The sequence below is a fragment of the Cellulosimicrobium sp. EB106-03-01-XG111 genome, assembly GCF_058792115.1.
Genome location: NZ_JBYTEQ010000007.1, coordinates 1 through 103940 on the forward strand (window position 1 = coordinate 1; position 103940 = coordinate 103940).

Sequence of the window (103940 nt, forward strand, 5' to 3'; positions counted from 1 at the left end):
CCCCCCCCCCCCCCCCCCCCCCCCCCCCCCCCCCCCCCCCCCCCCCCCCCCCCCCCCCCCCCCCCCCCCGACCGCGGGTTCTATCTCGCGAGCACGACCTTCATCTCGACGAGGAGAGGAACACATGGAACTGACACACCGAGGGCGATCGGCGCTCGCCGCCGGGCTGGTCGGGGCGCTCGCCGTCTCGACGCTCGCCGCGGCAGTCGCGGCGCCCGCTGCGGCGGACGTCGGTGGACCCACCGACGACGGGCTCGTCGCCTGGTACCCGCTCGACGCCGCGAGCACGACCGGCGGCACGACGGCGAACCTCGCCGAGGGCTCGCCCTTCGGCCCGGCCACCCTGGTGGGCGGCACGGCGACGGCCGACGGCACGAACCTCGACGGGACCGACGACTACGTCGACCTGCCCGACCACCTGCTCGCGGGCCTCACGGACGTCACCGTGAGCCTCGACGTGCTCGTGAGCCAGGACCAGGGCACGCCGTACTTCGTCTACGGGCTCGGGAACACGAGCGGCTCCAACGGCAACGGCTACCTGTTCACGACCGGCAACGCGTACCGCACGTCGATCGCGACGGGGAACTGGTCGACCGAGCAGACCGTGACCAAGGGCGCCAACCTCCAGCGCGGCGTCTGGAAGACGCTCACCTACACGCTCACCGGCACGACGGCGACGCTCTACGAGGACGGCGTGCAGGTCAAGCAGGCCACGAACGTCACGACGGACCCCGGCCAGATCGGCGGGGGGCAGACGACCGCGAACTACGTCGGCCGCTCGCTCTACTCCGGCGACCGCTACCTCAAGGGCCAGGTGCGCGACTTCCGCCTCTACGACCGTGCGCTGAGCGCGGCCGAGGCGGGCGAGCTCGCGGCCCGGACCTCCACGGCCGCCGCGGACGCCGACCTCGCCGCGCTCGACCTCGGCGACACGAGCGCCGTCACCGCCGACCTCGTGCTGCCCACCACGGGCGCGCAGGGCTCGCTCGTCACCTGGACGTCGTCGGACCCGGGCGTCGTCAGCGCCGCGGGCAAGGTCACCCGGCCCGCCGCGGGCGAGGACGACGCGACGGTGACGCTCACCGCGCTCGTCACGCGCGGCGCGGTCGCGCGCACCGCGCAGCTCGAGGTCACCGTCCTCGCGCACCTCGCACCCGCCGAGGCCGTCGCGTGGGACGCGAGCCACGTCGTCGTGCCGCACCTCGACGACGTGCGCGGCAACCTCACGCTGCCCGCCGACGGCGCGAACGGCTCCGTCCTGACCTGGGAGAGCTCCGACCCCGCGGTCGTCTCCGCCACGGGCGAGGTGACGCGGCCCGCGCACGGCGAGCCGGCCGCCGTCGTGCGGCTCACCGTGACCGCGACGAAGGACGGCGCGACCGCGACGCACACCTACGACGCCACGGTCCGCCCGCTGCCCGCCGAGGCCGACTACGAGGGCTACTTCTTCCCGTACTTCGAGGGCGAGAGCACCGCGGACGGCGAGTCCGTGTACTTCAGCGCGAGCAACGGCAACGACCCGCTCGACTGGGTCGAGCTCAACGACGGCGAGCCCGTGCTCACGTCGACGCTCGGGGAGAAGGGCCTGCGGGACCCGTTCATCATCCGCTCGCCCGAGGGCGACCGGTTCTTCCTCCTCGCGACCGACCTGCGCATCTACGGCGGCAACAACTTCGGCAACGCGCAGGAGCGCGGGTCGCGCGCACTGATGATCTGGGAGTCGACCGACCTCGTGCACTGGTCCGACCAGCGCATGGTGACCGTGTCGAGCGCGTACGCGGGCAACACGTGGGCGCCCGAGGCGTTCTGGGACGCCCAGCGCGGCGAGTACATCGTCTACTGGGCCTCGGCGCTCTACCCGACGACGTCGACCGACGGCCGCCGCATCGCCGACTCCTACCAGCGCATGATGTACGCCACGACGCGCGACTTCGTGACGTTCTCCGAGCCGCAGGTGTGGATCGACGAGAAGCGCGGCAACGGGCTCGGGATGATCGACTCGTCGATCGTCGAGCACGACGGCACGTACTACCGGTTCACCAAGGACGAGGCGTACATGATCCCGCGCCTCGAGAAGTCGACGGACCTGCGCTCGACCGACTGGGACCTCGTCGCCGAGAAGATCGGCTACGGCCAGCCCAACCCGTGGGGCGGCACGCTCACCGCGGGCGAGGGGCCGACGGTCTTCAAGTCGAACACCGAGGAGAAGTGGTACCTCTTCGTCGACCAGCCGAGCTACCACGGCGGCCAGGGCTACCTGCCGCTGGAGTCCACCGACCTCGACTCGGGCGTGTGGACGTCCGTCGACGCCCACCTGCCGAGCAGCCCGCGACACGGCACGGTCCTGCCGATCACGGCCGCCGAGCACGCCGCGCTCCTCGCGGCGTACGGCGAGCAGCCGCCGGCGCCCGAGCTCGACCTCGCGGTCGAGGTGACGCCGCGCTGCCTGGCGGGCAAGGCGTACGTCGCGGTCCGCGCGACGAACGGCGAGGACGTCCCCGTCAGGCTGACGCTCACGACGCCGTACGGCGAGAAGACCGTCGCCGACGTGGCGCCGGGCAAGAACGCCTACCAGTCGTTCGCCGCCCGCGCGACGGCGGTCCCGGCCGGGACCGTCACGGTGACCGGCGTGGCGACCCTCGACGGCCGGGAGGTGACGGCCACGCGCGAGGCGACCGTCGACGCGCTCGACTGCGCCTGACCGCCGCACCCGGTCCGGCCTCGGCCGGGCCGGTGGCGCTGGACCCCCGGGTGGTGTGCCGGCACCGCCCGGGTCCGGCTCGGCCCCCGTCGCTCCCCGGAGCGGCGGGGGCCGAGCCGTCCCTGCCCGGCGACGGCGGCGCGACCCGCGGGTGAACAAACTGGACGGGTGTTCAGTTCAGGCGTCCAGGATGGCAGGATGTCCGTGAACTGGACGCCCGTCCAGTCGGGTTCGGGGGCGACCCAGCGGTGCCCGCCCCGGGCCGGACGAAGAGGTTCCCCGCGTGACGACGACCACCCGCAGGCTGCTCGCCGCCCTCGTGCTCGCCGGGTCGCTGGCCCTGCCCGCCGGCACGGCCGCGGCGACGACGGCCGTCGTGTCTCCCGCCACGGCCCCGAGCGCCCTGCCCGCGACGGTCGCCACCTCGGTCCCCGACCCCGCCGACGGTGTGCGCGTCAGCGTCGAGATCACCGAGCGCGACGTGCCGACGGTGCCGCGCGTGGCCGTCGTCGGCTCCGGGCCGTTCGTCGTCGGCGGGAGGCTCGAGCTCCGCGGGACCGGCCTCGCGCCGTCCACCACCTACGAGGTCTGGCTCGAGAGCGATCCGGTGCTCCTCGGGACCGTCACGACGGACGCGGACGGGGCGTTCCTCTTCGTCGTGACGATCCCCGTCGGCACCACCCCGGGCGAGCACCACGTGCGCCTCGTCCCGGTGGGGGGCGGTGCGGACGTGCTGTCCGAGCCGTTCCTCGTGCTCGCCGCACCGGGCGAGCCGCACGAGCCCGGGACGACGACGCCGCCCGGGGCCGGGGGAGCGGGTGGCTCCGGCGGGTCGGCGGCGGGCGGCGGCCCCGGGTCCTCGCGGCCGGGCCTGGCGACGACGGGCACGGGCCTGGGCCTGGTCGCGGCGCTGGCCGGGGCGGCGGTCCTCACCGGGGCGGCGCTGCGCCGTCGGGCGGGCAGGGGCAGCGCGGCCTGAGCCTGCGCTCGGCGGCTCGGCGGCTCGGCGGCTCGGCGGCCCGGCAGCCCGGCGGCCCGGCCCCCGGCTCGCCCGCCGGCCGGACCCGCACCCGCGGCACGCCGCGGGCTCACCCCTCGGGGCGCGGCTCCGCCTCGGCCTCCGGCCGAGAGGCGTCGGCCGGAGGCGTCTCGGCGTCGCGCGCGTCCGCGGCCGCCTCCGCGGCGTCCATCGCCCGGTCGTCGACGACGAGCATCCCCAGCAGCGTCGCGCCGGACACCGCCGCCATGACCACGAACACCGTGCGCAGCCCGAAGAGCTCGCCGAGCAGGCCGCCGACGGCGGCGCCGAGGGGGAGCGTCCCCCACGCGAGGAGCCGGTAGCACGCGTTGAGCCGGCCCAGCAGGGCGTCGGGCGTGATGCGCTGCCGCAGGGAGAGCGTCACGACGTTCCACACGGCGATCCCGGCACCGCCGACGGCGGAGACGGCGCCGATCACCCACGCGTTCGTCGTGACCGCGGGGACGCCGACGAACGCCACCGTCCCGAGGATCGTCAGCGCGAGGGAGCGCGCGCGCCCGATCGTCCCGACGACGCGCTCGGCGACGAACGACCCCGCGAACGCCCCGACCGCCGTCGCCGTGAGGAGCACGCCGTACGCCGGCTCCGACAGGCCCAGGGGCGAGTCGGGGCCGACCGCGTAGAGCACGAACACCGCGAACGCGGCGTTGCTCGCGAAGTTGATGCCGCCGACCATCATCGCGAGGGTGCGCAGGATGCGGTCGTGCCACAGGAAGCGCAGGCCCTCGGCGACGTCGGCGCGCAACGTCGTCCGGGTCGTGCGCACCGTCCGGTACGTGCCGGGCAGCCCGAGCAGCATCACGACGGCGAGCGCCCACAGCGCACCGGGGACGCCGAACGCGAGGGCGGCGCCCGCCGCCACGAGCAGCCCGCCCAGGGGCGGCCCCACGAACTGGTTCGTCGTGAGCTCCGCCGCGTAGAGGCGCCCGTTGGCCCGGGGGAGCGCGGTGCGCGGCACGACCTGCGGGAGGATCGACTGCGCCGAGGTGTCGTACAGCGTCTCGGTGACGCCGACGGCGAAGGCGACGACGTACAGCACGGCGATGCTCCCGGCGTCGGGCATGAGCGCGACGGCCGCGAGCGCGGCCACGAGCACCGCGCGCGCCACGTTCGAGCCGACCATCGCGAGCCGCCGGTCGAGGCGGTCGGCGAGCGCACCCGCGGGCAGCGCGAACAGCAGCCACGGGAGCGTGAGGGCGAACGTGAGCCCGGCGACGAGCGCCGGCGACTCGGTGTACCGGACCGCGACGAGCGGGAGCGCGACCTTGAGCACCCCGTCGGCGAGGTTCGAGACGGCGGACGCGGCCCACAGGCGCCGGAACGGCGCACCGAGCGGTGCGGCGGCGGGGCGTCGGCGCCCGGGTCGAGAGGCCATGGCGCCCAGCATGGCACAGTGATCGAGAAATCCCAATCGATCGAGCGCTCTCGATCGGAGGTCCGTACGATGTCTCCATGACCGCCGAGCCCACTCCGGAGCCCGGGCCGGGGCGCGCCCCGGGTCCGCGTGCTGCCGCCGTCCCGAGCCGTCGCCCGCCCACCGCGCTCGAGGCCAAGGCGCTCGCGCACCCGCTGCGCCAGCGCATCGTGCGGCAGTGCGGCACGCGCGAGATGACGAACAAGGAGCTCGCCGACCACCTCGGCGTCCCGCCGGGCACGGCCCTGCACCACGTCCGGCTGCTCGTGCGGGCCGGGCTGCTCGAGCCCGCCGAGGTCCGCACGGGTGCGGGCGGCGCGCTCGAGCGCCCCTACCGCGCCACGGGCGCCACCTGGTGGCTCGACGACCCGCTGCGCGACGCCGCGCCCGGCGTGCAGTTCGGTCCCGTCGCCGCCGCGCTCGACGACGCCCTGGCCGCCGGGCCCGACGCCGTCACGACCTCCGCCGCGTTCTACCTGCACCTCTCCGACGACGACGTCACCGAGCTCGACCGGCGCATCCTCGCGGTGCTCGACGAGTACGTCGCGACCGACGCGGACCGCCAGGACCGCCCCCTCCACCGAGGCCTCTTCGTCCTGCACCGCCCGCCGCCGGAACCGCCCGCCGTCGGCACCTCCGGCCGCCCTGACCGCCAGCCGTCCTGACCCCGGCCGGCCGACGTCGGTCCGACCGCGCGCGAGAGTTCCGGGCACAGCGGGCCTCCACGCGGCACGACAGCCCCCGGATCCCCCGAGGCACGTCGGCGCCAGGCCGACCAACGCGACCGCCGGACCCGGACCCGACCTCGCGGGCGGTGAACCCGACCCGGCCCGACCCGACCCTCAGGGCCGAGCGGCGAAACGCTCCAGGAGGTCGGCGTGGCCCGACACGATGAGCAGGTCGTTCGCGCTGATCCGGGTCTCCGGCGTCGCGTAGAGGAAGTCCTCGCCGGGCGACTTCACCCCGATCACGGTGACCCCGTACCTCTCGCGCACCTTCGACTGCGCGAGCGTGAACCCCTGCACCTCCTTCGGCGGCCGCATCTTGACGATCGTGAAGCCGTCCTCGACCTCGATGTAGTCGAGCAGCTTCCCGGAGACGAGGTGCGCGACGCGCGACCCCGCGTCGGCCTCGGGGAACACGACGTGGTGCGCGCCGATGCGCTGGAGGATGCGCCCGTGCTCCGCGGAGATCGCCTTGGCCCAGATCTGGGGCGTGCCCATGTCGACGAGGTTGCCGGTGATGAGCACGCTCGCCTCGAGCGACGTGCCGACGCCCACGACCGCGACGGGGAAGTCGCGCGCGCCGAGCTGCTCGAGCGCGACGGGGTTGGAGGCGTCCGCCTCGACGAGCGGGAGCTGCCCGCTCCACTGGGCGACGAGGTCGGGGTCGCGCTCGACGGCGAGCACGTCCTGGCCGAGCCGGTCGAGCGTCGCGGCGATCGCCGTCCCGAAGCGGCCGAGGCCGATGACGAGGACGCCCGCGTCCTTGCGCGGGGCCTTCGCCTCGTCCCGGCGCGCGCGCTCCGCGCGGCCGCGCTCGACGATGCGCTGTGCGACGGGGTCGGAGGGCACGCCTTCCTTCCCGTCGGCGGCGCGGGTGAACGGGTCGGTCACGATGGGGCCTCTCGTCGGTCCGGTGGTGCGGTGTCGGTCGTGTCGGTCAGGTCTCGTGCGGCGGGGCGTCCGGCCCGACGGCGGTCGCACCGCCGGGCGGGGGCGCTCACCCGATGATGGGGCGCTCCTCGGGGTAGCGCACGATGCGGCGGCGGTCGCGGAGCGCGAGCGCGGCGGCGAACGTCATGGTGCCCGTGCGGCCCACGAACATGAGCGCGATGAGGACGTACTTCCCGGCGTCCGGCAGCTCGGGCGTGATGCCGGTCGACAGGCCGACGGTCGCGAACGCCGAGATGGTCTCGAAGAGGATGACGTCGAGGGTCTCGCCGGTGATCTCCAGCAGGAGCAGGCTCGACAGCAGCACCGCGGTCGCGCCGACGAACGACACGGCGACCGCGAGCCGGAGGGTGTCGCGCGGGATGCGCCGCCCGAACGCCTCCATGTCCCGGTCGCCGCGCGCCTCGGACACGATGGCGATGAGCATGACGGCGAGCGTCGTGACCTTGATGCCGCCCGCGGTCGACGCGGAGCCGCCGCCGACGAACATCAGCGCGTCGGTGATGAGCCAGCTCGCCTCGTGCATGCCGCCGGTGTCCACGGTCGAGAAGCCGCCGGAGCGCGGCATGACGCCCGCGAAGAGCGACGCGAGGAGCTTCTCGCCGAGGTCGAGGGGCCCGAGGGTCCGCTGGTTCCCCCACTCGACGGCCGCGAAGAGCACCGTGCCCACGACGACGAGCGCCGCGCTCGTCGTGAGCGTCAGCTTGGTGTGCAGGCTCCACTTGGAGGCGCGGCGGCGGTTGCGCATGACGTTGAGGATCACGGGGAAGCCGAGCGACCCGATGAACACGCCGAGGATGATCGGCAGGCACAGCATCCAGTCGCCGACGTACGGGGCGAGGCCGTGCTCCGTCGGGATGAACCCCGCGTTGTTGAAGGCGGAGATGCCGTAGAAGATGCCGTGCCACGCGGCCTCGCCGAACGTCTCCTCCAGCACGACGAACCGCGGCAGCAGGAGCAGCGCGATGAGGAGCTCGAGCGAGGTCGACGTGATGATGACGACCCGCACGAGCGAGCCGACCTCGCCGAGCCGCGTCGTCTTCGTCTCCGACGCCGTGAGGAGCTTCTGCGTGAGGCCGATGCGCCGGGACACGGCCATGCCGAGGATCGACGCGAGCGTCATGACGCCGAGGCCGCCGATCTTGATGCCGAGCAGGATGACGACCTGCCCGTACCCCGACCAGTACGTCCCCGTGGGGACCACGACGAGACCGGTGACGCACACGGCCGACGTGGCCGTGAAAAACGCGTCGACGAACGGCGCGGACCGGCCGCTCGCCGTCGCCCAGGGCGCCATGAGCAGGGCGGTGAAGACGGCGATGACGGCGGCGAACACGGTGACGGCGAGCCGGGCGGGCGACTGCCGGGCGAGGCGGTCGACGATCTCCCGCCCCCTGAACAGGCGCCCGGTCATGCTCGTCGGCATGGAGCCTCCCTCACCACTCGCGCCACTCTGCCACGGGCCCGGTGGCCCGTCATGTCGCCGCTCCGGCGCCGGGACATCATGCCCGCTCGCGGGCCCGGACGCCGCACCGGGGACCCGGGGAGGCCCGGACCGGCGGTCCCGCGCGGTCCGGCGCGCGGTCGGTGGGGCGGGGGCGCGCCGTCGGGCGTTACCGTGAGCCATGCCCACGACCGACCCGACGTCGTCGCCCGCCCCGACCGGGGCGGCTGCGGCGCCCGGAGCCTGCGTCGTGTGGAGCCCCGAGCTCCTCGGCTACGACTTCGGCCCGGGCCACCCCATGGCGCCGGCCCGGCTCGACCTGACGATGGGGCTCGTGCGCGCCCTCGGCCTGCTCGACGGCGACGCGGACCTGCGCGTCGTGCGGCCCGAGCCCGCGCCCGACGACGTGCTCGAGCTCGTGCACGAGCCCGCCTACGTCGCGGCCGTGCGCGCGGCGTCCGAGCACGGCACGCCCGACCCGGCCCGCGGCCTCGGCACCGAGGACGACCCCGTCTTCCCCGGGATGCACGAGGCGGCCGCGCGGATCGTCGCGGGCTCGTACGAGGCGGCGGGCGAGATCGCCGCGGGCCGCACCCGGCACGCCGTGAACGTCGCGGGCGGCATGCACCACGCGAAGGCGGGTGCGGCGTCGGGCTTCTGCGTCTACAACGACGCGGCCGTCGCGATCCGCCGTCTGCTCGACGACGGCGTCGAGCGCGTCGCGTACGTCGACCTCGACGCCCACCACGGCGACGGCGTGGAGGACGCGTTCTGGGACGACCCGCGCGTCCTCACCGTCTCCGTCCACCAGAGCGGAGCGACGCTCTTCCCCGGGACGGGTCACCCGACCGACCTCGGGGGGCCCGGCGCCGAGGGGTCGGCGGTCAACGTCGCGCTCCCGCGCCGCACCGACGGCGCGCGCTGGCTGCGCGCGGTCGACGCCGTCGTGCCGCCCGTGCTGCGCGCGTTCCGCCCCGAGGTGCTCGTCACCCAGCACGGGTGCGACGCGCACGGCGAGGACCCGTTGTCCGACCTCGACGTGTCCGTCGACGCGCAGCGCACGGCCACGACGTGGATGCACGGGCTCGCGCACGAGCTGACCGACGGGCGGTGGCTCGCGCTGGGCGGGGGCGGGTACGCGATCGCGCGCGTCGTGCCGCTCGTGTGGTCGGCCGTCGTGGGGGAGGTCGTGCACCGGCCCGTCACCGCGGGCGCGCCCCTGCCCGCGGCGTGGCGCGAGCGTGTCGCCGAGGTCGCCGGGTTCGACGCGCCGCTCGCGTTCGGGCCCGAGGTCGAGGTGCGGCGGTGGAGCAGCGGGTACGACCCGGACGACGACGTCGACCGCGCCGTCGCGGCCACGCGCCGGGCCGTCTTCCCGCTGCTCGGCCTCGACGCGCACTTCGACTGAGACGCCCCGCGACCGGTCGCGTACCGGGGCACGGGCGCGAGCGGGTAGGCTAGGGGGCGGATTTCTCTCGTGTTGGTCGGCTTGCGGCGCCCTCGTGGTCGCCGGGGCCCCGATCAACCGTGGACCACCCGCGGCCGGTCGACCGGTCGCCGACCGACACGCCGCTCGAGCATTGCGAGGACCGTATGGGCTCCGTCATCAAGAAGCGCCGCAAGCGCATGGCCAAGAAGAAGCACCGCAAGCTGCTTCGCAAGACGCGTCACCAGCGTCGCAACAAGAAGTGACGTCGCGCGCGTCCTGACGCGCCGACCCGTCGTCGAGCCCGGCCCCTCCCGAGGGACCGGGCTCGACGCGTCTCCGGCGGTCGCCGTCCGCGCCGGCCGGGTCAGAGGCGGGCGATGCGCCGGTCGACGGCGCGGCGCACGGAGCGCAGGACGAGCGCGGCGGCCCAGGCGGCGCCGGCCCAGCTCGCGGTGCGGACGCTGCTGCGCGCGACGCGGCGGCGGCGCCCGCGGAACTCGCGGATGGGCCAGCCGACGTCCTGCGCGTGGCGGCGCAGGCGCGCGTCGGGGTTGATGGGGCACGGGTGCCCCACGGCCTCCATCATCGTCACGTCGTTGAGCGAGTCGCCGTACGCGTACGACGCCTCGAGGTCGATGTCCTCGCGCTCGGCGAGCGCCCGTACCCCGGCGGCCTTGGCGCGGCCGTGCATCATGTCGCCGACGAGCCGTCCCGTGTAGAAGCCGTCCTCGTGCTCCGCGACGGTGCCGAGCGCGCCCGTCGTGCCGAGCCGGCGCGCGATGAGCTCGCCGATCTCGACGGGGGTCGCGGAGACGAGCCACACCTGGTGCCCGGCGGCGAGGTGCTCGTCGAGCAGGCGGCGCGTGCCGGGGTAGATGCGCAGCGACAGGACGGTGTCGTAGACCTCCTCGCCGATCGCGGTGACCTCCGCGACGGAGCGCCCGGCGATGAGGTCCAGGGCGCGCGAGCGGATGCGGTCGATCTGCCGCTTGTTCTCGCCGAACACGAGGTACCGGGCCTGGTGCGCCGCGAACCGCACGATGTCGAGCGTCGAGAAGAACTCGCGCTGGTACAGGGCGCGCGCCAGGTGGAACGACGACGCGCCGCGGATGATCGTGTTGTCGACGTCGAAGAACGCGGCGGTCCGGTGCGGCGGCCCGGGTGCGCGCGCGGGGGCCTCCTCGGGGAGCGTCGGCCGGGAGGTCGGGTCGGGGCCCGGGCCGGGAGACGTCGCCATGCCTCCACTCTAGGCGGTCGGGCTGCCGGGGCCTCGTACCCTGGGAGGCGTGAGCACCCCCGACGCCCCCGCCCCGGTCCTGCTGTTCGGTCGCGCGGGCTGCCACCTGTGCGACGACGCACGGACGGTCGTCGAGGCGGTGTGCCGCGAGGCCGGCGTCGCGTGGGCGGAGGTCGACGTCGACGCGCCGGGCGCGGACCCGGCGCTGCGCGAGCAGTACGGGGAGTACGTGCCGGTCGTCACGGTCGGCGGCGTGCAGCAGGGCTTCTGGCGCGTGGACGCGCGTCGGCTGGCGCGCGCGGTGGCCCGGATTTCGGTGCCGCGCACGGACCTGGGATGATTCCTCCCGGTGGAGCGTGACCGTCGACGAGGACGGTCCCATGGACGACGGAGTGACGGTGGCTGAGCAGGTAGTCGGTGAGGTGACGGCGCCGGGGATCCCGAGCGCGACGGTGGCGCGGCTCCCGTCCTACCTGCGCGCGCTGCGCGACCTCGTGGCGCGGGGCGTCGGGACGACGTCGTCGGTCGAGCTGGCGGAGCTGTCCGGCGTGGGCCCGGCGCAGCTGCGCAAGGACCTGTCGTTCCTCGGCTCGTTCGGCACGCGCGGCGTGGGCTACGACGTCGACTCGCTGGCGCAGTACATCACCGAGGCGCTGGGCCTGGTCGACGAGCACCGGATCGCGATCGTCGGGATCGGCAACCTGGGGCACGCCCTCGCGAACTACTCGGGCTACGAGCAGCGCGGCTTCCACGTCGCGGCGCTGCTCGACGCGTCGCCGGACGTCGTCGGGACGCGGGCCGCGGGCCTCGTCGTCGAGCACGTCGACGCGCTCGAGGAGGTCGTGGAGCGCGAGAAGGTGTCGATCGTCGTCCTCGCGACGCCTGCGGCGCACGCCCAGGCGGTCGCGGACCGCGTGGTCGCGGCCGGGGTGCGCGAGATCCTCAACTTCGCGCCGCGCGCGCTCCAGGTCCCGGCGGACGTCGACGTGCGCGGCGTGGACGTCGGCAGCGAGCTGCAGATCCTCGCGTTCCACTCGCAGGCCCGCGCGCTCGCGGCGTCGCAGGAGCGCTGAGCGGGCCCGGCGCCCGGACCCGGGGACGACGAAGGGCCGCGTGCTCTGCACGCGGCCCCTCGGGGCGGCACCCCTGCCGGTGGGCGCCGGTCTCGCCCGGGACGTGCCCGGGAGGACGGTCAGGCCTGCTTGATGGCCGAGACGTCGAGCGCGATCTTGATCTTGTCGCCGACGAGCACGCCGCCGGTCTCGAGCGCGGCGTTCCAGGTGAGGCCGAACTCCTTGCGCGAGATCTCGGTGGTCGCCTCGAACCCGGCGCGCGGGTTGCCGAACGGGTCGGTCGCGGTGCCCGCGAACTCGGTCTCGAGCTCGACCGGCTTGGTGACGCCGTTGATGGTCAGGTCGCCCGCCACGACGTAGTCGTCGCCGTCGCCCGTGATGCGCGTCGACGTGAACGTCCACGTCGGCTTGTTCTCCGCGTCCCAGAAGTCGGCGCTGCGCAGGTGGTTGTCGCGGTTCTCGTCGCCCGTGCTCACGGACGCGGCGTCGAGCTGGGCGGTCACGGACGTCGACTCGAGGTCGTCGCCCACGGTGATCGTGCCGTCGGTGATCGCGAGGGTGCCGCGGACCTTGGAGATCCCGGCGTGGCGGACGGTGAACGACGCCTGCGAGTGCGACGCGTCGAGGGCGTAGGTACCGGTGGTGAGGCCGGCGGGCAGCGACGAGGCCATGGGTGCTCCTGTGGTGGTCGGGGTCCTGGCGGACCCAAGTGGTTGAAGGTTCAACTTCGGACGAGCGTATCAACAGCACCCCTCGATCCGTCTATTCCCGGTGGGGTGGAACAATGTTCCGCGTCGCCCCGCACCGCCCCCAGCCCCCTCCCGCACCGCCGAGGACCCATGACCAGCAACGACGTCGACACCCCGACGGCGACGACCGTCCGCACCGCGGCAGCCGCCCCGACCGGTGAGCCGCGCTGGCTCGACACCGAGCAGCAGCGCCTGTGGCGCGCCTACCTCGACGGGACCGTGCGCTTCATCGAGGCACTGGGTCGTGACCACGAGGAGCGGTCCGACGTGTCCCTCAACGAGTACGAGCTGCTCGTGCGCCTCTCGGAGAGCCCCGACCACACGCTGCGCATGTCGGCGCTCGCGGACGGTCTCGCCCGCTCGCGCAGCCGCGTGACGCACACCGTCGCGCGCATGGAGGCGCGCGGCCTGGTCCGGCGCTCCGCGAGCTCGGGCGACCGCCGCGGCGTGAACTGCGTGATGACGAGCGAGGGCTACCGCGTGCTCGTCGCGTCGGCGCCCGCGCACGTCGCGGCCGTGCGGCGCTACCTGGTCGACGTGCTCACGCCGGAGCAGTTCCGCGCGCTGGGCGAGGCGATGGCGGCCGTCGCCGAGGCGTGCAAGGCCGACCGCGACACCTGACCGGCCCGTCCCGGCGCGTCCCCGCCCGTCCCGTCCCGCGACGTCGGCCCGCGATGGCGTGCGCTCGCCCCGAGTGCGGGACACTGGTGGGCATGGTCTCCACCATCGTCCACCTCCTGCGCCACGGCGAGGTCCACAACCCCGACGGCGTCCTCTACGGCCGGATCCCCGGCTACCACCTCTCCGAGCGCGGGCACGAGATGGCTCGCCGCGTCGCCGCGCACCTCGCGGGCGAGCCCGGGCCCGACGGCACGTCGCGCCCGCGCGCCGACCTCACGGTCGTCGTGGCCTCGCCGCTGCAGCGCGCGCAGGAGACCGCGACGCCCGCCGCCGAGGCGTTCGGGCTCGAGCTCGGCACGGACGAGCGGCTCATCGAGGCCGCGAACCACTTCGAGGGCAAGACCTTCGGCGTCGGCGACGGCTCGCTGCGGCACCCGCAGCACTGGCCCTACCTGTGGAACCCGTTCCGCCCGTCGTGGGGCGAGCCGTACGTGGAGCAGGTCGCGCGCATGCGGGCCGCCGTCGCCGACGCGCGGGACAAGGCGGCCGGGCACGAGGCGCTGCTCGTCAGCCACCAGCTCCCGGTGTGGCTCACGCGCCTGAGCTTCGAGAACCGCCGGCTCTGGCACGACCCGCGCAAGCGCGAGTGCTCGCTCGCGTCGCTCACGTCCCTGCACTTCGAGGACGACCGCCTGGTCGGCCTGCACTACACCGAGCCGGTCGCGGACCTCCTCCCGGGCGCGGCGACCGTCTCGGGGGCGTGACGTCGGTCATGTCCAGCGCTGTCGCCATGGTCGCCACGCCCGATCTGCACGGTTCGGGCGTGGCGGAGGTCACGTCTCTCAGGTCCCGTTCAGGAAGCGCGGGCAGGGTGCGTCCCGTGATGCCGTCGTGACCGCCGACTCGCGCGCGCGCGCCGCGCGCCAACTCTCCGTCGAGGCGCGGGCCGCTGCCGTGCCGCCGCGCCGACGACCCGTGCGCCGGGCGCTGACGGGCGCCGTCGTGCTCGCCGCGACCCTCGGCCTCGCGGCGTGCGCCGCCCAGGACTCCGGCGCGACGACCGACGTCGTGGGCCAGGGCTTCGTCTCGGGCGACGGGTCGGTCCGCACGTGGGACGCCGACGAGCGCGGCGACGTCGTCGCGCTCACGGGCACGGACTACGAGGGCGAGCAGGTCGACACGAGCGCGTGGCTCGGCGACGTCGTCGTGCTCAACACCTGGTACGCGGCGTGCGCACCGTGCCGGGCCGAGGCGCCCGACCTCGTGGCGCTCGCCAACGACCGCGCCGACGACGGCGTGCAGGTGCTCGGGATCAACACCACCGACGAGGCGGGTGCCGCCCAGGCGTTCCAGCGTCGGTTCGACGTCCCCTACCCGTCGATCGACGACCGCTCCGGCGAGGTCGTCGCGGCGCTCTCGGGCACCGTCCCGCTCCAGGCCGTGCCGTCGACCGTCGTGCTCGACCGCGAGGGCCGTGTCGCGGCGCGCGTCATCGGGCTCGTCGAGGGCTCGACGCTCACCGCCCTGGTCGACGACGTCCTCGCCGAGAGCTGACCGTGCCCGTCCTCGCGCCCCTCGCCGCCGCCGTCCCCGCGGCCGCCGCGTCGAGCATCGGCGACACCTTCGCGACGACCGTGTGGAGCGGCTCGATGCTGCTCGCGGTGCCCGTCGCGCTCATCGCCGGTCTCGTCTCGTTCGCGTCCCCGTGCGTGCTGCCGCTCGTGCCGGGGTACGTCGGCTACGTCTCGGGCATGGCCGCCGCCACCACCGGCGGCGGCGGCGCGTCCGGGGGCACGACGACGGCCACCCGCGTCGCCGCGCCGAGCCGCGGTCGCGTGCTCGCGGGGGTCGGGCTGTTCGTCGCCGGGTTCACGCTCGTGTTCGTGGCGCTCATGTTCGCGGCGGGCGCGATCGGCGTGCACCTGGTCCGCTGGGAGGACGTCATCACGCGCGTGCTCGGCGTGGTCGTGATCCTCATGGGCTTCGCGTTCCTCGGTGCGCTGCCCTTCCTCCAGCGCGAGCGGCGCCTGCACGTGAGCCCGCAGGCCGGGCTGTGGGGGGCGCCGCTGCTCGGCATCGCGTTCGGGCTCGGCTGGACCCCGTGCCTGGGCCCGACGCTCGTCGCCGTCCAGGCCCTGTCGCTCAGCGAGGCGTCGGCAGGGCGCGGCGCGATCCTCGGCGTCGCGTACTGCCTCGGGCTGGGCGTGCCCTTCCTCCTCATCGCGCTCGGGCTGCAGAGCTCGCAGCGCATGCTGGGGTTCCTGCGCCGGCACCGCCTCGCGATCATGCGGATCGGCGGCGGGCTGCTGGTGCTCATCGGTCTGGCGCTGGTCACGGGCCTGTGGACGACGTGGACGACGTCGCTGCAGGGCTGGATCGGCGGATACGTGACGGTGGTGTGAGATGAGCCAGCGGACCGGCGAGCCGGGCGAGACCGAGCAGACCCAGCAGGCGGACGAGGCGGAGAAGACCGTGCGGACGGGCTACCGCCCCGAGGGCATCGACGACGCGTTCTCCGCGGGCGACGGCCCGGGGGACCGGACGCCGTCGGGCGGGAAGGGTGGCGCGCGCGGCGACGGGCCGGCGCTCCCGACGCTCGGGTGGCGCGGCGCGCTGCGCTGGACGTGGCGACAGCTGACGAGCATGCGCGTCGCGCTCATGCTCCTCATGCTGCTCGCGGTCGCCGCGGTGCCCGGGTCCGTCCTGCCGCAGCGCCCGCAGGACCCGGCGGCGGTGCTCCGCTACCTCCAGGAGAACCCCACGACGGGGGAGTGGCTCGACCGCCTCGGCTTCTTCGACGTCTTCTCCTCGGTGTGGTTCTCGGCGATCTACATCCTGCTGTTCGTCTCGCTCGTGGGGTGCATCCTGCCGCGGACGAAGGCGCACTGGCAGGCGCTGCGGTCCCGGCCGCCGCGCACGCCCCGCCGCTTCGACCGGTTCCCCGCGCAGGGCCGCGCCGTCACGGACGCGACGCCCGACGAGGTCGTCGAGGCGGCGAGCTCGCACCTGCGGGGGCGCCTGTCCTGGCTCCCGACCTTCCGCGTCGACACCGGCGCCGAGGACGCGGCGCCCGCGCGCGGGCGCGCCGCCGCCCGGCCCGCCGCCCGGACGGTCTCCGCGGAGCGCGGCTACCTGCGCGAGACCGGGAACCTGCTGTTCCACCTGTCCCTCGTCGGGCTGCTCGTCGCGGTCGCGACCGGCCAGCTCCTGCACTACCGCGGCCAGGCGATCGTCACCGAGGGCCGCGGGTTCGCGAACGCCGTCGTCGACTACGACACGTTCGAGAACGGCGCCTGGTTCCGCCCGTCGTCGCTCGTCCCGTTCTCCATGACGCTCGACGCGTTCGAGTCGGAGTTCGCCGCGGACGCCGCGGCGTTCGCCCAGTCGCGCGACTTCACGGCGTTCGTCACGGTGCGCGACCCCGACGGCGGGACCCACGAGGAGACCATCAAGGTCAACCACCCGCTCACCGCCGGGGGCGCGAAGATCTACCTCCAGGGCAACGGGTTCGCGCCCGAGGTCACGGTGCACGACGCCGACGGCGAGGTCGCGTTCTCGGGCCGCGTGCCGTTCCTCCCGGAGGACACGATGTACACGTCGCGCGGCGTCATCAAGGTGCCCGACGTGTCGGACGGCCTTGACCAGGTCGGTCTCGTCGGGTACTTCCTGCCGACGGCCGAGCTCAGCGCCGACGGCGAGTCCGCGGCGTCGGTGTACCCGCAGCCCATCAACCCGCTCCTCGTGCTCGAGGTGTACCGGGGCGACCTGGGTCTCGACGAGGGCCTGCCGCAGAACGTCTACCGCCTCGACACCGACGACCTCACGCCGTCGGTCGACGAGGACGGCGAGCGCGTGAAGATCCTCGTCGCGCCCGGCGAGACCGTCGACCTCCCGGACGGTCTCGGCACCATCACGTTCGACTCCCTGCCGCGCTACGTGGCCCTCGACCTGCGGCACGACCCGTCGCTGACCTGGGTGCTCGTCTTCTCGCTCGGCGCCCTGCTGGGCCTCGCCGTCTCCCTCTTCACGCCCCGCCGCCGCGTCTGGGTGCGGGCGTGGCGCGAGGAGGTGCCCGGCACGGCCGACGACGACGCGCCGCGCGAGCGGACGGTCGTCGCCGTCGCGGGCCTCGCCCGGGGCGACGACGCCGGGCTCCAGGGCGAGGTCGACTCGCTTCTCGCCGCGCTCCCCGGCGTGGCACCATCGGGTGAGGGCGACCTCACCTCGTCGTCGGGGCGCGCCCCGGCGGACGGCACCCGCCCGACCGGGCGTCCCGCACAGGACCCGACAGCGCGACCGCGCACGAAAGGCTGACCGATGACCCTCGCCGAGCTGAGCCAGGACCTCGTCTGGGCCGCAGCCACCGCGCTGACCCTCGCGCTCGTCGCGTTCGCGATCGACCTCACGCGGCTCGCGGGCCGCGTGGACGTCGAGCAGGCCGACGCGCGCGAGCGCACCACGGACCGCGCCGAGGTGCTCGCCTCCGCCGGTGCCCCGTCGGCGTCCCCCTACGGACCGGACGCCACGGGCACCGCCGCGGGCGCGCCCGCCGCCGACGCGCCGGAGCCGTCGCGCAAGGCGGGCAACATCGGCATCTCGCTGACCTGGCTCGGCACCGCGCTGCTGCTCGTCGCGATCGTCACGCGCGGCGTCGCGGCCGGCCGCACGCCCTGGGCCAACATGTACGAGTTCACGCTCGTCGGCACGTTCGTCGCCCTCGCGGCGTTCCTCGTCGTCTCCCTCAAGCGCGACGTCCGGTTCCTCGGCTCGTTCGTCACGGGGCTCTCGGTCCTGTTCCTCGTGCTCGCCCAGAACGCCTTCTTCGTCGTCGCGACGGGCGTGCAGCCCGCGCTCCAGTCCTACTGGCTCGTCATCCACGTCGGCGTCGCGATCGTCGCGACGGGCATCTTCACCGTCGCGTTCGTGACCTCGGTGCTCCAGCTGCTCCGCGACTCGCGCGACTCGGGCAACGCGTTCCTCGGAGCGCGCGGGTGGCGCTGGCTCGACTCGACGCCCGGCCCGCTGCAGCTCGAGGCGCTGAGCTTCCGCCTCAACGCCGTGGCGTTCGTGCTGTGGACCTTCACGCTCATCGGCGGCGCGATCTGGGCCGAGCACGCGTGGGGCCGCTACTGGGGCTGGGACCCCAAGGAGGTCTGGAGCTTCGTCGTCTGGATCGTCTACGCGGCGTACCTGCACGCGCGCACGACCCGCGGGTGGTCCGGCCGCCGCGCGGCGTACTTCGTGATCGTCGGCTACGCGTGCGTGCTCTTCAACTTCACCGGCGTGAACCTGCTGTTCAACGGCAAGCACTCGTACTCGGGCCTCAACCCGGGCGACTGACCGACCGGCTCCCGCCACCGCGTCGCAGCACGACGAAGGGGGCCGGGTGGTGCGGGCTTCGTGGTGCCGCGGGCCGGGTGGTGCGAGCCGCGTCGTGGCGCGAGCCTGGGGCCCTGCGGGGGCGCCTCAGCGCGTCGCGTCGTCGCCGTCCTCCGAGGGGTTGCTCGCGCCGGGGCGGCGCGCGTCGCCGTCGTCGGTGCGCTCGTCCTCGGGTGTCACGTCCGTGGCCGGGGCGTCGTCGGCGGTCGGCGTCGGGGAGCCGTCGCGGGCCTGGCGGCGCTGCTGCTGCTCGAGGCGCCAGAGGAACTCGGGGTCGTCGTCGGGCGCGACGGGCGCGCTGCGCCGCCGCCGCGTGCCCCCGGCGGCGGAGCCGGGACCGGGGCGACCGGCGGGCCGGGCGCGCGTACCGGACCGCGACGCCGAGCGCTTGACGAGGATCCAGGCGATCGGGCCGAGGAACGGCAGGAGGATGATGAGCACGACCCACAGCCCCTTGGGGATGCCGCCACGTTCGTCCTCGTCGCTCGAGGCGAGGTCGACGAGCGCGTAGACGGCGAGACCGACGGCGAGGAGCGGGAGCAGGACGCGGAGCATGGCTCCAGCCTACGGGCCGTACCCTGGAGTCGTGCCTGTCGTCGTCTACTCCGTCCTGCGTCTGCTGCTCCTCGCCGTCGCGCTCGGCGCCCTCTGGTTCGCCGGCCTCCGCGGCTGGCTGCTCGTGCTCGTCGCCGCCGTCGTCGCGCTCATGCTGTCCTACCTGACGCTGAGCAAGCCCCGCGAGGCGGCCTCGCGGTACCTCGCCGCCCGGGCCGAGCACCGCGCCCGGACGGGCGAGCGCTTCTCCCGCGAGATCGAGGACGACGCGGCGGCCGAGGACGCGGAGGCAGACGCCGACGCCGACGCGACGGGCCGTCCGGGAACCTCCCCGGCGCGCTGACCGGGGGCGTCCCGGCCGGGACGTCCGAGCCGCTCCGCCCGGGCGGAGGCCGCCCTCAGAGCGCCAGCCCGACCCCCAGCAGGACGCCGTAGCCGAGCTCGAACAGGCCGGTGCCCGCGAGCACCGGGACGAGGAGCGGACCGCGCGCACCCGCGATCACCGGGACGGTGAGGAGCGCGGCGGGCAGCAGGAGCACGAGCGTGCCGAGCGCCCACGGCGACGCGAACGCGCACACCACCGCCAGCAGGAGCGGGACCCAGATCATCGCGACGTAGGCGCGGCGCGCCCGGAAGTCGCCGAGCCGCACCGCGAGCGTGCGCTTGCCCGCGACGACGTCGGTCGGGATGTCGCGGATGTTGTTGACCATGAGGATCGCGCACGCGAGCAGGCCGACGGCGACCGCGCCGACCGCGGACGGCCACGTGACGACCCCGGCCTGGGTGTACGTGGTGCCGAGCGTCGCGACGAGGCCGAAGAACACGAACACCCCGACCTCGCCGAGGCCGCGATAGCCGTAGGGGTTCCGCCCGCCCGTGTAGTACCAGGCGGCGAGGATGGCGAGGGCGCCGACCGCCAGGAGCCACCAGTGGCCCGTGACCGCGCACAGGACGAGCCCCAGCACGCCCGCGACGCCGAACGCGGCGAACGCCGCGGCGCGGACCTGCCCGGGGCGCGCGAGCCCGGACGCGGTGAGCCGCAGCGGGCCGACGCGGTCGAGGTCGGTGCCCCGCACGCCGTCCGAGTAGTCGTTCGCGTAGTTCACGCCGACCTGGAGCGCGAGCGCGACCCCGAGGGCGAGCAGCGCGGGCCAGAACGCGAAGCCGTCCACCTGCGCCGCGGCACCGGAACCCACGATGACGGGCGTCGCGGCGGCGGGGAGGGTGCGCGGGCGTGCGCCCGCGACCCACTGGGTCGTGCTGGCCATGGTGCTCCGTCTCGGTTCGTGCGGCTCGGTTCGTGCGGCTCGGGTCGTGCGTCTCGGTCGTGCGGCGGGTGGGCCGGCCGGGCTCAGCCGGGCGGAGTCCGCCCGTGCCCGGCGGCGATCCGGGCCACCGCGGCGCGGTCCACCTTGCCGGGCCCGCGCCGGGGGAGGTCCGGGACGACGAGCACGCGGCGGGGTGCGGCCGCCCGCTCCAGCCTATCCGCGACGCGGCCCCGCACGGCGGCGACGAGATCGGGCGGTGCGCTCGCCACGTCCTCGGCGCCCGTCGTGCCCGCCGTGCTCGCCGTGCCCGCCGTGCCCGGCGTGGCACCGTCGTCGCGCTGCGCGCCCGCGAGCGTGACGACCGCGACGACCTCGTGGCCCCACTCGGGGTGCGGCACCCCCACGACGCAGGCCTCCCCGACGCCCGCGACCTCGCCCACCACGGCCTCGACCGCCGCCGGGGCGACGTTGACGCCGCCCGAGACGATCACGTCGTCCGCGCGGCCGAGGACGGTGAGCACCGACGCGTCCGGAGGGCCGTCGAGCCGGCCGACGTCGCTCGTGCGGAACCAGCGCGTGCCGTCGTCGTCCCTGCGGAACGCGGCCGCGGTCGCGTCCGGCTCCCCGAGGTAGCCGTGCGCGAGGAACGGCCCCGAGAGCTCGACGACGCCTGCGCCCGCGGCGACCGCGTCGTCCGCCGGGACCAGCCGGACGCGCGCGCCCCGGAGGGGGACGCCGTCGTACACGCAGCCGCCGCACGTCTCCGTCATGCCGTACGTGGTGACGACGCGCGCCCCCGCGGACCGCGCGCGGCGCAGCAGCGCGGGCGGCGTCGCGGCGCCGCCGAGGAGCACGGCGTCGAGCGTGCGGAGCGCGTCGAGCCCCGCGGCGCCGTCGTCGGTCCCGGCGTCCGCCGCCGCGACGAGGCGGTGGAGCTGGGTCGGGACGAGCGAGACGTACCGCCGCTCGCCGCGCGGGGCGCGCGCGACGAGCGCCGCGAACCCGCCCGGGGTGAAGGGCTCGTCCGGGGGCGCGACCGTGAGGCCGCGCCCCGCGGCGTGGGCGCGCGCGACGACCTGGACCCCGGCGACGTGCGTCGGGGGCAGCGTGAGGAGCCAGTGCCCCGGTCCGCCCAGCCGCTCGTGCGTCGCGGCGCCCGACGCGCGCAGCGCCTCCGCACCGAGCAGCACCTCCCGGGGCGCGCCCGTCGAGCCCGACGTGCGCAGCACGAGCGCGGTGCCGGCAGGCACGTCGGCCGAGGTCGACCCGGAGCCCGGGGGCCGGGGGAGCAGCGGGACGGGCGCGACGGGCGGCCCGTCGCCGTCGAGCGCGGCCCCGACCGCCGCGACGAGAGCGTCCAGATCTGCGGGGACGACGGCGCGGTTCACCGGATCAGCCTAGGTCGGGTCGTACCGTGGCCGAGGACACAGGTCCGTCGTGGTGCCGGCACGGGCAGGGGCCCCGGGTCGTCGGGGAGGTCGAGGGTGACGAGGACGGGACGAGGAGTCCGGGGGACCGCGCTCGCCGCGGTCGTGGTCGCGGCGGCGGTCGCGCTCGCCGGGTGCGCGGGCGAGCCGGCGGCGCCGAGCACCACGACGGTCGAGCCGGACGTGTCCGGCACCAAGGGAGTCCCCCCGACGCCGGACGTCCCCCTCGTGTGGCCGCTCACGGGCGTCGCGGCCGACGAGGTCGCGGACCGGCCGGCGCTCGCGGTGAAGATCGAGAACGCGCCCCAGGCACGCCCGCAGACCGGGCTCGAGCAGGCGGACGTCGTGTGGGAGGAGGTCGTCGAGGGCGGCATCACCCGCTTCGTCGCCGTCTTCCACTCGCAGGTGCCGGAGAGCGTGGGCCCCGTCCGCTCGGTGCGGCCGATGGACCCGGCGATCGTCGCTCCGCTGCACGGCGTCCTCGCGTACACGGGCGGGCAGCAGCCCTTCATCGACGCCGTGGGGGCCGCGGGCGTCCAGTCGGTCGTCATGGACGAGGGCGACGACGGCTTCACGACCACCCGGGCGCGGCGCGCCCCGCACAACGTGTACGGCAGCCCCGAGGCGTTCTGGGCCCAGGCCGACGACGACCGCACGTCCCCGCCGCCCGCGCAGCTCGTGTTCGCGCGTGAGCCGGGGACGGCGACCGCGACGGTCGCGGGCGCTCCCGCGACCCGGCTCGACGTGCGCCTCACCCACGCCAGCCGCGCCGTGTGGGAGTGGGACGGCGGCGAGGGCCGCTACGTGCGGAGCGAGGGCGACCGGCCGGCGGTCTCCGCGGACGAGGTGCGGCTGTCGGCGACGAACGTCGTGCTCCTCGCCGCGACGATGGTGGACACGCCGTTCAAGGACCCGGCGGGCGTGGCCGTCCCCGAGACGCAGCTCGTCGGGACCGGTGACGGCGTCGTCGCGAGCGGCGGCAAGCAGGTCGCGGTGACGTGGTCCAAGGAGGGGGTCGAGGCCCCGCTCGTGCTCACCGGGGCGGACGGCGAGCCGGTCGAGCTCGAGCCGGGCGCGTCGTGGATCGAGCTCGTGCCGACCGGCTCGGGGAGCTGGACCGCCGGCTGACCCTCCGCCGTGGGGCGGACGGCGTCCGCCCCACGGCGTACGACCGCTCCGCCCCGAGGGGGACCGCCCGCCGCCCAGGTCGAGCCGCGGGGCCGACGCGCCGAGGGGGTCCCGGGCGGCACCGTGGAGTCATGGCAACCGTCGTCCCGCACCCCGTCCACCCGTCCCAGCCCCGCACCCCGTCCGAGGGCGCCCCGCAGCGCGCGGACCAGACCCCGCTCCCGCCGTCGTACGCGCCGCGCGCGTCGCGCGACGACGAGCCCGGCGTCGCCCGCTCGGCCGCCCCGGTCGTCGTCTCCGTCGGGCTCCTGTTCGGCCTCGCCGTCGCGGCGGCGTTCGTCGGCCGCGGCCTCATCGAGATGCTGACGAGCCTCGTCGGCGGCTCCTGAGCCTGCTCGTCAGAACGCGTAGCCGAAGCGTCCCCAGTCCGGGTCGCGCCGCTCGAGGAACGCGTCGCGGCCCTCGACGGCCTCGTCCGTCATGTACGCCAGCCGCGTCGCCTCGCCCGCGAAGACCTGCTGCCCCATGAGTCCGTCGTCCGCGAGGTTGAACGCGAACTTCAGCATCCGGACCGCCTGCGGCGACTTCGTCGCGATCACCCGCGCGTACTCGATCGCGAGCGCCTCCAGGTCGGCGTGGTCCGCGACCTCGTTGACCGCGCCCCACGCGTACGCGTCCTGCGCGGAGTACTCCCGTGCGAGGAAGAAGATCTCCCGCGCGCGCTTCTGGCCCACCTGCCGCGCGAGGTACGCCGAGCCGTAGCCCCCGTCGAACGACCCGACGTTCGCGTCGGTCTGCTTGAACCGCGCGTACTCGCGGCTCGCGATCGACAGGTCCGCGACGACGTGCAGCGAGTGCCCGCCGCCCGCGGCCCAGCCGTTGACGACCGCGACCACGACCTTCGGCATCGTCCGGATGAGCCGCTGCACCTCGAGGATGTGCAGGCGGCCCGCGCGCCCCGGGTCGACGGCGTCGCGCGTGTGCACGTCGCCGCCGCCGTCGGGCGCGGTCGTGTACTGGTAGCCGGAGCGCCCGCGGATCCGCTGGTCGCCGCCCGAGCAGAACGCCCACCCGCCGTCCTTGGGCGACGGCCCGTTGCCCGTGAGGAGCACGGTCCCGACGTCGGACGTCATGCGCGCGTGGTCGAGGACGCGGTACAGCTCGTCGACGGTGTGGGGCCGGAACGCGTTGCGCACCTCGGGCCGGTCGAACGCGACGCGGACCACGGGCAGGTCGCGCACGACGGCGCCGTCGGCGTCGCGCTCGACGCCGCGGTGGTAGGTGAGGTCGGTGAGTCCCTCGAAGCCGCCGACCTCGCGCCAGGCGCGGGGGTCGAACGTCTCGGAGACCTGGCGGGGGAGCGCGGCGGGGTCGGGCGCGGCGGAGGCGGGGTCGGTGCTGCTCACGCCCGCCACGGTAGCCGGTGCGCGAGGGACCGGCGTGCGCGTGCCGGGGCGAGGCCGAGCACGAGCCCGGCACCGACCACGAGCGTCCCGACGACCGACCGCGCGGTCGGCTCCTCGAACCCGAGCACGACCGACGTGGCGAGCGCCGCCACGGGCAGCAGGCCCGCGAACAGCCCGGCGCGCGCGGGACCGATCGTCGCGAGGCCCGAGTACCAGAGGAGGAACGCGACGGCCGTGACGACGACGGCGAGGTAGGCGAGCGCGGCGAGCTCGGCGCCGTCGGGCACGGCGAGGAACGGGCTCCCCGACACCCGCTGCCGCACGAGCCCGAGGACGGCGAGCTGCGGGACGGCGAGGACGCACGCGTAGGCGGAGACGCGCAGCGCCCCGAGCGTCGGCAGGAGGGGGACGGCGAGGAGGGAGAAGCACACCTCGCACGCGAGCGCGCCGAGCGCGAGCGCGACGCCGACGGGGTCGCCCGCGCCGCCGCCCTCGACGACCACGACCCCGGCGGTCACCACGACGGCGGCCGCGAGGGTGCGGACCGCGAGCCGCCGGGCCCGGAGGGCGCCCGCGGCCGCGAGGACGACGGGAGAGGCGCCCACGACGGCCCCGACGAGCGACGGGTCGGCGCGGCCCGCGCTCTCGACGACGAGGACGCTGAAGCCGACGAGCCCCGTGGCCGCGAGCGCGGTCAGGCGCCCGAGCGCGCGGGGCGAGGGGAGGACCCACGGCACCCGGCGCACGGCGAGGACGGCGAGGAGGACGAGCGCGGCGACGGCGTAGCGCGCGGCCTGGCCGCCCAGCACCGGGAACCCGGCGAGGGCGGCGGACGCGACGAACGACGAGCCGACGATCGCCATGCCGACGGCGCAGCGCAGGTCGCCGGTCCGTCGGCTGCCGGGACGCTCGGGTGCGGGAGTCATGCCTCGACCGTAGGAGCCGGTTGGACCAGGGTGCAGGGCCAGGTCGTGCCTGGTTCACTGGGCCAGATGACCACCCGGCTCGCGCCCGACGCCCTGCTGCTCGCGCTCGGTCCGCGCCCCGCGCGCGACGTCGGCCGCTGGCTGCAGGACGGCCTGCGCGCGGCCGTCGTCGAGGGGCGGGTCCCGGCGGGGACGGTCCTGCCGTCGGGCCGGGACGCCGCCGTCGCGCTCGGGGTGTCGCGCGGCACGGTGACGACGGCGGTGGACGTGCTCGTCGGTGAGGGGCTGCTCGTGTCCCGGCCGCGATCGGGTGTCGTCGTCGCGGCGCTCCCCGCGGCGCCGTCCGCCCGGAGCGCGGTGCTGCTCGGCGAGGCGGGCCCCGGAGCCGCCCGGGCCGGCGCAGCGGCGGCCCGGCCGGTGAGCGTCGGGACGCCGGACCCGGCGCTGTTCCCCCGGGCCGCGTGGGCGCGCGCGGTCCGCGACGGCGTCCGCGGGCTCGCGGACGCCGACCTCGGCTACCCGGACCCCCAGGGCCTGCCCGCGCTGCGCGCGGCGCTCGCGGAGCACCTGCGCCGCAGCCGCGGCGCGCACGTGAGCGCGCACGACGTCGTCGTGGTGAGCGGCGTGGCCCAGGCGCTCGCGCTGCTCGCGCGGCTGCTCGCCGACGGCCGGGTGGCGCCCGGGCCGGACCCGGGCCCGGGTCCCGTCACGGTGGCCGTCGAGGACCCGTCGTCGAGAGGCGCGCTCGAGCTCCTGCGCGACGCGGGGACCCGGCCCGTCGGCGTGCCCGTGGACGCCGACGGCCTGCGGACCGACCTGCTACCCGCGGACGCGCGCGCGGCGCTCGTGACGCCCGCGCACCAGTTCCCGCTCGGCGTCGTGCTCGCCCCGGCGCGCCGTCGTGCGCTGCTCGCGTGGGCCGCCGCGGGGGACCGGCTCGTGCTCGAGGACGACTACGACGCCGAGCTGCGCTACGACCGCCGGCCCGTGGCGTCGGTACAGCCCCTGGACCCCGAGCGGGTCGTGCTCCTCGGGTCCGTCTCCAAGCTCCTGTCGCCCGCGCTGCGGCTGGGCTGGGTCGTCGCGCCGCCGCGCGTCGTCGGGCCGCTCGTCGAGGCCAAGCGCCACGCCGACCTCGGTACGTCCGTCCCCGAGCAGGCGGCGCTCGCGGCGCTCCTCGGCTCGGGGGCGTACCAGCGGCACCTGCGCCGGGCCCGGGTCGTCTACCAGCGGCGGCGCCGCGCGCTGCTCGCCGCGCTCGGCGAGGCCCTGCCCGGCGTCACGGTCGGGGGCGTCGCGGCGGGTCTCCACCTCGTCGTCCCGCTCCCCGGCCCGGCGGCCGAGGACGCGGCGGTCGACGGCCTGCGCGCGGCCGGCGTCCCCGTCGAGCCCCTGAGCGGGACGGGCGTCGAGCGCGCCGAGCCGACCGAGCACGGCGTGGTCGTCGGCACCGCGCGCGTGCGCGAGCCCGAGGTCGCGCGCGTCGTCGACGCGCTGCGGGCGGCGGGCGCGGGACGCCTGCCCGCCTGACGAGCACACGGCAGGTGCCCTACGGTGTGCGGGTGGGGACGACGCCGACCGAGACCGCCGACCGACGACCCGCACCGCGGCGCCAGGCGCGCGGTGTCGCGCGCCGGGACGCGATCGTCCGCGCCGCCGCGGACCTCATCCTCCAGGACGGCCCTGCTGCGGTGACCCACCGCGCCGTCGCGACGCGCGCCGACGTCCCGCTCGCCGCCACCACCTACTACTTCACCGGCCTCGACGACCTCATGGGCGCGGCGGGCGAGCTCATCGTCACCGGGTGGGCGGAGCACGCGCACGGCGCCGCGGAACGTGCGGCACGCGGCGGCGACCGGGCCCGGGAGGACGCGCGCGTCCTCGTCGACGCCGTCCTGCCGCCCGGCGGGGAGAGCGAGCTGCGCGGCTTCTACGAGCACCTCGTCGGCGCGGGCCGCTACCCGGCGCTCGCCCGGGCCTACGGGAAAGGGCGGCAGGGTCTGGACGACGCCGTCGCGCAGCTCCTCGCCGTCCGGGGACTCGGCCACGTCGCGGCGTCGCTCCTCGTCGCGGTCGTCGACGGCGCCGCCGTGAGCGCGCTGAGCGAGGGGCGCGACGTGCGGGCGCTCGCCGTCCGCCTCGTCGGCGAGCTCGTGGCACCCGGACCGCGCTGAGGTCGGGCGCAGCGGCCGGGTAGCCTCGCGGCCCATGACCCGACGCCCGTCCACCGCCCGACCCGCCCTGCGCGACCGCCTCGTCCCCGAGACCACCCGGACCCTCGTCTCCACCGTCGTCGCGCTCGTGACCGGCCCGGTCGTCGTGCTCCTCGCCGAGGGCCCGCTCGGTCTCGACGACGGGACCGTCCCCGTGGCGGCGGGCCTCCTCGTGTGGGTCGTGCTCGCCGGGCTCTCGTGCACGCTGACGTGCGTCGCGTTCGCCGGGCGCCGCGGCCCCGAGCTCGAGCGGGCGCTGCTGCGCGCGCACCCCGACGGGCGCGGCCGCGTCCGCACGCTGCTCCTCGGCGGCGGGTCGACGGCGTGGTCCGTCCAGTTCGCGGTCATGGCGCTGCTCGTCGGGTTCGCCCTCGCCCAGGGCGTCGCGTGGGCTGCGGCCCCCGCGCTGACCGTCCTGGGGGTCGCGGTCATCGTCGTGTCGTGGGTCGCGGTGCTCGTGTCCCACACCGTGCACTACGCGCGGCGCGACGTCGCGGCGGGCGACGGCCTCGGGTTCGCGTTCCCCGGCGAGGGACCGCGCGCCTACGCCGACTACGTGTACCTCGCCGCGGGCGTGAGCACGACCTTCTCGACCGCCGACGTCACCGTCCTCGACACGGTCACGCGCCGGATGGTCACGACCCACGCCGTCGTCGCGTTCGCGTTCAACGCCGTGATCGTCGCGCTCGTCGTGGTGGTGCTCGTCAACGCGTGAGCGCCGTGCCCGTGCCCGTGCCCGTGCCCGTGCGCCGCGCCCGTGCCCGGGCCGCGGGCCGACGACGACGCGTGGCATAGCCTGGGCGCGTGCCCGACTCCCGCGCCGTCGTCTACCGCACCCGACTCACCACCCGGTTCCGCGGGCTCGACGCGCGCGACGGCGTCCTCCTGCGCGGAGACGCCGGCTGGGGCGAGTTCTCGCCCTTCTGGGACTACGACGACGCCGAGTCCGCGGCGTGGCTGCGCGCCGCGCGCGAGGCGGCCGACGACGGCTGGCCCGCCCCCGTCCGCGACCGGGTCCCCGTGAACGTGACCGTCCCCGCGGTCGGGCCGGACCGCGCCCGGGAGCTCGTCGCCGCGTCCGGCGGGTGCCGCACCGCCAAGGTCAAGGTCGCGCAGCGCGGACCCGACGGCGCGCTCGAACCCCTCGACGCCGAGGTCGCCCGTCTCGAGGCCGTGCGCGACGCGCTCGGCCCGGACGGTCGGGTGCGCGTCGACGCGAACGGCGCCTGGGACCCCGACGAGGCGCTGCGCCGCCTCCCGCACCTCGACCGCGCGGCGGGCGGGCTCGAGTACGTCGAGCAGCCGTGCCCCGACGTCGCCGGTCTCGCGGCCGTGCGGCGCGGCCAGCGGGGCGACACCGCCGTGCCCGTCGCCGCGGACGAGTCGATCCGGCGCGCCGAGGACCCGCTCGCCGTCGTGCGCGCGGACGCGGCCGACGTCGTGGTGCTCAAGGTGCAGCCGCTCGGCGGTGTGCGCGCGTGCCTCGACCTCGCCGAGCAGGTGCGCCTGCCCGTGGTCGTGTCGTCGGCGCTCGAGTCGTCGGTCGGCATCGCCGCGGGCGTCGCTCTCGCCGCCGCGCTCCCCGCGCTGCCCTACGCGTGCGGCCTCGCGACCGTGAACCTGTTCGCCGCCGACGTCGTGGCCGAGCCGCTCGTGCCCGTCGACGGGGCCCTGCCCGTGGCCCGCCCCGCGCCGAGCGCGGCGGCGCTCGCGGCGACCGCGCCCGACGCGGACACCGACCGGCGGTGGCGGGCGCGGCTCGACCGCGTCGCCGGCCTCGCGCTCGCGGGAGGGGCACGATGAGCGCCGCCGTCGACCCGCTGCTCGACGGCCTGGACGCCCAGCCGCCCGCGGTGCGCAGCGCGTTCGCGCTCGTGCACCGCCTCGCGCTCGAGGGCGTCGCGGACGTCGTGCTCGCCCCCGGGTCGCGCAGCGCCCCGCTCGCGTACGCGCTCGCGGCGGCGGCCGACCTCGGCCGCCTCACGCTGCACGTGCGCGTCGACGAGCGCGCGGCCGGGTTCCTCGCCGTCGGGCTCTCGCGCGGCGCGGGCCCGCTCGTGCGCGGCGGCGTCGCGCTGCCCCGGCCCGTCGCGGTCGTCACGACGTCCGGCACGGCCGTCGCGAACCTGCACCCCGCGGTCCTCGAGGCGCACCACACGGGCGTCCCGCTCGTGCTCCTCACCGCCGACCGGCCGCACGAGCTGCGCGGCACGGGCGCGAACCAGACCACCCACCAGGCCGGGATCTTCGGTCCCGCGACGCGGTTCGCGGCGGACGTCCCGGCGCCCGACGGCCGCCCGGGCGAGGTCCGTGACCTCCTCGCCGTCACGGCGCGCGCGCTCGCCGAGGCCGTGGGCGCGCGCTCGGGGCACCCCGGCCCGGTGCACCTCGACCTCGCCTACCGCGAGCCGCTCGTGCCCGCCGGGCTGCCCGGCACCCCTCCCGACGCTGGGCCCGCTGGACCCGCTGTGCCCGACGCGCTCGGCGCGCCCGCGGCCGTCGGCCCGGACCCCCGCGGCGTCCGCCCGGTCGTCGTGGTGCCGGCCGCCCCCGCGGCGGTGCCGACCGCCGTCGCGCCGGGCGACGTCACGGAGCCGCTCGGCACGCCCGTCGCGCCGGTCGCGCTGCCGGCCCCCGGCGAGCGGACGGTCGTCGTCGCGGGCGACGGCGCGGGCCCCGTCGCGCGCGACCTCGCCGAGGCGCGCGGCTGGCCGCTGCTCGCCGAGCCGTCGTCCGGGGCGGCGGGCGGCCCGCGCCTCGTCGTCGCCCACCCGCTCGTGCTCGGGGCCGACGCTCTCGTGGACGACGTGGAGCACGTCGTCGTGCTGGGGCGGCCCACGCTCTCGCGGCCGGTGCAGCGCCTGCTCGGCCGAGGTGACGTCGCGGTGACCGTCGTGGCGCCGGGCTCGCGCCCCTGGCCGGACGCCGCACGCAACGCCTCGACCGTGCTCCCCGTCGTGCCCGCGGGCTGGCTCGACCCCGCGCCCGCCACGGGCTGGGCCGAGCGGTGGCGGGCGGCGTCGGCCGCGGCGGCGGACGTCGTCGCGGCGGCGACCGACGGGGCCCGGACGGACGGCCCGAGCGTCGCACGCGCGGTCGCCGCGGCGGGCGGCCCGGACGACCTGCTCGTCGTGGGATCGTCGAGCCCGGTCCGCGACCTGGGCCTCGTGCTCGGCCTCGACGGGCCCGGCCCGCGCGTGCTCGCCAACCGCGGGCTCGCGGGCATCGACGGCACCGTGTCGACGGCGCTCGGCGCGGCCCTCGCGACGGGCCGGGGCCACCGGCGCACGCGCGCGCTGCTCGGCGACCTCACCTTTCTCCACGACGTCGGCGGGCTGCTGCGCGGACCGGACGAGCCGCACGCCGACCTGCAGCTCGTCGTCGTGAACGACGACGGCGGCGCGATCTTCTCGGGGCTCGAGCCCGGGGCGCTGGGCGAGTCGTCCGCGGGCGCGCGCCGCACGTTCGAGCGTGTCTTCGCGACGCCGCACGGCGCGCACCTCGCGCCGCTGTGCGCGGGGTACGGGGTGGACCACCAGCTCGTCCAGGACGTCCCCTCGCTGCGCCACGCCCTCGCGGCCCCGAGCCACGGCGTGCAGGTCCTGGAGGTGCGTGTCGGGCGCGCGGACCGTCGTCGCGAGGGCCTGCGCCTCGCGGACGACGTCCGGGCGGCCGTGCGCGCGGCGCTGTCCTCGGGCGGCTGAGGGGCGAGAAGAAACTCGCAGCGGACTCCCAGGTTCGTTCAAGCGTCGTTCAAGCGCGGCGGTGTGAAGTAGTGGGCAGAAGAAGGAGGCCCACCATGACGAACACCCCGGGCACCGAGCCCACCCCCACCCCGACGCCCGACGCCACGCAGCCGCTGCCGGCCGCGACCTCGGGCGAGCAGGCACGGGTCCAGCCGTCGGCGCACCCGACCGGCCACCCGACGCAGCCGCTCCCGCCGCACCCCGTCCAGCACCTCACGACGCCGCAGCCCGCCCCGACGAGCCACGCCACCGCGCCCGCGGGGCAGACGCCCGCCGCAGCGCCGGCCAACCCGTACGCGCGCCCCGCGCAGGGCGCGCCCGGCGCGCACACGCCGTCCGGCAGCTTCGGCCCGCCGCCCGCGCCGCCCGCGCCGACCATGGCCGGCGAGAGCGGCGCCCCGCAGCGTCGCCGCACCTGGGTGCCGGTCGTCAGCGCGGCGGCCGCCGCCGCGCTCCTCGCGAGCGTCGGCACCGCCGGGCTCACCGGCGCGTTCGGCGCGGACCAGGACACCGCGTCGCTCGCCGACGTCGGCCAGCAGCACGAGACGTCGGCCGCGCCCGTCGCCGACTCGTCGTCGCAGAACCCCGACTGGGAGGCCGTGACGAAGGCCGTCGCGCCGTCGGTCGTGGCGATCCAGGTCCAGACCCCGCAGGGCGGGGCCGAGGGCTCGGGCGTCATCATCGACGACAAGGGCCACGTGGTGACGAACAACCACGTGGTGTCCGGCGCCGAGAACGACACGGTCCAGGTCACGCTCAGCGACGGCCGCCTGTTCGACGCGAAGATCGTCGGGCTCGACCCGGCGACGGACCTCGCCGTCGTACAGCTCGTCGACGCCCCGGACGACCTGCAGCCCGCGACGCTGGGCGACTCCGACGACGTGAGCGTCGGCGAGTCGGTCCTCGCGGTCGGCAACCCGCTCGGCCTCGCGAACACGGCCACGACCGGCATCGTGTCGGCCGTCGACCGCCCGGTGTCCGCGTCGGGCGAGGGCGGCGGCACGTCCGTCGTCACCAACGCGATCCAGATCGACGCCGCGATCAACCCGGGCAACTCCGGCGGCCCGCTGTTCGACGCGCAGGGTCGTGTCATCGGCATCACGTCGTCCATCGCGACGCTGTCGAGCGGCGGCACGCAGTCCGGCTCGATCGGCCTCGGGTTCGCCATCCCGGTGAACCTCGCCAAGACCATCGGTCAGCAGCTCGTCGACAACGGGACCGCGGAGCACGCGTTCCTCGGCGTGACGCTCGCCGACGCGACCGCGACGGCCGACGGCGTCACGCGCCGCGGCGCCGAGGTCCAGGAGGTGACCGACGGCTCGCCGGCCGCCGACGCGGGCATCCGCTCGGGCGACGTCATCGTCGCCATCGACGGCCACTCGGTCGGCGGTGCGGAGTCGCTCACCGCGTTCGTGCGCGAGCGGGCCGCGGGCGCCGAGTCGAAGCTCACCGTCGTGCGCGACGGCAAGACGCTCGAGCTCGACGTCACCCTCGCGACGCGCCCGGCGGACGACGAGACCACCGGCCAGGGGTCGCAGGACGGCCAGGGCCAGCTGCCCGGCCAGGACGGCCAGGGCCAGCTCCCCGGCCAGGGCGACCAGGGCGGCGACCAGGGTCAGCAGGGCGACCCGACCGACCCGGGCAACGTCCCGAACCCGTTCGACTGGTTCTTCGGCGGCCAGGGCTGACCCGGCGCCGCACCCCGTCCCGCCACCTCCTCTGACCGTGGCGGGACGGTGGGCCGTCGGGGACGTCCCCGCCCCGGCGGCCCACCGCACCGAGCGGCCGGCACGGAACTCCGTGCCGGCCGCTCGTCGTCGTCCGGGGTCTCCCGCCGGGGGTCTTCCGCCGGGGGTCTTCGCCGGGGTATGGACGCGGGGCGGTGGGGCGTCAGGCGTCGCCGAGCGCGTAGCGCATCGGCTCGAGCTTGGCCTCGGACTCGGCGACCTCGGCCGCCGGGTCGGACGCCGCGACGATCCCGCACCCGGCGAAGAGCCGCACGGAGCGCGGGTCGGTGCCCGACAGCTCGGCCGAGCGCAGCGCGATGCCCCACTCGCCGTCGCCGTCGGCGCCGAGCCACCCGACCGGCCCGGCGTACCGGCCGCGGTCCATGCCCTCGATCTCGCGGATGAGGTCGCGCGCGACGACGGTCGGCGTGCCGCACACCGCCGCGGAGGGGTGCAGCGCGGCGGCGAGCGCGAGGCTCGTCGGCCCGGCCGCGGGACCCGTCGTGCCGGGCCCGCTCGCGCCGCGCGCGAGGACGGCCGTCACGTCGGACGCGAGGTGCATGACGTTCGGCAGGTGCAGCACGAACGGCGAGTCGGGGACGTTCATCGACGAGCAGAACGGGGCGAGCGCCTGCGCGACCGACCGGACGGCGTACTCGTGCTCCTCCAGGTCCTTCGACGACCGGGCGAGCTGCGCGGCCCGCAGGAGCGCCTCGTCGTCGGACAGGCCGCCGCGCCGGATCGTGCCGGCGAGCACACGGGACGTCACGAGGCCCTTCTCGCTGCGGACGAGCAGCTCGGGGGTCGCGCCGACCAGCCCGTCGACCGAGAACGTCCAGCACGCCTCGTAGGCCGAGGCGAGGCGGGCGAGCAGCCAGCGCGGGTCCACGGGCTCGCTCGTGTGGGCGACGACGTCGCGCGCGAGCACCACCTTCTCCAGCGCGCCCGAGCGGATGCGCTCGACGCCCTCCGCGACGACGGCGGCCCAGTCGTCGGCGCCGAGCGCGCCGTCGTGCCAGGCCACCTCGCCCGGCGCGCGCACGGGCTCGCGCGGCGTGCGGCGCAGGGCGTCCGTGGGGGAGGAGGACAGCGAGCCGGCGGTGTCGACGGTCGTGAGCCACGCGTGCCCGTCACGCCGCCCGACGACGACGCGCGGCACGACGAGGACCCCGCCGGCCCGGACCGGGTCGTGCGCGTCGTCGCCCGGCGCGGAGTCGTCGAACGCGAACGAGCCGAACGCGACGGGGCCCGTTCCGGGCAGGCCCACCTCGTCGCGCACGACCGCGCGCGCGAGCGTCTCGTGCCACGCGGCCTCGGCGTCGGCGAACCGGCCCGGGCCCCACGTCTCGAGCCGCAGCGCCTCGCCCCAGCCGACGATCCCGTCGCCGCGGCGCACCCACGCGAGGGGTCGCGTGTCGGGCAGGAGGTCGACGAGGGCGTCGAGACCGCCGGGCAGGTCGGGGATCCGGGTGGTCCTCACGACCAGCGGGTGGGGCTGTGCGGCGGTGGCCGACGGTTCTGCGCTCATCGCCTCCCAGCGTAAGCCGCGACGGTGCGACCGCGGGCGCGGGGACGTGGAAGCATGGGCGGCATGCCCCGTGCCAACCTGGACAAGAAGCCCTCCGAGGTCGCGTCGATGTTCGACGGGATCGCCTCCCGGTACGACCTGACCAACGACATCCTGTCGCTCGGGCAGGACCGCGCGTGGCGCCGGGCGACGGTCCGCGCGATCGGCGCGCTCCCGGGCGAGAAGGTCCTCGACCTCGCGGCGGGGACCGGCACGTCCTCGGAGCCGTTCGCCGACGACGGCGTGCGCGTCGTCCCGTGCGACTTCTCCCTCGGCATGCTCCAGGTGGGCAAGGAGCGCCGTCCGGACCTCCCGTTCGTCGCCGGGGACGCGACGCGGCTCCCGTTCGCGGACGGCACGTTCGACGCGGTGACGATCTCGTTCGGGCTGCGCAACGTCGTCGACACCGAGGGCGCGCTGCGCGAGATGCTGCGGGTCGTGCGACCGGGCGGGCGCGTGGTCATCTGCGAGTTCTCGACCCCCACGTGGGCGCCGTTCCGCGTCCTGTACCAGGAGTACCTGGTCCAGGCGCTGCCGCGCATCGCCTCGGCGGTGACCCGCGAGGGCGGGTCGTACCAGTACCTCGCCGAGTCGATCGCCGCGTGGCCGGACCAGGAGGGCCTGGGCCGTCTCCTGCTCCGCGCGGGCTGGGAGAAGGTCGCCTACCGGAACCTCTCCGGCGGGATCGTCGCGCTGCACCGGGGCGTGCGCCCGGCCTGACGGGACGCCAGGTCCACGGCCCCGCGCGTGCCGCGCGGGGCCTTCTCGGCGACCCCGGCGGCGCGCGACCCCGGCGGCGCGCGTGCGCGGCGCTGACCTGGGACGACGGCGCCCCGGGCGGGCACAGACGCGCGGGAGGCTAGGCCATCGCGGCGCCGGCCCCCTTGCCCGCGAGTCCTCGTCCCCAGGGCCGGTCGTCGCCGGGTGCCAGGACCTTCGTCACAGGATCTCCCAGGGAAGGGTCGCCTTGCTACACATCTCCCGTCCGGAGTGACTAGAGTGGCGGTGTCCATTGTGACCGACTTCACAAGGACAGTGGATGCACCGTGTCCCGAGCCGGGCCACGGTGGAGCATCGCACGAGGACTCCGACGACGGGACGGCGAGGTGGGCACGGTGGGCGCGAGGCTCGACGACGCCGACGTGATCGTCGTGGGCGCCGGCCCGGCCGGTTCCGCGGCCGCCCACTACTGCGCCGCCGCGGGCCTGAGCGTCCTCCTCCTCGAGAAGTCCGCCTTCCCGCGCGACAAGATCTGCGGCGACGGCCTGACGCCGCGCGCGGTCGCCGAGCTCGTGCGCATAGGCGTCCCCACGCGCGTCGAGGACGGCTGGATCCGCAACCGCGGGCTGCGTGTCGTCGCGAGCGGCCGCTCGTGGGAGCTCGCGTGGCCGGACCTCGCGTCGTACCCCAGCTACGGCATGGCCCGCGCGCGCCACTCGTTCGACCGCACGCTCGCCGAGCACGCGCAGCGCACCGGCGCCAAGCTGCTCGAGCGCACCGCCGTCACCGGCCCCGTCCTCGACGAGCGCACGGGCCGCGTCGTCGGCGTCACGGCGCGCCCCGTGGACGAGAAGGGCCGGCGCGCCGGGGACGAGGTCACCTACCGGGCGCCCGTCGTCATCGCGGCCGACGGCGTCTCGTCCCGCTTCGCGCTCGCCCTCGGCCTCGCGCGGCGCGAGGACCGCCCGATCGGCGTCGCCGTCCGGACCTACTTCCGCACGCCCCGCCACGACGACCCGTGGATGGAGTCCCACCTCGAGCTGTGGGACGGCAAGCCCCGCGAGTCGAACCTGCTGCCGGGCTACGGCTGGATCTTCTCGCTCGGCGACGGCACGGCGAACGTCGGCCTCGGCTCGGTCAGCTCGACGCCCGCGCGGCAGTCCGCGGCCAACGTCGACTACAAGGACCTGTTCGCCACCTGGATGCGCAACGCGCCCGCCGAGTGGGAGTTCACGGAGGAGAACCGGCTCGCCCCGGTGCGCGGCGCGGCGCTGCCCATGGGCTTCAACCGCACGCCGCTGTACACGCGCGGCGTGCTGCTCGTCGGGGACTCGGGCGGCATGGTGAGCCCGTTCAACGGCGAGGGCATCGCGTACGCGATGCAGGCCGGGCGGGCCGCGGCCGACGTCGTGGCCCAGTCCCGCGTGCGCCTCACCGACGCGGGCCGCGAGCGTGCGCTGCAGACGTACCCGCGCCTCATGCGGCGCGAGCTCGGCGGCTACTACACGCTCGGCCGGTACTTCGTGAAGCTCATCGAGCACCCCGAGATCATGCGGATCTGCACGCGCTACGGGCTCCCGCGCCCGGTCGTCATGCGGTTCGTCCTCAAGCTCCTGTCGGACTGCTACGAGCCCCGCGGCGGCGACTGGGTCGACCGCGTCATCGCCGGGCTGACCAGGGTGGTGCCATCGTCATGAGCCCACGAGGTGGGCCGGCACCCGCGCACCACGCAGCGCCGGCACTCGCACCACCTGACCGCGGACCCGGACGACGCCGTCCGGGGAGACCCGTCCCGAGCCCCCACTCGAGGAGTCGACGATGACCAACCCGTACGTCCCGCTGCTCGTCCTCATGGGCGTGGCCGCCGTGCTCGCGCTCGGCGGCGTCGCCGCGAGCGCGGTCATCGGCCCCAAGCGGTACAACCGCGCCAAGCTCGACGCCTACGAGTGCGGCATCGAGCCCACGCCCCACGCCGTCGGCGGCGGGCGCTTCCCGATCAAGTACTACCTCGTCGCGATGACGTTCATCGTCTTCGACATCGAGGTCGTCTTCCTCTACCCGTGGGCCGTCGACTTCGCGACGCTCGCGACGTTCGGGCTGGTGGCGATGCTCGCGTTCCTCGCGCTCATCACCGTCCCGTTCGTCTACGAGTGGCGCCGCGGCGGCCTCGAGTGGGACTGACGGTGGCACCCAGCGTGGGTCCCGGCGGGCACCGGCGAGAGAACTAGGAGAGACACCATGGGGATCGAGGAAGCTCCCTCGGGCTTCTTGCTCACCACGATCGAGGACCTCGCGGGGTACCTGCGCAAGGCGTCGCTGTGGCCCGTGACGTTCGGCCTCGCGTGCTGCGCCATCGAGATGATGGCGGCGGGCGCGTCGCGGTTCGACCTGTCGCGCTTCGGCATGGAGGTCTTCCGCGCGTCGCCGCGCCAGGCGGACCTCATGATCGTGGCCGGGCGCGTGAGCCAGAAGATGGCGCCGGTCGTGCGGCAGGTCTACGACCAGATGAGCGAGCCCAAGTGGGTCCTGTCCATGGGCGTGTGCGCGTCGAGCGGCGGCATGTTCAACAACTACGCGATCGTGCAGGGCGTCGACCACGTCGTCCCGGTCGACATCTACCTGCCCGGCTGCCCGCCGCGGCCGGAGATGCTCATCAACGCGATCCTCGCGCTGCACGACCAGATCCAGCACGAGCCGCTCGGCGTGAACCGCAAGGAGGCGGCGCGCGCCGCCGAGGCGGCGGCGCTCGAGGCGACGCCCACGTTCCAGATGAAGGGGCTGCTGCGGTGACGGACGAGAAGAGCGGCGCCGGCACGCCGGTGCCGCAGCCGGAGGAGGTGAACGGCCCCCGGTCTGCCGACCTCGTGACCGGTGCCGGGGCGCCCCGCACGCTCGAGGTCGTCGAGGTCCGCGAGGGCATGTTCGGCGTCCACGGCTCGGGCGACACGTCCGGCTACGGCGGCCTGGTGCAGCCCGTCGCGATGCCGGGCGCGAGCGCGCGCCCCTACGGCGGCTGGTTCGACGAGGTCGTGGACGTCCTCGCCGAGGTGCTCGAGGCCTCCGGCGTCGCGTTCGACGCCGCGGTCGAGCGCGTCGTCGTCGACCCGCCCGGCGCGCACGCCGAGCTGACGCTGCACGTGCACCGCGACCACCTCGTCGAGGTGTGCCGCGCGCTGCGCGACGACCAGGACCTGCGCTTCGAGCTGAGCCTGGGCGTGAGCGGCGTGCACTTCCCGCACGACGTCGGCCGCGAGCTGCACGCCGTCTACCACCTGACCTCGATCACCCACGGCCGGCGGCTGCGGCTCGAGGTGGCGGTGCCCGACGCGGACCCGCACGTGCCGTCCACGACGTCCGTCTACCCGACGAACGACTGGCACGAGCGCGAGACGTGGGACTTCTTCGGCATCGTCTTCGACGGCCACCCGTCGCTCGCGCGCATCGAGATGCCCGACGACTGGCCGGGCCACCCGCAGCGCAAGGACTACCCGCTCGGCGGGATCCCCGTCGAGTACAAGGGCGCGACCGTGCCCCCGCCCGACACGAGGAGGTCGTACTCGTGAGCACGCACACCACCGGCGCCCCCGGCGGCGCCCCGCACGCCACCCGGCCGCCCGTCGGCGACTTCGATCCCGGCGTCCCGAGCTTCGAGGCGTCCGGCGGCGACTGGGCCGAGATCGCGGAGAGCGCCGTCGCGGCCGCCGCGCTCGGCGAGGAGCGCATCGTCGTCAACATGGGCCCGCAGCACCCGTCGACGCACGGCGTGCTCCGCCTCATGCTCGAGATCGACGGCGAGACGGTCACCGAGGCGCGCTGCGGCATCGGCTACCTGCACACCGGCATCGAGAAGAACATGGAGTTCCGGACGTGGACGCAGGGCGTCACGTTCTGCACCCGCATGGACTACCTCGCGCCGCTGTTCCAGGAGACGGCGTACTGCCTCGCGGTCGAGAAGCTCCTCGGCATCACGGACGACGTGCCCGAGCGGGCGAGCGTCATCCGCGTGCTGATGATGGAGCTCAACCGCATCGCGTCCCACCTCGTGTGCCTCGGCACGGGCGGCAACGAGATGGGCGCGACGACCGTCATGACCATCGCGTTCACCGCGCGCGAGGAGATCCTGCGGATCTTCGAGGCGGTCACGGGGCTGCGCATGAACCACGCGTACGTGCGCCCGGGCGGCGTCGCGCAGGACGTGCCGCCGGACCTCGTCGAGCAGGTGCGTCGGGCGGACCCGCTCGTGCGCCGCTACCTCGGCCAGCTCGGCGACCTCATGCTCGCGAACCCCATCTTCAAGGGGCGCCTCGTCGGGGTCGGGCACCTCAACCTCGCGGGCTGCATGGCGCTCGGCGTCACGGGCCCGGTGCTGCGCTCGACGGGCCACCCGTACGACGTGCGCAAGTCCGACCCGTACTGCGGCTACGAGACGTACGACTTCGACGTCCCGACCGCGACGGGCGCCGACTGCTACGACCGCGTCGTGCTGCGGCTCGAGGAGTGCTATCAGTCGCTGCACATCGTCGCGCAGTGCCTCGACCGCCTCGAGGCGACGGCGGGCCAGCCCGTCATGGTGGGCGACCGCAAGATCGCGTGGCCCGCGCAGCTCGCGATCGGGAGCGACGGCCAGGGCAACTCGCTCGAGCACATCAAGGAGATCATGGGCTCCTCGATGGAGGCCCTGATCCACCACTTCAAGCTCGTCACCGAGGGCTTCCGGGTCCCCGTGGGGCAGGCGTGGCAGACCGTGGAGCACCCGCGCGGCGAGCTCGGGGTGCACCTCGTGTCCGACGGCGGCACGCGCCCCTACCGGGCGCACTTCCGCGACCCGTCGTTCAACAACCTCCAGGCCGTGGCGGCGATGTGCGAGGGCGGCCAGGTGGCCGACGTCGTGGTCGCGGTGGCGTCCCTGGACCCCGTGCTGGGAGGGGTGGACCGATGACCATCGACGCCGGACCTGCGACGGACGGGACGCCCGCCGGGCGGGCGCGCCCCGGGTACGACGCGGAGACGACGGCGCGGCTCGCCGCCGACGCCGCGCAGATCGTCGCGCGCTACCCCGAGTCCCGCTCCGCGCTGCTGCCGATGCTGCACCTCGTGCAGTCCGAGGACGGCTACGTGTCGCGCGACGGCATCCTGTTCTGCGCGGAGCAGCTCGGCCTCACCGCGGCGGAGGTCTCCGCCGTCGCGACGTTCTACACCCAGTACAAGCGCCACCCCAACGGCACCTACACCGTGGGCGTCTGCACGAACACCCTGTGCGCGATCATGGGCGGCGACGCGATCTTCGACGAGCTGTCGGAGCACCTCGGCGTCGGGCACGACGAGACCACCGAGGACGGCGCGATCACGCTCGAGCGCGTGGAGTGCAACGCGGCCTGCGACTACGCGCCCGTGATGATGGTCAACTGGGAGTTCTTCGACAACCAGACCCCCGGCAGCGCGACGGACGTCGTGGACCGGCTCCGCGCCGGCGAGGCCGTCGCCCCGACGCGCGGCGCGGCGAGCGTGTGCACGTTCAAGCAGATGAGCCGCGTGCTCGCCGGCTTCACCGACGGCCGCGCCGACGAGGGCGTCGGCGCGGGCGAGCCCACCCTCGCGGGCCTGCGGCTGGCGCGTGAGCACGGCTGGACCGCCCCGACCGGTGAGACGGACGCCGAGGCGGCCCCGGACGGCGGCGCCCCCGCCGGCGGTGCGCCCGACGCCGGCGAGGCGCAGTCGAGCGCCGAGCGGAAGCCGACGACCGACGCCGACGTCGACCCCGGCGGCAAGGCCGAGTCGCCCGGCACGAAGCCCGACCCGTCGAAGGGAGCGGACGCATGAGCGAGCAGCAGAGCACCGAGACCCGCCCGGCACCGGACCCGCTGACCCCGGTCCTGTCGGACACGTGGGACGCGGACCGGTCCTGGACGCTCGCGTCGTACCTGGACCGCGGCGGCTACGCGGGCCTGCGCGCGGCGCTCGGGCAGGAGCCCGGCGACGTCGTCGCGACGGTCAAGGCGTCGGGCCTGCGCGGCCGCGGCGGCGCGGGGTTCCCCACGGGCATGAAGTGGGGCTTCCTGCCCGCGCCCGACGGCGGCCCGCGCTACCTCGTCGTCAACGCGGACGAGTCCGAGCCGGGCACGTGCAAGGACATCCCGCTCATGCTCGCGAGCCCGCAGGCGCTCGTCGAGGGCGTGGCGATCACGTCGTACGCGATCGGGTGCGACCACGCGTTCATCTACGTGCGCGGCGAGGTGCTGCACGTGTACCGCCGCCTGCTGCGCGCGGTCGAGGAGGCGTACGAGGCGGGCTACCTCGGCAAGGACGTGCTCGGGTCGGGCTTCGACCTCGACGTCACGGTCCACGCCGGGGCCGGCGCGTACATCTGCGGCGAGGAGACGGCGCTGCTCGACTCGCTCGAGGGCCGCCGCGGGCAGCCGCGGCTCAAGCCGCCGTTCCCCGCGGTCGCGGGCCTGTACGCGCGGCCGACGGTCGTGAACAACGTCGAGTCGATCGCGAGCGTGCCCTCGATCGTCGCGCGCGGCGCGGACTGGTTCACGTCGATGGGCACGGAGCGCTCGGCCGGCGTCGGCCTCTTCTCGCTCTCCGGGCACGTGACGCGGCCGGGGCAGTACGAGGCTCCGCTCGGCACGACGCTTCGCGAGCTGCTCGACCTCGCGGGCGGGATGCGCGGGGGCAAGGCGCTGAAGTTCTGGACGCCGGGCGGCTCGTCGACGCCGCTGTTCACCGACGCGCACCTCGACACCCCGCTCGACTACGAGTCGGTCGCGGCGGCGGGCTCGATGCTCGGCACGCGCGCGCTCCAGCTCTTCGACGAGACGACCTGCGTCGTGCGGGCCGTGAGCCGGTGGACCGACTTCTACGCGCACGAGTCGTGCGGCAAGTGCACGCCGTGCCGCGAGGGCACGTACTGGATGAAGCAGGTGCTGGCGCGCATCGAGGCGGGCCAGGGCACGGAGGCCGACCTCGACCTGCTCCTCGACACGTGCGACAACATCCTGGGCCGCGCGTTCTGCGCGCTCGGCGACGGCGCCACGTCGCCCGTCACGAGCAGCATCGCGCTGTTCCGCGACGAGTACGAGGCGCACATCACGGAGCACCGCTGCCCGTTCGACCCGGCGGCCTCGGCGCTCTTCGACTACACGCCCCGCCCGGCCCGCGTCCTGACGGCAGGAGTGCACTGATGACGACCACGACCCCCGCCCCGGGCACCGGCTCCTCGGCCGTCGCGCCCTCGGGCGGCGCGGCCAAGCCCCCGGCCCCCGCGGACCAGGTGACGTTCACGATCGACGACATCGAGATGTCGGTGCCCAAGGGCACGCTCGTGATCCGCGCGGCCGAGCAGATCGGGATCCAGATCCCGCGGTTCTGCGACCACCCGCTGCTCGAGCCCGCCGGGGCGTGCCGCCAGTGCCTCGTCGAGGTCGCGGCGCCCGACCGCGAGGGCAACGTGCGACCCATGCCCAAGCCGCAGGCGTCGTGCACGCTCGAGGCGACGCCGGGCATGGTGGTGAAGACCCAGCGCACGAGCCCGGTCGCCGACAAGGCGCAGCACGGGATCATGGAGCTGCTGCTCATCAACCACCCGCTCGACTGCCCGGTGTGCGACAAGGGCGGCGAGTGCCCCCTGCAGAACCAGGCGATGAGCAACGGGCGCGCGACGAGCCGGTTCGTCGACGTCAAGCGCACGTTCCCGAAGCCGATCGCCGTCTCGACGACGATCCTGCTCGACCGCGAGCGCTGCGTCCTGTGCCAGCGGTGCACCCGCTTCTCGCAGGAGATCGCGGGCGACGCGTTCATCGACCTGCAGAAGCGCGGCGCCGCGCAGCAGATCGGCCGCTTCGACGAGGCCGTGCTCGACTTCGCGCCCCCCGCGGGCGAGGCGCCCGGCGACCGCCCGGTGGGCCTGGCGCTGGAGGACGAGGCCGGACTCCCGTTCGCGTCGTACTTCTCCGGCAACACCGTGCAGATCTGCCCGGTCGGCGCGCTGACGGGAGCGGCGTACCGCTTCCGGTCGCGCCCGTTCGACCTGGTCTCGACGCCGTCGGTCGCCGAGCACGACTCGTCCGGGTCGGCGATCCGCGTCGACCATCGCCGGGGCGTCGTGCTGCGCCGTCTCGCCGGCCAGGACCCGCTCGTCAACGAGGAGTGGATCACCGACCGGGACCGCTTCGCCTTCACGTGGCAGTCCGCACCGGACCGCCTCACCCACCCGCTCGTGCGCGACCGCGAGGTCGCGCCGGACGGCACGGTGACGCGCGGCGAGCTGCGCCCGGCCTCGTGGGCCGAGGCGCTCGAGGTCGCGGCCGACGCCCTGACCCGGGCCCGCGACGCGGGCGGGGTCGGCGTCCTGCCGGGCGGGCGGCTCACGGTCGAGGACGCGTACGCGTACGCCAAGCTCGCGCGCACGTGGCTGCGCACCAACGACGTCGACCACCGGGCCCGCGCGCACAGCGCGGAGGAGGCGGACTTCCTCGCGCACGCCGTCGCCGGCACCGGACTCGGCGTGACCTTCCCCGACCTCGAGAAGGCGCCCGCGGTCCTGCTCGTCGGCCTCGAGGCCGAGGAGGAGGCGGGCGTCGCGTTCCTGCGCCTGCGCAAGGGCGCGCTGCGGCACCAGGTCCGTGTGTTCTCCGTGGCGCCGTTCGCGTCGCGCGGCGTGCAGCGCATGCACGGCACGCTGCTCCCCGCCGCCCCGGGCACCGAGGCGGAGTGGCTCGACGGCATCGCCGCGGGCGACCGGGTCCGCACGCTCGACGAGGCGAGCGGCACCGACGACGTCCTCGCCGACGCGAGCGACGCGCTCCGGCAGCCGGGCGCGGTCGTCCTCGTGGGGGAGCGGCTCGCTGCGACGCCCGGCGGCTACAGCGCGCTGCTGCGCGCGGTCGCCGCGACGGGCGCGCGCGTCGCCTGGGTCCCGCGCCGAGCAGGCGAGCGGGGCGGCGTCGAGGCGGGCACGCTGCCCAACCTCCTGCCGGGCGGCCGCCCGGTCGCCGACGCCGCGGCCCGCGTGGACGTCGCGACCGTGTGGGGCGCGGCGACGACCGAGGACCACCCCGCGGGGCTGCCCACGGCCCCGGGCCGCGACCTGGGGGAGATGCTCGACGCGCTCTCGGTCGGCCAGCTCGCGGGCGTCCTCGTGGGCGGGCTCGAGCTCGACGACCTGCCCGACCCGGTGCACGCGCGCCGCGCGCTCGAGGCGGCGGACGTCGTCGTCTCGCTCGAGGTGCGGCGCTCGGCGGTGACGGAGCTCGCCGACGTCGTGCTCCCCGTCGCGCCGCCCGTGGAGCGGGCCGGGGCGTTCGTCAGCTGGGAGGGGCGCGTGCGCCCGTTCCCGGCCGCGCTCGCCTCGACCGCGATGCCCGACCACCGCGTGCTCGACGCGCTCGCGGACGCCGCCGGCGCCCCGCTCGGCCTGCCGACGCTGGAGGCCGTGCGCGCCGAGCTCGAGCAGCTCGTGGGCGACGGCGCGTGGGACGGCGCGCGCGCCGCGGCGCCCACGGTCGACGCGACCGAGCCGCCCGCCGTCGCGCCGGGGACCGCGGTCCTCGCGAGCTGGCGCCTCCTGCTCGACGACGCGCGCGGCCAGGACGGCGAGCGCTACCTCGCCGGCACCGCCAAGCGCCCCGTGGCGCGGCTGTCCGCGGCGACGGCCGCCGCGGTCGACGTGTTCGACGGCGAGCTCGTGCGGGTCGTCACCGACCGGGGCGCGGTCACGCTCCCCGTGGTGGTGACCGACATGGTCGACCACGTGGTGTGGCTGCCGCTGCGCTCGCCGGGGTCGTCCGTGCACGCCACGCTCGGCGCGGTGCCGGGCGACCTCGTCCGGCTCGAGCCGGGGACCACCGACGGAGGGGAGGGCGCATGAGCGGCCTGCACGCGCTCCACGCGCTGGCCACCGAGACGCCGGCGGTGCCCGGCATCACGGCGAACTTCTCGCAGGACAACGGCTGGACGTACCTCGTCAAGGCCGTCCTCATCCTCGTGTTCCTGCTGACGAGCGTGCTGTTCGCGATCTGGTTCGAGCGCAAGGTCGTCGCCCGCATGCAGGTGCGGCCCGGCCCGAACTGGCACGGCCCGTTCGGCCTGCTCCAGTCGCTCGCCGACGCGATGAAGCTCCTGCTCAAGGAGGACATCACCGTCAAGGCGGCCGACAAGTTCGTCTACCTGCTCGCGCCGATGATCTCCGTGTTCTGCGCGCTCCTCGTGTTCGCGGTGATCCCGTTCGGGCCCGAGGTGCAGATCCCGTTCACGGACTACGTGACGCCCGCCCAGCTCACCGACTTCCCGGTCGCGACGCTCTACATCCTCGCGTGCGCGTCGCTCGGCGTGTACGGGATCGTGCTCGGCGGCTGGTCGTCCGGCTCGACGTACCCGCTGCTCGGGTCGGTCCGCTCGACGGCCCAGGTCATCAGCTACGAGCTCGCGATGGGCCTGTCGCTCGTCTCCGTCTTCCTCATGGCGGGGTCGATGTCGACCTCGCGCATCGTCGACTCGCAGACGCAGCTGTGGTGGTTCCTCCCGCTCCTGCCGGCGTTCGTCATCTACGTGATCTCCATGGTCGGCGAGACGAACCGCCTCCCGTTCGACCTCCCCGAGGCCGAGGGCGAGCTCGTGTCGGGGTACATGACCGAGTACTCGTCGATGAAGTTCGCGTGGTTCTTCCTCGCGGAGTACATCAACATGCTCAACGTCTCCGCGGTCGCGACGACGCTGTTCCTCGGCGGGTGGCGCGCGCCGTGGCCGCTCTCGGCGATCAACGACGGGATGTTCAACGAGGGCTGGTGGCCCATCCTCTGGTTCCTCGTCAAGGTCTGGGCCGTCATGTTCTTCTTCGTGTGGGTGCGCGGCACGCTGCTGCGCCTGCGCTACGACCAGTTCATGCGCTTCGGCTGGAAGGTCCTCATCCCCTTCGCGCTCGCGTGGCTCGTGCTGCTCGCCGTCGCCCAGGCCGTGCGCCAGTTCCTCGACGTGGACCTGCGCGTGTTCATCGGGATCGCGGTCGCGATAGCCCTCGTGGTGGTGGTCGTCGTCTGGTTCTGGCCCGAGAAGAAGGCGCCGCCCGGGGCGGCTCCGCGCGCCGCGGGCGCCGCGCCCGAGCCGTTCGACGCGTTCGCCGGCGGCTTCCCCGTCCCGCCGCTGCCCGGCCAGTCGCTCCCGCCCTCGCCGCGCCGTCGGGCCCTCGTGCCCGACGACGCGGGCACCGCCCGGGCGCCCGCCGCACCGGGTGCCGGTGCTCCCCGCGACACACCGCACGACAAGGAGGTCGACCGTGGCTGACGACCAGAAGCCGGACCGGCCGGGCGAGTACGAGGTCCGCCGCCCGCAGGCGAAGGGCCTGCGCGAGCTCGTCGCGCCCGTCGCCGGGTTCGGCGTGACCTTCTCCTCGATGTTCCGGCCGACCGTGACGGAGCAGTACCCGCGCCAGAAGGTGCCGCCCAAGCCGCGCTACCACGGCCGGCACCAGCTCAACCGGTACCCCGACGGGCTGGAGAAGTGCATCGGGTGCGAGCTGTGCGCGTGGGCGTGCCCGGCGGACGCGATCTACGTCGAGGGCGCGGACAACGCCGACCTCCCCGACGGCGGCCACATGTCGCCCGGCGAGCGGTACGGCCGCGTCTACCAGATCAACTACCTGCGCTGCATCTTCTGCGGGCTGTGCATCGAGGCGTGCCCGACGCGCGCGCTGACGATGACCAACGAGTACGAGCTCGCCGGGCCGACGCGCGAGGGCATGATCTGGGAGAAGCAGGACCTCCTCGCGCCGCTGCGCGAGGGCATGCTCGCCGCGCCGCACCCGATGGTGCCCGGGACGTCGGACACCGAGTACTACCGCGGGGAGGTGAGCGGCCCGGTGGCCGAGCAGGTGGAGTGGGTGCGCGAGCACCGGCCGGACGACCCGACGCTCCCGCCGGAGCAGGCGGGCCGCGAGCCGGAGGTCCGGCGGGTCACGCAGCCGTCCGGGCGGTCCGCCCGTCCGTCGGCCCGGAAGGGCGCGCGGTGATCGGGGGCGGCGGCGAGGCGGTCCTGTTCTGGGTACTCGCCCCTCTCATGGTGCTCGCGGCGCTCTCGCTGCTCTTCGCACGCAAGGCGGTGCACGCCGCCATCGCGGTCATGTTCGTCATGGTCGACCTCGCGATCCTCTACATCGCGCAGGAGGCGTCGTTCCTCGGCGTCGTCCAGGTGGTCGTCTACACGGGCGCCGTGATGATGCTCTTCCTCTTCGTGCTCATGCTCGTCGGCGTCGACGCGTCGGACTCGCTCGTCGAGACGATCCGCGGCCAGCGCTGGATCGGCGTGCTGCTCGGGCTGGGGCTCGGGGCCGTGCTGGTCGGCGTCGTCTCGCAGGCGGCGTTCCCGCCCGCGGTCGGCCTCGAGGCCGCGAACGCGGTGACGAACCCGACGGCGCTCGCGCGCGTGCTCTTCGCGGACTACGTGTTCGCGATGGAGGTCGTGGGCATCCTGCTCATCACCGCCGCGGTCTCGGCGCTCGTGCTCACGCACCGGCGCCGGCTCACCCCGAAGGTCGGCCAGCGCGAGCAGGCGGACGCGAAGGTCGCGGCACTGCCGTCGGGCGGCCGACTCACGCCGCTCGCCGCGCCCGGCGTCTACGCGCAGAACAACGCGATGGACACGCCGGCCCTCGACCCGCAGGGCCGGCCCATCGAGGAGTCGGTGTCCCGCATCCTGCGGATCCGCGGCCAGGAGCGCTCGGCCGGCACGATCCTCGAGGCCGAGCGCGACGTGCTCGTCGAGCACGAGCCGCACCGCGCCCTGCCGGCGCTGCGGGCCCAGGACGCGAACGAGCGCGTGGTGCAGGCCGCGACGGCCGAGCAGCCCGAGGGCGAGCCGCCCGCCGGCGACGTCGCGGGTCCCGACGACCCGGGCCGGTCCCGCGTGCCCGGCGCGACCCCGGGAGGAGAGGACTGATGGAGCTCACCCACTACCTCGTGCTGGCCTCGATCCTCTTCGCGATCGGCGCCGCGACGGTCCTGCTGCGCCGCAACGCGATCATCGTGTTCATGGGCGTCGAGCTCATGCTCAACGCGACCAACCTCGCGTTCGTCACGTTCGCCCGCATGCACGGCGACGTGACCGGCCAGGTCCTCGCGTTCTTCGTCATGGTGGTCGCGGCGGCGGAGGTCGTCGTCGGCCTCGCGATCATCGTGTCCATCTTCCGCACCCGTCGGTCCGCCTCGGTCGACGACGTCAACCTGCTCAAGAGCTGAGGGGCCGGCACCGATGACGATGCTCCTTCCCGCCCTGCCGTCGGCGGGCGGACTGCTGACCGCGACCGACGTCGTGCCCGCGACCGAGACGGTCCCCGGCGCGTTCCTCGCCGCACCGCTGCTCGTGCTGCTCCCGCTCGTCGGGGCGGCCGTCCTGCTGCTCGCGGGCCGCCGCAGCGACCGCTGGGGCGCCTGGTTCGGCGTGCTCATGTCCGCCGCGGCGTTCGTCGTGGGCCTGGTCCTCTTCGTGTCGATGCTGGGCCTCCCGGTCGACGAGCGCGTCGTGGACTACCGCCTGTTCGACTGGATCGCGTCCGGCGGGCTCGACCTCGCCGTCGGCCTGCGGATCGACCCGCTGTCCCTGACGTTCGTGCTCCTCGTGACGTTCGTGGGCACGCTCATCCACGTCTACGCGGTCGCCTACATGGCGCACGACCGCGACCGACGCCGGTTCTTCGCGTACCTCAACCTGTTCGTCGCGGCGATGCTCGTCCTCGTCCTCGCCGACTCGTTCCTCCTGCTGTTCGTCGGCTGGGAGGGCGTGGGCCTCGCGTCGTACCTGCTCATCGGGTTCTGGAACCACAACCGGGCGTACGCGGTCGCGGCGAAGAAGGCGTTCGTCATGAACCGCGTGGGCGACATCGGTCTCATCGTCGCGCTCATGCTCATGTTCGCGACGTTCGGCGCGCTCGACTTCAGCACCGTGTTCGCTCGCGTGCCGGAGGCCTCGACCGCGCTGCTCACGGCGACGGGCCTCGCGCTCCTGCTCGCGGCGTGCGGCAAGTCCGCGCAGTTCCCGCTCCAGGCGTGGCTCGGGGACGCGATGGCCGGCCCGACGCCGGTCTCCGCCCTCATCCACGCGGCCACCATGGTCACGGCGGGCGTCTACCTCGTCGTGCGGTCCGCGCCGATCTTCGAGGGCGCGCCGACGGCGCAGCTCGTCGTGGTGATCGTCGGTGCGGTGACGCTGCTCTTCGGGGCGATCGTCGGCTGCGCGAAGGACGACATCAAGAAGGCGCTCGCCGCGTCGACCATGTCGCAGATCGGCTACATGATCCTCGCCGCCGGGCTCGGCCCGATCGGCTACGCGTTCGCGATCTTCCACCTCGTGACGCACGGCTTCTTCAAGGCCGGCATGTTCCTCGGTGCCGGGTCGGTCATGCACGGCATGGACGACCAGGTCGACATGCGCCGCTTCGGTGGCCTGGCCCGGTACATGAAGGTCACGTGGATCACGTTCATGATGGGCTGGCTCGCGATCCTCGGGATCCCGCCGTTCTCGGGCTTCTGGAGCAAGGACAAGATCATCGAGGCCGCCTTCGTCCCCGTCGACGGCGAGCCGTGGCGGGCCTGGGTCTTCGGCGGCGTCGCGCTCCTCGGCGCGGGCATCACCGCGTTCTACATGTCGCGCCTGTTCTTCATGACGTTCTCCGGACGCCGTCGCTGGAACGACGGCAGCGGCTCCGTGGACGGCCTCGGCCCGCAGGACGGTCCCGTCCAGCACCCGCACGAGTCCCCGCGTCTCATGACGTGGCCGATGATCGTGCTCGCCGTCGGGTCGGTGGCCCTGGGCGGCGTCCTCGCAGCGGGCTCGCGCTTCGTCACGTGGCTCGAGCCCGTCACGGGGCACGCCGAGCACCACGAGCCGGTGCTGCCCGTCTGGTCGCTCATCGCCCTGACGCTCCTGCTCGTCCTCGCTGGCGCGGCCCTCGCGTGGCGCCAGTACGCGATGTCGAGCGTCCCGGTCCGCGCCCCGCGCGGCTCGGTGCTCACGCGCGCGGCCCGGCGCGACCTGTACCAGGACGACGTCAACGAGACCGTGTTCATGCGCCCCGGCCAGTACCTCACGCGCTCGCTCGTCTACGCCGACAAGGAGATGGTCGACGGCGGCTGGATGGGCCTGGCGGGCCTCGTCGGCAAGGTGGGGGAGTGGCTCCGCGGCTGGCAGAACGGCTACGTGCGCTCGTACGGCGCGACGATGCTCGGCGGCCTCGTGGTCGTCGTCGCCGTCGTCCTCGCCCTGACCACCGGCTCCGCGAGCTGAGAGGAAGACACCCATGACCACCTCCGTCCCCTGGTTGTCCCTGCTCATCGCCTGGCCCCTGGTGGGTGCCGCGGCGGTGTGGCTCACGGCCGCCGCCCGCACGCGCGGCGTCGGTGCCGGCGCGCTGCGTGCCGTGCGCGGCATCGCGCTCGGCGCGGCGCTCGTCGAGCTCGGCCTGCTCGTCGGCGCGTTCACCGCGTTCGACACGTCGGCGGCGGGCACCCACCAGCTCGCCGAGACGTACCGCTGGATCCCGCAGATCGGGGCGAGCTACGCGGTGGGCGCCGACGGCGTCGCGCTCGCGCTCGTCGCGCTCTCGGTGCTGCTGGTCCCGCTCGTCGTGCTCGCCGCGTGGAAGGAGCAGGACGGCGACGTCCGCCGCCTGCGCCACTACCTCGCGCTCGTGCTGCTGCTCGAGGCGTTCATGGTCGCGGTGTTCGTCGCGCGCGACGTGTTCCTCTTCTACGTGCTGTTCGAGGCCATGCTGATCCCGGTCTACTTCATGATCGGCGGGTTCGGCGTCGGGGCACGGCGGCGCTACGCCGCCGTGAAGTTCCTGCTGTTCTCGCTCGCGGGCGGCCTCATCATGCTCGCGGCCGTCATCGCGCTCTACGTGCAGGTGCCGATCGACCCGGCCACGGGCGCGCGGCCCGAGGACGCGTTCCTCACGGCGAACCTCGTGGGGTACTTCGCGGAGAACCCGATGCCGGTGACGATCGAGCGGCTGCTGTTCCTCGGCTTCTTCCTCGCCTTCGCCATCAAGGCGCCGCTCTTCCCCGTGCACACCTGGCTGCCCGACGCCGCGCAGCACGCGCCCGCCGGGACGTCCACGCTGCTCGTCGGCGTCCTGGACAAGGTGGGCACGTTCGGGATGCTCACGCTGTGCCTGCCGCTGTTCCCGAACGCGAGCAGGTGGGCGGCGCCTGTCGTCGTCGTGCTCGCCGTGGTGTCGATCCTCTACGGCGCGCTCATGGCGATCGGGCAGAGCGACCTCATGCGCCTCATCGCCTACACGTCGGTGTCGCACTTCGGGTTCATCGTGCTCGGCATCTTCGCGTTCACGTCGCTCAGCGTGTCCGGCGCGTCGCTCTACATGGTGAACCACGGCATCTCGACCGGGGCGCTGTTCCTCCTCGCGGGCTTCCTCGTCGCGCGGCACCCCGAGCGGTCGCAGCGCATCGCGGACTACGGCGGCCTCCAGAAGGTCGTCCCGGTGCTCGCGGGCACGTTCCTCGTGGCCGGCCTGTCCGCGCTGTCGCTGCCGGGCCTGTCGACGTTCGTCAGCGAGATCATGGTCCTCGTCGGGACGTTCGCGCGCAGCCCGTGGGCCGCGCTCGTCGCGGTGCTCGGCGTCGTGCTCGCCGCGCTCTACGTGCTCCTCACCTACCAGCGGGTCTTCACGGGCGGCACGCGCGAGGGGCTGGAACAGCTCCCTGACCTGGGCGCGCGCGAGAAGTGGGTCGTCGCGCCGCTGCTGGTCGCCCTCCTCGTCCTCGGGTTCTACCCGGCACCCGCGCTCGACCTCGTGCGCGAGCCCGCGGAGGTGACGCTCTCCGACCTCGCGGTCGCGGGCGTCGAGGACCCGCCGCGCTCCGACCCGTTCGCCGCGGGGACCGAGCAGGTCTCCTCGGGCCAGGGCACGTCCGTCACTCGTAGCTCCGACGAAGGGAGCGAGTCGTGAACGACTCCTTCGTGGCCCCCACGGTCGACTGGCTGTACCTCGCCCCGGTCCTCGTCGTGCTCGGCGCCGGCGTCGTCGGCGTGCTCGTCGAGGCGTTCGTCCCGGCGCGCGTCCGGCGCACGGTGCAGGTCGTCCTGGCCCTGCTGGCGACGGCCGTGGCGCTCGCGTTCGTCGTCGTGCTGTGGCGCGACCCCGCCGTCCAGGGCACGGACGGCGCCGCCTACGGCGTGCGGGTGCTCGGCGGGTCGATGGTCATCGACCCCTTCGGGCTCGCGGTCCAGGGGATCGTCGTGCTGCTCGCGTTCCTCGCGATCCTCGTGATCGCCGACCGGACGTCGACCGGCCAGGACGCGTTCGCGCCGTCCGCGGCCGCCGTCCCCGGCTCGCCGTACGAGGACCTCACGCGGCGCAAGGGGCTCGAGCAGACCGAGGTCTACCCGCTCGTGCTGTTCGCCGTCGGCGGCATGATGATCTTCCCCGCCACGGGGAACCTGCTCGTGATGTTCGTCGCGCTCGAGGTGCTCTCGCTCCCGCTGTACGTGCTGTCCGCGATGTCCCGGCGTCGGCGCCTGCTGTCCCAGGAGGCGTCGTTCAAGTACTTCCTGCTCGGCGCGTTCGCGTCCGCGCTGTTCGTGTTCGGCGTCGCCCTCGTCTACGGGTTCGCCGGCTCGGTGGACCTCGTCGAGGTGTACCGCGCGCTCGCGACGCCCGAGGGCCCGCTCGCGACCATGCCGGGTCTCGTCGTCGTCGGGGCCCTGCTCATCCTCGCGGGGCTGCTCTTCAAGATCGGCGCGGCGCCGTTCCACTCGTGGACCCCCGACGTCTACCAGGGGGCCCCGACACCGATCACGGGCTTCATGGCGGCGTGCACCAAGGCGGCGGCGTTCGGCGCGCTCCTGCGCGTGCTGTACGTCGTGAGCCTCGGCCTCGCGCAGTCGTCGCCGGCCACGCGCGAGGACCTGTTCGTCGCGCTGTGGATCGTCACGCTGCTCACCATGGTCGTCGGGACCGTCGTCGGTGCCGTGCAGACCGACGTCAAGCGGCTCCTCGCGTACTCGTCGATCGCCCACGCGGGGTTCATCCTCGTCGGTGTCCTCGGGTTCTCCCAGCTCTCGCTGCGGGCGACGGTGTTCTACCTCCTCGTCTACGGCCTCGCGACGGTCGGCGCCTTCGCGGTCGTCACGCTCGTCCGCGAGACGGCCCCCGTGCGCGAGCGGGTGCCCGCGACCGTCGGGGCGGGCGCCGGGGGAGCCGACGGCTCGGACGCGGCGGACAACGTCACGGACGGCTCGTCGCGGGAGCCCGTCGCCGTGCTCGGCGAGGCGACGCACCTCGCCCAGTGGGCAGGGCTGGGGCGACGCAGCCCCTGGCTCGCGGGCGTCTTCTCGCTCTTCCTGCTCTCCATGGCGGGCATCCCGCTGACGGCCGGGTTCGTGGCCAAGTTCACCGCGTTCGGCGCGGCGATCGCCGGCCCCGACGGGCAGGGCGGCGGCTCCACCTGGGTGCTCGCGGTGGTCGGAGTGCTCGCCTCGGCCGTGGCGGTGTTCTTCTACGTCCGTCTCATCGTCCTGATGTTCTTCACGGCGCCGTCCGGCGGCGTGAGCGACGCGGCGGACGGCGGCGCGGACGCCTCGGAGGGCACCGGCGTGACCGTCGTGCGGTCGACCGGACCGACGACCGTGGCGATCGCGGTGTGCGCGATCGGGGTGCTCCTCCTCGGTGTGTTCCCCTCCCCGGTTCTCGATCTGGCGGCCGAGGCGGTTAAGTTCGTCCCGTGACCTCCGTGCCTCCCGTCCCCTCCGCGCCCGCCGGGCCCCGTGGTCCGCGTGAGCGGACCGCTCCCGTGACGACCACCGCGATCCCGATCTCGGACCCCGAGCTCGCGGTCGCGCTCACCGAGCGCCTGGCGGAGGTCGAGACCCGGCTCCGGGCCGCCGTCGCGCACGCCGACCCGCTCGCGGACACGGCGTCGCGGCACCTCGTCAACGCCGGGGGCAAGCGCCTGCGCCCCCTGCTCACGCTGCTCGCGGCCGAGCTCGGGGACGGGGCACGGCCCGAGGTCGCGGAGGCGGCCGTCGTCGTCGAGCTCACGCACCTCGCGTCGCTCTACCACGACGACGTCATGGACTCCGCGCCCGTGCGGCGCGGTGCGCCGTCCGCGCACGCGGTGTGGGGGAACTCCGTCGCGATCATGGTCGGTGACCTGCTGTTCGCGCGCGCCGCGTCGACGGTCGCGGCGCTCGGCCCGGAGGCCGTGCTCATCCAGGCCCGCACGTTCGAGCGGCTCTGCCTCGGCCAGCTCCACGAGACCACCGGACCGGGGGAGGGCGACGACCCCGTCGAGCACTACCTCGAGGTCCTCGCGGACAAGACGGCGTCGCTCCTGTCGACGTCCGCGCGGCTCGGCGCGATGTTCGCCGGCTGCCCGGCCGACGTCGTCGAGACGGTCGCGGCGTACGGCGAGCGGCTGGGGGTCGCCTTCCAGCTCGCCGACGACGTCCTGGACCTCGCGTCCTCCGGCGACGAGTCGGGCAAGACGCCCGGCACCGACCTGCGCGAGAAGGTCCCGACGATGCCGGTCCTCCTGCTGCGCGCGCGCATCGCCCAGGGGACCGCGACGGAGGACGACGCGGCGCTCGTCGCGCTGCTCGACTCCGACCTGACCGACGACGCCGCGCTCGCGGCCGCCGTCGCGGCGCTGCGCCGGCACGAGGTGCTCGCCGAGACGCGCGCGCTCGCCGTCCGGTGGGCCCGCTCCGCGGTCGACGAGCTCGACGCGCTGCCCGCCGGGCCGGTGAGCGACGCGCTGCGCTCCTTCGCGGAGGCCCTGGCGGACCGCGCCGCCTGACCCCTCGACGGGGTGAACTTTCCGGCGCCGGGCGTCCTGCCCGTGGGGCCGCCCCGGTGCCCGGGCCGGTTGCCCGGAACACCCGTCCGGCCCGGCGGGGTGCGCCAGGCGGGACGGCGAGCGGCGTCCGGAGAGCCGGGGCGCGCGGTCTGAGAGGGGAGTTCTCCCCATGGGACGGGTGGCGGATCTCACTCGCCCTCCCGTTATCCTCGGTTGCGCGATCGGTGGGGCCGCCTGGCAAGTGCGTGATCGAGGGGGCCGGTTGAAGGGCACCGATCGCCTCCCGATCCGGCTCCTCGGAGGACTTGTGGGTTTCCTGGCGCGCCTGCGTGAGCACCGCCGTCCCGTCGCGTCCATGAGCACCGACGACTCGGGCGTGCGGGAGACGAGGACGTCCGCCGGCCTGCCGGGGCGGTTCGACGACGAGCCCCCGCCGACGGACCGCACGCCCGACGCGGGCAGCGATCGGCTCGAGGTGCAGCAGGACGCAGCCCGCGTGCTCTTCGAGGAGGCCGTCACCGGGACCGCCTCGACCGTGGACGTCGCGCACCTCGAGCTCGACCGGCAGGCGAGGCTCCCGGCGGGGGCGAAGGTCCCGGCCGACACGAGGGGGACGCGTTCCGCGGGCGCGTGCACGACGCGGCGACGGACGAGCGCGGCGACGCCGGGTCCCGCGTCGACGGCCGGCCGGGCGGCTCGGCGCGGATCGAGACGACCATCGGGAGCACGAACACCATGACGTGGTACCAGCGCGGACCGCGCCCCACCTCGGACAGCACAGCGAACGGAAGCGACGAATGACCACCATGACCCCCGAGCAGGCCACCTGGTTCGCTCAGACCTTCGACCGCCTCGTCGGCAACGTGGGCCAGGCCGTCCTGGGCAAGGCGCACGTGGTGCGCCTGACCCTGACGTGCATGCTCTCCGAGGGCCACATCCTCCTCGAGGACGCGCCCGGCACCGGCAAGACCTCGCTGGCGCGCGCCCTCGCGGCGAGCGTCCAGGGCACGAACAACCGCATCCAGTTCACCCCGGACCTCCTGCCCTCCGACGTGACGGGCGTGACGATCTACGACCAGAAGACGGGGAAGTTCGAGTTCCACCAGGGCCCGATCTTCGCCTCGATCGTCCTGGCCGACGAGATCAACCGCGCGTCGCCCAAGACGCAGTCGGCGCTCCTCGAGGTCATGGAGGAGGGGCAGGTCACCGTCGACGGCGTGGGGCACGACGTGGGCCGCCCGTTCATGGTGATCGCGACGCAGAACCCCATCGAGCAGGCCGGCACGTACCGCCTGCCCGAGGCGCAGCTCGACCGCTTCCTCATGAAGGCGTCGATCGGCTACCCGGACCACGCCTCGACGGTCGAGATCCTCTCGGGCGCGTCGGTCCGCGACCGGAGCAAGACGCTCCAGCCGCTCATCACGACGCAGGCCGTGACGGAGATGGCCGAGCTCGGCGCGCGCGTGCACGTCGACGGCGCGGTGCTCGAGTACGTCTCCCGGCTCGCCGAGGAGACGCGCAACGCGCCCGAGGTCCGGGTCGGCGTCTCCGTCCGTGGTGCGCTCGCCCTCGTGCGGTGCGCGAAGGTCTGGGCCGCGGCGCACGGGCGCAACTACGTCCTGCCGGACGACGTCAAGGAGCTGGCGCAGCCGGCGTGGGCGCACCGCCTCGTGCTCGACCCCGAGGCCGAGTTCGCGGGCGCGACGAACGAGGCCGTGCTCGGCCGTCTGCTCGCCGACGTCGCTGCGCCGCAGGAGCGCCGCAGCGCCTGACGCGTCCGGCGTCCCGCACGCCGGCCGCACGCCGTCCCGCCGCCGGCGGACCGACGACCCGCACCGACCGAGAGCTCATGCCATGAACGCCACCCCCGGCCCGACGAGCGGGCGCCCGGGCACCCGCTCCGGCCGCACCGCCCGCGGCGGGCGCCCGGGCGCACCCCGCGCGGGGTCGGCCCTCGCCGGGCTGCTCCGCCCCCTCGCCGCACCCCTCGCGCGGGTCACCGCTCCGGTCGGGCGCGCTCTCGCGCCCGCCGCGCGGGCGGTCCGGCCCGTGACGTCCGCCGTCAGCCCGTTCGGCTGGGCCGCGCTCGTCGTCACGGTCGCGAGCTGGTGGGCGGGGCTCGCGCTGTCCTGGCTCGAGCTGCTCGTCGTGGCGGTCCTGCTCACCGTCGCGCTGCTCGCGGCCGTGGCGTTCGTCCTCGGGCGCTTCCGGTACGCCGTCGTGCTCGACCTCGCGCAGCAGCGCGTCACGGTGGGGGACCGCGCGGTGGGCCGGCTCGACGTCCGCAACGACTCGGCCCGCCCGCTGCTCCCGTCGGTCATGGAGCTGCCCGTGGGGCAGGGCATGGCGACGTTCCCCGTGCCGCGCCTGCGCCCGCAGGCGAGCCACGAGGAGATCTTCACCGTGCCGACCCACCGGCGGTCGGTCATCTCCGTCGGCCCGGTGCGCTCGGTGCGGGCCGACCCGCTCGGGCTCCTGCGCCGCGAGGTCGTGTGGACCGAGCCGGAGGAGCTCTTCGTCCACCCGCGGGTCAAGAACCTGTCCGGCTCGTCGACCGGCTTCCTCAAGGACCTCGAGGGCCGCGTGACCACCGACATCTCGAACTCCGACGTCTCGTTCCACGCGCTGCGCGACTACGTGCCCGGTGACGACCGCCGCCACATCCACTGGAAGACGACGGCCCGCACGGGCCAGCTCATGGTCCGCCAGTTCGAGGAGACGCGGCGCTCGCACCTCGCGGTGCTGCTCTCGACGCGGGCCGAGGACTACGCGCACGACGACGAGTTCGAGCTCGCCGTGAGCGCGTGCGGGTCGCTCGGGCTCCAGGCGATCAAGGAGGACCGCGGCGTCACCGTCCTCGTCAACGACGGCAACCTGCGCGGCGACCACCGCACGCGCCTCCTCGACGACCTCGCGCGCGTGGAGACGCAGTCGCAGCGGACGTCGCTCGTCGACGTCGCGCGCGTCGCGGGCCTGACGATCACGGACGCGTCGGTGGTGGCGTTCATCGTCGGGAGCCGGGTCACCCCGACGGAGCTCCGCGCGGCGTCGGCGCGCCTGCCGCAGGACGTGCGCGTCATGGCGATCCAGTGCGTGCCCGGCGCGTCCCTCAGCCGGCACGCCATCGCGGAGCTCGTCGTCCTCACCATCGGCGAGCTCGGCGAGCTCCCCCTCGCCCTGCGGAGGCTGAACGACTGATGAGCGCTCCCAGCACCACGACGCGCGGTTCGCGCCGCGCCACGCCGGTCGGCACCCCGGCGCCCTCGTCCGGCACGTCGCAGCGGAACACCACCCGGCTGCGGGGCGCCGACACCCCGCGCGCCCTCACGGTGCTCGGCGCCGTCGACGCGCTCGCGCTCGTCCTCGTCCTCGGCGCCACGGTCGTCGGGTTCGGCCCCGTCTGGGGTTCCTCGGGCTACCTGCTCCCCGCGGCGGGCGGCGCCGTCGTCGGTCTCGGGGTCGCGTGGCTCGGCGCCTGGCGGCGCTGGGCGGCCTACACCGTGCTCCCGGTCGCGGTCCTCGCGTACCTCCTCCTGGGCGGCGTGCTCGCCCTGCCCGCCGACGCGATCGGCGGCGTGCTCCCGTCGCTCGCGACGATCTCCGACCTCGCGCGGGGGGCGGTGACGGGCTGGAAGGAGTTCGTCACGACGGTCCCGCCGCTGCACTCGTTCCCGCACCTCGCGGTCGTCCCGTACCTCCTCATGCTCGTCACGGGGCTCCTCGCGGGCACGATCGCGTGGCGCGCGCGCCGCGCCGCGTGGGCGCTCGTGCCGGTGGCCGTCGCGTTCGTGGGGGTCATCCTGCTCGGGACCGTCATCGCGGCCTACCCGGTCGTGCAGGGCCTCGTCCTCGGCGGCGTCGGCCTGCTCTGGGCGGGGTGGCGCGTCACCGCCGCGCGCCTCGGCGCGCACCAGATCACGACGGAGGCGAGCCGCGCCGCGACCCGCCGCCTGTGGTGGCACCGCGTGCGCACCGGTGCCGCGATGCTCGTCGTCGGGGGCGTCGCGGCGGCCTTCGCGGCCCCGGCGCTCCTGCCCGACGACCCGCGCACGGTCCTGCGCGAGACGGTCGTCCCGCCGCTCGACCTGCACCAGTACGTCAGCCCGCTCACGGCGTTCCGCAAGTACGCCAAGGACATGCGCGAGGACGAGCTGTTCACCGTGCGGGGCCTGCCCCCGGGCGCGAAGGTCCGCCTCGCCGCGCTCGACACGTACAACGGCGTCGTCTACGACGTCTCGAGCGGCCTGCCCGGCTCGGGCGTCTACACGCGTGCGGGCCAGGAGATCGCGACGGTCGCACCCGGCACGCCGACGCGCCTCGACGTCCAGGTCGGCGACTACACCGGGGTGTGGGTGCCCGACGTCGGCCGGCTCGCGGGCATCACGTACACCGGCGAGCGGGCCCGTGAGCTCGGCGACACCACGTACTACAACTCCACGACCGGGACGGCGCTGTCGACCGCCGGGCTGCGCCCGGGCGACACCTACACGCTCGACGCGCTCGTCACGGCCGAGCCGACCGAGGACGACCTCCGAGCGGGGGCGATCGACCAGTCCGTGCAGGTCCCCGCCGCGCCGAAGGGGGTGCTGCCCGCGTCGCTCGCGGGCAAGGCCGCGCAGTTCATGGGCGAGGAGACCGAGCCGGTCGACCAGCTCTTCGCGCTGCGCGACGGCCTCGTCGCGAGCGGCATCTTCTCGAGCGGGCTGGACACGCAGCCGCCGTCGCGGCCGGGCCACTCGGCGGAGCGGATCGACACGCTGCTCGCCGACGAGGAGATGGTGGGCGACGACGAGCAGTTCGCCGTCGCGCTCGCCCTCATGGCCAACCAGGCCGGCATCCCCGCGCGCGTCGTCATGGGCTTCTACCCCGACCTGGAGAAGAACCCGCTCGAGCCGGGCGAGCCGTACACCGCGACCGGGACCGACGTGCACGCGTGGGCCGAGGTGCCGTTCGTCGGGCACGGCTGGGTGCCGATCACGGCGATCCCGGACGAGGACAACAAGATCCAGCCGGAGCCGAAGAGCCTCCAGGTGCCCAAGCCCCCGATCCTCGAGGACCCGGAGCCGCCGGAGGAGCCCGCCGAGGCCGAGGCCGGGAAGATCGACGACGAGGAGAAGGAGAAGGCGGACAGCGACGGGTTCGACTGGGGCCAGGCCGTCCTCATCGGCGTCGCCGTGGTCGTGCCCCTCGCGCTGCTCGCGCTGCCGATCGTGCTCGTGCTCGCCTACAAGGCGCGGCGCCGGGCCCGGCGCCGCACCGCGGAACGCCCCGTCGACCGCGTGAGCGGCGGCTGGCGCGAGGTGCTCGACGCCGCGACCGACCTCGGGACGCCCGTCCCCGCCGGCTCGACGCGCCGCGAGGGCGCGGGGGTGCTCGCGCAGGCGTACGGCGCCACGGCGACCATCCCGCTCGCGCACCGCGCGGACGCGACCGTCTTCGGCACGGGGGAGCCGACGGAGCAGGAGATCGAGGCGTTCTGGGCGGACGTCGACTCCGTCGTCGGAGGGCTACGCTCCTCCGTGAACCGTCGCGCTCGCGTGCGTGCCGCGCTCTCGCTGCGGTCCGTGCGCGCGGGCGGCGGTTCCGCGGGCCTGCGCCGGTGGCTGCCCGGCCGCCGCGCCGGCGCGCGGGGTGGCGCGGTGCCCCCGGCGGCAGGGTCGTCGTCGGGGCCGTCGAGACGACAGGGAGACGAGTCATGAGCGACGTGACGTGCCCCGCCTGCGGGTCCGCGCAGTCCCCGGGAGCCGCGTTCTGCGCGGTGTGCGGGCAGCCCTTCCCGCGGACGGGCCGGCCCCTCGCCGCACCGGCGTCCGGCCCGGTCGGCGGGGTCCAGGCCGTCGCCGGCCGCGGGGGCCCCGGTGGCCCGGAGCTGCCGTACGCCGCTGTCGCGCACGCGGCCCCGGACACGACGACCGAGCCCGAGGTCTACGCGGCGACGCAGAAGGCCTTCGCCCCGGTCTCGACCGGGGCGTCGCCGTCGTCCCTCGCGGGCGCGCCGTTCGCCGGGACCGGCCGCCGCTTCCTCGCGTACGTCGTCGACGCAGCCGTGCCGGCCGTCGTCGCGCTCGTGGTCCTCGTGGCCGGACTCGCGGTCGTGGGCGCGCCGCTGGGCAGCGTGCAGACGGTGACCCAGGACGAGGCCGCCGCGCTGCTCGGCAAGATCCTCGTGGTCTACGTCGTGGCCGCGGTGCTCGCGCTCGCGTGGTGGGTCGGGGTGTGGTTCTGGGAGGGCTCGACGGGCAAGACGCTCGGCAACCTCGCGACCGGCATCCGCACGGTGGACGCGGGCACGCGCGGTCCGGTCGGGTTCGGGCGCGCGGCGCTGCGGTGGATCATCGTCGGGGTCGTGCCGCTGGGCGGGATCCTCGTCGTGCTGCTCAGCCCGCGCTTCGACTCCTCGGGCCGGTCGCAGGGCTGGCACGACAAGGCGGGCCGGTCGCTCGTGCTCGACGTGCGCGGCGTCGCCCCCGCGTCCTCGGGGTACGACGGCGTCGCCTCGCTGGTGGCGGGCGGCCCGGGAGCGTACGGCGGCCCGGCCGCCCCCGCCGGGTACCCCGCCGTCCCGGGCGGCCCGGCGGCGTCGTACCCGGTGCCCGACGCCGGGCGCCCGCCCGCCCCGTCGCCCGCGACCCCCGCCGCGTCGTTCGCGCCGCCGTCTGCCGCCTCGCCCGCCCGTCCCGGCGAGCCGTCCGCGGCGGTGCCGACGGCGTCCGCCCCCGTGCCGGACCCGTGGGCCTTCCCGTCCACGCCCGCGCCCGCCCAGGGCGGCCTCATCACGGGCGTCCCCGGCGTCGGAGGCGGTGCCTCCGCCCCGCCGCCCGCACCCGCACCCGCACCCGCACCCGCACCTGCCCCGGCACCGACGCCCGCGCCGGTGCCCGCGTCCGCCCCGGCGGCTGCCGCCGCACCGGCGGTCCCCGAGGCCGCCGAGCCCGAGTGGGACAGCACCCGGATGTCCGCGCGCGACGTGCGCGCGATGGACCCCGCGCCGGACGTGTCCGTCGTCCTCGAGCTCGAGTCGGGGGAGCGGCGCACCGTCGACCGTCCGACCCTCGTCGGCCGCAACCCGCAGGCGCCCGACGACGGCCCGTGGACGCTCGTCGCGGTCGACGACCCGACGCGCTCCGTCTCCAAGACGCACGCCGAGCTGCGCGTCGACCCGAGCGGCCTGTGGCTCACCGACCGCGGCTCGACGAACGGCACCGTCGTCTCGGTGCCCGGATCACCGCCCCGCGTCGCCGAGCCCGGGACGCGCGTGCGCGTCCCCGTCGGCGCGACCATCCACGTGGGCGACCGTCGCCTCGTCGTCCACCCGGGAGTCTCGTGACCACCGACCAGCCCGCCGAGGTGCACCTGGCCTGGGGCGCGGCGTCGCACCGCGGCGCCCGCCGCCTCCTCAACGAGGACCGCTTCCTCGCCGCGCGCTCCGTGTTCTTCGTCGCCGACGGCATGGGCGGGCACGAGGCGGGCGAGGTCGCGAGCGCGACGGCCGTCGAGGCGCTGCGCCCGCTCGCCGACCTCGAGGTCGTCACGCCCGAGGAGGTGCGGACCCGGATCGCGGTCGCGCAGGAGAACGTGCAGGCGATCGTCACCGAGCCGGGCCGCGGCGCCGGCACGACCGTCACGGGCGTCGTCGTCTCCGAGCAGGACGGCAACCCGTACTGGCTCGTCGTCAACGTCGGCGACTCACGGACCTACCACCTGGCGGGCGGTCGGCTGGAGCAGGTGAGCGTGGACCACTCCGAGGTGCAGGAGATGGTCGACGCCGGTCTCCTCACCCCGATCGAGGCGCTCACGCACCCGCGGCGGCACGTCGTCACGCGCGCGCTCGGCTCGCGCAACGCCCCGCAGGCCGACTTCTGGTACCTGCCCATCGAGCGGCACGACCGCGTGCTCGTCTGCTCCGACGGCCTCACCGGCGAGCTGTCCGACGAGCGGATCGCGGAGGTCCTGCTCGCCACGCCGGACCCGCAGGCCGCCGCCGAGCGGCTGGTCCACGAGGCCATCGCCGCCGGTGGCCGGGATAACATCACAGTCGTCGTCGTCGACGCGACGGGCGTGTCCGACGACACGAGCGGCGGGAGCACGACACCGCGGGACCAGGCGGGGGCGCCGGGTCCGGTCGTCGACGAGGACACGCTGCCCAGGGATGTTCGTCTGCAGATCGGGGGTCTGACGTGACGCTGCGCTACGTCACCGGAACGGCACGCACCGTGGTGCGCGGGGGCGCGGTCGTCGTGCTGCCCGCACCGGTGGAGCCCTCGCTCGTCGAGCAGGTGTGGGACCAGCTCGGCACCGACGCGGGCGTGGTCGAGGTCCTCCAGGTCCTCACGGGCGCGTTCGGGTCGAGCCTGCGCACCGTGCCCCCGTTCGTCGTCGCGGTCGTCACCGGCCGCCGCGTCCACGTGGCCGCGCGCGGCCGCCTCTCCGTCACGCTCGAGCTCGACGGCGGCGACCGCGTCCAGGTCGAGGGCGAGGGCGTCACCACCTGGTCTGAGCGGGTCCTGGACGACGTCGTCGAGCTGCTCGTCCAGGCCGACGCGGGCGTCGTGCCTGTCGAGCCCGCCGCGCCCGGCGGGCCGCTCCTCGGGGATGCGCTCTCCGTGCCGCTCGAGTCGGGCGTGGTGCTCGCGGCCGCGGTCGCGTGGCCGCTCGTCGAGCGCCCCGAGCAGCCCGCCACGACCGGCAGCGAGGACCGGGGCAGCGACGACCTCGGTCCCGACGCCGGAGCCGACGGCCGCCCGCTCGCCGCCCCGGAGACGGGTGGGGCCGACCGCCCCGAGCCGCTCGCGGGACCGGGCGCACACCACTCCGCGGCGGAGACCGCGACGCTCGCCGAGGCGCCCGCGGCGCCGTCGGCGACGACGGTCCTCGGCGGGCTCGGGGCGACGCTCCGGCTCCCGGAGGAGACGATCGCGCCGCAGCCCGACGTCGTCGAGCCGGCGCCCGTCGCGGAGCCGGCCGCGCCGGTCTCCGAGGCGCCGCCGGAGGAGGACGACGACTACGCCCACCTGTGGGGCTCCACCATCCTGCGGACCGTCGAGGACGCCGCGGTCCGCGCCGCGGAGGACGAGGAGACGGACGAGGCCGACGAGCCCGCGCCGTCCGCCTCGGTCCCGCCCGCGCCCCCGGCCGTCCCCGCCCCGCCCGCGGAGGAGGCACCCGTGCCGGCCCCGCCGCCCGCGCCGGACGGCCTCATCGCGGGCGTCCCGCGCGAGTGGACGGGCGCGACGCCCGCCGCCGCGCACCGGGCGGCGACCGTCACGCCCGACGACGAGCCCGCGCAGGACGCGCCCGTCGCCGGTCTCGACCACGACGGCCACACCGTGCTCTCGTCGGCGATCGCCGACCTGCGCGCGGCGGCCCAGGAGCCCGCGGCTGAGGACGCGCCCGTGCCGCCCCCGGTCCCGTCCTTCAGCCCGCCGCCCGCGCCGGGGCAGCAGCAGATCCTCGCGCGCACGTGCCCCGAGGGGCACGCGAACCCGCCGTCGCGCGACACGTGCGCCGTGTGCGAGGCACCGCTCGACGGCGACGCCGAGCTCGCCGTGCGCCCGCCGCTCGGCCGGGTCGTGGTCTCGACGGGCCAGACGCTCGAGCTCGACCGTCCCGTCGTCGTGGGCCGCCGCCCGCGCTCGCCGCGCACCCAGGCGGCGGAACTGCCGCGCCTCGTCACGGTGCCGAGCCCGCAGCAGGACATCTCGCGCTCGCACCTGGAGATCACGCTCGAGGGCTGGCACGTCCTCGTCAGCGACATGGCGACGACGAACGGGACCACGCTCCTGCGCGGCGGCCAGCCGCCGCGGCGCCTGCACCCGTCCGAGCCGGTCCTCGTCGTCGACGGCGACGTCGCCGACCTGGGCGACGGCGTGACCCTGCGGTTCGAGGGGATCCGGTGAGCAGCAAGCGCGCACCGTCCCCACCACCGGAGATCCGCGGTTTCGAGTACGTCTCGCTCATCGGCTCGGGCGGGTTCTCGGACGTCTTCCTGTACCAGCAGCAGCGCCCGCGCCGCCGCGTCGCGGTGAAGGTGCTGCTGCACGAGTGGTCGAGCCACTCGCAGCGCGCGGCGTTCGACGCCGAGGCCGACCTCATGGCGACGCTCTCGACGCACCCGTCGATCGTCACGATGTACGAGGCGGACATCGCGGACGACGGCCGCCCGTACCTGGCGATGGAGTACTGCTCGCGGCCCAACCTCGGGGCGCGCTACCGCACCGAGCGGCTCCCGGTCGCGGAGGCGCTGCGCACGGCCGTCCAGATCGCCGGTGCGGTGGAGACGGCGCACCGCGCCGGGATCCTGCACCGCGACATCAAGCCCGCGAACATCCTCGTCACCGAGTACGGGCACCCCGCGCTCACGGACTTCGGCATCTCGTCCACGGTCGACGACGCCGCGCGCGCGGAGGGAATGTCGATCCCGTGGTCCCCGCCGGAGTCGTTCGCGGAGCCCCCGCGCAGCGGCATCGCGACGGACGTCTGGGCGCTCGCCGCGACGACGTACACGCTGCTCGCCGGGCGCACCCCGTTCGAGGTGCCCGGGGGGTCGAACTCGAGCGCGAACCTCATCTCGCGCATCGAGGGCTCGCCGCTGCCCCCGACGGGCCGCACCGACGTCCCGGCCTCGCTCGAGCGCGTGCTCGCGACCGCGATGGCGAAGAGCCCGGCGTCGCGCTACCCGACGGTCCTCGCGTTCGCGCGCGCCCTCCAGCAGGTCCAGAACGAGCTGTCGTACGCGGTGACGCCGATCGACCTGCTCGACGACTCGGGCCACGTCCAGGAGGAGGAGCCGGACGACGACGCCGGCACGCGCCTGCGCCAGGTCGTCTCCATCGACCCGTCGGGGACCGGGACGTCCGCGGGCCCCGTGGCGCCCGGCCGTCCCACGCAGCCGACCACCCCGCTGCACACCGCCCCGCCCGGTGCGTGGCCGGGGCAGACCGTCGCCCCGGGCACCGCGCCCGCGCAGCCGGGGCCGTACCGCCCCCAGGTGCCCTACGCGCCCGCCTCGTGGGACCAGGGGCCGGCGGCGGGGACGTCCGGCACCGTGCCGACGACCGCCGTCGGGCAGGGTGGTGCGCCCGTCGCGGAGCTCACGGACCCCTCGCGGCTGTACCCCGGGCCACGGCGTCCCGGCGGTTGGGGCGCTCCGCCCGTCGAGGACACCGTGCACCGGACCGCCGGGCCGGACCACGCGCCCGACGACGCGTCCCCGCAGGAGCAGCGCTCCGGCCGGGGTGCGCTCTGGGCGACGGTCGCGGGCGTCGTCGGCGTCGCGGTCGCCGTCGGGGGGTTCTTCCTCCTGCGCCCCGACGCGACGCCGGACGACACGGAGACCACCGCGGGCGGCGAGAGCTCGGCCGCGCCCGACGACGACTTCGTCCCGTCGGACAACCTCGGTGACCTCGTGCCCCCGGTGAACGACCTCGTCGGCACCTACGACCCGGCGCGCGAGGTCGCGACGTTCACGTGGGCCTACGACTCGGACAAGGCGCTCGAGGACGACTCCTTCTGGTGGCGCAAGATCGACCCGATCGAGGAGACGCCGTTCAAGGAGAACTTCGACAAGACGTCGGTCGAGCTCCGGGCCAAGCCCGGCGAGCAGGTCTGCATCGAGGTCATCGTCGACCGGGACGGCAAGGTCTCGGCCGCGCCGCAGAAGACGTGCGTCACGGGGGAGGCGGCATGAGCGAGCTGGCGGTCGAGTTCTGCGGCGAGTGGTTCCGCCCGTCCACCGACGGCGACCCGTTCGACATCGGGCGGGACGGGGACCTCGCGATCGAGGACAACCCGTACCTGCACCGACGCTTCCTGCGCATCGCGCACGAGGGCGGCATCTGGTGGCTCGCCAACGTGGGGTCGCTCATCTCCGCGACGGTGTGCGACTCGGGCGGCGGCGTCCAGTCGTGGCTCTCGCCGGGCAACCGCCTGCCCATCGTCTTCCCGACGACGTCGATCGTGTTCACCGCGGGGCCGACGACGTACGAGATCACCGCGCAGCTGCGCGGCGCGCCCTACCAGGAGATCCGCTCGGAGGACCCGGAGGCGGGCGGCGCGACGACCATCGGCATGATCACGTTCACGACGAGCCAGAAGCAGCTCATCGTGGCGCTCGCCGAGCCGATGCTGCGGCGCGACGGCACGGGCCTGTCGGAGATCCCGTCGTCCGCCGCGGCGGCCGCCCGGCTCGGCTGGGCGACGACGCGCTTCAACCGCAAGCTCGACAACGTGTGCGACAAGCTCGACCGGATCGGCGTCAAGGGCCTGCGCGGCGGGCCCGGCGCGCTCGCGACGAACCGCCGCGCGCGGCTCGTCGAGTACGCCGTGGCGTCGCGCCTCGTGACGGCGGCCGACCTGCCCCTGCTCGACCTGACCGACGACGGCTGAGCCCGCCCGCTCCTGCGAGCGCGCGCCGCGCGTTCCGGTCGGTCGCGCCCGTCGACCGCTCGCCGTCCGCCGCTGACCACCCGGACCCGAACGAGGAACTCCCGTGCGAATCAAGCTCACGCTGCACCGCCCCGACGCCAGCACGACGAACGTCGCCGTCACGGCCGACGCGACGGCGTCGGTGCGCGACGTCGCCGAGGCGCTGTTCGCGGGCGACCCGACGCGCGCAGGCACCGCCGTCCCGGACCGGCTCACGCTGCAGGTCGGGACGTCGCCGTCGGGCAGCGGCCAGGGTCGCGTGCTGTCGCCGACGAGCGACCTCGTCGAGGCGGGGCTGCGCTCGGGGTCGACCGTCTCGATCGTGCGGGTCTCCGAGCAGTTCGACTCGCCGGGCCAGGACCGCGGAGCCGCCGTCGCCGTGCTGCGCGTGCTGGAGGGCCCCGACGCGGGCCGCGAGTTCTCGCTTCCGGTCGGCACGAGCTACCTCGGGCGCGACCGCAACATGGACATCCGCCTGAGCGACCCCCAGGTGTCGAAGCGGCACGCGCGCATCACGGTCGGCGAGACGATCGAGATCACGGACACGAACTCCGCGAACGGCCTGGTCATGGGCGGCCAGCGGATGCTGCGCTCGACGCTCACGTCCGCGGACACGGTGACGATCGGGACGACCGTGGTCTCGGTCGTCGCGCTGCACCGCACGACGAGCCTCGCGCCCACGAGCCCGGTCGTGGAGTTCAACCGGTCCCCGCGCGTCGTGGCCCGCTTCCCCGAGCGCAAGCTCAAGGCGCCCAAGCCGCCGCAGCCGCCCGAGCCGCAGCGGTTCCCCTACCTGGCGATGGTCGCGCCGCTCCTCATGGGCGTGATCCTCTACTCCGTCACGCGCAACGTCCTGTCGATCGTCTTCATCGGGCTCAGCCCGATCCTCATGCTCGGCAACTACCTCGACCAGAAGGTGCAGGCGCGGCGCAAGCTCAAGGCGCAGCGCGAGCAGTTCGAGGCCGCCGTCGTCGCGATGCGCGACACGATCGACCGCACGCACGCGGTCGAGCGCGCGGTGCGGCTCTCCGAGGCGCCGTCGGTCGCCGACACGGTCGACGCGGTCCGCCGTCTCGGCGGCCTGCTGTGGACGCACCGCCCGGAGCACGACGCGTTCCTCTCCGTCCGGATCGGGCTCGGCTCCGCGCCCGCGCGCACGCAGCTCGAGCAGCCGAGCGAGAACAACACGCTGCCGGAGTTCTGGAACGAGCTCGAGAAGCTGCACACGCAGTGCGCCACGATCTCCGGCGTCCCCGTCGTCGCGCCGCTGCGGACCGTCGGCGCGCTCGGCGTCGCGGGGGCGGGCGCCGCGGTCGACGCCGTCGCGCGCGGCGTGCTGGTCCAGCTCGCGGGCCTGCACTCGCCGTCGGAGCTCGTGCTCGCGGCGGTGACGTCGCAGCGCTCGCGCGCGGACTGGGAGTGGCTCGAGTGGCTCCCGCACACCGGGTCGGCCCACAGCCCGCTGGGCGGCGAGCACCTCGCCGACAACCCGGGTGCCGCGCAGTCGCTCCTGTCCCAGCTCGAGGACCTCGTCGAGCTGCGCGGCGCCGACCTCGGCACGCACGCCGAGCTGCGCGGGCCGATCGACCCCGAGGAGGGGGAGGACACCCCCAAGCCGGTCCTGCCGACCGTCGTCGTGCTCGTCGAGGACGACGCCCCGGTCGACCGCTCGCGCCTCACGCGCCTCGTCGAGCGCGGCGCGGACGCCGGCGTGCACGTCGTGTGGGTCGCGCCCTCCGTCGAGCAGCTCCCGGCCGCGTGCCGCACGTTCGTGCTCGTGGACAGCGCGGACACCGCCGACACCGCCGGCCCGGGGGGCACCGCCGGCGCGACGAGCGGCGAGGTCCGCGTCGGGCGCCTGACGTTCCCCGTGGCGTGCGAGACGGTCGACCTCGCGACGGCGCACGAGGTCGCGCGCATCCTGGCTCCGGTGGTCGACGTCGGCGCGCCCGTCGACGACGACTCGGACCTCCCGCGCTCGGTCTCCTACCTCGCGCTCGCGGGCACGGCGCTCGCGGAGGACCCGAGCCGACTCATCGACGCGTGGCGCGAGAACGGGTCGCTCACTCCGCGCGACGGGTCCCCGCCGGTGCGGCGCTCCGTCCCGACCAACCTCCGCGGCCTCGTCGGCCACTCCGGCACGGAGCCGCTCTACCTCGACCTGCGCACGCAGGGCCCGCACGCGCTCGTGGGCGGGACGACGGGCGCGGGCAAGTCCGAGTTCCTCCAGTCGTGGGTGCTCGGCATGGCCGCGGCGCACAGCCCGGACCGCGTGACGTTCCTCTTCGTCGACTACAAGGGCGGCGCCGCGTTCGCGGACTGCGTGAACCTGCCGCACACGGTGGGGCTCGTCACCGACCTCTCGCCCCACCTCGTGCGCCGGGCGCTCACGTCGCTGCGCGCCGAGCTGCGCTACCGCGAGCACCTGCTCAACCGGAAGAAGGCCAAGGACCTCGCGTCCCTCGAGCGCACGGGCGACCCCGACGCGCCGCCGAGCCTGCTCATCGTCGTCGACGAGTTCGCGGCGCTGGTCAACGAGGTCCCCGAGTTCGTGGACGGCGTCGTGGACGTCGCCCAGCGCGGCCGGTCCCTCGGGCTGCACCTCATCCTCGCCACGCAGCGTCCCGCGGGCGTCATCAAGGACAACCTGCGCGCCAACACGAACCTGCGCGTCGCGCTGCGCATGGCCGACGAGGACGACTCGACGGACATCCTCGGCATCCCCATGGCGGCGCACTTCGACCCGTCGATCCCGGGCCGCGGCGCCGTGAAGACCGGCCCCGGTCGCATCACGCCGTTCCAGACCGGCTACGCGGGCGGCTGGACGACGTCGCGTCCCGAGCGCCCCCGCATCGACGTGCAGGAGATGTCGTTCGGCACCGGCGTGCGCTGGGAGCTCCCGGAACCCGAGGTCGAGGAGGTCACCGACCCGGGCCCCAACGACATCGCGCGCGTCGTCGCGACGATCTCCCGGGCCGCGACCGAGGCCGCGGTCCCGATGCCGCGCAAGCCGTGGCTCGCCGAGCTCGCGCCGACGTACGACCTCGCGCGCCTGCCGAACCCGCGCACGGACACGATGCTGCTGCTCGGCGTCGAGGACGACCCGAAGTCGCAGGCCCAGCCGACGGTGTTCTACGAGCCCGACCGCGACGGCAACATGGCGATCTACGGCACGGGCGGGTCGGGCAAGAGCGCCACGCTGCGGACGATCGCTGTCTCGGCCGCCATCACCGCGCGCGGCGGCCCCGTCCAGGTGTACGCGATCGACGCGGGCGCGAGCGGCCTGCGGATGCTCGAGGACCTGCCGCACGTCGGCGCCGTCATCTCGGGCGACGACGAGGAGCGCGTCCAGCGCCTCCTGCGCACCCTGCGCGACCTCGTCGACGAGCGGTCCGCCCGGTACGCCGCCGTCCGCGCCGGCAGCCTGGACGAGTACCGTCGGCTCGCGAACGCGCCCGACGAGCCGCGCATCCTGCTCCTGGTCGACGGCATCGGCGCGTTCCGCGAGTCGTACGAGTTCCGGCCCGCGCACGCGTTCCCCGTGTGGGGTGCCTTCACGGCCGTCGCGACCGACGGGCGCCAGGTCGGCGTCCACGTCGTCGTCGCGGGCGACCGCGCGGCCTCGGTCCCGACGTCGCTCGGCTCGACGATCCAGAAGCGGCTCGTGCTGCGCCTCGCGAGCGAGGACGACTACCTGACGCTCGGCGTCCCGAAGGACGTGCTGTCGCTGACGTCCCCGCCCGGGCGCGGCGTCCTGGACGAGAACGAGGTCCAGGTCGCGGTGCTCGGCGGCGACCCGAACGTCGCGCTCCAGGCGCGCGAGCTCGGCAAGCTCCGCGACGCGATGACGCGGCTCGGCATCCCGCAGGCGCCGGGCGTGGAGCGGCTGCCGGACGGCTTCGCGCTCGAGTCGCTGCCCGAGGTCACGGGCGGGCGTCCGACGATCGGTCTCGACGACCTCGACATCGCGCCCGTCGGGCTCCCCGCGCGCGGCACGTTCATGCTCTCGGGCCCTCCCGGGGGCGGACGCACGACGGCGCTCGTCACCATCGCGCAGGCCGTGCGCCGGGCGCGTGCGGGCCGGGTCGTCTACCTCTCGCCGCGCCGCACGAGCATCTCGGCGCTCGACGCGTGGGACACCGTCGCGACGTCGCCCGAGGAGGTCGTGACGCTCCTCGAGACGCTCACGCAGGCGATCGAGAGCGGGTCGCTGCGCCCGGGCACGCTCACCGTGCTCATCGAGTCGGTCACCGAGCTCACCGGCACCCCCGCCGAGCAGCCCCTCGTCGCGTTCGTGCGGGCCGCCACGCGGGCCGAGCAGCTCGTCGTGGGCGAGGCGGAGTCCTCGACGTGGGGCCAGGCGTGGGCGATCGCGCAGCCGTTCAAGGCGGGGCGCACCGGTCTGCTCCTGACGCCCGGCGACCTCGACGGCGACACGCTGCTCGGGACGGGCCTGGGCCGGATCCGCCGCGCGGACTTCCCGCCGGGACGCGGCTTCCTCGTGGTCTCGGGGAGGGCGCGCAAGCTGCACGTCGCGCTCCCGCGGTAGCGACGTGACGACCACGGGCACCTCATGGGGACACCTCCCCATCGACGGCGTTCGTGGGCCGATGGTTGAGTACTGCCATCGACAACGGGACGACGTCCACGCAGGGTGGGGGTCGAGACACAGAAGGAGAACACCATGGCTGGTGGCATGTGGGGCGCGAACGTCGAGGAGCTCCGTGGGCTCGGTCAGACGCTGCAGCAGAAGGCGGACGAGATCCGGACGACGATGCAGAACCTGAACTCCCAGATCCAGAGCGTGCCGTGGGAGGGCCCCGACGCCCAGCAGTTCAAGGGCAGCGACTGGCCGGCCGCGCAGACGCAGCTCAACAACGTCGCGCAGACGCTGACGGACGCGGGCCAGAAGGCCACGCAGAACGCGCAGCAGCAGGAGCAGGCTTCGAACAGCTGATCCGGCTGAGCTCCGCCGAGGGCGCGGGACCCCGAGAGGGTCCCGCGCCCTCGGCGTGTCCGGGACCGGCCCCGGGTGCGAGACTGCTGACGCGCCCCGCGGCGCCCACCCCGACGAGAGGACCTGACGCATGACCGAGCTGCGCTACCCGAGCGACGACTTCCCCGCGCCGGTGGGGGTGCGCGTCGTCGCGCCGGAGCGGTGGGTCCCGCTCCCGCACGTCGGCCTGCCGCTCGCGCTCGGCCGCGAGGTCGACCCGGGGGAGTTCAACCCGAACGTCATCGTCACGGTGTCGCGGATCCGGGCGGAGCAGACGCTCGACGACGCGCACGCCGAGGTCCTCCGCAAGCTCCGGCCGATGCCGCGCCTGCGCGAGCTCGACGGCGGCGAGGTGGACGTCGACGGCCTGCCGGGGCGCTGGCTGGAGGCGTCGTTCAAGGGCGGCGGGGGGACGGTCCTCGTGCAGGCGGTGCGCACGGTCGTGGTCCCGCGCGGCCCCGTGGCCGACCTCGTGCAGACGACGGGGACGTGCACGCTGACGCAGCACCCGTGGGCCGCGGGGGAGATCCGCGCGGTCCAGGAGAGCCTCCGCGTCGACCGCTGACCCCCGGCGTTACATTCGCCCGGACCGCAAGACGGGGTATCCAGCAGGCGAGACCGGTGTCAGGCTGGTCACGGAGGAGAGGGTCCGAGTGAGGCAACCCTCACCCCAGTCGTACAATCGAGAGGTCTCCTGCGGCCGGTACCCACCGGTCGACGCGGAACGGCCCGTCGGCCGCGCGGGAGAGACCCCCGTCCTCGACCGGAAGGCGCCCTGTCCTGTGAGCAGCATCCGTCCACTGCGCGTCGCGATCGTCGGCGCTGGTCCCGCCGGGATCTACGCCGCGGACATCCTGTCCAAGACCGACCTCGACGTGAGCATCGACCTGTTCGAGCGCCTGCCCGCGCCGTTCGGCCTCGTGCGCTACGGCGTCGCGCCGGACCACCCGCGCATCAAGCAGATCATCGTGGCGCTCCACAAGGTGCTGAGCCGCGGCGACATCCGCCTGCTCGCGAACGTGGACTACGGCGTCGACCTCAAGCTGGACGACCTGCGCCAGTACTACGACGCGGTGATCTTCTCGACCGGCTCCATCCGCGACGCGGCGCTCCCGATCGAGGGCATCGACCTCCCGGGCTCCTACGGCGCGGCCGACTTCGTGTCCTGGTACGACGGCCACCCCGACGTCCCGCGCACGTGGCCGCTCGAGGCCCAGCAGGTCGCGGTCCTCGGCGCGGGGAACGTCGCGCTCGACGTCGCGCGCGTCCTGGCGAAGCACGCCGACGACCTGCTCCCGACCGAGGTCCCGCAGAACGTCTACGAGGCGCTCAAGGCCTCGCCCGTCACCGACGTGCACGTCTTCGCCCGCCGTGGTCCGGCGCAGGCCAAGTTCTCGCCGCTCGAGCTGCGGGAGCTCGGCCACGTCCCGGACGTCGACGTCGTCGTCTACCCGGAGGACTTCGAGTTCGACGAGGGCTCGATGGCCGCCATCAGCTCCTCGAACCAGACGAAGCAGGTCGTCAAGACCCTCACCGACTGGACGCTCAAGGACCCGAGCCAGAACACGGCGTCGCGGCGCCTGCACCTGCACTTCCTCCACGCGCCGACGGCGGTCCTCGGCGACGGCAAGGTCGAGGCGCTGCGGACCGAGCGCACGCGCCTCAACGGCGACGGCACGGTCTCCGGCACGGGCGAGTTCCACGAGTGGCCCGTCCAGGCCGTGTACCGCGCGGTCGGCTACTTCGGCTCGCCGCTCCCGGAGATCCCCTTCGACGAGCTCAAGGGCGTCATCCCCAACCGCGAGGGCCGCGTCGTCGACATCGACGGCGAGCACCTCCCCGGCGTCTACGCGACGGGCTGGATCAAGCGCGGCCCCGTGGGCCTCATCGGGCACACGAAGTCCGACGCGTCCGAGACCGTCCGGCACCTCGTCGAGGACGTCACGGGCGCGGGCGACGGCGGCGACGTCGCGACGGCCGACCTCACGGCGGGCCGGGTCGCTCCGCTCGGCGAGCCCGAGGCCGTCCTGGACTTCCTGCGCGAGCGCGGCGTGGACCCGATCGAGTGGTCCGGCTGGGAGCTCCTCGACGCGTACGAGCGCTCGCTCGGCGAGCCGCACGGGCGCGAGCGCATCAAGGTCGTCCCGCGCGAGGACATGATCCGCGTCGCGCGCGGCCAGTCGCAGGCCGGCTGACCGGCCCCCTGCCGCACGTCCGACGGCGCCCCACCCGCACCGGGTGGGGCGCCGTCGTCGTCCCGGGGGTGGTCCCGGGCCTCCCTCGCCGCGGGTGCCCGACGCCGTCGCCCCGCCCGGGAACGGGACGGTCGCCTCGGGCGTTCATCCAGGTGGGCGTCGGCAGGGTCGGCGCCCGTCGGGCGCCCGGCACTCCGCGCGGGGCCCCCGGGGCGCGGAAGGGAGCACAGCGTGGGGCGTCAGCACTTCAACGGTCTCAAGACGGCAGGCCTGTTCGGCGTCATGTGGGCCATCGTCCTGGGCCTGTGGGCCCTGTTCGGCGCGCGCGCGAACCTGCTGTGGCTGTTCGTCGGCATCGGCCTCGTCACGACGTTCTACGGCTACTGGAACTCCGACAAGATCGCGATCCGCGCGATGCACGCGCGCCCGGTGAGCGAGCTCGAGCAGCCCGCCATGTACCGGATCGTGCGCGAGCTCTCCACGGAGGCGCGCCAGCCGATGCCGCGCCTGTACGTGTCGCCCACCCAGGCGCCCAACGCGTTCGCGACGGGTCGCAACCCGAAGAACGCGGCCGTGTGCTGCACGGAGGGCATCCTGCGCCTCCTCGACGAGCGTGAGCTGCGCGGCGTCCTCGGGCACGAGCTCATGCACGTGTACAACCGCGACATCCTCACGTCGTCGGTCGCGGGCGCGCTCGCCGGGGTCATCACGTCGCTCGCGCAGTTCCTGCTGATCTTCGGCGGCGACCGCGACCGGGGCGGCAACCCGCTGGCGGCGATCGCCATGGTGGTCCTCGCGCCGATCGCGGCGATGCTCGTGCAGCTCGCCATCTCGCGCACGCGCGAGTACGACGCGGACGAGGACGGCGCGAAGCTCACCGGCGACCCCCTCGCGCTCGCGTCCGCGCTGCGCAAGCTCGACGCCGGGACGCAGCGCGCGCCCCTGCCGCAGAACCGCGACCTCGTCGACGTCTCGCACCTGATGATCGCCAACCCCTTCCGCGGTGCGGGCGTCGGCAAGATGTTCGCGACGCACCCGCCGATGGCGGAGCGCATCAAGCGGCTCGAGGCGATGGCCGGCCACGGCCCGGGCTACGGCGGCATCACCTACCACTGACCGACGCGCCGCGGGGGACGGCGACGCCCACGCGGTGGTTCCGCGTCAGCCCGGGGAGGGTGCACGTCGGGAGTGCGGGGTGCGGAGCGCGGTGACCGCGCTCAGCGGGTCGACGACGCCCTCCCGGGCGCATGGCGCAGGGCGTCGACGGCGTCGAGCAGGACGCGCGCGACGCCGTCGTCGTCGTTCGAGGCCGTGCCGTCGGTCGCCGCCGCGAGCACGTCGGGGTGCGCGTTCGCGACGGCGAACGAGCGCCCCGCCCAGCGCAGCATCGGCAGGTCGTTGGGCATGTCGCCGAACGCCCAGACGTCGGCGGCGTCGACGCCGAGGCGTGCGCACCAGCGCGCGAGCGCGGCGTCCTTGGTGACCGTGGGGGCGAGCAGCTCCGCGAGCCCCGCCGCGCCGGAGTAGGCGAGGTGGGCGCGGTCCCCGACGGCGTCGCGCACGCGCGCGAAGAACGACTCCTGCGCCGTCGTCTGGCCCTCCGCGACGACGACCGGTTGCGTCGCGGGGGCGTCCTCGACGGGGACGGCGGGGTCGCGCGCGAGGATCTTGCCGACGGGCTGCCTCGCCGCGTCGCCCGACGCGGCGCCGGGGTCGAGCGTCGTCTCGACCACGGCGACGACGTCGGCGTCGTCGTCCGGGGTGGAGCGGAAGCCCGGGTCGAACGTGGGCCCGTCGACGCGCTCGAACGCGAGCGCGACCCCCGGGACGGCGGCTCGCAGGGCCGCGACGAGCGCTGCCGCCTCGTCGTCGGCGAAACCGACCACGTCGAGCGGGCTCGCGGTCGCGAGGTCCCAGACGGCGGCCCCGCCGAGGCAGATGACGTGCCCGTGCCCGCCCACGACGTCGACCAGCGCGTCGAGCCAGCGCGGCGGCCGGGCGGTGACGAACACCACCTCGACGCCCGCGCGCTCGGCCGCGAGCAGCGCGGAGCGGGTGCGCGCCGAGACGGTGCCGTCGGAGCGCAGGAGCGTGCCGTCGAGGTCCGTGGCGACGACGCGCGGGAGCCCGCTCGACGACGCGGCGGGACGGCCCGGCGCGACCGGGCGCGGGCCGCCGTCGGGCAGGATCACGGCGAGCTACCGGTAGTTGACGAACTGCAGCGCGACGTCGAGGTCGGCGCCCTTGAGCAGCGCGATGACGGCCTGGAGGTCGTCGCGCGACTTGCTCGTCACACGTACCTCGTCGCCCGTGATCTGGGTCTTCACGGCCTTGGGGCCCTCGTCGCGGATGATCTTGGTGATCTTCTTCGCGTTCTCGCTCGACAGGCCCTCCTTGAGGGTCGCGACGAGGCGGTACTCCTTGCCCGACGCCTTGGGCTCCTTGTCGCCCGTGTCGAGGGACTTGAGCGAGATGCCGCGCTTGATGAGCTTGGTCTCGAACACGTCGAGGATCGCGAGCACGCGCTCGGCCGAGTTGGCGACCATGACGATGGTCTCGCCGCTCCAGGCGATGGACGCGCCGACGTTGCGGAAGTCGTAGCGCTGCGAGACCTCCTTGGCGGCCTGGTTCAGCGCGTTGTCGACCTCCTGGCGGTCGACCTTGCTGACGATGTCGAACGACGAGTCGGCCATGGGTGGTCCTCTCTCGGGCCGGGAAGGGTGCTGGGTCCCACCGTAGTCGAGCAGGCTCAGGGACGGGCTGCGAGGCGCGTCGCCCGGGCGGTGCGCAGGCCGTCGACCGAGAGCACGACGAGCGCGAGCCAGACGAGCCCGAAGCCCGCCCAGCGCGTCGGCGACATGGGCTCGTGGAACACGAGCAGGCCGAACAGGAACTGGAGCGCCGGGCCCAGGTACTGCAGGAGCCCGACGACGCTGAGCGGCAGCCGCCGGGCGGCCGCGCTGAACAGCAGCAGCGGCAGGGCCGTGACGATCCCCGCGGAGGCGAGCAGCAGCGCGTGGCCCACGCCCTCGGTGCCGAACGTGCCGGCTCCCGTGGCGCCCAGCCACACCAGGTACCCGAGCGCGACGGGTGTGAGCACCGCCGTCTCGACGGCGAGCCCCGGGAGCGCCTCGACGGTGCGGCCCACGCGGTTCTTCACCAGGCCGTAGAGGCCGAACGAGCCCGCGAGGACGAGCGCGATCCACGGCAGCCCGTCGGCGCCGGTGCTGATGACGACGACGGCGGCCCCGCCGACGCCGACCGCGACCCACTGCGCGGGCCGCAGCCGCTCGCGCAGCACGGCGACGGCGAGGAGCACGGTGACGAGCGGGTTGATGAAGTACCCGAGCGCGGCGTCGAGCACGTGGCCCGAGAGGACGCCGTACACGTAGACCGTCCAGTTCGTCACGATGAGGACGGCGGCGACGGCGAGCGTCCCGAGCGTGCGGGGCGACCGGAGGGCGGCGACGAAGCCGCCGAGCTGGCGCGTCGCGGCGAGCAGGACGAGGCAGAAGAGCAGGCTCCACACGACGCGGTGCGCGATGATCTCCAGCGGTGCCGCGGGCTCCAGGAGCGGGAAGTACAAGGGCATCGCGCCCCAGAGGAAGAACGCGCCGGCACCGAGCAGCAGGCCCCAGCGGTCGGTCGGGGCGGGCGCGCCGCGGCCGGCGCCCGACGGCGCGGGCGGGGCGGAGACGGACGGCGCGGCAGGAGCGGACGGCGCGTCGGGGGGCACGGGCGTCCCGGTGCCGGGGAGGTGGTCCGGCGCGGGGGAGGGGTGGGTCACCGCACCACTGTACGGAGGGGCGCCCACACGCGGATTTCGCACCTGGTCCGGTCGGGCTGTATCGTTGGCTCGCCCGCACGGCAGGGGCTGCACCTGGTGCAGCGTCCTGGCGAGCGACAACTCCACACGGCAGGTTGCCCGAGCGGCCAAAGGGATCTGACTGTAAATCAGACGGCTCAGCCTTCGGGGGTTCGAATCCCTCACCTGCCACCGGAGCGACGGGGCGTCACCCACGGGTGGCGCCCCGTCGTCGTGCCGGTCCGGTGCGTGGGGAGTGCCCGCGAGGGCGTCGTCGGGCGCGGTCCGACGGCCCGGAAACGGCGGAACGACGCCGATTTCTCTCGGCGCCGTGTTCCGTGTAGAGTTTTCCGCGCTGCCCCGATAGCTCAGTCGGCAGAGCGTCTCCATGGTAAGGAGAAGGTCAAGGGTTCGATTCCCTTTCGGGGCTCTGTGGTGACGCGGGGTCGTCTTGCTGGAATACTGCAAGGCGACCTCGCGTTCAGTCACGCGGCGGGGTAGCTCAGATGGTTAGAGCGCACGACTCATAATCGTGAGGTCGCGGGTTCGATCCCCGCCTCCGCTACCACTTTCGACAACCTCGCACGGCGGCCGGCGTCGTGCGACCTGCACAGCACATGCGCCCTCCGGAGGCGCGAGAGGTGGCTCACTACCGTGGCAAGCAAGAGCGCTGACGTTCGCCCCAAGATCACGCTGGCCTGCGTGGACTGCAAGGAGCGCAACTACATCACGAAGAAGAACCGTCGCAACGACCCGGACCGCCTGGAGCTCGCGAAGTTCTGCCCGCGCTGCGGCAAGCACACCGCGCACCGCGAGACCCGCTGAGCCTCCGGCTCCGCACCCGCGACCCGCAGTGAGCGTCAACCTGGCCTACGTCGGCCGCGAGTACCCCGCGAACGCGCCGTACTCGGTGGGGCGCGAGAAGCTGCGCGAGTTCGCGGGCGCCGTCGGCGCCACCCACCCCGTGCACCACGACCTCGTGGCGGCGCGGGGTGCTGGCTATCCGGACCTCGTCGCACCTCCGACCTTCGCGGTCGTCGTCGCCCAGCGGGCGGAGGGGCAGCTCATCGAGGACCCGGAGGCGGGCATCGACTTCTCGCGCGTCGTCCACGCCGACGAGCGCTTCACGCACCACCGGCCGATCGTCGCGGGCGACGAGCTCGTCACCGTGCTGCACGTGGACTCGATCGTCGAGCGAGCCGGCCTCGCGATGGTCACCACGCGCTGCGAGATCGCCGCGACCCTGGCCGACGGCGGCACCGAGCCGGTCGCGACCGTCACCTCGACGCTCGCCGTCCGCGGGGAGGGCGCATGAGCACCGACGACACCCGTCCCGTCCTCGCGGACCTGACGGTCGGCGACGTGGTCGGCACGCGCACGGTCGAGGTCGACCGCGCCCGCCTCGTGCGGTACGCCGGCGCGAGCGGCGACTTCAACCCCATCCACTGGAACGACGCGTTCGCGGCCGAGGTCGGCCTGCCGGGCGTCATCGCGCACGGCATGTTCACCATGGGTGCCGCCGTCGCGCTGGTGGAGGACTGGGCCGGGGACCCGGGTGCGGTCGTCGACTACCAGACCCGGTTCACGCGGCCTGTGCCCGTGCCCAACCCGGGTGTCGCGACGCTCGAGGTCACGGGGACCGTCGGCGCGATCGACGCCGAGGCGGGCACCGTCCGCGTCGACCTCACGGTGACGTTCGAGGGTGCGCGCGTGCTCGGCAAGACCCAGGCGGTCGTCCGCCTCTGACCCGTGGTCGCCCCGGGCGACCACGTGCTCCTGACGCCACGAGGGCGCCGCACCCGGCCGGGTGCGGCGCCCTCGTCGTCGTCGGCCGCGACTCCCCGGCCGAGCCGGGCCGAGGGCTTCGGCACCTTCGGCGCGTGTCGCGGGCAGACGACGGGCAGGCGGCGGGCAGGCGACGGGCCGAGCCTCCGCGCTGCCAGCGCGCCACCCTCTTCCGTCGTGAGAGCGCTCCCACTAGGGTGGGTCGCGCCACTCACGACGTCGAAGGAGACGCTCATGACCCAGCACGGCGGCCGCTCTGGACGGCCCGACCTCCCCGCGCACGACCCCGGTCCCGCTCGTGGCGTCGACCGACGCACCGTCCTCGCCCTCGGCGGCGCGCTCGCGCTCGCGGGGCTGACGGCCGCCCCGGCCGCGGCGACGAGCACCGGTCCGCTGCCCGCCGCGAGTGCTCTCGGGCGGGGTGGGCGCGGCGGCCCGTCCCGCGACCGGGTGGCGTCGGTCCGGCGCGCGCACGACTTCCTGACGGCGGCGACGGACGCGTACCCGGCCGAGAACCCCGGTCCCCGCCTCGCGCAGTCCTACGCCGACCAGCTCGGGCTGTTCTCGACGGCGTTCGTCTACGACAACGCCCTCGCGATACTCGCGACGCTCACCGCAGGGCGCCGCCACCTCGACCGAGCCCGGGCGCTCGGCGACGGGCTCGTGTTCGCGCTCGAGCACGACCCCGACCACGACGACGGCCGGCTCCGGCAGGCGTACAACGTCGGGCCCTACACCTTCTACGACGGCACGCCGCAGGAGCACGGGCTCGTGCTCCCCGACGGCACGGCGAACGTCGGGTGGCAGTTCGGGTTCCTCGGGACGGCGGTCGGGGACATGGCCTGGCCGGGCATCGCGCTGCTGCACCTGCACGCGGCGACGCGTGACCGGCGCTACCTGGACGCCGCCCGGAGGATCGGCGAGTGGATCGTCGCGAACACGTGGTCGCAGGCGCCCCTCGGCGGTTTCTCGTTCGGCGTGGACGGCGCGAACACCCCGGTCCCCAACGGCTCGACCGAGCACAACGTCGACTGCGTCGCGTTCTTCCGCCAGCTCGGGTCCGTGACGCGCGACCGGCGCTGGAGCCGTGCCGCCGAGCACGCGCGCGCGTTCGTCGACCGCATGTGGGAGCCCGACGGCGGCTACCTCTACACCGGCACGAACGACGGCACGGAGATCAACCGGGACCCGCTCCCGCTGGACCCGCAGACGTGGGGGTGGCTCGCGCTGCGCGAGCGGCGCTACGCCCGCGCGCTGGACTGGGCGGACGACGCGCTGGCGGCGCGCGACGTCGCGGGGGAGGGGGTGTCCCAGCTCCCGGCGGGCACGGTCGTCGAGGGCGTGACGTTCTCGAGCGCGAGCCTCACGTCGACCGCGTCGTACAACGGGCTGCCGGTGCACCAGCAGGGCGTGTGGCTCGAGGGGACGGCGCAGCTCGCGTCGGCGCTCGCGGACCGCGGGGCGCGCGGGCGGGGGAACCGCGACGACCGGCGGCGCGGTCGCCGAGGCTGCGAGCGGGACGACGACCGGGTCCGCGCCGAGGGCCTGCTGCGCGAGGTGCAGGGGGCGCAGGAGGCGGTCGGTGCCGGCCAGACGATCGGGGGTGCTCCGCTGCCCGAGCGTGCGGGCGTGGTCGCGGCGTCGAGCCTCCTCGACTCGGGCTTCGGGTTCGGGTACTTCCAGGTCCAGCACGTCGGGGCGACGTCCTGGTACCTGCTCGCCGCGGCCCGCGCGAACCCGTTGCAGCCGGGCCGGCTGGGCTGACGCGGGCGTCAGGTGGTGGGGGCGGGGCCCGTCGTCGTCCCCACCACCAGCTCGACGTCGAGCTCGACCGTGGTGGGCGCCTCGCCCGCGAGCTGGCGGATGACGGCCAGCCCCAGCTCCGCGCCCTTGCGGGCGAGCGGCTGGTGCACGCTCGTCAGCACGTCGGGGGCCAGCCACGGGAGGTCGAGCCCGTCGAAGCCCGCGACCGAGACGTCGTCGGGCACGCGCAGCCCGAGCTCGCGCGCGGCGAGCAGCGCGCCCGCCGCGAGGAGGTCGGAGTGGGCGATGACGGCGGTCGGCCGGGTCGCGGGATCGGCGGGCTCGGTCGTGCCGTCGGCCGCGGGGCCGCCGAGCAGGGCGAGCGTCGCGGAGCGGCCGTGCTCGACGAGCGAGGCCTCGGTCTCCCAGCTCGCGACGGGCTCGACGACGTCGCGCACGCCCGCGAGGCGGTTGGCCGTCGGGGTCCGGTCCACCTGGGCCAGCCGCGCGGCGTCGAGCGGTCCGCTGCGGTCCGAGGTGTCGAGGGGGAGCGAGACCTCGGCGATGCGCGTGTGCCCGAGCTCGACCAGGTGCCGCACGGCGTCCGCGGTGCCGACGCGGTCGTGGATGAGGACGAGCGGGGCGCCCTCGACGGGCCGGCCCTCGCCGACGACGACGGGAACGCCGCGCCGCTGGAGCGCGGCGAGCGTCGCGTCGTCCGTGCCGACCCCCCACACGAGCACCGCGACGTCCATGGCTGCGCTCTCGACGAGCGGGTCGACGGCGCGCGCGGGGTCGTCGGACGGGATGCCGGGGATGAGCAGCACGCCGAGGCCGTTCTCGCCGAGGGTCGAGACGAGGCCGTCGAGCACCTGGACGGCGACGGGGTCGCGGAACGCGCGGCGGAGCTGGTCGCCGACGACGACGCCGACGACTCCCGACCGGCCCGAGCGGAGCTGGCGGCCCAGCGGGTTCGGTCCCGTGTACCCGAGCTCCTTCGCCGCGTCGAGGACGCGCGCGCGGGTCTCCGGGGTGATCGGGCCGGCACCGGAGAACGCGAGCGACGCCGTCGAGACGGAGACCCCCGCGAGCTCGGCGACCTTGGCGAGCGTGGGCCGGTGAGCCGGCGCGGCGGACGCCGCGGGCTCCCGGTTCCCGGGGGTGTCGCTCATCACGCTCCCTGCCTCCCGCGTGCGCGGGATTCTCGATTGACGCGCGGCCAGCGTACCCGCACACTGGTGACCATGCCTCGAATCGATTCGAAGCGCACTCTCGTCCGTCGGATCGAATCGATTCGAGGAGGTGCTGCGCAGTTCTCGTCCGGCCCCGCGTCCGACGCCCGCGCCCTGGCCAGGGCCCGCTGGGTGCTCCTCGGGGTGTTCGCGCTCAACGGCGTCATGATGTCGAGCTGGCTCGCGCGCCTCCCGTCCGTGCGCGACGCGCTCGGCCTCGGCCCCGCGGACCTCGGCGTCGTGCTCCTCGCGGGTGCCGTCGGTGCGCTCCTCACGGTCACCGCGGCCGGGCCCTTCGTCACGCGGTTCGGCGGCCGGGTCGCGTTCGCCGTCTCGGCGGGCCTGTTCGGCGTCGCGTTCCTCCTGCTCGGGCTCGGTCCCGCCACCGGGTCGGTCGCGCTCCTCGCCGCGGGCATCTTCGTCAACGGCATGGCGTTCTCGCTCGGCAACGTGCCGATGAACGTGGAGAGCGCGGGCATCGAGCGTCGCGTCGGGCGCACGATCCTGCCCCAATTCCACGCCGCGTTCTCCGTCGGCGCCGTCGTGGGATCGCTGGTGGGCGCCGCGTGCGCGCACGCCGAGGTGCCCGTCGTCGTGCAGTTCGTCGCGACCGGGGTCGTGGCCACCGTGTGGCGGCTCGCCGCGATCCCCGCCACGGTCCACGACACGCTCCCTCTGCGGGCCCCCGCGCCCGGCACCGCCGCGCCGGACCCGGTCGACGCGCTCGGCGACGCCGTCGTCGACGTCGAGACGGCGGGTCTGCGCGCGCGCCTCGCCCGGCGCGGTGCCCGGCTCGGCGCCGCGCTGTCGGCGTGGCGCGAGCCCCGCACGCTGCTCATCGGGCTCGTCATCCTCTCGGCGGCGCTCTCGGAGGGCTCCGCCAACGACTGGCTGTCGCTCGCCGTCGTGGACGGGTTCGCGCAGACCGAGGCCGTCGGCGCCGTCGTGTTCGGCACGTTCGTCGCCGCCATGACCGTCATGCGTCTCGCGGGCACGCGCCTCATCGACCGGTTCGGCCGCGTCACCGTGCTGCGCGCGTCGGGCATCGCGTCGATCGCCGGGCTCGTGCTCTTCGGGTTCGCGCCGACGCTCCAGCTCGCGGGAGTCGGGGTCGTCCTGTGGGGCTTCGGGGCCGCCCTCGCGGTGCCCGTCGGGATCGCCGCGGCCTCCGACGAGCCGCTGCGGGCCGCGAGCCGGGTCTCGGTCGTCTCGGCGTTCTCCTCGATGGCGTCGCTCGCCGCGCCGCCGCTCCTCGGCCTCGCCGCCGAGGCGATGGGCGCGCGCCACGCGCTCGTCCTCATCGTCGCCGCGATGGTCCTCAGCGTCCTGCTGGCCCGGCAGGTCGCGCCCCTGGGCACCGCCGCCGCCCGCGCGGCGGGCCCGGTGCGTGGCACGGACGACGCCGCACCCGTCGCGGTGCAGGATGGTCCGGTGGACGTCCCGACCGGCGGCGCGCACGACACGTCCGAGGAGGGCACACCCCGTCCTCGGCGGTCCCGCCGACCGTGGCGGAGCGTCCGTGCCGGGACCCCCACCGCCCACCGGGCCGCGCGCGCCGCGTCCCGCCGCCCCCGCAACCGCCCGTCGCACCGCCGCGAGGAGACCTCCGCATGACCACCGCCCGTCCTGACCGCCGCGTCGTCGCCCTCGCGACGTGGGCTGTCTTCGCCGTCTTCTTCCTCAACGGCTTCAACTTCGCGACGTGGGCCTCCCGCCTGCCCGCGGTGCGGGACTCGCTCGGCTTCACCGAGGCGCAGATGGGTCTCCTGCTGCTCTTCATGGCCGTCGGGTCGCTGCTCGCGCTGCCCCTGTCCGGCATGGTCGTCCAGCGCCTCGGCGCCTCGAAGGCCGTCACGGTCTTCGCCGTCGCCAACGTCGTCGGGCTCGTCACCGCGGTCACGGGCGTCGCGACGGGGGAGGACGTCGTCGTGCGCGTCGGGCTGTTCCTCGCGGGGATCGGCACGGGCGTGTGGGACGCGGCGATGAACCTCGAGGGCGCCGCCGTCGAGCAGCGGCTCGGCAAGGCGATCATGCCGCGCTTCCACGCCGGGTTCTCGTTTGGCACCATGGCCGGCGCCGGCGTCGGCGCGCTCATGGCCGCGTTCCACGTGCCGGTCCAGGCGCACCTCACCGCCGCCGTCGTGCTGAGCCTCGTCGGGGTCCTGTGGTGCGTGCGGTTCTTCCTCCCGGCGGGCCAGGTGGACCACGCGGTCGCCGACTCCGTCGAGGACGCGACCGGCGCCGACCCCGCCGCCGCGGCCGGGAGCGGGTCGTCGCACGGCGGGGGCAAGGACGCGCGCGGGGCCCTCAGCGCGTGGACCGAGCCGCGCACGCTCCTCATCGGCCTCGTCGTGCTCGCCGCCGCGCTCACCGAGGGCGCGGCGAACGACTGGGTGAGCCTCGCCGTCGTCGACGGCTTCGGCACGTCCGACGCGATGGGTGCCGTCGGCCTCGCCGTCTTCCTCACCGCCATGACCGGGATGCGCCTGCTCGGGACCGGGCTGCTCGACCGCTACGGCCGCGTCGCCGTCCTGCGCCTCGGTGCGGGGCTCGCGCTGCTGGGCCTGCTCGTGTTCACGCTGTCCCCGAACCTCTGGGTCGCGCTCGTCGGCGTCGTCGCGTGGGGCATGGGCGCCGCGCTCGGGTTCCCCGTGGGGATGAGCGCCGCGTCCGACGACCCGGCGCGCGCCGCGGTGCGCGTCAGCGTCGTCGCGACCATCGGGTACTCCGCGTTCTTCATGGGCCCGCCGCTCATCGGCTTCCTCGCCGAGCACGTCGGCTACCGCGGTGCGCTCCTCGTGATCGCGGTGCCCGTCGTCGTCGGCCTGCTCGTCGTCGGCGCGACCCGCCCGCTCCCCACGGCCGCGGGCACCGCGGGCCGGCAGGCCACGCAGCGCGCCGACCGCGCCGGGCGCGCCGACTGAGGGGCGCCCGGCCCGCCGGGCGGCGCCCGGTCGACCGGCGTTCTCGCTCGGCGCAGCGGGCGAGCGCGGGAGGCGCGGCCCGGCCCGGGGAACCCGAACTACGCTGGACGCGTGACCTGTGAACCCGCCGCCCCCGTGGACCGTGACCTGCCCGAGATCGTCGGGACCGCCCCGGGGCTGCGCCCCGAGGCCGTCGGGACGCCGTCGCTCGCCGAGCTGACGACGCTGCGCGTGGGCGGCCCGGCGGACCGCTACCTCGAGGCGCACAGCGAGGCCGAGCTGCTGGAGATCGTCCGGGCCGCCGACGAGGCGGGGGAGCCGCTCCTCGTCGTCGGAGGAGGCTCGAACCTGCTCGTGGGCGACGAGGGGTTCGGCGGTGTCGTCGTGCGCGACCTGCGGCGCGGGATCACCGTCGACGCGGAGGACTCGTGCGGGGGCGCGAGCTTTCACGCCCCGGCGGGCCAGGACTGGGACGAGCTCGTGGCACGCGCGGTCGCGGAGGAGTGGGTCGGGGTCGAGGCGCTGTCGGGCATCCCCGGCACCGTGGGCGCGGCGCCGGTCCAGAACATCGGCGCGTACGGGCAGGACGTCGCGGGCGTGATCTCGACGGTCCGGGTCTGGGACCGCGCGCGCTCGCGCGTGCGCACGCTCGCCCTGGGCGAGCTCGCGTTCGGGTACCGGACGTCGCTGCTCAAGCGCAGCATGCACGTGGACGCCGGCGCCGGGTCGGACGACGACGGCCCCTGGTACCCGTCACCGCGCTACGTGGTGCTGGACGTCGGCTTCCAGGCGCGGCTGGGTTCGCTGTCGGCGCCGGTCGCGTACCCCGAGCTCGCCCGCACGCTGGACGTCCAGGTCGGGGACCGCGCACCGAGCGCCGACGTGCGCGCCGCGGTGCTCGCCCTGCGTGCGCGCAAGGGCATGCTGCTCGACGGCGTCGGCCCCGACGTCGACCCCGCGGCGGGGCCCGACCACGACCGCTGGAGCGCGGGGTCGTTCTTCACCAACCCCGTCGTCCCGGCCGAGCAGGCGGACCTGCTCCCGGCCGAGGCCCCGCGGTACCCGGTCCGGACGGCGACCCCGACCCGGACCACCGGCCCGAGCCTGGGCGAGATCGACCCGACGCTCGTGAAGACGTCGGCCGCGTGGCTCATCGAGCACGCGGGCTTCACCAAGGGTTTCGGCGTGCACGGCCCGTCGAGCCTCGCGCGGCTGTCCACGAAGCACACCCTCGCACTGACGAACCGTGGCGGGGCGAGCGCGGAGGACGTCGTCGAGCTCGCACGCGCGGTGCGCGACGGCGTCGTCGAGGCGTTCGGCGTCGAGCTCGTGCCGGAGCCGGTGCTCGTGGGCGTCGCGCTCTGACCCGCCCCCCGCTGAGTGCCTGATCTCGTCGCGTCCTGACCCTGCCGACGCGACGAGATCAGGCACTCAGCGGAAGGGGGCCGGGCTCAGTAGACGAGGACCGTCGTGCCGGGGTCGGCGCGCCAGGTGTCCCAGAGCCAGTTCATCGCCGAGTTCGCGACGCGGACGCACCCGTGCGACGCGGGCCACGGCGGGATCGACCCCGACCCGTGCACCGCGATCCCCCCGGTGAAGAACTTGGGGCGCCACATGTCGCCGAGCTCGAGGCTCGACGAGTGGTTCCCGTCGACCTGCCGGCCCACCTGGAACGTGCCGCGCGGCGTGCTGGCGCGGTAGGTGCGCCCCTTCGCCTCGTACGACTCCCCGTTCCCCGAGGACGCGTTGACCACCGTGACCACGCGACCGTCCTCGACGGCGAGCAGGAGCTGGCGGTCGAGGTCGATCTCGACGACCTTGCCCGACCCGCTGCGCGGCTGCGGCGTGACGCCCTCGTCGAGCGCGGCCTGGGTCGCGGGCCCGACGACGCCGTCGCGCGAGAGGCCCGCCGCCTTCTGCAGGGCCCACACGGCCTGCTGGGTGCCGCCGCCGAAGTCGCCGTCCGGTGCGCCGATGAAGTAGCCGAGGTCGGCCAGGCGCTGCTGGAGCGCGACGACGCGCTCGCCGGTCGCCCCGCGCGCCAGCTCGACCGGCTCCGGCGGTGCCTCGGGCGTCGGCTCCGGCGCCGGCTCGGCGGCGGGCGGCGGCGTGCTCGGCTCGGGCGTCTCCGTGGGCGTCGGCTCGGGCTCGGGCGTCTCGGTGGGGGTGGGCTCCGGCGCCGTGGTCGGCGCGGACGGGCTCGGGCTCGTCGGCTCCGGCGACGCGGGGCTCTCCGAGGCTGACGGCGTCCGCCCGGGCTCCATGTCGGGCAGGCCCGCCTGGCAGCCCGCGAGGGCCAGCGCGGCGGCGAGCGCGGGCACGACGGCGCGCGCGACCACCCGCCGGGCGGGCCCGCGACGACGAGCTGCCGCAGCCGGTCGCGTCCCGGGCGCGGTCGCCACCGTGGTCGCCACCGCGGTCGCCACCGCGGTCGAGCGGACGGTTCGCTGCTCCACCTGGTCCCCCTTCGTCTGGCGCGGCGTCGCCGCGGAGTCCATCATGCGCCGTGCACCGCGCCCCGACGGGCGACGGTACCGGTTCTCGGTGGATCGTGACCCGGTCGTGACGCACGGACCGCGGCGCCGGTCGGCCGGGGCCAGGTCAGTGCGGTGCGGTCCGGTCGGTCCGGGGCTCGCCGAGCAGCGCCCCGCGCAGGACGTCGACGATCGCGTCGTCGGAGAGCCCGGCCTCGCGTCCGGCGCGCACGAGCTCGTGCGCGGCGTGGCGCGCGGCGACGTCCGTGGGGGAGACGCCGTCGGCCACGACGGTCCCGGCCCGGCGACGCGTCGTGACGACCCCGGCCGCCTCGAGCTCCCGGTACGCGCGGGCCACCGTCCCGGGGGCGAGCCCGAGGTCGGTCGCGAGCGCGCGGATCGTCGGGAGGCGGTCGCCGACGCGCAGCCGCCCGGCGGCGACGTGCGCGACGACCTGGCTCCGGATCTGCTCGTACGGGGCGAGGCCGGTGCGCAGGTCGATCTCGACGCGGAGCTCACCCATCGCCACGCCCGTGCCCCGCGGACGCCGGGGCGGCGGCCTCCGCGTCGGGGTCGGGGGCGGGCCGCACGCCGACGGCGATCGCCACGAGGGCGATCGCGACGGCGACGGCCACGAGCACGACCGCGCCGGGGTAGCCCGCCCGGGCTGCGGCGTTCGCGCCGTAGGCGAGCGTGCCGGCCGCGGTGAGCCCGAGCGCGAGCTGGGTGCCGCGCAGGACACGGTGCGCGGACGCGCGGCGCAGCGCGACGTCCCACCCCGGCTCGACGCGCGGGACGGCGGGGCGGCGCGCGACCAGCCGGAGCACCCCCTCCGCGCCGACCACGACCAGCACCGCGCCGGCCGCGAGCCACACGCCGTAGAACCACCCGGGGTAGGGGCCTGCGGTGGACGTGACGTCGCCCAGCACGCGCGTCACGGACCGCCCGTCCGCCCCGGCGGTGAGGCCGCCGACCGCGGTGAGCACGAGCACGAGGGCACCGAGGGCCCAGGTGAGGCGGCGCAGGCCGCGCGGCGCGACGTCGGCCACGGTGCGGGGCCGCAGCGTGGCCGCCCGGACCGCCGTGCGCTGGCGCGGCCACGTGCGCTCGCCCACGGCGTACGCCCCGAGGAACGCCAGGCCGACGAGCGCGGGGGAGAGTCCGACGAGCACGCCCTCCGCGAGTCCGCCGACGGCGGTCGTCACGGCCCGCACGAGGACGGCCCCGACGAGCGCGGCGGCGGTCGCCGCGGCGACGCTGACGGTCGTCGCGTGCCGTCGGGCGGCGCGACGCACCGGGTCCCCGTCGGCGAGCCCGTGCAGCGCGGGCGCCGGCTCGCGCGTCAGTGCGCGCACGACGAGCACCACGAGGGCCCCGACGCCCGCGAGCGCGGCGAGGGCGACGACGCTCCAGACCAGGTCGTACCCGGCGGGGAGGAACAGCGCGACCCCGCCCGGCTCCTCCGGCAGATTTTGTGTCAACACAAAGGTACATTCGCATGCCGGTCGCGCCCGGGTCAAGGGTGTGCCGCCGTCCTTCCGTGTTCGGGATGAGAGGACTCTCATCGGGCTCTCACCCGGGGCCCACGCGCGCACGATGCCCTGGGCCCATGACGATCGCCCTCGCCGCCCCCGACCAGCGCGCCTGGCTCGACCTGCTCACCGGGCCCGAGGCGGAAGGGCTGCTCGCCGCGGCGCTCGGGGCCGACGGCGCCGGGCTCGGCACGTGGCGCGTCCACCAGGTGCACGCGCGCCCCGGTGCGGAGGTCACCGTCGGGTATGACGTCGTCGCCCGCCGCACGCTCCCGGCCCGGCCCGGTGGGGCGGTGGCGTCCGTCGACGCGACCGCGTACCTGCTCGCGACGACCGCGCCCCTCCCGCCCGACGCCGTCGGGCCGGGCGTCGCCCGCCTGGAGGACGGGCCGCGCGTCGTGCACGTGTGGCGGCACCCGGCCGACCCGTTGCTGCCCGCGCTCGCGGCGGCGTGCGACGCGCCCGGGCTCACGCGCCGCCTGGACGACGCCGGCGTGCTCGCTCCGGGCGAGTCCGTCGAGTCCGTCGCGATGGTCGCCTACCGGCCGCTGCGTCGCGCGGTCCTCCGCGCCCGGACGCCCTCCCGCACGCTCTACGTCAAGGTCGTCCGGCCCGGCCGGGCACGCGCGCTCGCGCGCCGCCACGACCTCTTCGAGGACGGGGACGTGCATGCCCCGCGGTGCCTCGCCCGGGACGACGACGGCCTCGTGGTCCTCGAGGAGGCGCGCGGCCCGTCGCTCGCGCAGCACCTCGCGGCGTCGGGTCCGGCCGCGCAGCCCGGCGCGATCGACCCGCGGGAGCTGCTCCGCGCGCTCGACGCGCTGCCCGCGCGTGCGACGACGCTGCGCCGCCGGCCCGCGTGGGCGGAGCGCGTGGAGCACTACGCGACGTCGGCGCTCGCGGTCCACGGTCTCGACGCCGCGCGGGTGCGGCGCGTGGCGCGCGTCGTCGGGGACGCGGTCGCGACGCGGGACCCGGGCCCGGTGGTCGCGACGCACGGCGACTTCTACGAGGCGAACGTCCTGCTCGCCGCGGGCTCGGACGCCGACGACCGCCCGGGGGCGACGGCCCGGCCGCGCGTGGCCGTGCTGCTCGACGTGGACACGCTCGGGCCGGGCCACCGCGTGGACGACCTCGCGTGCCTCGTCGGGCACCTCGCCGTCCTGCCCGCGCTCGCGCCGTCCGTGTACGGGGGCGTGGGCGGGCTCGTCGACCGGTGCCTCGCGGTGTTCGGGGCCGCCGTCGACCCGGTGGGGCTGCGCGCCCGGGCCGCGGGGGTCGTGCTGTCCCTCGTGCCGGGCGCCGGCTCGCGCGAGCTCGCGGAGGCCTGGCTCGCGGTCGCCGAAGGGCTGCTCCCGCTTCCTGAGAGCACTCTCATGACGGCCTCCTCGGTCTCTCACGCGTGAGCGGGAGGCTCGAGACCTGCACGGCCGAGGGGTCGTGCGCACCATCGGACGAAGGAGAAGCACCATGAAGGCACGCAGCGCATGGATCGTCACCGGCGCGCTCGGCGCGGTCGGTCTCGGGGCCACGATGGCCGCCGCCCAGGGCGCGCTCGACGCCCCCGACGACGCGGTGGTCTTCCCGTCGGTCGACGTGGCGACGTCCGACGTCGCGACGGCAGCCACGACCGCGGCCGCCACCCCGAGCCCGACGGACGTCCAGAACGGGACGTCGATCACGACCGTCACCGCGAACACGTCCGGGTCGCCCACGACCGCGGCCTCCGCCACCACCGCCCAGACCGCGAACAGCCCGGCGAGCGCGAACACCGCCCCGACGGCGAACACCGCCCCGACCGCGCAGACGGCGAGCACGCCGGCCAGCCCGGTGACGCCGCCGTCGCCGCAGTCCGCGGCCTGACCGGGCCCGGGCCTCGCCGCCCGCACCCGCACGACGCCCGTCCCGGTCCCCCGGGGCGGGCGTCGTCGTCGTTCAGGCGTGTCGCGGCGCGTCGGCGAGGCGGTAGCCCATCCCGCGCACGGTGACGAAGTGCTCCGCGCCGAGCTTGTTGCGCAGGTACCGCACGTACACGTCCACGACGTTGGAGCCGGGGTCGAAGTCGTAGCCCCACACGCGCGACAGGAGCTGCTCGCGGGAGAGGACCTGCCCAGGGTTGCGCAGGAACGCCTCGGCGAGCGCGAACTCCCGGGCCGAGAGGTCGACCTCGCGGTCGGACGTCCGGGCGCGGCGCGTGCGCAGGTCCAGGCTCAGCGCGGCGTGCGTGAGCACCGTGACCTCGCCCGCGGGCTCGCTGCGCAGCCGGAGCCGGATGCGCGCGAGGAGCTCCTCGAAGCGGAACGGCTTGGCCATGTAGTCGTCGGCGCCGCCCTCGAGCCCGGCGACGGTGTCCGTGACGGACGTGCGCGCCGTGAGGATGATGACGGGGATCGCGTTCCCCGTCTCCCGCAGCCGGCGCAGCACGGTGAAGCCGTCCTGGTCCGGCAGGCCGAGGTCGAGCACGAGGAGCGCGAAGTCGCCGCTGCTCGCGAGGTCGAACGCCTCGCGGCCCGTCGCGACCGTGGTGCTCGCGTAGCCCGCGGCGCGCAGCCCCTTGGCCACGAACGACGCGATGCGGGTCTCGTCCTCGGCGACGAGGATCTGGCTCACCGGGTGGTCCTTCCGTCGGGGTCCGTGCCGGTCTCTGTGCCGGTCTCTGTGCTGGTCTGGGCGCCGTCCCCGGCGGGGGTGCCGTTCTCGGAGCCCGCACCCGCGCTGGTCGGCTGCACACCCGGGGCGTCCGGGGGCAGCTCGGGGGTCGGGGCGGACGGCGCGGTGGGCGCGGTCGGCGCGGCGGCCCCGGAGGGGGGCGCGGCGTCGGCGGCCGTCGTGGGGTCCGCCCCGGGGACCGGGACGAGCGGCAGGTCGAGCGTGAACGTCGACCCGACGCCGGGCGTCGAGTCCACGTGCACGCGGCCGCCGTGGCCGTCGGCGATCGCGGCGACGATCGCGAGCCCCAGCCCGGCGCCCTCGGGGTGCGCCGCGCCCGGCGTCGTCGCCTGCGCGAACCGCTCGAAGATGCGGTCCTGCTGCTCGGGGGCGATCCCCACGCCCTCGTCGTGGACCCAGACGCGCACGCGCGCGCCGTCGTCGGACACGGCCGAGCCGAGCGCGACGACCGAGCCGGGCACCGAGAACTTCACCGCGTTGGCCGCGAGCTGGAGCAGCGCCTGCGTGAGGCGCTGCGCGTCCGCCCGCACCACGATGTCGGCGCGCGCGTCGACGAGCCAGCGACGGTCGCCGAGCGTGCGGACCTTGTCGTGCACGTCGTCGAGCAGGCGCCCGAGGTCCGTGTCGAGCGGGCGCACGAAGTCCGGGCGGCCGGCGGTCGCGAGCGTCACGAGGTCGTCCACGAGACGGTTCATGCGGTCGAGCTCGTCGAGCGCGAGGTCGCGCGTCTCGGTGGTGTCGGTCGGGTCGTGCGGGTCCATGAGCTCGAGATGGCCCCGCACCACGGTGAGGGGCGTGCGCAGCTCGTGCCCGACGTCGTCGATGAGCCGCCGCTGCGAGTCGAACGCGCCCTCGAGCCGGTCGAGCATGCCGTTCACGGTGCGGGACAGGTCGGAGAGGTCGTCGTTGCCCGTGACCGGGATCCGCGCGGAGAGGTCGGTCTCGCCGATGCGCTGCGCCGTGCGCGAGAGCGTGCGGATCGGGAGCAGGAGCCGGCCGGCCACGACCCAGCCCACGACACCGATGAGCACGAGCGCGCCGAGCGCGACGACGGCGTACGTGCGGAAGACCTGGGCGAACTCGGCGTGCTCCGCCGAGCGGTCGTAGGCGAGCACGAGCGCCGCGGGGGGCCCGGCGTCCGCCCCGGTCGCGCGCACGGGCGCGACGAGCGCGCGGTAGTCCGCCGTCGCCGTCCGGACCGAGCGCAGCACCACGTGGTCTCCCGTCACGAGGGGCGACAGCGCGGCGACGAGCTCGGCGTCCCCCTCCAGGCGCAGGCGCACGTCCTGCTGCGACACGAGCGGCGCCCGACCCTCGCGGAGCCCGAGCACGCCTTCGTTGTGGGCGGGCACGGTGAGCTGGATCGACGCGACCACGACGTCGTCGGCGGACCGGAACGGCTCGCCCGTCACGGGGTTCACGCCGGAGCCCGCGATCCGCCGGAGCTCGTTCGCGCTCCGGGTGAGGCTCTCGTCGATGCGCGCGTCGAGCTGGCCGCGCTGCAGGAACCACGCGGCGCCGCCCGCGAGGAGCAGCGCCAGGGCGGACAGGCCGAGGAACGCCGCGAGCATGCGGGTGCGGACCGTCAGCCCTGCGCCGCGCGCCCGGCGCCTCACCCGTCGTCCTGGTCGTCGGTCGTGTCGTCGTCCGGGTCGTCGGTCGCGTCGTCGTCCGGGTCGTCGTCGCTCGACGGCGGGGCCGGCGTGACGCGGTCGTCGTCGTCCGGGTCGTCGTCGCTCGACGGCGGGGCCGGCGTGACGCGGTCGTCGTCGTCCGGGTCGTCGTCGCCGTCGTCGGTCGGGCTGGGCGTCGGGCTCGGCGTCGTCGGGGTCGTGGCCGGGGGAGCGGGCGTCACGACGACGGCGACCCCGACGTCGCGGTCCTGCGGGCGCGCGGCGAGCGCGCCGGCCGCGGCGGCGCCGGCGAGGACGACGACGAGCGCCCCCACGAGCCACGCGACGGTCCGGCGAGTCATGGACCCAGTATCGGAGAGCCGGATGAGACGCACATGAGAAGCCCGCGCGACGCACCACGATCCTCCCTGTATCTTGATGTCAAGATTGTTGATGTCTAGACACTGCGACCGGACGGAGCCGTGATGCCCCGCGACTGGGACCCTGCCCTCTACCTCCGCCACGCCGACGAGCGCACGCGCCCGATGGCCGACCTCGTGGCGCGCGTCCCCGTCGACGCACGCACGGTCGTCGACCTCGGGTCCGGCCCCGGCCACCTGACCCCGCTGCTGCACGCGCGCTGGCCCGAGGCCTCGATCACCGGGATCGACGCCTCACCGGCCATGGTCGACACGGCCCGGCGCGACGCGTCCGCCCCGTGGGTGCGGTACGAGCTCGCGGACGTGCGCTCGTGGTCGCCGCCCGCGCCCGCCGACGTCGTCGTGAGCAACGCGACGCTCCAGTGGGTGCCCGACCACCTCGACCTCCTCTCCCGGCTCGCCGACCACGTCGCCCCGGACGGCGCGCTCGCGTTCTCCGTCCCCGGCAACCACGACGCGCCGAGCCACCGGCTCCTGCGCGAGCTCGCGGGACGGTCCCGGTACGCCGCGCACACCGCGGGGGTCGAGCGCCCCGCAGCCCACGACCCCGAGGTCTACCTCGACGCGCTCGCGGCCCTCGGCTGGACCGTCGACGCCTGGGAGACGACGTACGTCCACGTGCTCCACGGCCCGGACCCCGTGCTGCGCTGGGTCTCCGCGACGGGCGCCCGCCCCGTGCTCCAGGCCCTCCCCGACGACCTGCGCGAGGCGTTCGTCGCGCAGTACGCCGCCGCGCTGCGGGACGCGTACCCGGAGCGCGGCGCGGGCACGCTGCTGCCGTTCCGCCGCGTCTTCGTCGTCGCGACGCGCGCGTGACCCCCGCGGCGCGCCCCCGCCCTCCGGCGGCCGGCGCGCCCCCCGGCGTCAGCCCGCCGCGAGCCAGTCGTCCACGCCCGCGAGGAGCCGCCGCTTGGTGCCCGACGACGCCCGGCTCGCCCGGATCGACGACCGTGCGAGGTCGGCGAGCTCTGCGTCCGAGAACCCGTGCTCGCGCCGCGCGGTCTCGTACTGCCCGACGAGCCGGGACCCGAACAGCAGCGGGTCGTCGGCGCCGAGCGCGACCTGCGCGCCCGCGTCGACGAGCGCGCCGAGCGGCACCCGCCCCGCCTCCTCGTAGACGCCGAGCGAGACGTTCGACGCCGGGCACACCTCGAGCGCGATCCCGCGGTCCACGACGTCGTCGAGGACGCGCCGGTCCTCCGCCGACCGCACCCCGTGGCCCAGGCGGTCCGGGACCAGCTCGCGCACGACCTCGTGCACGTGGCCCGGGCCCAGGAGCTCGCCGCCGTGCGGCACCGACGCGAGCCCCGCCCGTCGCGCGATCGCGAACGCGCGCGCGAACTCGGCGGTGTCGCCGCGCCGCTCGTCGTTGCTCAGGCCGAACCCCACGACCTCGCCCGCCCCCTCGCCCGCGTACTGCGCCGCGAGCCGCGCGAGGGTCCGCGCGTCGAGCGGGTGCCGCGTGCGCGACGCCGCGACGACCACCGCGACCTCGGTCCCCGTCGCGGCGCTCGCGGACCGGGCGGCGTCGAGCACGATCTCCACGGCCGGGGTGATGCCCCCGACGAACGGCGCGTACGACGTCGGGTCCACCTGGATCTCGAGCCGCCCCGACCCCTCCGCGGCGTCGTCCTGCGCCGCCTCGAGCACGATGCGCCGCATGTCGGCCTCCGACCGCACGCACGCGCGCGCCGCGTCGTACAGCCGCTGGAACCGGAACCAGCCGCGCTCGGTGGGCGGCAGGCGCAGCGGGTCGCCGTCGACGAGGGCGTGGGGGAGCCGCACGTCGTACTGCGCGGCGAGGTCGCGCAGCGTGTCGGGTCGCATGGACCCCGTGAAGTGCAGGTGCAGGTGGGCCTTGGGGAGCGTCGCGAGGTCTCGCACAGCGGGAGTCTGTCACGGGCGCTCGGCGCCCGCCGTCGGACGCCGCCCGGTCCCGCCGCAGGTCGCGCCGCAGGTCCGCGCGTCGGCGAGGCCCCCGCGCGTCACACGCCGGGGAGGAACCCGCGCTGCATCGCGACCGTCACGGCGGCGGTGCGGTCGTCCACGCCGAGCTTGGCGAAGGCCCGCAGCAGGTGCGTCTTCACGGTCGCCTCGGCGATGAACAGCTCGCGCCCGACGGCCGCGTTCGACAGCCCGCGGGCCACGAGCCGCAGCACCTCGACCTCGCGGTCCGTGAGCCGCTCCGTCCCGCGCACCGAGGTCACGAGGCGCGTCGCGACGCTCGGCGCCAGCACGGTCTGACCCCGCGCCGCGGCCCGCACGCCCGCCACGAGCTCGTCGCGCGGCGTGTCCTTGAGCAGGTAGCCCGTGGCGCCCGCCTCGACGGCCCGCAGGATGTCGGCGTCGGTCTCGTACGTCGTGAGCACGACGACGCGCGGCCCCTCGCCACCGCGCGCGTGCCCGCGGCCCGGGGCGCCGAGGATCGCCGCGGTCGCGCCGACGCCGTCGAGCACGGGCATCCGCAGGTCCATGAGCACGACGTCGGGCGCCAGCTCGCGCGCGAGCTCCACCGCCTGCGCGCCGTCGCCCGCCTCCCCGACCACCGCCAGGTCGGGCTCGGCAGCCAGCATCCCCACGATGCCCGAGCGCACGACCGGGTGGTCGTCCACCACGAGCACGCGCACCGCGCCGGCCCCACCCGTCGTCCCCGTCACCGCACCGCTCCTCGCCTCGTCGGGGCCGCCCGGCCCGCGCCCGCGACCGCCGCAGGCAGCCGCACCGCGACGCGCGTGCCCCCGCCCGGCGCCGGGCCCACCTCGAGGCTGCCGCCCTCCGCGGCGACGCGCTCGCGCATGCCCCGCAGACCGTAGCCCTCGGCCGCGTCGTCGGGCAGCCCGCGGCCGTCGTCGCACACCTCGAGGAGGGTCCCGTCCGCGTCGTGGCGCAGCCCGACCCGCACCGCGCCCGCCCCGGCGTGGCGCCGCACGTTCGTCAGCGCCTCCTGCGCCGAGCGCAGCAGCACGACCTCCGCGGCGCTCGACAGCCCCGGGACGTCGTCGGCCGCGAGGTCCACGGGCGTCCCCGTCTCCTCGGCGAACCGCACCGCGAGGCGGCGCAGCGCCTCCCCGAGCGTGCTGCCCTGCAGCGGGGCCGGCGCGGAGGCCGCGACGAGCGCCCGGGCCTCGGCGAGGTTGTCGCGTGCCGTCGACTCGACGAGCGCGAGACGCTCGCGCGCCGCGTCCGGGGCGCCCCGGTCGAGGTCGGCGCTCGCGGCCTGCGCGAGCATGACGACGCTCGTGAACCCCTGGGCGAGCGTGTCGTGGATCTCCTGGGCGACCCGCTCGCGCTCCGCGAGCACGCCCGCCTCGTGGTGCGAGCGTGCGAGCTCGGCCTGCGTCGCGCGCAGCGCGTCGACGAGGCGCGCGTGCCGCTCCGACTGCCGCATCGTGTGCGCCGTCCACAGCCCGAGGCTCAGCGCGAACGCGAGCGCGACGCCCATCTGCGGCGCGGCGCTCGCCAGCTCGTCGGGCTCGACGCGCCCCGTCGTCGGGTCGAACGCGAGCGCGAGCGCGGTGCCGGCCGCGAGCGCGACGCACAGCACGACCTGCGCCCCGAGGTGCTCCGAGAGCATCCAGACCTGCGTGAAGACGGCGAACAGCAGGAGCGTGCCGAGCGCGTCCTGCCCGACGACGACCAACGTGCCCGCGATCGCGACGAGGAGGTAGAGGTGCGCCGGCACCTGCGCGCGCGTGCGCGCCGCGCGCCGCCCCCACGCGAGGTAGGCCAGGAGGATCGTCCCGAGCGCCGCGAGCGACACGAGCAGGGCCGTGCCGCCGACGCCCGCGGTGAGCAGCGCGAGCGCGCTGAGCACGACGATGACGTAGAACGCCACGTCCCACCAGCGCACGTCGCGCGCCCACGTGCCGTCGAGCTGGGCCGTGGCCGCACCGTCCTCGGCGCCGGCCCCGGGCGCCGGGAGGCTGCCCGCGGGCGACGGCGGGTCAGCCGTCGTCACGGCGCCGCCACCGGAACGTCCGCGCGCCCACCACGAGCCCCACGACCAGCCATGCGACCAGTACAGCAGCGGTCGCCCCGTGCTGCCACGACCCGGACGGCTCGAGGGCCGCGGCCTGCTCGGGGAGGAAGACCGAGCGCATGCCCTGCGCCATCCACTTGAGCGGGAACACGGACGCCACGGTCTGCATCCACGTCGGCAGCGCGAAGAACGCGAAGAACACCCCGGAGATGAACTGCAGCACGAGCACGACGGGCGTGACGACCGCCGTCGCGGAGCGGCCCGACCGAGGCAGCGACGAGAACGCGACCCCGCACACGGCGCCCGCGGCGCACCCGAGCACGAACACCCAGGCGAACGTCGTGAGCCGGGTCGCGGCGTCGGGCATGTCCCACGGCATGGGGACGTCGTACACGACGGCCGCGAGGAGCAGCAGGAGCGCGGTCTGCACGAGCGAGGTCGCGAGGACCAGGCCCACCTTGCCGTAGAAGTACGCCGACGCGGGCAGCGGGGTCGCGCGCAGGCGCTTGAGCGCGCCGTCGTCGCGCTCGACCGCGATCGAGATCGCGAGCGACTGGAAGCTGGTGAGCATGACGCCCGTGGCGATCATGCCCGGCAGGAAGTACTGCGCGAAGGGCACGGAGTAGCCCGCGGCGCCCTGGTCCTGGCCGTCGAAGACGGTCGCGAAGATCGCCAGCATGATGAGCGGGTAGGTGAAGATGAACACGACCGCGTCGCGCTCGCGGAAGAACCCGCGCAGCTCGGCGCGCGTGCGCTCGACGCCGAGACGGCCGGGGCCGGGAAGGGTGGCGCGCGCGGCGCGCGCGGTCGGGGCGACGGTCACGGTCGGGCCTCCTCGGGGACGACGACGGTCGCGCCGTCGGACGTGCGGGCAGCGGCGGGTGCGCCGCTCGGGTCGGGTGCGGGCGACGGGTCGCCCGGAGCGGCCGGCTCGCCGATGAGCTCGAGGTAGACGTCCTCGAGGCTCGGGCGCGTCACCTCGAGCCCGGGCACCTCGCCGTCCGGGTACCGCGCGGCGAGCGCCGCGACGGCCGCGGTGGGGGAGTCGGTGCGCTCGGAGCGCCGGGTGCCGCCGTCGAGCCACCGCACGACCGGGCGGCGCGCCTCCGTGCCCCCGAGGCGGTCGGGCGCGTCGAGCGCGACGACCCGGCCCGCGCGCACGACCGCGGCGCGGTCGGCGAGGTGCGCCGCCTCGTCGAGGTAGTGCGTGGTGAGCAGGATCGTGGTGCCGTCCTCGCGCAGCGACCGGACGAGCGCCCAGAACGCGCGGCGGGCCTGGGGGTCGAACCCCGTCGTGGGCTCGTCGAGGAACAGCAGCTCCGGCCGGCCGACGATCCCCAGCGCGACGTCGAGCCGTCGGCGCTGCCCGCCGGACAGCTGGCGCGTGCGCGTGCGCGCCTTCTCCCGCAGCCCGACGGCGTCGACCACCTCGTCGGGGTCTCGCGGCGTCGGGTAGAACGTCGCGAAGTGCCGGACGAGCTCGGTGACCGTGAGCTCGGCCTGGTCCCGCGAGTCCTGGAGGACGACGCCGATGCGCGAGCGCCAGGCGCGGCCCGCGGTCTGGGGGTCCTCGCCGAGCACGCGGACCTCGCCCGCGTCCCGGCGGCGGAAGCCCTCGAGGATCTCGACCGTGGTGGTCTTCCCGGCGCCGTTGGGGCCGAGGACCGCGAAGATCTCGCCGCGCTCGACGCGCAGGTCGATGCCGTCCACGGCCTGCTTGGGGCCGTAGCGCTTGCGCAGGCCGCGCACGTCCACGGCCGGTCCGTCCTGACCGGTGCCGGGGACGGAGCCGGCCCCGCGGGGGCCTGCGGGGAGGGGTGTCGTCGTCATGGGACCAGCCTGTCGGCGCGCGGTCTCTGGTCGCGACGCCCGTTCGTCCGGACCTCGCGTCCACCGATCGGTGGACGGTGGTTCGACCAGGGGCGCCGCGTCGCGTACAGTGATCCCTCGGTGGTTGACGCCCGCCACGCTGGTCCGCGCCCGTGAGACGACTTCGTCCGGGGAGCGAGGCCGTGCGGGGCGCCGTCGGCACGAAGGGTAGTGGCGCAATTGGTAGCGCAGCGGTCTCCAAAACCGCAGGTTGCAGGTTCGAGTCCTGTCTACCCTGCACGGCGTGGCTCTCGCGGGACCTTCCCGGGATCCGCGCGCGGCCCGGCACCGGGTCGCACCGAGGGTTCGAGCAAGTCCCGTACGTGAGCGATGGGGAAGATCGAGTGAGCGAATCGCCGTCAGAGGCCGTGGGTGCAGGCGGTGCCCGCGCCGACGAGGTGAAGAAGAAGGGCGGTCCGTCCGCGGACAAGAAGCCCAACCTCTTCGCGCGCATCGCCCTGTTCGTGCGCCAGGTGGTGGCCGAGCTCCGCAAGGTCGTGACGCCGACGCGCTCCGAGCTCATCACCTACACGACGGTGGTCCTCGTCTTCGTGGTCGTGGTCATGGCGTTCGTGACCGTCCTCGACCTGGGGATCGGCCAGGCCGTCCGGTGGGTCTTCGGCTAGCGCACGACCTTCCCCGGCCAGACCGGGTCAGCACGGCAGCCGGCGCCCCTCGGGGCGCCGTCGGCGCTTCCAGAAGAAGTCTTCGAGCAGTTCGTTGAGAAAGCAGGTTCGTTCGTGTCCCAGGAGTCGCTGGACCAGACGGAGAACGTCGACCCGACGCAGCCCGAGGGTGCCCAGGACGACGTCGACGAGACCACGGACGTCCCGGCGGTCGACGGAGCCGACGAGGCCCTCGACGCCGCTGACGAGACCGACGACGCGACGGACGAGGCCGACGACGCGGCGAGCGACGACGAGCCGGCGGACGACGAGGCGGACGAGGTCCGCCCGGCCGACGAGGACGGCGACGTTATCGAGGACCCGGTCGCGGAGTTCAAGCGCACGCTGCGCTCGCAGCCGGGCGACTGGTACGTCATCCACTCCTACGCGGGCTACGAGAACCGTGTGAAGGCCAACCTGGAGAACCGTATCCAGAGCCTGAACATGGAGGACTACATCTTCCAGATCGAGGTCCCCATGGAGGAGGTGGCCGAGATCAAGAACGCGCAGAAGAAGATCGTCCGACGCGTGCGCATCCCCGGCTACGTCCTCGTCCGGATGGACCTCACCGACGAGTCGTGGGGCGCCGTGCGCCACACGCCCGGTGTCACCGGCTTCGTCGGGCACACCCACCAGCCGGTGCCGCTGACGCTCGACGAGGTCTTCTCGATGCTCGCGCCGATGCTCACCCCCGCCCCGGAGGCCGGCAAGCCCGCTCAGGCCGCGGCGAAGGCTCCCGTCGAGGTCGACTTCACGGTCGGCGAGTCGGTCACCGTCACGGACGGCCCGTTCGACACGCTGCCCGCCACGATCTCCGAGATCAACGTCGAGAACCAGAAGCTCAAGGTCCTCGTCTCCATCTTCGGCCGGGAGACCCCGGTCGAGCTGTCGTTCAACCAGGTCGCGAAGATCTGACGCGCGGGCGGCCCGAGCCGCCCCGCGTGAGCGCAGTACTGCAACCGGGTCATCGCCCACGGCGTCGGCCCACGAGAAGAAAGCCAGGGAAGAGTCATGCCTCCCAAGAAGAAGGTCTCCGGCCTCATCAAGCTCCAGATCCAGGCCGGTGCGGCGACGCCCGCGCCGCCGATCGGCCCCGCGCTCGGTCAGCACGGTGTGAACATCATGGAGTTCTGCAAGGCCTACAACGCGGCGACCGAGTCGCAGCGCGGCAACGTCATCCCCGTCGAGATCACGGTCTACGAGGACCGCTCGTTCACCTTCGTGACGAAGACCCCGCCGGCGGCGGAGCTCATCAAGAAGGCCGCGGGCGTCCAGAAGGGCTCGGCGACGCCGCACACCACCAAGGTCGCGAAGATCACCGCGGACCAGGTGCGCGAGATCGCCCAGACCAAGCTCGAGGACCTCAACGCGAACGACCTCGACGCCGCGTCGAAGATCATCGCCGGCACGGCCCGCTCGATGGGTATCACCGTCGAGGGCTGATGAACGACCGAGGCCTGACTTGTGTGACGGCCTCGTGCACGACGTCGCTCCGCACCCCGCGGGCGACGGTGGCAGGGTCCGCGCGGACCCGCTGACCACGACTGCAGAAGGAGAAGCAGATGGCAACGCGCAGCAAGGCGTACCGCAACGCCGAGGAGAAGATCGACCGCGAGCGTCTCTACGCGCCGCTCGAGGCGATCCGTCTCGCCAAGGAGACGTCGACCGTGAAGTACGACGCGACCGTCGAGGTCGCGTTCCGCCTCGGTGTCGACCCGCGCAAGGCGGACCAGATGGTCCGTGGCACGGTCAACCTCCCGCACGGCACGGGCAAGACCGCCCGCGTCATCGTCTTCGCGAACGCGGCGAAGGCGGAGGAGGCCCGTGCGGCCGGTGCCGACGAGGTCGGCGGCGACGACCTCATCGAGAAGGTCGCCGGTGGGTACACCGACTTCGACGCCGCCGTGGCGACGCCGGACCTCATGGGCAAGGTCGGCCGTCTGGGCAAGGTGCTGGGCCCCCGCGGTCTCATGCCGAACCCGAAGACCGGCACCGTGACGATGGACGTGGCGAAGGCCGTGTCGGACATCAAGGGCGGCAAGATCGAGTTCCGTGTCGACAAGCACGGCAACCTGCACTTCATCATCGGCAAGGTCTCGTTCGACGAGAAGGCGCTCGTGGAGAACTACGCGGCGGCCCTCGAAGAGGTCCTGCGTCTCAAGCCGTCGTCCTCGAAGGGCCGGTACATCACCAAGGCCACGCTGGCGACGACGATGGGCCCCGGCATCCCGCTGGACCAGTCCAAGACGACGAAGCTGCTCGAGGACGACGCCGCCTGACGGCAGTCCTCCCCGCGGACGGTCCTCCGTCCGCACCACGCACGACGGCGCGGCACCCGACCAGGGTGCCGC

General features: G+C 75.2%; 93 protein-coding genes and 4 tRNA genes. 71 read left to right on the forward strand and 26 right to left on the reverse strand.

The features are described from left to right. The first annotated feature begins 124 nt into the window (after window positions 1-124). Window positions 125-2701, forward strand: coding sequence for an immunoglobulin-like domain-containing protein (locus tag AC3WT4_RS08195; protein ID WP_492315216.1), 2577 nt, complete (start codon window positions 125-127; stop codon window positions 2699-2701). A gap of 283 nt (window positions 2702-2984) precedes the next feature. Continuing rightward, window positions 2985-3680 (forward strand): hypothetical protein, encoded by a 696-nt coding sequence (locus AC3WT4_RS08200; RefSeq protein WP_492315217.1) that lies wholly within the window; start codon window positions 2985-2987, stop codon window positions 3678-3680. Between the two features lie 109 nt (window positions 3681-3789). Here AC3WT4_RS08200 and AC3WT4_RS08205 read toward each other — a convergent pair whose 3' ends face one another. Beyond that, entirely contained in the window at window positions 3790-5115 is a 1326-nt protein-coding gene (locus tag AC3WT4_RS08205) for an MFS transporter (protein WP_492315218.1), read from the reverse strand. Window positions 5116-5192: 77 nt separating this feature from the next. Here AC3WT4_RS08205 and AC3WT4_RS08210 point away from each other — a divergent pair, with 77 nt between their 5' ends. Then, entirely contained in the window at window positions 5193-5819 is a 627-nt protein-coding gene (locus AC3WT4_RS08210; RefSeq protein ID WP_257418361.1) for an ArsR/SmtB family transcription factor, read from the forward strand. A gap of 177 nt (window positions 5820-5996) precedes the next feature. On the opposite strand, the gene AC3WT4_RS08215 is transcribed toward AC3WT4_RS08210, so the two are convergent. Both AC3WT4_RS08215 and AC3WT4_RS08220 read right to left on the reverse strand, forming a co-directional pair. Further along, the gene (locus tag AC3WT4_RS08215) at window positions 5997-6701 is read right to left on the reverse strand and encodes a potassium channel family protein (RefSeq protein ID WP_074809337.1); all 705 of its coding nucleotides are present in this window, start codon (window positions 6699-6701) and stop codon (window positions 5997-5999) included. Between the two features lie 175 nt (window positions 6702-6876). After that, window positions 6877-8253, reverse strand: a complete 1377-nt coding sequence (locus AC3WT4_RS08220) for a TrkH family potassium uptake protein (RefSeq protein ID WP_074808772.1) — start codon at window positions 8251-8253, stop codon at window positions 6877-6879. 199 nt (window positions 8254-8452) lie between these two features. Here AC3WT4_RS08220 and AC3WT4_RS08225 point away from each other — a divergent pair, with 199 nt between their 5' ends. Together AC3WT4_RS08225 and AC3WT4_RS08230 are read left to right on the forward strand one after the other, a co-directional pair. Next, window positions 8453-9679, forward strand: a complete 1227-nt coding sequence (locus AC3WT4_RS08225; protein WP_492315219.1) for an acetoin utilization protein AcuC — start codon at window positions 8453-8455, stop codon at window positions 9677-9679. Window positions 9680-9864: 185 nt separating this feature from the next. Beyond that, complete coding sequence (locus AC3WT4_RS08230) at window positions 9865-9963, forward strand: 30S ribosomal protein bS22 (protein ID WP_003792170.1); 99 nt, start codon at window positions 9865-9867, stop codon at window positions 9961-9963. A gap of 101 nt (window positions 9964-10064) precedes the next feature. Here the strand turns inward: AC3WT4_RS08230 and AC3WT4_RS08235 are convergent, their stop codons facing one another. Further along, window positions 10065-10937 carry an HAD family hydrolase gene (locus AC3WT4_RS08235; protein ID WP_074808776.1) on the reverse strand — a complete coding sequence of 291 codons (873 nt, stop codon included), beginning with the start codon at window positions 10935-10937 and terminating at the stop codon, window positions 10065-10067. A 49-nt stretch (window positions 10938-10986) separates the two neighbouring features. On the opposite strand from AC3WT4_RS08235, the gene AC3WT4_RS08240 reads away from it, so the two are divergent. Then, entirely contained in the window at window positions 10987-11277 is a 291-nt protein-coding gene (locus tag AC3WT4_RS08240; protein WP_286186289.1) for a glutaredoxin family protein, read from the forward strand. Between the two features lie 40 nt (window positions 11278-11317). Beyond that, on the forward strand, window positions 11318-12010 hold the full coding sequence (locus AC3WT4_RS08245) for a redox-sensing transcriptional repressor Rex (protein WP_074808780.1): 693 nt from the start codon (window positions 11318-11320) through the stop codon (window positions 12008-12010). A gap of 119 nt (window positions 12011-12129) precedes the next feature. On the opposite strand, the gene AC3WT4_RS08250 is transcribed toward AC3WT4_RS08245, so the two are convergent. Next, the gene (locus AC3WT4_RS08250; RefSeq protein WP_043655749.1) at window positions 12130-12681 is read right to left on the reverse strand and encodes a YceI family protein; all 552 of its coding nucleotides are present in this window, start codon (window positions 12679-12681) and stop codon (window positions 12130-12132) included. A 168-nt stretch (window positions 12682-12849) separates the two neighbouring features. Between AC3WT4_RS08250 and AC3WT4_RS08255 the strand changes: the two genes are divergently transcribed. The 6 genes from AC3WT4_RS08255 (at window position 12850) to ccsB (ending at window position 18720) form a co-directional block, all read left to right on the forward strand. Continuing rightward, window positions 12850-13380 (forward strand): MarR family winged helix-turn-helix transcriptional regulator, encoded by a 531-nt coding sequence (locus tag AC3WT4_RS08255; RefSeq protein ID WP_074808781.1) that lies wholly within the window; start codon window positions 12850-12852, stop codon window positions 13378-13380. A 92-nt stretch (window positions 13381-13472) separates the two neighbouring features. Next, on the forward strand, window positions 13473-14144 hold the full coding sequence (locus AC3WT4_RS08260) for a histidine phosphatase family protein (protein WP_043655743.1): 672 nt from the start codon (window positions 13473-13475) through the stop codon (window positions 14142-14144). 211 nt (window positions 14145-14355) lie between these two features. Further along, on the forward strand, window positions 14356-14934 hold the full coding sequence (locus AC3WT4_RS08265; RefSeq protein ID WP_108051274.1) for a TlpA family protein disulfide reductase: 579 nt from the start codon (window positions 14356-14358) through the stop codon (window positions 14932-14934). Window positions 14935-14990: 56 nt separating this feature from the next. After that, window positions 14991-15782 carry a cytochrome c biogenesis CcdA family protein gene (locus AC3WT4_RS08270; RefSeq protein WP_108051276.1) on the forward strand — a complete coding sequence of 264 codons (792 nt, stop codon included), beginning with the start codon at window positions 14991-14993 and terminating at the stop codon, window positions 15780-15782. A 1-nt stretch (window position 15783) separates the two neighbouring features. Beyond that, window positions 15784-17694, forward strand: coding sequence for a cytochrome c biogenesis ResB family protein (gene resB, locus AC3WT4_RS08275; protein WP_175007739.1), 1911 nt, complete (start codon window positions 15784-15786; stop codon window positions 17692-17694). Window positions 17695-17697: 3 nt separating this feature from the next. After that, a complete protein-coding gene (ccsB, locus tag AC3WT4_RS08280) occupies window positions 17698-18720 on the forward strand; it encodes a c-type cytochrome biogenesis protein CcsB (RefSeq protein ID WP_074808787.1) in 1023 nt (340 codons plus the stop codon). A 126-nt stretch (window positions 18721-18846) separates the two neighbouring features. Here ccsB and AC3WT4_RS08285 read toward each other — a convergent pair whose 3' ends face one another. Beyond that, window positions 18847-19314: a PLD nuclease N-terminal domain-containing protein gene (locus AC3WT4_RS08285; RefSeq protein WP_074808789.1), complete on the reverse strand. Its 468-nt coding sequence runs from the start codon at window positions 19312-19314 to the stop codon at window positions 18847-18849. 31 nt (window positions 19315-19345) lie between these two features. On the opposite strand from AC3WT4_RS08285, the gene AC3WT4_RS08290 reads away from it, so the two are divergent. Then, a complete protein-coding gene (locus AC3WT4_RS08290) occupies window positions 19346-19657 on the forward strand; it encodes a DUF4229 domain-containing protein (RefSeq protein ID WP_074808792.1) in 312 nt (103 codons plus the stop codon). A 55-nt stretch (window positions 19658-19712) separates the two neighbouring features. On the opposite strand, the gene AC3WT4_RS08295 is transcribed toward AC3WT4_RS08290, so the two are convergent. Both AC3WT4_RS08295 and AC3WT4_RS08300 read right to left on the reverse strand, forming a co-directional pair. Beyond that, the gene (locus AC3WT4_RS08295) at window positions 19713-20582 is read right to left on the reverse strand and encodes a 1,4-dihydroxy-2-naphthoate polyprenyltransferase (RefSeq protein WP_074808794.1); all 870 of its coding nucleotides are present in this window, start codon (window positions 20580-20582) and stop codon (window positions 19713-19715) included. A gap of 83 nt (window positions 20583-20665) precedes the next feature. Continuing rightward, window positions 20666-21970, reverse strand: a complete 1305-nt coding sequence (locus AC3WT4_RS08300; protein WP_492315220.1) for an AMP-binding protein — start codon at window positions 21968-21970, stop codon at window positions 20666-20668. A gap of 96 nt (window positions 21971-22066) precedes the next feature. Between AC3WT4_RS08300 and AC3WT4_RS08305 the strand changes: the two genes are divergently transcribed. Continuing rightward, complete coding sequence (locus AC3WT4_RS08305) at window positions 22067-23137, forward strand: DUF3048 domain-containing protein (RefSeq protein WP_074808797.1); 1071 nt, start codon at window positions 22067-22069, stop codon at window positions 23135-23137. A 131-nt stretch (window positions 23138-23268) separates the two neighbouring features. Beyond that, window positions 23269-23526, forward strand: coding sequence for a hypothetical protein (locus tag AC3WT4_RS08310; RefSeq protein ID WP_108051261.1), 258 nt, complete (start codon window positions 23269-23271; stop codon window positions 23524-23526). A gap of 9 nt (window positions 23527-23535) precedes the next feature. On the opposite strand, the gene AC3WT4_RS08315 is transcribed toward AC3WT4_RS08310, so the two are convergent. Beyond that, a complete protein-coding gene (locus AC3WT4_RS08315; RefSeq protein ID WP_492315221.1) occupies window positions 23536-24543 on the reverse strand; it encodes a 1,4-dihydroxy-2-naphthoyl-CoA synthase in 1008 nt (335 codons plus the stop codon). Then, on the reverse strand, window positions 24540-25469 hold the full coding sequence (locus AC3WT4_RS08320) for an EamA family transporter (protein ID WP_492315222.1): 930 nt from the start codon (window positions 25467-25469) through the stop codon (window positions 24540-24542). Before AC3WT4_RS08320 ends, AC3WT4_RS08315 begins: the two co-directional genes overlap by 4 nt. A gap of 66 nt (window positions 25470-25535) precedes the next feature. Here AC3WT4_RS08320 and pdxR point away from each other — a divergent pair, with 66 nt between their 5' ends. The 6 genes from pdxR (at window position 25536) to AC3WT4_RS08350 (ending at window position 33116) form a co-directional block, all read left to right on the forward strand. Beyond that, window positions 25536-26999, forward strand: a complete 1464-nt coding sequence (gene pdxR, locus AC3WT4_RS08325) for a MocR-like pyridoxine biosynthesis transcription factor PdxR (RefSeq protein WP_492315223.1) — start codon at window positions 25536-25538, stop codon at window positions 26997-26999. A 32-nt stretch (window positions 27000-27031) separates the two neighbouring features. After that, window positions 27032-27643, forward strand: a complete 612-nt coding sequence (locus AC3WT4_RS08330) for a TetR/AcrR family transcriptional regulator (protein WP_051028633.1) — start codon at window positions 27032-27034, stop codon at window positions 27641-27643. Window positions 27644-27677: 34 nt separating this feature from the next. Then, on the forward strand, window positions 27678-28397 hold the full coding sequence (locus AC3WT4_RS08335; protein WP_108051267.1) for a DUF1345 domain-containing protein: 720 nt from the start codon (window positions 27678-27680) through the stop codon (window positions 28395-28397). Between the two features lie 89 nt (window positions 28398-28486). Next, a complete protein-coding gene (locus tag AC3WT4_RS08340) occupies window positions 28487-29485 on the forward strand; it encodes an o-succinylbenzoate synthase (RefSeq protein ID WP_074808809.1) in 999 nt (332 codons plus the stop codon). Then, window positions 29482-31386 carry a 2-succinyl-5-enolpyruvyl-6-hydroxy-3-cyclohexene-1-carboxylic-acid synthase gene (gene menD, locus AC3WT4_RS08345; protein ID WP_492315224.1) on the forward strand — a complete coding sequence of 635 codons (1905 nt, stop codon included), beginning with the start codon at window positions 29482-29484 and terminating at the stop codon, window positions 31384-31386. Before AC3WT4_RS08340 ends, menD begins: the two co-directional genes overlap by 4 nt. Before the next feature lie 95 nt (window positions 31387-31481). Continuing rightward, window positions 31482-33116 carry a S1C family serine protease gene (locus tag AC3WT4_RS08350; RefSeq protein ID WP_492315225.1) on the forward strand — a complete coding sequence of 545 codons (1635 nt, stop codon included), beginning with the start codon at window positions 31482-31484 and terminating at the stop codon, window positions 33114-33116. 202 nt (window positions 33117-33318) lie between these two features. On the opposite strand, the gene AC3WT4_RS08355 is transcribed toward AC3WT4_RS08350, so the two are convergent. Then, the gene (locus tag AC3WT4_RS08355) at window positions 33319-34683 is read right to left on the reverse strand and encodes an isochorismate synthase (RefSeq protein WP_492315226.1); all 1365 of its coding nucleotides are present in this window, start codon (window positions 34681-34683) and stop codon (window positions 33319-33321) included. A gap of 63 nt (window positions 34684-34746) precedes the next feature. On the opposite strand from AC3WT4_RS08355, the gene AC3WT4_RS08360 reads away from it, so the two are divergent. From AC3WT4_RS08360 to htpX, 31 genes are all read left to right on the forward strand, one after another. Then, a complete protein-coding gene (locus tag AC3WT4_RS08360; RefSeq protein ID WP_108050269.1) occupies window positions 34747-35442 on the forward strand; it encodes a demethylmenaquinone methyltransferase in 696 nt (231 codons plus the stop codon). A 395-nt stretch (window positions 35443-35837) separates the two neighbouring features. Beyond that, complete coding sequence (locus tag AC3WT4_RS08365; RefSeq protein ID WP_492315227.1) at window positions 35838-37139, forward strand: geranylgeranyl reductase family protein; 1302 nt, start codon at window positions 35838-35840, stop codon at window positions 37137-37139. Window positions 37140-37260: 121 nt separating this feature from the next. Further along, the gene (locus AC3WT4_RS08370; RefSeq protein ID WP_021481795.1) at window positions 37261-37623 is read left to right on the forward strand and encodes an NADH-quinone oxidoreductase subunit A; all 363 of its coding nucleotides are present in this window, start codon (window positions 37261-37263) and stop codon (window positions 37621-37623) included. Between the two features lie 57 nt (window positions 37624-37680). After that, window positions 37681-38232 carry a NuoB/complex I 20 kDa subunit family protein gene (locus AC3WT4_RS08375; protein WP_021481794.1) on the forward strand — a complete coding sequence of 184 codons (552 nt, stop codon included), beginning with the start codon at window positions 37681-37683 and terminating at the stop codon, window positions 38230-38232. Then, a complete protein-coding gene (locus AC3WT4_RS08380; protein WP_083385238.1) occupies window positions 38229-39005 on the forward strand; it encodes an NADH-quinone oxidoreductase subunit C in 777 nt (258 codons plus the stop codon). Before AC3WT4_RS08375 ends, AC3WT4_RS08380 begins: the two co-directional genes overlap by 4 nt. Further along, the gene (locus tag AC3WT4_RS08385; protein WP_074808817.1) at window positions 39002-40381 is read left to right on the forward strand and encodes an NADH-quinone oxidoreductase subunit D; all 1380 of its coding nucleotides are present in this window, start codon (window positions 39002-39004) and stop codon (window positions 40379-40381) included. The genes AC3WT4_RS08380 and AC3WT4_RS08385 overlap by 4 nt, the downstream gene beginning before the upstream one ends. After that, complete coding sequence (nuoE, locus tag AC3WT4_RS08390) at window positions 40378-41262, forward strand: NADH-quinone oxidoreductase subunit NuoE (protein ID WP_074808820.1); 885 nt, start codon at window positions 40378-40380, stop codon at window positions 41260-41262. Before AC3WT4_RS08385 ends, nuoE begins: the two co-directional genes overlap by 4 nt. Further along, complete coding sequence (nuoF, locus tag AC3WT4_RS08395) at window positions 41259-42626, forward strand: NADH-quinone oxidoreductase subunit NuoF (protein ID WP_459254858.1); 1368 nt, start codon at window positions 41259-41261, stop codon at window positions 42624-42626. Before nuoE ends, nuoF begins: the two co-directional genes overlap by 4 nt. Beyond that, entirely contained in the window at window positions 42626-45310 is a 2685-nt protein-coding gene (locus AC3WT4_RS08400; RefSeq protein WP_400110925.1) for an NADH-quinone oxidoreductase subunit G, read from the forward strand. The genes nuoF and AC3WT4_RS08400 overlap by 1 nt, the downstream gene beginning before the upstream one ends. Further along, entirely contained in the window at window positions 45307-46722 is a 1416-nt protein-coding gene (nuoH, locus tag AC3WT4_RS08405) for an NADH-quinone oxidoreductase subunit NuoH (RefSeq protein WP_074808826.1), read from the forward strand. Before AC3WT4_RS08400 ends, nuoH begins: the two co-directional genes overlap by 4 nt. After that, window positions 46715-47446: an NADH-quinone oxidoreductase subunit NuoI gene (nuoI, locus tag AC3WT4_RS08410; RefSeq protein ID WP_074808827.1), complete on the forward strand. Its 732-nt coding sequence runs from the start codon at window positions 46715-46717 to the stop codon at window positions 47444-47446. Before nuoH ends, nuoI begins: the two co-directional genes overlap by 8 nt. Beyond that, window positions 47446-48372, forward strand: a complete 927-nt coding sequence (locus AC3WT4_RS08415; RefSeq protein WP_492315306.1) for an NADH-quinone oxidoreductase subunit J — start codon at window positions 47446-47448, stop codon at window positions 48370-48372. Before nuoI ends, AC3WT4_RS08415 begins: the two co-directional genes overlap by 1 nt. Further along, window positions 48372-48671, forward strand: a complete 300-nt coding sequence (gene nuoK / locus AC3WT4_RS08420; RefSeq protein ID WP_074808829.1) for an NADH-quinone oxidoreductase subunit NuoK — start codon at window positions 48372-48374, stop codon at window positions 48669-48671. Before AC3WT4_RS08415 ends, nuoK begins: the two co-directional genes overlap by 1 nt. 13 nt (window positions 48672-48684) lie before the next feature. Next, the gene (nuoL, locus tag AC3WT4_RS08425; RefSeq protein WP_492315228.1) at window positions 48685-50715 is read left to right on the forward strand and encodes an NADH-quinone oxidoreductase subunit L; all 2031 of its coding nucleotides are present in this window, start codon (window positions 48685-48687) and stop codon (window positions 50713-50715) included. 13 nt (window positions 50716-50728) lie between these two features. Then, entirely contained in the window at window positions 50729-52396 is a 1668-nt protein-coding gene (locus tag AC3WT4_RS08430; RefSeq protein ID WP_074808830.1) for an NADH-quinone oxidoreductase subunit M, read from the forward strand. Next, window positions 52393-54174, forward strand: coding sequence for an NADH-quinone oxidoreductase subunit NuoN (gene nuoN / locus AC3WT4_RS08435; protein ID WP_074808832.1), 1782 nt, complete (start codon window positions 52393-52395; stop codon window positions 54172-54174). The genes AC3WT4_RS08430 and nuoN overlap by 4 nt, the downstream gene beginning before the upstream one ends. Before the next feature lie 65 nt (window positions 54175-54239). Continuing rightward, a complete protein-coding gene (locus AC3WT4_RS08440; RefSeq protein WP_492315229.1) occupies window positions 54240-55244 on the forward strand; it encodes a polyprenyl synthetase family protein in 1005 nt (334 codons plus the stop codon). Between the two features lie 355 nt (window positions 55245-55599). Further along, complete coding sequence (locus AC3WT4_RS08445) at window positions 55600-55983, forward strand: hypothetical protein (protein ID WP_400110918.1); 384 nt, start codon at window positions 55600-55602, stop codon at window positions 55981-55983. 58 nt (window positions 55984-56041) lie between these two features. After that, on the forward strand, window positions 56042-57016 hold the full coding sequence (locus AC3WT4_RS08450) for an AAA family ATPase (protein WP_074808837.1): 975 nt from the start codon (window positions 56042-56044) through the stop codon (window positions 57014-57016). Between the two features lie 82 nt (window positions 57017-57098). Further along, window positions 57099-58442: a DUF58 domain-containing protein gene (locus AC3WT4_RS08455; RefSeq protein WP_257418809.1), complete on the forward strand. Its 1344-nt coding sequence runs from the start codon at window positions 57099-57101 to the stop codon at window positions 58440-58442. Next, on the forward strand, window positions 58442-60943 hold the full coding sequence (locus AC3WT4_RS08460; protein ID WP_492315230.1) for a transglutaminase-like domain-containing protein: 2502 nt from the start codon (window positions 58442-58444) through the stop codon (window positions 60941-60943). The genes AC3WT4_RS08455 and AC3WT4_RS08460 overlap by 1 nt, the downstream gene beginning before the upstream one ends. After that, window positions 60940-62571 (forward strand): RDD family protein, encoded by a 1632-nt coding sequence (locus AC3WT4_RS08465; protein WP_492315231.1) that lies wholly within the window; start codon window positions 60940-60942, stop codon window positions 62569-62571. Before AC3WT4_RS08460 ends, AC3WT4_RS08465 begins: the two co-directional genes overlap by 4 nt. Further along, window positions 62568-63425: a PP2C family protein-serine/threonine phosphatase gene (locus AC3WT4_RS08470; protein ID WP_074808841.1), complete on the forward strand. Its 858-nt coding sequence runs from the start codon at window positions 62568-62570 to the stop codon at window positions 63423-63425. Before AC3WT4_RS08465 ends, AC3WT4_RS08470 begins: the two co-directional genes overlap by 4 nt. Beyond that, window positions 63422-65140 carry an FHA domain-containing protein gene (locus AC3WT4_RS08475; protein WP_492315232.1) on the forward strand — a complete coding sequence of 573 codons (1719 nt, stop codon included), beginning with the start codon at window positions 63422-63424 and terminating at the stop codon, window positions 65138-65140. Before AC3WT4_RS08470 ends, AC3WT4_RS08475 begins: the two co-directional genes overlap by 4 nt. Then, window positions 65137-66930: a serine/threonine-protein kinase gene (locus tag AC3WT4_RS08480; protein ID WP_492315233.1), complete on the forward strand. Its 1794-nt coding sequence runs from the start codon at window positions 65137-65139 to the stop codon at window positions 66928-66930. Before AC3WT4_RS08475 ends, AC3WT4_RS08480 begins: the two co-directional genes overlap by 4 nt. Continuing rightward, window positions 66927-67628 (forward strand): hypothetical protein, encoded by a 702-nt coding sequence (locus AC3WT4_RS08485; protein WP_043654136.1) that lies wholly within the window; start codon window positions 66927-66929, stop codon window positions 67626-67628. Before AC3WT4_RS08480 ends, AC3WT4_RS08485 begins: the two co-directional genes overlap by 4 nt. Before the next feature lie 103 nt (window positions 67629-67731). Then, a complete protein-coding gene (locus tag AC3WT4_RS08490; RefSeq protein ID WP_108049211.1) occupies window positions 67732-72216 on the forward strand; it encodes a type VII secretion EssC family protein in 4485 nt (1494 codons plus the stop codon). A 135-nt stretch (window positions 72217-72351) separates the two neighbouring features. Next, window positions 72352-72624, forward strand: coding sequence for a WXG100 family type VII secretion target (locus AC3WT4_RS08495; protein ID WP_021482523.1), 273 nt, complete (start codon window positions 72352-72354; stop codon window positions 72622-72624). 130 nt (window positions 72625-72754) lie between these two features. Next, window positions 72755-73228: an LpqN/LpqT family lipoprotein gene (locus tag AC3WT4_RS08500; RefSeq protein ID WP_209827099.1), complete on the forward strand. Its 474-nt coding sequence runs from the start codon at window positions 72755-72757 to the stop codon at window positions 73226-73228. 217 nt (window positions 73229-73445) lie between these two features. Continuing rightward, complete coding sequence (locus tag AC3WT4_RS08505; protein ID WP_492315234.1) at window positions 73446-74858, forward strand: FAD-dependent oxidoreductase; 1413 nt, start codon at window positions 73446-73448, stop codon at window positions 74856-74858. Between the two features lie 231 nt (window positions 74859-75089). Beyond that, window positions 75090-75974 carry a zinc metalloprotease HtpX gene (htpX, locus tag AC3WT4_RS08510; protein WP_074808849.1) on the forward strand — a complete coding sequence of 295 codons (885 nt, stop codon included), beginning with the start codon at window positions 75090-75092 and terminating at the stop codon, window positions 75972-75974. A 101-nt stretch (window positions 75975-76075) separates the two neighbouring features. On the opposite strand, the gene AC3WT4_RS08515 is transcribed toward htpX, so the two are convergent. From AC3WT4_RS08515 to rarD, 3 genes are read right to left on the reverse strand one after another with little or no spacing between them, the layout of a single operon-like run. Then, a complete protein-coding gene (locus AC3WT4_RS08515; RefSeq protein ID WP_492315307.1) occupies window positions 76076-77044 on the reverse strand; it encodes an HAD family hydrolase in 969 nt (322 codons plus the stop codon). A 12-nt stretch (window positions 77045-77056) separates the two neighbouring features. Then, entirely contained in the window at window positions 77057-77551 is a 495-nt protein-coding gene (locus AC3WT4_RS08520; RefSeq protein WP_074808851.1) for a YajQ family cyclic di-GMP-binding protein, read from the reverse strand. 56 nt (window positions 77552-77607) lie between these two features. Then, on the reverse strand, window positions 77608-78645 hold the full coding sequence (gene rarD, locus AC3WT4_RS08525; protein ID WP_492315235.1) for an EamA family transporter RarD: 1038 nt from the start codon (window positions 78643-78645) through the stop codon (window positions 77608-77610). A 128-nt stretch (window positions 78646-78773) separates the two neighbouring features. On the opposite strand from rarD, the gene AC3WT4_RS08530 reads away from it, so the two are divergent. The 7 genes from AC3WT4_RS08530 to AC3WT4_RS08560 all read left to right on the forward strand — a co-directional run bounded on the left by AC3WT4_RS08530 (window position 78774) and on the right by AC3WT4_RS08560 (window position 82212). Further along, window positions 78774-78855: transfer RNA gene (locus AC3WT4_RS08530), tRNA-Tyr, on the forward strand. A gap of 165 nt (window positions 78856-79020) precedes the next feature. Beyond that, window positions 79021-79093 (forward strand) — tRNA-Thr (locus AC3WT4_RS08535). 61 nt (window positions 79094-79154) lie between these two features. Beyond that, window positions 79155-79231: transfer RNA gene (locus AC3WT4_RS08540), tRNA-Met, on the forward strand. A gap of 86 nt (window positions 79232-79317) precedes the next feature. Beyond that, a complete protein-coding gene (gene rpmG, locus AC3WT4_RS08545) occupies window positions 79318-79488 on the forward strand; it encodes a 50S ribosomal protein L33 (protein WP_021482899.1) in 171 nt (56 codons plus the stop codon). A 28-nt stretch (window positions 79489-79516) separates the two neighbouring features. Continuing rightward, window positions 79517-79978 (forward strand): FAS1-like dehydratase domain-containing protein, encoded by a 462-nt coding sequence (locus AC3WT4_RS08550; RefSeq protein WP_074808854.1) that lies wholly within the window; start codon window positions 79517-79519, stop codon window positions 79976-79978. Then, on the forward strand, window positions 79975-80409 hold the full coding sequence (locus AC3WT4_RS08555; protein ID WP_257417554.1) for a MaoC family dehydratase: 435 nt from the start codon (window positions 79975-79977) through the stop codon (window positions 80407-80409). Before AC3WT4_RS08550 ends, AC3WT4_RS08555 begins: the two co-directional genes overlap by 4 nt. A 273-nt stretch (window positions 80410-80682) precedes the next feature. Continuing rightward, a complete protein-coding gene (locus AC3WT4_RS08560) occupies window positions 80683-82212 on the forward strand; it encodes a Tat pathway signal sequence domain protein (RefSeq protein ID WP_492315236.1) in 1530 nt (509 codons plus the stop codon). A gap of 8 nt (window positions 82213-82220) precedes the next feature. On the opposite strand, the gene AC3WT4_RS08565 is transcribed toward AC3WT4_RS08560, so the two are convergent. After that, window positions 82221-83363: a LacI family DNA-binding transcriptional regulator gene (locus tag AC3WT4_RS08565; protein WP_492315237.1), complete on the reverse strand. Its 1143-nt coding sequence runs from the start codon at window positions 83361-83363 to the stop codon at window positions 82221-82223. A 72-nt stretch (window positions 83364-83435) separates the two neighbouring features. Between AC3WT4_RS08565 and AC3WT4_RS08570 the strand changes: the two genes are divergently transcribed. The 3 genes from AC3WT4_RS08570 (at window position 83436) to AC3WT4_RS08580 (ending at window position 87712) form a co-directional block, all read left to right on the forward strand. Then, on the forward strand, window positions 83436-85037 hold the full coding sequence (locus AC3WT4_RS08570; protein ID WP_492315238.1) for an MFS transporter: 1602 nt from the start codon (window positions 83436-83438) through the stop codon (window positions 85035-85037). Next, on the forward strand, window positions 85034-86347 hold the full coding sequence (locus AC3WT4_RS08575) for an MFS transporter (protein WP_492315239.1): 1314 nt from the start codon (window positions 85034-85036) through the stop codon (window positions 86345-86347). Before AC3WT4_RS08570 ends, AC3WT4_RS08575 begins: the two co-directional genes overlap by 4 nt. 147 nt (window positions 86348-86494) lie before the next feature. Beyond that, entirely contained in the window at window positions 86495-87712 is a 1218-nt protein-coding gene (locus tag AC3WT4_RS08580; protein ID WP_400111082.1) for a UDP-N-acetylmuramate dehydrogenase, read from the forward strand. Window positions 87713-87798: 86 nt separating this feature from the next. Here the strand turns inward: AC3WT4_RS08580 and AC3WT4_RS08585 are convergent, their stop codons facing one another. From AC3WT4_RS08585 to AC3WT4_RS08595, 3 genes are all read right to left on the reverse strand, one after another. Further along, complete coding sequence (locus AC3WT4_RS08585) at window positions 87799-88803, reverse strand: L,D-transpeptidase family protein (RefSeq protein ID WP_286185976.1); 1005 nt, start codon at window positions 88801-88803, stop codon at window positions 87799-87801. A gap of 145 nt (window positions 88804-88948) precedes the next feature. After that, window positions 88949-89344 (reverse strand): GntR family transcriptional regulator, encoded by a 396-nt coding sequence (locus AC3WT4_RS08590; protein WP_400110894.1) that lies wholly within the window; start codon window positions 89342-89344, stop codon window positions 88949-88951. Further along, the gene (locus AC3WT4_RS08595) at window positions 89337-90305 is read right to left on the reverse strand and encodes a hypothetical protein (protein WP_492315240.1); all 969 of its coding nucleotides are present in this window, start codon (window positions 90303-90305) and stop codon (window positions 89337-89339) included. Before AC3WT4_RS08595 ends, AC3WT4_RS08590 begins: the two co-directional genes overlap by 8 nt. A 125-nt stretch (window positions 90306-90430) precedes the next feature. On the opposite strand from AC3WT4_RS08595, the gene AC3WT4_RS08600 reads away from it, so the two are divergent. Together AC3WT4_RS08600 and AC3WT4_RS08605 are read left to right on the forward strand one after the other, a co-directional pair. Then, on the forward strand, window positions 90431-91759 hold the full coding sequence (locus AC3WT4_RS08600; protein ID WP_492315241.1) for a thioesterase domain-containing protein: 1329 nt from the start codon (window positions 90431-90433) through the stop codon (window positions 91757-91759). A gap of 64 nt (window positions 91760-91823) precedes the next feature. Then, entirely contained in the window at window positions 91824-92216 is a 393-nt protein-coding gene (locus AC3WT4_RS08605; RefSeq protein WP_492315242.1) for a hypothetical protein, read from the forward strand. Window positions 92217-92288: 72 nt separating this feature from the next. Here AC3WT4_RS08605 and AC3WT4_RS08610 read toward each other — a convergent pair whose 3' ends face one another. From AC3WT4_RS08610 to AC3WT4_RS08620, 3 genes are read right to left on the reverse strand one after another with little or no spacing between them, the layout of a single operon-like run. Further along, a complete protein-coding gene (locus AC3WT4_RS08610; RefSeq protein ID WP_492315243.1) occupies window positions 92289-92963 on the reverse strand; it encodes a response regulator transcription factor in 675 nt (224 codons plus the stop codon). Beyond that, complete coding sequence (locus AC3WT4_RS08615) at window positions 92960-94639, reverse strand: sensor histidine kinase (RefSeq protein ID WP_492315244.1); 1680 nt, start codon at window positions 94637-94639, stop codon at window positions 92960-92962. Before AC3WT4_RS08615 ends, AC3WT4_RS08610 begins: the two co-directional genes overlap by 4 nt. Continuing rightward, window positions 94636-94998, reverse strand: a complete 363-nt coding sequence (locus AC3WT4_RS08620) for a hypothetical protein (RefSeq protein WP_492315245.1) — start codon at window positions 94996-94998, stop codon at window positions 94636-94638. The genes AC3WT4_RS08615 and AC3WT4_RS08620 overlap by 4 nt, the downstream gene beginning before the upstream one ends. Window positions 94999-95121: 123 nt before the next feature. Between AC3WT4_RS08620 and AC3WT4_RS08625 the strand changes: the two genes are divergently transcribed. Beyond that, complete coding sequence (locus AC3WT4_RS08625; protein ID WP_492315246.1) at window positions 95122-95892, forward strand: methyltransferase domain-containing protein; 771 nt, start codon at window positions 95122-95124, stop codon at window positions 95890-95892. Between the two features lie 48 nt (window positions 95893-95940). Here the strand turns inward: AC3WT4_RS08625 and AC3WT4_RS08630 are convergent, their stop codons facing one another. The 5 genes from AC3WT4_RS08630 to AC3WT4_RS08650 all read right to left on the reverse strand — a co-directional run bounded on the left by AC3WT4_RS08630 (window position 95941) and on the right by AC3WT4_RS08650 (window position 100885). Further along, window positions 95941-96960: an adenosine deaminase gene (locus tag AC3WT4_RS08630; RefSeq protein ID WP_492315247.1), complete on the reverse strand. Its 1020-nt coding sequence runs from the start codon at window positions 96958-96960 to the stop codon at window positions 95941-95943. 101 nt (window positions 96961-97061) lie between these two features. Next, window positions 97062-97733, reverse strand: coding sequence for a response regulator (locus AC3WT4_RS08635; RefSeq protein ID WP_209827117.1), 672 nt, complete (start codon window positions 97731-97733; stop codon window positions 97062-97064). Further along, complete coding sequence (locus AC3WT4_RS08640; protein WP_492315248.1) at window positions 97730-99034, reverse strand: sensor histidine kinase; 1305 nt, start codon at window positions 99032-99034, stop codon at window positions 97730-97732. The genes AC3WT4_RS08635 and AC3WT4_RS08640 overlap by 4 nt, the downstream gene beginning before the upstream one ends. Then, window positions 99021-99878, reverse strand: a complete 858-nt coding sequence (locus AC3WT4_RS08645; protein ID WP_492315249.1) for an ABC transporter permease — start codon at window positions 99876-99878, stop codon at window positions 99021-99023. Before AC3WT4_RS08645 ends, AC3WT4_RS08640 begins: the two co-directional genes overlap by 14 nt. After that, a complete protein-coding gene (locus AC3WT4_RS08650) occupies window positions 99875-100885 on the reverse strand; it encodes an ABC transporter ATP-binding protein (RefSeq protein ID WP_492315250.1) in 1011 nt (336 codons plus the stop codon). The genes AC3WT4_RS08645 and AC3WT4_RS08650 overlap by 4 nt, the downstream gene beginning before the upstream one ends. 204 nt (window positions 100886-101089) lie before the next feature. Here AC3WT4_RS08650 and AC3WT4_RS08655 point away from each other — a divergent pair. The 5 genes from AC3WT4_RS08655 (at window position 101090) to rplA (ending at window position 103868) form a co-directional block, all read left to right on the forward strand. Next, window positions 101090-101162: transfer RNA gene (locus AC3WT4_RS08655), tRNA-Trp, on the forward strand. Between the two features lie 130 nt (window positions 101163-101292). Continuing rightward, window positions 101293-101550 (forward strand): preprotein translocase subunit SecE, encoded by a 258-nt coding sequence (gene secE / locus AC3WT4_RS08660; protein WP_074808879.1) that lies wholly within the window; start codon window positions 101293-101295, stop codon window positions 101548-101550. A 114-nt stretch (window positions 101551-101664) separates the two neighbouring features. Then, on the forward strand, window positions 101665-102504 hold the full coding sequence (nusG, locus tag AC3WT4_RS08665; protein WP_492315251.1) for a transcription termination/antitermination protein NusG: 840 nt from the start codon (window positions 101665-101667) through the stop codon (window positions 102502-102504). A 96-nt stretch (window positions 102505-102600) separates the two neighbouring features. Beyond that, window positions 102601-103032 carry a 50S ribosomal protein L11 gene (gene rplK, locus AC3WT4_RS08670; RefSeq protein ID WP_021482529.1) on the forward strand — a complete coding sequence of 144 codons (432 nt, stop codon included), beginning with the start codon at window positions 102601-102603 and terminating at the stop codon, window positions 103030-103032. Between the two features lie 119 nt (window positions 103033-103151). Then, a complete protein-coding gene (gene rplA / locus AC3WT4_RS08675) occupies window positions 103152-103868 on the forward strand; it encodes a 50S ribosomal protein L1 (RefSeq protein WP_074808882.1) in 717 nt (238 codons plus the stop codon). Window positions 103869-103940 lie beyond the last annotated feature (72 nt).

Excerpts from the sequence above, each read along its gene's own strand:
- AC3WT4_RS08485 (WP_043654136.1), top strand. The coding sequence starts at position 66,927 with ATGAGCGAGCTGGCGGTCGAGTTCTGCGGCGAGTGGTTCCGCCCGTCC.
- AC3WT4_RS08605 (WP_492315242.1), top strand. The coding sequence starts at position 91,824 with ATGAAGGCACGCAGCGCATGGATCGTCACCGGCGCGCTCGGCGCGGTC.
- AC3WT4_RS08235 (WP_074808776.1), bottom strand. The coding sequence starts at position 10,937 with ATGGCGACGTCTCCCGGCCCGGGCCCCGACCCGACCTCCCGGCCGACG.
- AC3WT4_RS08650 (WP_492315250.1), bottom strand. The coding sequence starts at position 100,885 with ATGACGACGACACCCCTCCCCGCAGGCCCCCGCGGGGCCGGCTCCGTC.
- rplA (WP_074808882.1), top strand. The coding sequence starts at position 103,152 with ATGGCAACGCGCAGCAAGGCGTACCGCAACGCCGAGGAGAAGATCGAC.
- AC3WT4_RS08335 (WP_108051267.1), top strand. The coding sequence starts at position 27,678 with ATGACCCGACGCCCGTCCACCGCCCGACCCGCCCTGCGCGACCGCCTC.
- AC3WT4_RS08370 (WP_021481795.1), top strand. The coding sequence starts at position 37,261 with ATGACCAACCCGTACGTCCCGCTGCTCGTCCTCATGGGCGTGGCCGCC.
- AC3WT4_RS08500 (WP_209827099.1), top strand. The coding sequence starts at position 72,755 with ATGACCGAGCTGCGCTACCCGAGCGACGACTTCCCCGCGCCGGTGGGG.
- AC3WT4_RS08450 (WP_074808837.1), top strand. The coding sequence starts at position 56,042 with ATGACCACCATGACCCCCGAGCAGGCCACCTGGTTCGCTCAGACCTTC.
- rplK (WP_021482529.1), top strand. The coding sequence starts at position 102,601 with ATGCCTCCCAAGAAGAAGGTCTCCGGCCTCATCAAGCTCCAGATCCAG.
- AC3WT4_RS08195 (WP_492315216.1), top strand. The coding sequence starts at position 125 with ATGGAACTGACACACCGAGGGCGATCGGCGCTCGCCGCCGGGCTGGTC.
- AC3WT4_RS08575 (WP_492315239.1), top strand. The coding sequence starts at position 85,034 with ATGACCACCGCCCGTCCTGACCGCCGCGTCGTCGCCCTCGCGACGTGG.
- AC3WT4_RS08295 (WP_074808794.1), bottom strand. The coding sequence starts at position 20,582 with ATGGCCAGCACGACCCAGTGGGTCGCGGGCGCACGCCCGCGCACCCTC.
- AC3WT4_RS08225 (WP_492315219.1), top strand. The coding sequence starts at position 8,453 with ATGCCCACGACCGACCCGACGTCGTCGCCCGCCCCGACCGGGGCGGCT.
- nuoH (WP_074808826.1), top strand. The coding sequence starts at position 45,307 with ATGAGCGGCCTGCACGCGCTCCACGCGCTGGCCACCGAGACGCCGGCG.
- AC3WT4_RS08360 (WP_108050269.1), top strand. The coding sequence starts at position 34,747 with ATGCCCCGTGCCAACCTGGACAAGAAGCCCTCCGAGGTCGCGTCGATG.
- AC3WT4_RS08350 (WP_492315225.1), top strand. The coding sequence starts at position 31,482 with ATGACGAACACCCCGGGCACCGAGCCCACCCCCACCCCGACGCCCGAC.
- AC3WT4_RS08460 (WP_492315230.1), top strand. The coding sequence starts at position 58,442 with ATGAGCGCTCCCAGCACCACGACGCGCGGTTCGCGCCGCGCCACGCCG.
- nuoL (WP_492315228.1), top strand. The coding sequence starts at position 48,685 with ATGACGATGCTCCTTCCCGCCCTGCCGTCGGCGGGCGGACTGCTGACC.
- AC3WT4_RS08590 (WP_400110894.1), bottom strand. The coding sequence starts at position 89,344 with ATGGGTGAGCTCCGCGTCGAGATCGACCTGCGCACCGGCCTCGCCCCG.
- AC3WT4_RS08260 (WP_043655743.1), top strand. The coding sequence starts at position 13,473 with ATGGTCTCCACCATCGTCCACCTCCTGCGCCACGGCGAGGTCCACAAC.
- AC3WT4_RS08495 (WP_021482523.1), top strand. The coding sequence starts at position 72,352 with ATGGCTGGTGGCATGTGGGGCGCGAACGTCGAGGAGCTCCGTGGGCTC.
- AC3WT4_RS08565 (WP_492315237.1), bottom strand. The coding sequence starts at position 83,363 with ATGAGCGACACCCCCGGGAACCGGGAGCCCGCGGCGTCCGCCGCGCCG.
- nuoF (WP_459254858.1), top strand. The coding sequence starts at position 41,259 with ATGAGCGAGCAGCAGAGCACCGAGACCCGCCCGGCACCGGACCCGCTG.
- AC3WT4_RS08465 (WP_492315231.1), top strand. The coding sequence starts at position 60,940 with ATGAGCGACGTGACGTGCCCCGCCTGCGGGTCCGCGCAGTCCCCGGGA.
- AC3WT4_RS08210 (WP_257418361.1), top strand. The coding sequence starts at position 5,193 with ATGACCGCCGAGCCCACTCCGGAGCCCGGGCCGGGGCGCGCCCCGGGT.
- AC3WT4_RS08445 (WP_400110918.1), top strand. The coding sequence starts at position 55,600 with ATGAGCACCGACGACTCGGGCGTGCGGGAGACGAGGACGTCCGCCGGC.
- AC3WT4_RS08250 (WP_043655749.1), bottom strand. The coding sequence starts at position 12,681 with ATGGCCTCGTCGCTGCCCGCCGGCCTCACCACCGGTACCTACGCCCTC.
- AC3WT4_RS08255 (WP_074808781.1), top strand. The coding sequence starts at position 12,850 with ATGACCAGCAACGACGTCGACACCCCGACGGCGACGACCGTCCGCACC.
- AC3WT4_RS08430 (WP_074808830.1), top strand. The coding sequence starts at position 50,729 with ATGACCACCTCCGTCCCCTGGTTGTCCCTGCTCATCGCCTGGCCCCTG.
- AC3WT4_RS08245 (WP_074808780.1), top strand. The coding sequence starts at position 11,318 with ATGGACGACGGAGTGACGGTGGCTGAGCAGGTAGTCGGTGAGGTGACG.
- AC3WT4_RS08555 (WP_257417554.1), top strand. The coding sequence starts at position 79,975 with ATGAGCACCGACGACACCCGTCCCGTCCTCGCGGACCTGACGGTCGGC.
- menD (WP_492315224.1), top strand. The coding sequence starts at position 29,482 with ATGAGCGCCGCCGTCGACCCGCTGCTCGACGGCCTGGACGCCCAGCCG.
- AC3WT4_RS08520 (WP_074808851.1), bottom strand. The coding sequence starts at position 77,551 with ATGGCCGACTCGTCGTTCGACATCGTCAGCAAGGTCGACCGCCAGGAG.
- resB (WP_175007739.1), top strand. The coding sequence starts at position 15,784 with ATGAGCCAGCGGACCGGCGAGCCGGGCGAGACCGAGCAGACCCAGCAG.
- AC3WT4_RS08310 (WP_108051261.1), top strand. The coding sequence starts at position 23,269 with ATGGCAACCGTCGTCCCGCACCCCGTCCACCCGTCCCAGCCCCGCACC.
- nuoK (WP_074808829.1), top strand. The coding sequence starts at position 48,372 with ATGGAGCTCACCCACTACCTCGTGCTGGCCTCGATCCTCTTCGCGATC.
- AC3WT4_RS08220 (WP_074808772.1), bottom strand. The coding sequence starts at position 8,253 with ATGCCGACGAGCATGACCGGGCGCCTGTTCAGGGGGCGGGAGATCGTC.
- AC3WT4_RS08620 (WP_492315245.1), bottom strand. The coding sequence starts at position 94,998 with ATGACTCGCCGGACCGTCGCGTGGCTCGTGGGGGCGCTCGTCGTCGTC.
- ccsB (WP_074808787.1), top strand. The coding sequence starts at position 17,698 with ATGACCCTCGCCGAGCTGAGCCAGGACCTCGTCTGGGCCGCAGCCACC.
- AC3WT4_RS08355 (WP_492315226.1), bottom strand. The coding sequence starts at position 34,683 with ATGAGCGCAGAACCGTCGGCCACCGCCGCACAGCCCCACCCGCTGGTC.
- AC3WT4_RS08205 (WP_492315218.1), bottom strand. The coding sequence starts at position 5,115 with ATGGCCTCTCGACCCGGGCGCCGACGCCCCGCCGCCGCACCGCTCGGT.
- pdxR (WP_492315223.1), top strand. The coding sequence starts at position 25,536 with ATGACCACCCGGCTCGCGCCCGACGCCCTGCTGCTCGCGCTCGGTCCG.
- nuoE (WP_074808820.1), top strand. The coding sequence starts at position 40,378 with ATGACCATCGACGCCGGACCTGCGACGGACGGGACGCCCGCCGGGCGG.
- AC3WT4_RS08600 (WP_492315241.1), top strand. The coding sequence starts at position 90,431 with ATGACGATCGCCCTCGCCGCCCCCGACCAGCGCGCCTGGCTCGACCTG.
- AC3WT4_RS08570 (WP_492315238.1), top strand. The coding sequence starts at position 83,436 with ATGCCTCGAATCGATTCGAAGCGCACTCTCGTCCGTCGGATCGAATCG.
- AC3WT4_RS08230 (WP_003792170.1), top strand. The coding sequence starts at position 9,865 with ATGGGCTCCGTCATCAAGAAGCGCCGCAAGCGCATGGCCAAGAAGAAG.
- AC3WT4_RS08285 (WP_074808789.1), bottom strand. The coding sequence starts at position 19,314 with ATGCTCCGCGTCCTGCTCCCGCTCCTCGCCGTCGGTCTCGCCGTCTAC.
- AC3WT4_RS08400 (WP_400110925.1), top strand. The coding sequence starts at position 42,626 with ATGACGACCACGACCCCCGCCCCGGGCACCGGCTCCTCGGCCGTCGCG.
- AC3WT4_RS08320 (WP_492315222.1), bottom strand. The coding sequence starts at position 25,469 with ATGACTCCCGCACCCGAGCGTCCCGGCAGCCGACGGACCGGCGACCTG.
- AC3WT4_RS08625 (WP_492315246.1), top strand. The coding sequence starts at position 95,122 with ATGCCCCGCGACTGGGACCCTGCCCTCTACCTCCGCCACGCCGACGAG.
- AC3WT4_RS08375 (WP_021481794.1), top strand. The coding sequence starts at position 37,681 with ATGGGGATCGAGGAAGCTCCCTCGGGCTTCTTGCTCACCACGATCGAG.
- AC3WT4_RS08455 (WP_257418809.1), top strand. The coding sequence starts at position 57,099 with ATGAACGCCACCCCCGGCCCGACGAGCGGGCGCCCGGGCACCCGCTCC.
- AC3WT4_RS08560 (WP_492315236.1), top strand. The coding sequence starts at position 80,683 with ATGACCCAGCACGGCGGCCGCTCTGGACGGCCCGACCTCCCCGCGCAC.